Source organism: Salinifilum ghardaiensis, from assembly GCF_054491345.1.
In genome coordinates this window covers 518,548-633,500 of record NZ_CM137101.1, presented here as the reverse complement: position 1 = coordinate 633,500, position 114,953 = coordinate 518,548, and the positions used below count along the sequence as shown (strand labels likewise).

The following is a 114,953-nucleotide window of genomic DNA, read 5'->3' as shown; positions in this document are numbered from 1 at the left end:
GCGTCGTGTAGTAGTGCTGCCCGCTCGGCGAGGCCTTCAGCCGCGCGGTGTGCTCGGCCATCTCGTCTTCCATGCCCTCCCACGCGACGTAGGCGGTGGAGAGCTGGACGGCAGGCACGGCCCAGTGATGCGCCGCCACGCGGCCCGCCAGCCCGCCGATGTCGTAGAGCACCGCGTCCGGTTTGGAGATCCGCCGCAGCATCGGCTCCAGCACGGCCATCGCGTCGTCCAGGAACACCCGCATCGCCGCGCCCGGGTCCTCGGGCCAGTGCTCGTCCGCGTCCGGCATGACCGACTCGTGGGCGATGACCTCGGCGCCGGTCGCGGCCACCAACTCGGCCAGTCGGTGGCCGACGACGTAGCTGACCCGGTGCCCCCGCGAAACCAGCTCGGAGATCACCGCGAGGCCGGGGTAGACGTGGCTGGGCGCGGTGACACCGGCCATCACGAGATGCATAGGATCGTTCCCCACCGACGTTGTGCACTCCCCGACGCGGCAGCACGGCATCGGGGTCGAAACCGACTGCCTGCGACGTGTTCTCGTGATTCCTGCGCGCACCGGCGAGCTGCGAGACCGGTGCGAAGCGGTGCCCCGCGCAGCGCTGCGGGGGCACGACGAGAAAGCCCCGCCGCAGACCGAAATCTGCGGCGGGGCTTCCTGCACGTCCTGCTGTGGAGCTGAGGGGAGTCGAACCCCTGACCTTCTCGATGCGAGCGAGACGCGCTACCTCCTGCGCTACAGCCCCATCCCGCGACCTCGCGGTCACGCACCGCCCAGCCCGGCCGATTGACCCGGCCACCTCACCGGGTGACCCCGCCGAGCGGTATCCACCACCGTAACGAACGCTGGCAGCGGGGTGACAACCCGGGGTCCACCACCGCCGCGCCGGGCTCGTTCCCCCTGCGCAGCAAGGCCCTTCGGGTCTCCGGACCTGCCTCCGGCCGTCCAGCGCGGCCCGGGCGCTCGGCCATCCGCGACCAGAAGCCCGGCCTCCGGCAGCCCGGTCGCCCGGCAGCGCTCCAGCGCTGCCGGGCGACCGGGCGTCGGGCGGACCAACCCGGGCGGACCGGTGTCGAGCGCTACAGCGCGATCACGCCGAGCAGCACCGCCACCAGCAGCATCACGATGCTGAAGGCCCACATCGGCAGGAACGAGTAGCGGATGTGCTTGCCCATGTCGACACCGGCGAGGCCGATGCCCAGCCACAGCGAGGCGTTGAACGGGCTGATGTAGGTGCCGATCACGTTGCCGATGAGCACGGTGTAGACCACGGTGACCGAGCCGATGCCGAGCTGCGTGGACACGTCGTGCACCAGCGGCAGCAGCGCGAAGTAGTGCGCGTCCGTGCTGAGCACGAGCTCGAACGGCATGCCGAGCACGCCGACGATCAGGTGCAGGTAGGGCACGACCGGATCGGGCAGCACGGCGATCATGTCGCTGGCCAGCGAGCGCAGCATGCCCGACTCGGTGAGGATGCCCAGGAAGCACCCGGCCGCCAGGATGATCGCACCGGTGCCGAGCGCACCACCGCCGTGCGCGCGGATCCGCTCCATCTGGTCGGAGACCTTCGGGTAGTTGACCACGAGGGCGGCGCTGAGGCCGAGCATGAACACCAGGCCGGACGGCAGCACGTCGGCGACGAGGACTCCGAGCACCGCCAGCACGAGCAGCCCGTTGAACCAGGGCAGGTAGGGCGGCTGCAGCTTCTCCGGCTCGCCGGACCCCGCGTCGGCACCGCCGGGGCCGAACGCGGAACCCCCGCCGGTGGAACCGCCCGCGGAGCCGGGATCCGCCCCGTCCTCGGCGGGACCGCCCGCACCGCCGCCGGCACCGGCCATGGCGGGCGTCTTCACCGCGGCGCGGCGGGCGATCCTCCGCTGCTCCCGCAAGCCGAGCAGCACGGCCATGCCCGTGAGCAGCACGACGCCGACGACCTGCAGCGGGATCAGCCCGTGCCAGAGCTCGATCGGGTCGTGGCCGGTCGAGGCCGCGGCGCGGCCGACGGGCCCGCCCCAGGGCAGCATGTTGAGGATCGCCATGCTGGTGCTCAGCAGCAGCATCAGCAGGTACGGGCTCATGCCGAGCCGCTTGTACAGCGGGAGGAGCGCGGGGATCGCGATCAGGTACGACGACGCCCCGGAACCGTCCAGGTGGCAGACGACGCCGATGAGCACGGTGACCACGGCGACGCCGACGACGTTGCCCCGGCTCACCCGCACCATCACGTTGATCAGCGGGTTGAACAGGCGGACGTCGTTCATGATGCCGAAGAACAGGATGGCGAACACGAGCATCACGGCGACGCTGAGCACGTCCTCCAGTCCGGTGTTGAAGAACTCACCGATGTCGCTCGGGCTGAATCCGGCGAGGAAGGCGCCGACTGTGGGAATCACGGTCATCCCCACGACCGGGGCTATTCGGCCGAGGATCAGCAGCGTCGCTATCGACGCGATGATCGCGAAGCCGATGATGCTGAGCATGTTCGACTCTCCTGCGCGTGTCGTTCGGGAACTCGCGGATCGACCGCACCGGGAGGCCTGCGTCACCCGGGTGTACGGCGATTTGCGACATCCTGAACCGCACGTGTCCCGGATCACGAGCTTTGTGTGCATTGGACCGGTAATGGTCGTATTGGTCCCGCAGAACCCCTTGCCGCGTACGGTGGTGACCTCATGACGAAGCGCGTTCGCCGCCGCGCACCGCTCCCGCTGACCCGGTACCTGTTCCTCGTGAACGCGGCGCTCCTGGTCGTCACGCTCGTCGCCGCCGGCTCGCTGTGGACGCTCCACGAGTACCGCGACGTGCGCGCCGAGTACACCCGGCGCGCGATGACCCTGGCGCAGTCGGTGGCGGCGCTGCCCCAGGTGCGCGGTTACCTCGCCGATCCGGAGCACCGCGGCGAGATCGCCCCGCTGGCCGCGCGGATCCGCCGCGCCGCCGACGTGCGCTACGTCGTCATCGTCGACTCTGACGGCATCCGGCACTCGCACCCCGACCCGCGCGCCATCGGCGGCCACCCGCACACCGACCCGGCACCGGTGCTGGCCGGCAACACGTGGACGGGCGTGGAGTGGGGCCCGGCCGGGCTCACCCTGCGCGCCCGGGTCCCGGTGCGCGACGAGGCCGAGGAGGTCGTCGGCTACGTCTCCGTCGGCGTGCTGTCCTCGCGGGTGACGCTGGCCGCGCGGAACGCGCTGCCCGTCATCGGCACGACCCTGCTGCTCGCCCTCGCCCTCGGCGCGGGTGGCGCGCTGTGGATCTCCCGCAGGATCCGCGCGAAGACGCACGGCCTGGAACCCGCCGAGATCACCGAGCTGCTGGAGAGCCGCGAAGCCCTGCTCTACGCCATCACCGAGGGCGTGCTCGCCGTCGGCGCGGACGGCACCGTGCTGCTGGCCAACGACTCGGCCCGCGAGGTGCTCGGGCTGCCGCGGGACTGCGTCGGCCGCACCCCGCGCGAGCTGGGACTGGACGAGCAGCTGTGCGACGTGCTGAGCGGTGCCGACACCCGGGAGGACGTGTTCCTCGCCGTCGGCGGGCGGCTGCTCGTGTGCAACCCGAGGCCGGTGCGCATCGGGGAGCAGGGCACGGGACGGCTGGTGACGCTGCGCGACCACACCGAGATCGTGCGGCTCGGCGGTGAGCTGGACGGCGTGCGCACCATGGCCAACGGCCTGCGCGCGCAGACCCACGAGTTCGCCAACCGCATCCACACCGTCACCGGCATGCTCGACCTCGGGGCCGTCGGCGAGGCCCGCGAGTACCTGTCCGAGCTGTCCGCCACGACGACGCGGGCGAGCACGTCCGTGTCCGAGCGCGTCCACGACACCGCGCTGGCGGCGCTCGTGCTGGCGAAGTCGGCGCAGGCCTCCGAGCGGGGCGTGGAGTTCGAGCTCGCCGCGCTCAGCGACGTGCCGCGGGAACTGCCGCCGCAGCTGCGCGACGACGTGCTGCTGATCGTGGGCAACCTGGTGGACAACGCCCTCGAAGCCGTGGGCGGCTCCGGCTGGGTGGAGCTGCTCGTGCGGCTGCACCGGGACGGCGAACCGCTGCTGGAGATCCGCGTCACCGACTCGGGCCCGGGCCCGGCTCCCGCGGTCGCCGAGGAGGTGTTCGCCGCCGGGGTGAGCACCAAGGGGAGCGGCGGCACCGGCCACCGCGGGCTCGGGCTCGCGCTGGTGCGGCAGGCCGCGCAGCGGTGGCACGGGTCGGTGGACGTGGACGCCACCGAGGAGACCGTGTTCAGCGCCTACCTCCCGGTGCGAGAGGATGCGCGCTAGCACGCCGGTAACGTCGCCGGCCGCTGCGCACGTCCGCGCGGTGCCGGTGGCGGCCGCCGTGCCGTCGGAAGCCGCGCCCCTCGGGGGCAGGACCCGTCGGAGGCGGGGACTCCCAGCGGAGGGCCCGCGCGGACGCCGCGCAGGAGGTGGGAGCCGGTGCTGTCGGTGCTCGTCGTCGACGACGACGCGCGCGTGGCGCGCAACCACCGGGATTTCGTCGCCTCGGTGCCGGGGTTCGCGGTGGTCGGCGTCGCCCACAGCGGCGCCGAGGCGCTGCGCGCCGTTGCCGAGCACCAGCCCGACCTCGTCCTGCTCGACCTCTACCTGCCGGACATGTCGGGCATCGACGTGCTGCAGCGGCTGCGGGCGCCGGACGAACCGGGCCCGGGCACGCCCGTGGACGTGCTGGTGATCACCGCGCTGCGCGACATCGACAACGTGCGCGCCGCGCTGCACGGCGGTGCGATGTACTACCTGCTCAAACCCTTCAACCTGGACGCGCTGCGGGAGCAGCTGGACCGCTTCGCAGCGGTGCGCGACAAGCTCACCGGCGTGGAGCAGGCCACCCAGCGGGACGTGGACCGCGTGTTCGGCGTGCGCCGCCCGACCTCGCGGACGAGCCTGCCGAAGGGGCTGACGGCGGAGACGGCGCAGCTCGTGGCGGAGACGCTGCGCGCGGCCGAGTCCGACCTGTCGGCCGTGGAGGTCGCCGAGCGCGCCGGCATCGCGCGGGTGACCGCGCGGCGCTACCTCGAGCACCTGTGCGCCGACGGGCAGGCCGCGCTGCGGATGCGGTACGGGTCGGCGGGGCGGCCCGAGCACCGCTACCGGTGGGTGCGGTGAAACACGAGGAAGTGGCCCCGGAAACGCGGGTGGGTGCGTAGCAGGGCCTCCGGGGAAGCCCCCGCTCCGGGTGCTCGACATCGAGCAGCCGCCGCGACACGGGATCTGGCCCCGTTCGCGATCGCGCATCGCAACATGTAGTGTGCTCGGTGCTGGTGGTTCACGGGGCCGGGAACGGTCCGGTGAGGCGAGAGGGAACCCGGTGGGAATCCGGGACTGCCCCGCAGCGGTGAGCGGGAACGACCGCCGTCACCACCCCCGCGGTGGTGCAGCACTGGACGCACGTCCGGGAAGCGACGGCCAGTAGGGCCGGCCGAGCGCCGGAAGCCCGCGAGTCCGAAGACCTGCCACCGGTGTGCGCGGGAGAACGCGCACGCACGCCGGGCCTCGAGGGCGGGCCCCGGACACGCGGACCACCCCGCCGGGTGGAGAACCCGCCACGCGGAACGCACCGCAGCGGCGCAGCGCGCCGGCGTCCACCACTCCCGCTCGCGAGGTCCCGGATACGGACGGACTCGCGAGAGGAGAGCGTCGTGACCCAAGCGCCCCCTGCAGCACCCGCGCGCACGCCGGAGCTGAGCGTGCGCGAACCCGACGGCCGCCTGCGCCCGCTCGACTGGGACCGCGTGGTGCGCCTCGTGCAGCACGCGACCAGCGGGCTCGCCGACGTGCACGCCGAACCGGTGCTGGCCGAGATCCGCCGCAACCTCTACGACGGCGTGCGCGCCGAGGAGCTCGCGCAGGCGCAGATCATGGCCGCGCGCACCCTCGTCGAGTCCGAACCGAACTACTCGCACGTCTGCGCCCGGCTGCTGCTGCACGCGCTGCGCGGCGAAGCGCTGCAGCACCTCGGCACGACCGCGTCCGAATCGGACACCGGCGAACCGGGAACCGACTGCGCCGAGCACTTCCCCGCCTACGTGCGATTGGGCGTCCACCTCGGACTGCTCGACCCGGAGCTGGAGCGGTTCGACCTGCATCGGCTGGCCGCCGCGCTCGTCGGCGAGCGCGACCTGCAGTTCACCCACCTCGGCCTGCAGACGCTCCACGACCGCTACCTGCTGCACGACGACGGGGTGCGGTTCGAGCTGCCGCAGGCGTTCTTCATGCGCGTGGCCATGGGCCTGGCGCTGCACGAGGACGACCGGGAGCGGCGTGCGATCGAGTTCTACGAGCTGCTGTCGACGTTCACGTTCATGGCCTCGACGCCGACCCTGTTCAACGCGGGAACCCTGCGTCCGCAGCTGTCCTCGTGCTTCCTCACCACTGTGGACGACGACCTCTCGTCGATCTTCCGCTCGTACCGCAGCAACGCGATGCTCGCGAAGTACTCCGGCGGGCTCGGCAACGACTGGACGCCCGTGCGCGGGCTCGGTGCGCGCATCCGCGGCACCAACGGGACCTCGCAGGGCGTCGTGCCGTTCCTGAAGATCGCCAACGACACGACGGTCGCCGTCAACCAGGGCGGCAAGCGCAAGGGCGCGGCGTGCGCCTACCTGGAGACCTGGCACATCGACATCGAGGAATTCCTCGACCTGCGCAAGAACACCGGCGACGACCGGCGCCGCACGCACGACATGAACACGGCGAACTGGATCCCGGACGAGTTCATGCGGCGCGTCGAGGCCGACGCCGAGTGGACGCTGTTCTCGCCCGACGAGGTGCCCGGCCTGCACGACGCCTGCGGCACCGACTTCGCCGAGCGCTACCGGGCCGCCGAAGCGGCCGCCGACCGCGGCGAGATCGCCGTGTTCCGCCGGGTGCGGGCGGTGGAGCTGTGGCGGCGGATGCTCACCGCCCTGTTCGAGACCGGCCACCCGTGGCTGACGTTCAAGGACCCGTGCAACCTGCGCTCGCCGCAGCAGCACGCGGGCGTGGTGCACTCGTCCAACCTGTGCACCGAGATCACGTTGAACACCGGCCCGGACGAGGTGGCCGTGTGCAACCTCGGGTCGGTGAACCTGCGGGCGCACGTCGGCTCCGGCGGCCTCGACCACGCGCGGCTGGAGAGCACGGTCACCACCGCCGTGCGCATGCTGGACAACGTCATCGACCTCAACTTCTACACGCTCGACGAGGCCCGCGACTCCAACTTCCGCCACCGCCCCGTCGGGCTGGGCGTCATGGGGCTGCAGGACGCCCTGTTCGAGCAGGGCGTCCCGTTCGCCTCCGCGGAGGCCGTCGAGTTCGCCGACACGAGCACCGAGGCGGTGAGCTACTACGCGATCGCCGCCTCGGTGCAGCTGGCGGCCGAACGCGGCCGGTACTCCTCCTTCGAGGGGTCGCTGTGGAGCCGCGGCATCCTGCCGGTCGACTCGCTGCGCCTGCTCGAGCAGGCGCGCGACCCCGAGCACGCCGAGCTGGACCACTCCGCGCGCATGGACTGGGACGGGCTGCGCCGGCGGGTGCGGAACACGGGCATGCGCAACTCCAACGTGCTGGCCATCGCCCCGACGGCGACGATCTCGAACATCTGCGGTGTGGGCCAGTCCGTCGAGCCGCTGTTCTCGAACCTGTTCGTCAAGTCCAACATGTCCGGCGACTTCACCGCCATCAACCCGTACCTGGTGCGGGACCTGAAGCGGCGCGGCCTGTGGGACGCGGCGATGGTCGCGGACCTGAAGTACCACGACGGCACCGTCTCGGCCATCGACCGCGTCCCCGCAGACCTCAAGGCGCTGTACGCGAACGCGTTCGAAGTGGACAGCTCCTGGATCGTGGAGGCCGCGGCGCGCCGCCAGAAGTGGCTCGACCAGGCGCAGTCGCTGAACCTCTACATCGCCTCCCCGAGCGGCAAGAAGCTCGACGCGCTGTACCGCGCGGCCTGGCGCAAGGGCCTGAAGACGACCTACTACCTGCGCTCCCGTTCGGCCACCCAGGTGGAGAAGAGCACGCTGCGCGGCACCGACGGCAAGCTCAACGCGGTCCCGGCGACCCCGGCCGCGGAGCGCGGCGCCGAGCCGACCGGCTCCGCCGCGTGCGCCGCCGACGAGCCCGACTGCGAAGCCTGCCAGTAGCTGGACTTCGCCGGGTCGTTTTGCGCACGGGATCCCGCAGCTGAATCCCCTGCACTCCCAGCTGCCCCGACCAGCTGCCCCGACCTCCCGCCCCGGACAGCGGAACAGACGCCTGCCTCGCCGTCCACGCCCCTTGGAGCACTCGAGATGACCACCGCCGCCAACGACACCGATCCCACCGGTCTCGGCGCGATCGACCGGGACGCCGGACGCGTCACCGTCGACGACAAGTCCATGATCAACGCCCGCGCCGACGTGAACCAGCTGCTGCCGCTGAAGTACCACTGGGCCTGGGAGAAGTACCTCGCCGGCTGCCACAACCACTGGATGCCCACCGAGGTCGGCATGCAGGCCGACATCGCGCTGTGGAAGTCCTCCGACGGGCTCACCGAGGACGAACGGCTCATGCTCGTGCGCAACCTCGGGTTCTTCGCCACCGCCGAGTCCCTGGTGGCCAACAACGTCGTCCTGGCCGTGTACCGGCACCTGACCAACCCGGAGTGCCGCCAGTACCTGCTGCGGCAGGCCTTCGAGGAGGCGGTGCACACGCAGACGTTCCAGTACATCTGCGAGAGCCTCGGGCTCGACGAGGGCGAGCTGTTCAACGCCTACCGCGAGGTCCCCTCCATCGCCGACAAGGACGCGTGGGCGCTGCAGTACACGCAGAACCTGGAAGATCCCGGGTTCACCACCGGCACCCCGGAGGCGGACCAGAACTTCCTGCGCGACCTCATCGCCTTCTACGTGATCTTCGAAGGCATGTGGTTCTACACGGGTTTCGCGCAGGTCCTCGCGCTGGGCCGGCGCAACAAGATGGTCGGCATCGCCGAGCAGTACCAGTACATCCTGCGCGACGAGTCGCTGCACATGAACTTCGGCATCGACTGCATCAACCAGATCAAGCTGGAGAACCCGCACCTGTGGACGGCGCAGTTCCAGCGCGAGGTGCGCACCATGCTCGCCGAGGCCTGCGACCTGGAGGTCGCCTACGCGCGGGACACGATGCCGCGCGGGATGCTCGGGCTGACCGCCGAGCTGTGCGAGCAGTACATGCACTTCATCACCGACCGCCGCGCGCAGCAGATCGGCCTGGATCCGCTCTTCGGGGCGCGGGAGAACCCGTTCCCGTGGATGTCGGAGACGATGGACCTGCGCAAGGAGAAGAACTTCTTCGAGACCCGGGTCACCGAGTACCAGAGCGGCGCGGCCCTCGACTGGGACTGACCCCCGATGCGCAGCGGTCACCGGCTCCCACTCCCGTGCAGGGCAACTCGCCCGGTGACCGCTGCCCCCGGCGTGCTCCCGGCTCGTCCCGTCTCCGCCGGGAGCACACCCGGTCCGTCCGGCAGGATCGGCCGTCCCCGCCGGGCGGACCGCGGCCGTCCCGCGGGAAGCGCTGTGGCACCGCTTCCCGCGGGACGAGCCAAAAACTGCACGCGAGGTGAGGTGTTGAGTGGTCACGTCGCGGAACCTCCCGCAGTGGGCCCGGTTGCGATGCGGGCCTTTCGGCTCTGGCGAGCCGAATACCGGTGGAAATCATCCTCGACCTCTGCACGTCCCCGCGGCAGTCACCGCTGCAAGCGAAACAAGCCTTTGCTCAAGCGGGATCGCCGCGCAGCGAGCATCACGGCACGGCGATCCCGGTCGCCGCTGCTACGCCACCGCGTCGCGGGCCGCGCGGGCGGCCTGGTGCATCGACCCGACCAGCAGGTCGCGGTACTCCTCGGCCGTGGCCGCATCGCCCTCGGAGACCGCGTCGTCGATCGCCGGCAGCGGCTGCACCTCGTAGCCGGTGTACGTGCCGGGGGCGTAGACCATGTGCTTGTACCACTCGCGGCCGGGCAGTCCCTTCTCCCGGGTCAGCGCCCGCTCCTGCTGCACCAGGGCTTCGTTGACCCGTTCGGCGTCGGCCGCACCGCCGCGTGCCGCGCCCTCCAGCCGCAGCGTTGCCGCGCGCCACTCGCGCGCCGCCGCGTAGGCCGGTGCCAGGTCCACCACGGGGTCGCCGGACTGCTGCTCGTCCAGCTCCCGCAGGTGGCCGACGACCGCCTCCGCGTAGTCGGAGTAGGCCATCGGCAACACCTCCGCGTCGGCCAACCGCAGCGCGAACGTGCCCGCGTACGCCGCGGACGCCTCGTGGTACCGGTAGCCGGGGTCGAGGAAGTTCCGCATCGCGTGCAGGTCGTCGTAGGCGCTGTGGTACTCGCCGGACGGCGTGGACATGCCCATGTCGGCGGCGGCGATGCCCAGGTGGTCCAGGAACGGCGTGTAGTCGGAACCGCTGCCCAACCGCTCCGGCACCGGCGCGGGCTGGTCGCTGCTGTCCTTCCAGTTCTCGTACAGCGTGCCGTGCTCGGGATCCTTGATGTCCTTGGCGATGTCGGTGAGGACGCCGTCGAGCGCGGGCACGGAACTGGCGGAGAACTCCTTCCCGCCGCCGGCGCCGTCGAGGTTCAGGTAGGCCACCGCGTCGTCCACCAGGTCGGCGCGGTGCTGCTCGGCCCACTCGGTCGCGCCGAGCAACCCGTACTCCTCGCCGTCCCAACCGGCCAGCACGATCGTCCGGTCCGGCTGCCAGCCCTGCTCGCGCAGCTGCGCCAGCGCCCGGGCGGCCTCCATCACCGTGGTCCAGCCGGAGACGTCGTCCTTGGCCCCGTAGGTCCACGAGTCGAAGTGCGCGCCGAGCACGACCTTCTGCTCGGGGTGCTTCGCCCCGGGGATCTCGGTGATCACGTCGCGCACCGGGGTCTGCTCATAGTCGATGTCCAGGTCCACGTTGGCGGTGGTCGGTCCCGGCCCCACGCGGTAGTCCATGTCCAGTCCGCCCTGCCAGTCTTCGGGCGCTCGCGGCCCTTCCAGCGCGGCGAGCAGGTGCTCGGCCTGGCCGTAGGAGATCGGCGTGGTCGGCACGCTGGTCGTGTTCTCCGCCTCGGACGGGTCGAGCCGCGGCACGCCCGGCTTGGACGGAGCGCCCGGGGTGAGCGGGTCACCCGGGTGCTGGAAGATGTACTGCACGCTGCCGCGCTGGATGCCGTCGGCGTTGCGCCAGGGCCCCTCGGGGTAGACCGCGCCCTTGCGGAAGCCGTCGTCGGCGGGGTCGGAGTACAGGATCACGCCCGCGGCGCCTTGCTCCTCGGCCACTTTGGACTTGACGCCGCGGAAGCTCTCGCCGTAGCGGGCGAGCACGATCTTGCCCTCGACGTCGACGCCGAGCCGCTCGAGCTCGGCGTAGTCCTCCGGCAGGCCGTAGTTGACGTAGACGACGTCGGAGGTGACGTCGCCGGCGGGCGAGTACGCGTTGTAGCCGGGGACGACGTCGGCGTAGTTCTCGTGCCACGGGTAGGCGGGCTCGCGGACGTCGAGTTCGCGCCGTTCCGGCGCGGTCATCGTCACCGAGATGTCCTGCGGCGAGGACGCGTGCACGCGGTAGGTCTCCAGCTGCGCGTCCAGGCCCCACCGGCGCAGCTTGTCCACGGAGTACCGCGCGCGGCGCTCGGCTCCCTCCGTGCCGACCAGCCCCGGGTAGCTCGCCATGTCCTCGCTCATGCGCGCGGCGCTGCCCGCATCCACCTCCTGCTGCAGCCGCTCCTCCCACTCCTGCGGGGCCTCGGTCGTGGTGGACGCCGGCGCCGCTGCGCCGAGGACGAGCGCGGTGCTGCACGCGACCGCGCCGAGGACGCGGACGAAGCGGCGGTGTCGTGCGTGCTGGGGCATCCGTCCTCCTGGAACCTGGCATCGAGTCGATCAGCAGGCGAAAAGTACGAAGGGGACGGCGGGCCGCGCAATCGCCACCACCCGTTCGCACGCGAATTTCCCGCGACCGGCGGACCTGCCGGGCGCCGATCCGAGGGGCCGGGCCGGAGCGGCGCAGCAGTCGCCGAACACCGGACCGCCCTGTGAATCGGTGCACACCCCGCGCGGCGCGGCGTGCGGGCGCCCGGCGCCACCACCGGCCGCGGCCAGGAAGATTCGCCGTTCGGAAGATCATCGCCCGCTCGACGCGCCCGGGCGGTCCCTTGCTGCGTACCGGCGACACCGTTATCTTGCAGCAAGGCAAGGCAAACCTAATGCCCGTGCGGTCCTCGTGCCCGCGCGACACCGGCGGGGAACCGCGCGTCGACACGACTCCCGGACCTCCGGGCGAGGACCCGACGGGGCGTCCCCGTGCTCGGCCTGCCAGAACAGCGACGACGGAACAGCCAGCCCACACACAGCGAGAGGTGACCGCGCGTGCGGACCAATGCACGGCTCGGCGGCGGCAGCGACGGCGCCGAGGCGCTCGCTCCGCTGCTGGAGGCCGCGCTCGAAGCCTTCCACAAGGGGACCTCCGACCGCGGTGGACCGCTCCCCGCCGGCGGCGACCCCGCCGTGGCGGAGCGGCTCAGCACCGCCGGACCGTCCCTCCCGGAAACCGGGGTCGGAGCCGAGCAGGCCCTGCACGAGCGGGTGCGGGCGTTCACCGCGAACGCGGCCGAACCGGCCGACCCCCGCTGCGCGGGACACCTGCACGCGCCGCCGCTGGCGGTCGCGCTCGCCGCCGACCTCGTGGCGAGCACCGCGAACTCCTCGCTGGACTCCTGGGACCAGGGGCCCTCCGGCACGGTGGTCGAGCGGGACGTCGTGCGCACCACGGCGGGGCTCGTCGGGTTCGACCCGGACTCCGCGGCCGGCGCGCTCACCTCCGGCGGCACCGAGTCCAACCTCACCGCGCTGCTGCTCGCCCGCGACCGCGCCGCGGCGCACCGCCCGCGCGTGTTCTGCTCCGAGCAGGCCCACTTCTCGATCGCCCGCGCCGCGGGGATCCTCGGCATCGGCGAGGACGCGGTCGTCCCCGTCCCGGTCGACGAGCAGCACCGCATGGCACCGGAGGGGCTGCGCGACGCGCTCGTCCGCGCGCAGGAGGCCGGTGGCACGCCGCTGGCCGTGGTGGCCACGGCCGGCACCACCGACCTCGGCGTGGTCGACCCGATCCCCGAGATCGCCGCACTCGCGGGGGAATTCGGCGCCTGGGTGCACGTCGACGCCGCCTACGGCGGCGGAGCGCTGTTCTCCGAGCGCCTCGCCCCGCTCCTGCGGGGCATCGAGCGGGTGGAATCGGTGGGCCTCGACCTGCACAAGCTCGGCTGGCAACCGGTGGCCACCGGCATGCTGCTCACCCGGCGGGCCGCCCTGTTCGACCCGCTGGACCGGCGGGTGTCCTACCTGAACACCGACGACGACGAGGAGGCCGGTTTCCCCGGGCTCGTGCACCGCTCGCTGCGCACCACCCGCCGGGCCGACGCGTTCAAAGTGGACGTCACCTTCCGGGCGCTGGGCAGGCGCGGCCTCGGTGAGCTGGTGGACCGGTGCCACGACCTCGCCGGCCACGCCGCCGACCGGATCGCCGAGCACCCGCAGCTGCGGCTGCTGCGCCGACCCGAGCTGAGCACCGTCGTGTTCCGCTACGTCCCGGAGCACGGCGAGGCCGACCGCTGCAACGCGCGCCTGCGGCAGCGGCTCCTCGACGAGGGCCGCGCCGTGGTCGGTCGGACCGAACTGGACGGACGGATCCACCTCAAACTGACGTTGCTGAACCCGCACGCCACCGAAGCCGACGTCGACTCGGTGCTCACCGCGGTGGTCGAGGCGGGAGACAAGGAAGCAGTAGCTGTATGACGAGCAGTGTGCATGCGGACGCCCCGGCGATCCGCGCGCAGGACGACGCCGAACGGGTCGCCGGGGACGCGACCACCGAGGGGCTGCTGCGCTGCTGGGTGCGCGAGAACGCGCTGCGGTTGCACGGGGACGCCGCCGCGTTCGACTTCCCCACCAGCGGGGTGCGGGTCACCGCGCCCGTGCTGTACCGCTCGGCGACCGGGCACCACCGGTTCGGCACGCCGCGCCTGCCGTCCGGCGCGGCGGTCAGCGCGGTCACCCTGGCCGCGCTGATCGGCCTCGAGGCCACGGCGGGACGGCAGCACCAGCAGCACGTGACCGACGACCTCGTCGGCCGCGTGGCCGATTCGCAGGCGCGCGTGGCCCAGTACCTGTGGCACCGGGCGCAGCACGAGGACCCGGTGGACGCGCCGCCGTTCCTGGCCGGCGAGCAGGCCCTGGTGCTGGGGCACCCGCTGCACCCCGCACCGAAGAGCCGCCAGGGCATCAGCCCCTCCGAGGGGCGCCGGTTCTCCCCCGAGCTGCGGGGCGGGTTCCCGCTGTTCTGGTTCGCCGCCGACCCGTCGGTGGTCTCCCGCGAGGGCGCTCCGGTCGACGCGCTGGCCGGTTTCGCACCGGAGGTGCCCCCCGGGACCGTGCCCGTGCCCGCGCACCCGTGGCAGGCGCGGGAGGTGCTGGCCAAGCCGGAGATCCGGGACCTGCGCGAGCGGGGGCTGCTCGAACCGCTGGGCGAGCACGGCCCGGAGTGGTACCCGACCGCCTCGGTGCGCACCCTCTACCACCCGGACGCACCGGTGATGCTCAAGTGCTCGCTGAGCATGCCGATCACCAACTCGGTGCGGGAGAACCTGCGCAAGGAGCTCCGCCGCGGGGCCGAGATCGACCGGCTGCTCGGCGGGGGCCTCGCCGAGGAGCTGGCGGCGCAGCACCCCGGCTTCGGCATCGTGCGCGATCCGGCGTGGATCGCGGTGGACGTGCCCGCGGCGGCCGAGAGCGGGCTGGAGACGATCGTGCGGGACAACCCGTTCCGCGGGGGCGAACGCGCCTGCTGCGTGGCCGGTCTGGTGGCCGAACGGCCCGACCGCGGGCCGTCCCGGATCGCCGCCGTGCTCGAGCGGCTCGCCGCCGCGGAGGGCGCCGGCACCGCAGAGATCGCCGAGCGCTGGTGCGCGCACTACTTCGACGCCGTCGTCGCGCCGGTGCTGTGGCTCTACCGCGCGCACGGGCTCGGGCTGGAGGCGCACCAGCAGAACACCCTGGTGGAGCTCGACGAGCAGGGCTGGCCGCGCGGCGGGTGGTACCGGGACAACCAGGGCTACTACATCTCCGAACCGCGCCACGACCTGCACCGGTTCCTGCCGGACATCGGCGACGGCGAGAACCTGTGCCCCGACGAGCTCATCAACGAGCGACTCGGCTACTACATCGGCATCAACAACCTGCTCGGCCTGGTCGGTGCGCTCGGCAACCAGGGCCTGGCCGACGAGCGGCGCCTGCTCGCGGTGCTGCGCGAGCGCCTGCGCGGCTTCGACGACCTGGCGCTGGCGCGCGCGCTGGCCGAGGAGCCGACGCTGCGCTGCAAGGCCAACCTGCTCACCCGCATCGACGGACTGGACGAACTCGTCGGACCGATCGCGAGCCAGTCCGTGTACCGCGACATCCCGAACCCGTTCGTGGAAGCGAGCTCATGAGCCCTGCCTACGACCTGGTCGGCGTCGGCATCGGACCGTTCAACCTGTCCCTCGCCGCTCTGGCCGACTCGCTGCCCGACGTCTCGGTCGCGCTGTTCGACGAGAGCCCGGAGTTCTCCTGGCACCCCGGTCTGCTCATCGAGGGCACGACCCTGCAGGTGCCGTTCCTGGCCGATCTGGTCACGATGGTGGACCCGACGAGCCGGTGGTCCTTCCTGTCCTACCTCAAGGAGCACGACCGGCTGTTCCCGTTCTACTTCGCGGAGAACTTCCACATCCCGCGGCAGGAGTACAGCCACTACTGCCGCTGGGTCGCCGATTCCCTGCCGTCCTGCACGTTCGGCCAGCGCGTCACGGCGGTCGACTGGGACGCCGACAGCGGGCTGTTCACCGTCGAGCGCACCGACCAGCGCACCGCCGAGACGGCGGTGGTCACCGCGCGCAACGTCGTCCTCGGCGTGGGCACGACGCCCTCGGTGCCGGCCGCGTTCACCGGCCTGCTCGGCAAGCAGGTCTTCCACGCGGCGGAGTACCTGGACCGGTACGAGTCGCTGCGCGAGGCCGAGGACATCACCGTGCTCGGCTCGGGCCAGTCCGGTTCCGAGGTGCTGCTGGACCTGCTGCGCGAGCAGCGCAGCACCGGCTGGCGGCTGCGCTGGCTGACCCGCTCGCCCGCGCTGGCGCCGATGGAGTACTCCAAGCTGGGCCTGGAGCACTTCACGCCGGACTACACGCAGTACTTCCGCACGCTGGACCAGTCCACCCGGGACTCCCTGGTCCCGCAGCAGTGGCAGCTGTACAAGGCCAGCAGCGCGGGAACGCTGGCCGAGATCCACGACCTGCTGTACCAGCGCGGCATCGGCGGGCAGGCACCGGACGTCACGATCACGCCGAACATCGCGGTGACCGGCGCGGAGGGCGGCGAGCGCATCTCGCTGCGGTGCCACCACCTCCAGCAGGACCGCACCTTCGACGTCAGCACCGACCGGGTGGTGCTGGCCACGGGGTTCACCGCCGAGCGGCCCGCGTGCCTGGACCCGCTCACCGCGGCGATCAGCTGGGACGAGCGGGGGCGCTACCAGGTCACCGACGACTACCGCGTCGTCACCGACGACGCGGTCTCCGGCGGGCTGTACGTGCAGAACGCCGAGATGCACACGCACGGGGTGGGCGCACCGGACCTGGGCCTCGGGGCGCACCGCGCCGCGACCATCCTCAACTCCGTCGCCGGCAGGCGATTCACCCTTCCCGAACGCACCGCCTACACCACGTTCGGCGTCGAACTCTGAGACTTGCGAGGTAGCACATGACGCTGTCACTTCCCGCCGAGCTGACCGAGGAGAACTGGCGGCGCGCGGGGCGCGCCCTGCTGGCCAAGTCGCTCGGTGAGCTCTCGTACGAGCAGCTGCTGGAACCCGTCCACCTCGACGGGGACCGCTACCGGGTGGACCTGCCGGAGGCGGTGTCCTACGCGTTCACCGCGCGGCGCGGCGCGTTCCAGGACTGGCGGGTGGACCCGGCGACGATCGTGCGCACCGGCCCGGACGGCGAGCACGCGGCCGAGGACCCGCTGCGCTTCTTCCTCGACGCCTACGAGGCGCTGGGCGTCAGCGGCGACACCGCGGGGCACTTCCACCGCGAGCTCACCGCGACGCTCGTCGCGGACGCGCGCCTGCTGGACTCCGGCCTGTCCGCCGCGGAGCTCGCCGGGCTGGACTACGTGAGCCTCGAGGGCCACCAGACCGGGCACCCGTGGCTCATCCCGAACAAGGGCCGGGTCGGTTTCTCCGACTCGGACGCCGAGCACTACGGGCCGGAGGCGCGCCGCACGCACCAGCTCCCCTGGATGGCGGTGCACCGCTCGCTGGCCGACTACCGCGCGGTGGCCGGGCTCGACCAGGACGTGCTGCTGAAGACCGAGCTGGACGCCGCGGACGAGCAGCGGTTCACCGCGGTGCTCGGCGAGCGGGGCCTGGACGCGGCGGAGTACGTGTTCATGCCGGTGCACCCGTGGCAGTGGGACCACGTGGTCATCCCCGACTTCGCCGCGGAGATCGCGCAGCGCCTCATCGTGCCGCTGGGCACCGGCCCGGACCGGTACGTGGCGCAGCAGTCGATCCGCACGTTCGCCAACATCGACAACGAGCAGCGGCACTTCGTCAAACTGCCGCTGTCCATCCTGAACACCCTGGTGTGGCGGGGGTTGCCGACCGAGCGCACCGTCGCGGCCCCGGCGGTGACCTCCTGGATCCACGACCTCGCCTCCTCGGACGAGTACCTGCGGGACACCGGTGCCGTGCTGCTCGGCGAGGTGGCCTCGGTGACGGTGCGGCACCGCGGTCTGGAGCAGATCGCGAACGTGCCGTACCAGTACAAGGAACTGCTCGGGGCGATCTGGCGGGAACCGCTGGCCGGCAAGCTCGACAGCGGGGAGAAGGCGCGGACGCTGGCCTCGCTGCTGCACGTGGACCCGCAGGGCACCGCGTTCGTCAGCGAACTGGTGCGGCGATCCGGCCTGGACGCGCAGGAGTGGCTGCGGCGCCTGTTCCACGCGCTGATGCCGCCGCTGCTGCACTTCCTCTACCGCTACGGCGTGGTGTTCTCGCCGCACGGGGAGAACACCATCTTCGTCTGCGACGAGAACGACGTGCCCACCCGCCTGGCGGTGAAGGACTTCGTCGACGACGTCAACATCAGCGAAACGCCGCTGCCGGAGCTCTCCGAGCTGCCGGAGGACGTGGACGGCGCGCTGCTGCGGGAACCGCCGGAGATGCTGCGGCAGTTCATCCAGAGCGGCCTGTTCGTCGGCCACTTCCGCTACCTCGCGCCGCTGGTGGAGGAGCACCTGGGCGTCGCCGAGAGCACGTTCTGGTCGCTGCTGCGCGAGGAGGTCCTCGCCTACCAGCGCAACTTCCCGGAACTGTCCGAGCGCTTCGCGACGTTCAACCTGTTCACCCCGCGCATCGACCGGTTGTGCCTGAACCGCAACCGGCTGCTGCTCGACGCCTACCGGGACCGCCCGGAGCGCCCGCACGCGGCCGTGCACGGCACGGTGCCGAACCCGCTGGCCGGCGAGGTGAGCTGACCGCCGCGGGGCCGGCGCCCTGCCGGGCACCGGCCCCGCGGCCGGGATGTGGTCTTCAGCGGTCGGGTGCTGACCGGCAGTAGCTTCCGGGGCCGTGCCGGGCGGGCGATCCCCGCTCGGCGCGGCCCGGTCGTCGTGCGCGGTGGGCGTTTTCGGCGGCGGTGGCCGCTCGATGTCGAGCGCCCGGCGGCGAGGGGCGCGAGAGGTGCCGCGGCCGGCGTGCGTGCGCAGCACGGACGAACGCCGCCGCAGGATCCGGAAACGCGCGACGGGCGGGCCCTCGAAGCGGGCCCGCCCGTCGCGCGGCGGAGTTCAGCCGAGCACGTCGGTGACGGCGTCGCGGACGACGCCCAGGCCCTGCTCGAGCTCCTCCTCGGTGACGGTCAGCGGGGGCATCACCTTGACCACCTCGTCCTCCGGGCCGGAGGTCTCCACGAGCAGCTTGCGGTCGAAGGCAGCACGCGCGACCTTCGCAGCGGACGCGGGGTCCTCGAAGCTCAGCCCCCGCGCCAGCCCGCGGCCCTTGGCGGTGCTGCCGGGGTGCTCGGCGGCGATCTTCTCCAGCACCGCGCCGACGCGCTCGCCGTGCCGCTCGGTGCTGCGGCGCAGCTCGTCGTCGTTCCAGTAGTGCCGCAGCGCGGCGGATCCGGTGACGAACGCGGGGTTGTTGCCGCGGAACGTCCCGTTGTGCTCACCCGGTTTCCACACGTCCAGCTCCGGCTTGAACAGGGTGAGCGCCAGCGGCATCCCGTAGCCGCCGATCGACTTGGACAGGCAGACGACGTCCGGTTCGATGCCGGCCTCTTCGAAGCTGAAGAACGGGCCCGTGCGGCCGCAGCCCATCTGCACGTCGTCGACGATCAGCAGGATCCCGTGCTCGCGGCAGATCCCCTGCAGGTGGCGCAGCCACTCGCCGCGCGCGTCGTTGATCCCGCCCTCGCCCTGCAGGGTTTCCACGATCACGGCGGCCGGTGCGTCGAGGCCGCTGCCGGAGTCCTGCAGCATCCGCTCGAAGTGCCGGAAGTCCGGCTCCTCGCCGGCGTGGTCGTCGTAGGGGATCGGCGTGGCGTGCGCCAGCGGAACTCCGGCCCCGCGGCGCTTCCCGGCGCTGCCGGTCACGGCCAGCGCGCCCAGCGTCATGCCGTGGAACGCGTTGGTGAACCCGACGACCTGGTGGCGCCCGGTGACCTTGCGGGCGAGCTTCAGCGCGGCCTCGACCGCGTTGGTCCCGGTCGGACCGGGGAACTGCACCTTGTACGACAGGCCGCGCGGCTGCAGGACGATGTTCTGCAGGTCGTGCAGGAACTCGCGCTTGGCCGCGGTGGCCTGGTCCATGCCGTGCGTCACCCGGTCGTCGTCCAGGTAGTCGATGAGCGCGCGCTTGAGCACCGGGTTGTTGTGGCCGTAGTTGAGCGCCCCCGCGCCGGCGAAGAAGTCCAGGTAGGCTTCCCCGCGCTCGTCGAAGAGCCAACTCCCCCTGGCCCGGTCGAAGACGGTCGGCCAGTTCCTGCTGTAACTGCGCACTTCGGATTCCAGGGTGGCGAAGATGTCGTTCACGGTCCTCCATCCCACTCGGCGCACCGAGCTTCGGGTCGAAAGCGAACCGCCGTTGCGGCGGGCGTGGTGTACGGAATGCACGGAAAACACGCGGGACTGCCACGCGTTGCGCCGAGACGCGAGCGGCGTCGCGACGGCGGTCGCACTTCGCGGAGACGCGGTGGATCGCTCCATCGCCAGTTCGGGATACCTGCAACATAGCAGGGCAGCGCACGGATGTCAGCCGAGGACCGGGGTATTCAACCCCACACAGCACAGCGTGGTGGGGCGATGGCGCAACAGGAGCGCGGGCGGGCGCGGACGCCCGCCCGCGCCCGCGGGATCACTCCACCACGAGCACGAGTTTGCCCGTGGTGCGGCCGGTTTCACCGCGCTCGTGCGCGGCGGCCGCCTCACCGAGCGGGAACGTCTCCGCGATGCTCGGACGCATCCGCTGCGCGGCGAGGAGTTCGGCCACCGCGCTCATCCCCGCGTGGTCGGCCTCGACCAGCAGGACCTTCGCGCGCACGCCCCGTTCGGCGGCTTCGCTGCGCAGCGCCGCGCCGTCCACCGGCAGGATCGACACGAGCATCCCGCCCCGCCGCAGCGTCCGCAGGGAACGGGTGCGGTAGTCGCGGCTGCCGATCGTGTCCAGCACGACGTCGACACCGCTGAGGACCTCGGCGAAGTCCTGCTCGCGGTAGTCGACGAGCTCGTCGGCGCCGAGCTCGCGCAGCACGTCGTGCTTGGCGGCGCTGGCCGTCCCGATCACGTGCGCCCCGCGCGCTTTGGCGATCTGCACGGCGAGGTGGCCCACACCGCCCGCCGCCGCGTGCACGAGCACCCGCTGGCCCGGCTGCACCTCGGCGGTGTCGACGAGCGCCTGCCACGCCGTCAGCGCGGCCAGCGGCACCGCGCCCGCCGCGACGTGGTCGACATTGGACGGTTTGCGGGCGAAGGAGCGGGCGGGCGCGGTGACGTACTCGGCGTGCGAGCCGACCCCGTGCGGGTACGGCAGCATCCCGAGCACCTCGTCGCCCGGTTCGAACAGGGTGACGCCGAGGCCGACCTCCTCGACGACGCCGGAGACGTCCCAGCCGAGGACGAACGGCGGCTCGCCGAGGAACAGGCCGCTGGACCGGTGCTTCCAGTCCGTCGGGTTGACGCCCGCGGCGCGCACCCGGACGAGCACCTCGCTCGGCCCCGGTTCGGGCCGGGGGAGTTCGACCTCCTGCAGCACCTCCGGTCCGCCGAGGACTTCCTGCCTGATCGCGCGCATGCTCGTGGTTGTGCTCATGCACCCAGCCTGCCGCACCGCGGGGGCCGGCGAAAACGCGAGCCCCGCCGCACCAGGAGGTGCGGAGCAGGTGTTCGCGCACCGCGGAGACGTTGCCGCGCTCCGGCGCGCCGGTGCGCTGCGCGAGGAAACCGGTGTTGATGGGCTGTGCCACGCCCCACAAGCGCGCGGCGGCGGTGAACGAGCCGGCGCGGTGCACGGCGAGGAACGTCCGCAGCAGACCGAGGTCAACGGGGCCCCGGACAGGTCGCCCCGGAGGCGTCAGCTCGTCTATCGGCCGTGGTGGTGCCGTTGGCGTTCGAACGGCGGTGTGCCTACCGTCGACGGCGGCAGCGCCGGCGGAGCGACCGCCGGCCCGATGCTCGCGCCTCCCGCGGGGAGGCCGTTCGCGGAAAGTGGGTGGACGATGGCAAAGATCCTGTTCGTCATGACCGGCGCCGACCACTGGACGTTGGCCGACGGGACGCAGCACCCGACCGGTTTCTGGGCCGAGGAGTTCACCGCTCCGCACGAGCGGTTCACCTCGGCCGGGCACGAGATCACCGTGGCCACGCCCGGCGGGGTGCGGCCGGTCGTGGACCAGTCCAGCCTGTCGCCGGAGGTCAACGGCGGCCGCGAAGGCGCCCAGCACGTCGCCGCCGTGCTCGACTCGGCGGTGGAGCTGCGCAACCCGATCGATCTCGCGACCGCCGACGTGGACGACTACGCGGCCGTGTTCTACCCGGGCGGGCACGGGCCGATGGAGGACCTCGCGGTCAACCGCGACTCGGCCGCGCTGCTCACGTCCACCTTGGAGTCCGGCAAACCGCTCGCCGTGGTCTGCCACGCCCCGGCCGCGCTGCTGGCCACCGAGGACGGCGGCACGTCGCCGTTCGCCGGCTACCGCGTCACCGGCTTCACCAACGCCGAGGAGTCGCAGGCCGGCCTCGCCGACAAGGCCCGGTGGCTGCTGCAGGACCGGCTGGTCGAGCTGGGCGTGCAGTTCTCCGAGGCCGAGCCGTGGACGCCGAACGTGGTCGTGGACCGCAACCTCCGCACGGGGCAGAACCCGGCGTCGTCCGGCCCGCTGGCCGACGAGGTGCTCAAGGCGCTCGGCTGAGCGCCGGGCCTGCGCGGAGCCCGGCCGGGCCGCACACCCGCTCGGGCCTCACCCCTGCACGGGGGCGCGCGGTGGGAGGACTCGCGCGCTCTCCGTGCCCAGGCCCGTCGGTCCACCGGTCCAGGGCACCGCCGTCCCGGCGCCGCGCGGTCGCCGCAGCTCCTCCTCGCGGTAGCGGGCGCACTGCCGGTGCCACTCGAGGATCCCGGCCATCCAGTCCCAGTGCCCAGCGACGTAGCGCTCGACGCCCGTCCGCGCGGTGTCGTCGAGCCCGCGCTCGTCGCACAGCGCCGGCAGGTCGTGGGCGAGGATGTGCTCGAACTGCCGCAGCCGCGAGGTGAGCAGGTCGACGACGACGTCGCGGGCCGTCCCCCGGTCGGTCCCGAGGAAGTTCTCCACCACGAGCACGAGGTTGTGCACCTCGCCCTCGAACTCGACCTCCTTCTGGTAGGAGAACAGGTCGTTGACGAGGCAGGCGTAGTCCTGCACCGCCGTGTCCATCTCGTGGAACACGCGCGTGCGGAAGACCTCCGGCGGGACCGCCTGCTCCTGCGCCAGCCGGGCGAGGCTCATCGTCATGTCCGAGCCGAAGGTGCGCCGCCGCATCTCGATGTAGTCGACGGGATCGGGGATGCGGTTGTGCAGCTGGTTCTCCAGCTCCCACAGCCAGCTGGTGGTCATCGCCTCCACCGCCTGCCGCAGGCGTTGCCGACCGGATCGCTCCATCGGTGCCGCGGAGCGCCGCCACAGGTCGGCGAGCCCGCGTTCCAGCGGGTGCACCGGCTCCGGGGTCCCGCCCACGTCCAGCGGCATGAAGGCCGGCAGCCGGTCGGTGAGGTGCTTGGCCGCGGCCAGGTTGCGCGTCGCCCCGAACGCCACCGGGTAGTAGTCGTCGCCGAACGTCCCCCACGTCAGCCAGTCCGAGGACAGGAACAGCTGCTCGGCGTCCGCGTCGGCGTGGATCATCGACGCGCAGTGCGGCAGGTCGATCGCGCGCAGCCGCTCCTCGTCCCAGACCCCGCCGCGGTCCGCCCCGGGCAGTGATTCGAAGAAGCCCATGTCGCGGGCCCATTCGACCTCGCGTTCGCGCGCCGGCTCCAGGTGCGGGCTCACCCGGAAGCGGTGCGGCATGGGGATCTCGGGCAGTTCCAGCGGCCCGGCGGGGGTGAACGGCACGTGGGAACGCTGCCGGATCCTGCCGCGCACGCCCGGTTCCAGCGAGGCGAACGGCAACCGGCTGGCCTCGGTGCCGAAACCGGTCGGTGCCAGGTTCGGGGTCCGGGACCGGGTGTTGCCGTTCATGTAGCGGCTCGACGTCGCGTGCCACTCGTGCCCGCCGGCCTGCCAGTCCTGCAGGCCCTTGACGTAGTTGCCCACGCGCAAGTGCACCTCGGGCGGGGCGCCGTGCTCGGTGAGCAGCGCGGGAACTTCGCCCAGCGCGGTGTCCTCGAACTGCTGCAGCCGCGAGGTGAGCAGGTCGTTCACCCGCTCGGCGGCTTCCTGCGCAGAGCAGTCGAAGAACCGTTCGAACACGAGCACCGCGTTGGAGTTCTCCCCCTCCTCGCGGACTTCGCGCTGGTAGGAGAACAGGTCGTTGCGCAGGTGCACGGCGTCGGCGAACGTGTCCGAGAGCACCTTCACCGGGCGCGTGCCCACCAGGTCCTCCGGGATCTCGGCGCGCGCGGCGCACTCGACGAGGTTCGCCGACCACGGCGCGCCGCCGACCTTCCGCCGCATCTGGACGAACTCGACGGGGTTGGCGATCCGCCCGCGGTCGATGTTGTCGAGCTCCCACAGCGATTCGACCATGAGCTCGTGCGTGCTGGTGCGGAACCGCCGCTGCCACTGCTGCGACATCATCGGCGCGGTGCGCTGCCACAGGTCGTCCAGCCCGGCCTCGGCCGGGTTCTCCGGTTCGGGCCGCTGCTCCTCGCCGACGGGCATGAACAGGTCGAGGCGGTCCAAGTAGGACTTCGCGCCGGCGCGGTCGCGCGTGTGCTTGAAACGCTCGAGGAAGTCGTCGTCGAAGAAGAACACCCACACGTACCAGTCGGTGATCAGGTCGAGCATCGGCCCGTCGCAGTCCGGGTGGGTGTAGGCGCACATCAGCGCGTAGTCCATCTCGGACAGCGCGGCCTCGTCCCACACCCGGCCACCGCCGGGTTTCTCCGCGTCCAGCATGCCCGTCCGCCGGGCCCAGTCGGTGCTGTGCCGCCGGGCGCGCTCGCAGTGCGGATTGATCCGCGCGGGGTGCGGCAAGTAGAAGTCGGGCAGCTCGAAAGCGTCCATGGCGCCTCATCTCTGCAACCGAGGTCCGAAGTGCGGTCGGGAGATGACTCTGGCAACCGCGCGCACCACGCCGATACGCCTGACGGAGCGGTGTTCGTTCCCTCATCGGGTGATCAACCGCTGGGACGACCAGGTGACGCGAGGTTGAGCGGCCGGGCTCAGGGCTTGCGCGCCACCGCGCCGTACATCGCCACGTCCTCGTCGGCGACCTCCCCGGCCGCGCCCGGTTCGGGGCGCCAGTGGTGCACCTGCACCAGGCCGGGCTCGACGAGTTCGAGCCCGTCGAAGAACGCTCCCGCCTCCTCGGCCGTGCGCAGCCGCATCGGCATGTCCCGGGCGGCGTACTCGCGGGCGACGCGGCCCACCTCCTCCGGCGCGAAGTCGGCGGTGCCGATCGACGTGGCCAGGTAGCTGCCCGGCGGCAGCGGGTCGAGCAGCCGCCGCACGATGCCGACGGCGTCGTCGGCGTCCAGCAGGAAGTGCACGATCGCGATGACGCACAGCGCCACGGGCTCGCCCAGGTCCAGCGTGCCGCGCAGCTGCGGGGAGGTGAGCACGGCGTCCGGATCGCGCATGTCGGCTTCCACGTACGCGGTCGCGCCCTGCGGGGTGCTGGCCATCAGCGCGCGCGAGTGCGCGAGCACGATCGGGTCGTTGTCCACGTAGACCACGCGGGCGTCCGGGCGGGCCCGCTGGGCCACCTCGTGCAGGTTCGGGCTCGTCGGGATGCCCGTGCCGATGTCGACGAACTGCCGCACCCCGCACTCCCCGGCCAGGTACCGCGCGGCGCGGTGCATGAACTCCCGGTTGGCGCGCATGTGCACGGCCAGGGCGGGCCACTCCCGCAGCATGGCCTCCGCGGCGTCCCTGTCCGCGGCGTAGTTGTCCTTCCCGCCGAGCACGGCGTCGTAGATCCGCGCCGAGTGCGCCACGTCCGCGCGCAGGTCCATCGACCGCGGCCGCTCCGCCCCGTCCATCACGCTCCCCGGTGTTGCCGCACCACGTCCGCATCCATGATCAACACTCGACCGGGTGTGACACAACCGGGTGGACGATTCCGGCCCGGTCCGCCCCGGGAGCCTGGCCGGCCCCGCCGGACCCACGGCCGCACGAGCACCTCCAGCGCCTCGCGGTCGACCACCGCCCCGCCCCCCTCGGGAACGCCGTCCCGTCCGGCGGTGCGGCCGAACCCGCGTCCGGACCGGATCCCGCCCTCGAGCGCGTCGGACAGCAGCTCCTCGACGCGGGCGCGGGCCGGCACCGCGCCCGGGGCGGCGCCACCTCACGCACCGCCTGCACCTGCGGTAGGAACGGGGCATGCCGAAGGATGCCGCGCGGACGGCGCGGGGGCCGATGGCGGTCGTCGCGATCGACCAGGCCGACCCGCGCCCGCTGCACCGCGACGAACTCGCGCACCGGATGCTGCCGACCGGGCTGCGGCTGCTCGTGCGGCTCGTGCGCCCGCGGCCGCTGCGGCGGTTGATGACCGCCGGGGTCGAACGCGGCATGCCGGGCGGTTGGGCGAGCTTCCTGTGCCGCAAGCGCTACGTCACCGACGCGCTGCTGCGCGCCGCGGACGAGGGGGTCGACGCGTTGGTCCTGCTGGGAGGCGGGTTCGACACGCTCGCCTACCGCCTGCCGCTGCTGGCGGGCACGCCGGTGTTCGAGGTGGACCTGCCGGAGAACATCGCCGCCAAGCGGCGGCGGCTGCTGCGGATCTTCGGTGCGGTGCCCGGCAACGTGCACCTCGTGCCGATCGACTTCGCCACCCAGCACCTGGACGAGGTGCTGGCCGCCTCGCACTTCCGCAGCGGCGGGCGGACGTTCTTCGTCGCCGAGGCGGTGACCCAGTACCTCACCGAGGACGCCGTGCGCAGCACGTTCGAGTTCCTGGAGCACGCGGGTCCCGGCAGCCGGCTGGTGTTCACCCACGTGCTCCGCGACTTCCTCGACGGCACCGCGCTGCACGGCGCGCACGCGCTGCACCGGGACGTGGTCGTCAAGCGCCGGCTGTGGCACTTCGGCCTGGCCCCCGAGCAGGTCGCGGGTTTCCTCGCCGAGTACGGCTGGCGCGAGGTGGAGCAGGCCGGCCCGCGCGAGTTCACCGAGCGCTACCTCCGCCCGTCCGGCCGCGAGATGCCCGTCTCGGAGATCGAGCGCTGCGTCCTCGCCGAGAAGGTGTGAGGCTGCCCACCGGGTGGGGTGGCCGCGCTCGACGCGACCGCACCGCGCGGGCTCACCCCCGGGCCGAGGGGAACTGCGGGGCGCGCTTCTCCCGCAGCGCGGCGACGCCTTCGGTCACGTCCGGCCCCATGAACCCGAGCATCTCGTACGCGGCGGACTGGTCGAAGATCGGTCCGGCGGTCTTGAGCCAGTTGTTCAGCGCGCGCTTGGTCCAGCGCACGGCGGGCTGCGAACCGGTGGCCAGCGTGTCGGCCGTGCTCAGGGCGCGCTCGAGCACGTGCTCGGCGGGCGGTGCAGCGCTCACCAGGCCGATGCGTTCGGCTTCCGCGCCGCTGAGCATCTCACCGGTGAGCAGGTAGTAGCGCGCCTTGGCCATGCCGGCCAGCAGCGGCCAGATGATGGCCGCGTGGTCGCCCGCGGCCACGCCGAGCTGCACGTGGCCGTCGCCGAGCTTGGCCTCCTCGGCGCAGATCGAGATGTCCGCGAGCAGCGCGACGACCAGCCCGGCGCCGACGGCCACCCCGTTGATGGCCGAGACGACCGGCTTCTCGCAGTTGACGATGTTGTAGACGAGGTCGCTCATCTCGGACAGCATGTGCGAGACCCGCTCGTGGTCCCCGGCCATGCGCTCGACCATGTCCAGGTCGCCGCCCGCGGAGAACGCCTTGCCCGCGCCGGTGATCACGGCGACCCGCGTGCCGGGGTCGGCGGAGACGTCGCGCCACACGCGCGCCAGTTCCGAGTGCATCACCTCGTCGGCCGCGTTGTACTTCTCCGGCCGGTTGATCGTGATCACCAGCACGCCGTGCTCGCGCCGTTCGAAGGTCAGCTGCTCGTAGTCGGCGTAGTCCATCGCGTCGGTCCTCCTCAGGCGGTTTCGAACATTCCCCGCGCGTACTCGGTGCCGGCCCGTGCGCGCCGCACCGCTGGGTCGCCAGGTGCAGGTGCGCGAACTCGGGGCCGTTGTGCAGCTGGTGCAGGACGACATCGCCCGGCCGCACGCCGGCGCGGACCAGTCCCGCGACCAGGCCGTCGACGCGTGCGCCCAGTTCAGCGTAGGTCCGGGACGCTGCTCACGTGGGGATGTCAGAGAGCAGGTCGCGGACCTTGGCTGCCATGGGGTGCTGCTCGCCGAACTCCCGGTGCACGTCTTGCTGGAGAGCTTCGAACGTTGCGCGCGCCTCCGCGTGCCGACCTGTGCCGAGCTGCCAAACCCCGATCTGTCGGCGCAGCTCCATCGTGCGCGGATCCCGACGGCCGTACGCCTGGAGTTCGTCGGCAACCAGCTGCTGCGCGCGCTCCAGAGCTGCGGACGTGACGCCCATCGCCGCCTGGCACTGGACGTACTGGGCTCGACAGCGGAACACCAGCTCAGCGGTGGGGCCATCCCGCTCGGCCAGGTCCGCGGCGAGTTCCTCGTAGACCGGCGTGGCCGCGCGGTAGTCCCCACCTTCGAAGAGGACGTTGGCATATTCCACCCGCGCGCTGATCACGTCGGGGTCGAACGCGCTGAAGACGTCTCGGGAGCGTTGCACCACGTCCCACAGCGCGACGGCAGCCTCCTGGTACCGAGCTTGGTCAGCCAGCTCGGCGGCGATCGCCCGGACGTCGTCGATGCGTGTGCGTGTCAGCGGACTGGCTTCGCTCTCCCCCTCGCGGAGATCGCGCGCAGGAACAGCTGGCCCCTTCCCTTCGGCCCCGCCCGCGCGGGTCGGCTCGCTGACGGGATGCTCCCGCACGGAAGCGCCCGCCCGATCTGCTGCGGACACCGCTTCCGGAGCCGCGCTCTCAGCGGCCGGGTGCGGAGCACTCGGAACAGCATCCGGCCTCGAGCGTTCTGGTCCGCCAGAAGCGCCCACGCCGGTGAAGGCCCTGCTGAGCACCTCGGCGTACATCCGCTGCGGGCTCTGCCTCGACGGTTCGTCCACCACCTCGGGCAGCGCACCGAGACCGGCGACGTGGGGAAGCAAGCGGTGATACGTCTCAGTTGCGGATGCGGGACGCTCCTCGGGCTTCTTCCGCAACAGCTCGCCGAGCAACTCCGCTACCTCGGCCGGAACCTCAGGACGCAGATTGCGCACCGGCTCGGGTGTGCTGTCCACGTGCTGCTGCATCACGGCGAAGGCGGTGTTGCCGGTGAACACCTGCGTGCCGGTGAGCATCTCGTGGAGCGTGCACCCCAGCGCGTACAGATCGGTCTGGGGGCTGCCCATGGCCGCGAGGACCTGTTCGGGGGCCATGTAGATGGGGGTCCCGATGTGCTGCCCGGTCCGCGTGATCTGACTGCCCTCGGTCATGCTCAACGCGACGGCCAGACCGAAGTCCAGCACTTTCACGGTGCCGTCGGCTTCCAGCATGAGGTTGGCCGGTTTGAGATCGCGGTGCACGAGCGAGGCGGAGTGCGCTGCGGCCAGCACGGAGCACACCTGCGCCGCGATCGCGCAGGACCAGCCGATCGGCAGGCGATCACGACGGGCGAGCACGTTCCGCAGGCTGACCCCGTGAACGCGTTGCATCACGAGGTACGGCCGCCCGTCCTCGGTCCCGACGTCGAAGATCGCGGGAACCCCGGGATGCTGCAGTCGCGCGGTGATGCGCGACTCCCGGACGAATCGCTTGACCAGCTCGTCCGCAGGAACGCCGTCCTGGAAGCGCACGAACTTGACGGCGACCTCGCGGTCGAGCTTCGCGTCGCGGCCGACCCACACCTCCCCCATCGCGCCCTGCGCGTCGGTCAGAGGCCGCAAGTCGTACCTGTCGTTGATCACTTTGCGCTGCGCCACCGGGGCTCCACACTCACGTCCGCTTCCTGCCAGATCTACCACGATCGGTTCCCCGGAAAATCAACCTCATCACGGATGATCGGGATGATCGCGCACGAGGATCAACAACGATCGCCACTCCTCGTAGTCGGCAGTGACCACCCAGTGCTCCCGCCCACCCGAGGTCGTTAGTCTTGTTCAAGTGACAGGCAAGGACAATAAACCGGACATTCCAGTCGGATCGCAGATCGTGGTGCGCGACGAGGAATGGCTGGTCCGCGCGACGCGCTCACTGGGGAACGGCGATCAGCGGCTCGAGGTCACGGGCACTTCGGAGCTCGTCCGGGACCAGGACGCGGTGTTCTTCACGCACTTGGACCAGGTCCAGGTACTGGACCCGAACGAGACGAGGCTGGTCGGCGACACGAGCTCGCAGTTCCGCAACTCCCGCCTGTGGTTGGAGTCGCTGCTGCGGCAGAGCGTCACGCCGGTCACGGACACGACGATCGTTTCCGGCCACCACGGTTTGGCCAACGAGATGCAGTACCAGCTGCGTCCTGCCCACCAGACGTTGTCGAACCTGCGTCCGCGCATCCTCATCGGCGACGCCGTCGGTCTCGGCAAAACCCTGGAGATCGGCATCACGCTCACCGAGCTGATCCAGCGCGGCCGCGGGGAGCGGATACTCGTGGTCACGCCGCGGGCGGTGCTGGAGCAGTTCCAGCGGGAGATGTGGACGCGCTACGCGATCCCGCTCGTGCGCCTCGATTCGGAGGGCATCCAGAAGGTGCGGCGCACGTTGCCGGCCTCGCGGAACCCGTTCAGCTACTACCGCCGCGCGATCGTCTCGATCGACACGCTGAAGAACCCCGCCCGCTACCGCCACCACCTGGCCGGACAGCACTGGGACGCGGTGGTGATCGACGAGTGCCACAACCTGATCAACCGCGGCACCCAGAACAACCAGCTGGCCCGACTGCTGGCGCAGCAGAGCGACGCGTTGATCCTGGCCAGTGCCACGCCGCACAACGGGGAGCCCGAGTCCTTCGCCGAGTTGATCAACCTGCTGGACCCCACGGCGATCGCCGACCCCAAGGACTACCGGGCCGCAGATATCGAGCACCTCTACGTGCGCCGGCACCGCAACTCCTCGGACGTGGCGCACGCGGTCGAGGCCAACTGGAAACCGCGGGAAGAACCACGGGTCGTCGCGGTGACGCCGACCGCCGAAGAACAGGCGGTCCTCGACGAGCTGCGCGACGTCTGGCTGCGTCCGACCTCCGGCCGTGCGCCTGCCACCGGCCGGGGCAGCACGCTGTTCCCGTGGACGCTGTTCAAAGCTTTCCTCTCCTCTCCCGTGGCGCTGCACTCCAGCATCGAGCGGCGGTTGAGCGCGCTGAGCGGTCGCGCGGAGGGCCAGGAGGAGGTCACCGCCCTGCAACGGCTCGACGCGCTGAACGAGGCCGCGCAGAAACGCGGCCCGGCGAAGCTCGACGCGCTGGTCGAGCACCTCACCGAGATCGGCATCGCGCGGGGGTCGGGCACACGAGTGGTCGTCTTCTCGGAGCGCATCGACACCCTCCGGTGGCTGCGTGCCGAACTGGTCGAGCGGTTGGACCTGCCGCAGGAGGCGGTGGACCTGCTGCACGCGCAGCTGTCGGACGCCGAGGTGCAACGCGTCCAGGAAAGCTTCGAACTGGCCTCGAGCCCGATCCGGGTGCTGCTGGCCAGCGACATGGCCTCCGAGGGCATCAACCTGCACAAGCAGTGCCACCAGCTGGTGCACTACGACCTGCCGTGGAGCTTCATCCGCATCCAGCAGCGCAACGGCCGCATCGACCGCTACATGCAGCAGTTCTCCCCGCAGATCACGGCGCTGGCCCTGACCGCTGAGGACTCGGAGACCGACAGCGATCTGCGGGTGGTCACGAAGCTGCTGGCCAAGGAGCACGCCGCGAACCAGGCCCTGGGCGATGCCGGTGCCCTCCTCAATCTGCGGGACGAGCAGATCGAGGAGGACGCGGTGATGAAGTACCTGCAGGAGGGCAAGGACCTGGGCACCACGGTTCCGGAACCGGAGCCGGAGCAGCTGCACCCGTTCGCCCACCTGTTCGCGAGCGGTGGCGAGCACCGGGACGACCCGGCAGTGCCGACCTCGGAGCGGCGCACCCTCTTCACCGATGCGGACGACTTCCTCACCGCAGCGTTGAACATGATCGCGGCCGAGGACGAGCAGGGCCAGCAACGCTCCGACATGCGCACGCGCGCGCTGGACGTGGAGCGCAACGAGGAGACCGACCGGCTCTCGTTCAACACGCCGCAGGACCTGGCCGAGCGGATGCGCGACCTGCCGGAGGACTACTTGCGCGCCCGGGAGGTGACCGAGCGCATCCGCGTTTCCGGGCAGAAGCACTTCGCCGAGCAGCGGCTGCAGAAGGCGCGTGCCGACGGGGTCACGCTGTGGCCGGACGTCAGCTACCTCGCCCCGGTGCATCCCGTGCTGCAGTGGGCGACCAGCCGCGCGTTGGCGCGCTTCGGACGCGACCAAGCACCGGTCATGGCGGCGAAGGTCGACGTACCGGTGTTCCTCACCCAGGCCAGTTGGGCCAACGAGCTGGGCCAGCCGGTGGTCACGCACTGGGGCGCGATCACCGGACTGCCGGAGCAACCGGTCGTCGGCGACCTCGCCGAGGTGGTGCAGCGAGCCGGCCTGCAGGCGGGGGCGGAGAACCCGGGCGGTGTCGAGCACTGGGTGGAGAAGCTCCAACCCCTGGTGCCGCAGGCGGTGGCCGCGGCGAAAGCGGATCTCCGCGAGCGCCGCGACGAGCTGGAGGACGGTCTGACCGCGCGGCTGCAGGAGCACCGCGACCGGGTGGACGCTTGGAAGCAGCAGGCCCTGTTCGTCGCCGACCGCGCTGCTGATGCGAACAAGCGCAAGGCGACCGTGCATTCCACCACGGAGGAGACGGAGCGGCTCATCGATGCGCTCGCGGCCTCCGGAGAACCGTTCGTGCGGGTCGTGGGGCTGATCGTGCCCGCTGGCCGCACCGCGTAGGCAGAAGGACAACACGATGTACGACTCGATCCGCAACGTCGGCGATTTCCTGTCCCCGCACTGGTTCTCCGAAGCCTTCCCGGGCAAGCTCAAGGAGCTGTCGAAGCGGTGGCGCACGGATGCCGAGCAGGGCAAGTCCACACCGCTGCGCGGCCTGTCGCAGAACACCGGCCGATTCCTCACCGCGAAGGCGAACTTGCCGAAGCCGGGTGACGACGGCTTCGACGAGGCGGTCGCGGGATTGCACGCGGTGCTGCTGGAAGCTCTGGGTTTCCGCGCGGAACCGCAGGAACTGGCCACGGAGCAGTCGGAGACGCCGGTGGTGGTGCCGTTGCTGGCGCGCGGCCAGAGCCCGGACGGCGAGGCGCTGCACGTGCTGCAGGCCGCGCCGGTCGACGACGTCGACGACCTGTTCAGCGCCGACGAGGGGCGGCTGCTCGAACCGCTGCAGGTGCAGAGCGGGCCGGAGAAGGTCGAGGAGGTCCCCTCGGTCGCCAAGGCGGTGCAGCAACTGTTCCTCACCGCGCACGCACCGCGGTTCGTGCTCGTGCTCGCGGGGGGTTGGGCGCTGCTCTCGGACGTGGAGCGCTGGGCCGAAGGGCGCTACCTCGCGTTCGACGTGGATACCGCGCTGTCCCGCAAGGACGACCGGGCCACCGGTGAGCTGGCCTGGCTCGCCGGGCTGCTTTCGGCGGACGTGCTGCTGCCCTCCGAGGACGGCACGAGCCGGTTGGCGGAGTTCACCGAGGATTCGGTCAAGCACGCGGTCGGCGTGAGCGAGGACCTGCGCGAGGGGCTGCGCATCTCGGTCGAGCTCATCGCCAACGAGGTGATCCGCAAGCGCCGGGAGAACGGGGAGGCGGTCGAGGGCGATCCGGACCTGCCGCGCGAGTTGACGACGCAGTCGCTGCGCTTCCTGTACCGGATCCTGTTCCTGCTCTACGCCGAGGCCCGCCCCGAGCTGGGGATCCTGCCGGTGGGAGCCCCGGAGTACGACGCGGGCTACGGCCTGGACCGCCTGCGGGAGCTCATCCAGCGGCCGCTGGTCGGCCGCTCGCGCGACGGCCACCACCTGCACGACTCGCTGCGCCTGCTGTTCTCGCTCGTCAACCGGCCCCAGGAAGATCAGGCCGGCGACCAGGACGAGGGTTTGTCCTTCGAACCGCTGCGGGCGGACCTGTTCGACCGCGACTACGCCCACCACATCGACAAGGTCGACCTGAGCAACACGGTACTGCAGCAGGTGCTGGCGTTGCTGCTGCTGTCCAAGCCCTCGAAGAGCGGTGGTCAGCGCGGGTACGTCTCGTACGCGCAGCTGGGCATCAACCAGCTCGGCGCGGTCTACGAGGGGCTGATGGCCTACAGCGGTTTCATCGCCGAGCGCGAGCTGGTGGAGCTGGCCAAGAACGGGGACCCGAGCAAGGGGACCTGGCTGGTTAAGCGGGAGAAGCTCGGCGAGTACTCGGAGGAGCACGTGGTGAAGCGGGAGGACCCGCTCACCGGGGAGAAGAGCTTCGTCATCCACCCGCGGGGGACGTTCGTCTACCGGCTGTCCGGTCGAGATCGGCAGCGCAGCGCCTCGTACTACACCCCCGAGGTGCTCACCCGGTGCGTGGTGCGGCACTCGCTGGCCGAGTTGCTCTCCGAGGACACCCCGGCGCAGGACCTGCTGGAGTACCGGGTGTGCGAGCCGGCGATGGGCAGCGGTGCGTTCCTCAACGAGGCGCTCAACCAGCTGGCGGCCGAATACCTGCGGCGTCGGCAAGTCGAGCTGAACCAGCAGATCGATCCGGAGGAGTACCGCGGCGAGCTGCAGAAGGTGAAGGCCTACCTGGCGCTGCACCGCTGCTACGGCGTGGACCTCAACGACACGGCCCGGGAGCTGGCCGAAGTCTCGCTGTGGCTGAACGTCATGCACCCGGGGCTGCAGGCCCCGTGGTTCGGCCTGCACCTCAAGCGCGGCAACTCGCTGATCGGTGCGCGGCGGGCGACCTACGACATGGTGGCGTTGGGGCGAGCGAAGAAGAGCTGGCTGCGCACGCCACCAACGGACCGGCCGTTGAGCGGGGGCGACGTCCCGAACGGGGAGATCCACCACTTCCTGCTGCCCGCAGCCGGGTGGGGTTCGATCAAGGACGTCAAGCAGGCCAAGGAGCTCGCCCCGGAGCAGGTGCAGCGGATCAAGGACTGGGCCAAGGACGTCACCCGCAAACCGGGGCAGAAGCAACTCGAGCGGCTGCGGAGTTTGGCGCGGCGCGTGGAGCGGCTGTGGCACCTGACGCTGCGGCGGTTGGAGATCAGCGAGCGCGAAGTCTCCCGAAACATCGACGTGTGGGGCGCGGAGCTCCCGCCGGTGCACGGCGCCGTCGAACGCGAGGAGATCGAGCAGAAGATCACCGACCCGGAGGAGCTGTACCAGCGGCTGCGGCTGGTGATGGACGCGTGGTGCGCGCTGTTCTTCTGGCCGGTGACGACGGAAGTGGAACCGCCGGACCTGGACGAGTGGATCGCCACGCTGGAGGGATTGCTCGGCGTGTGGGGTGATCCCAAGCAGAGCAAAGCCAAGTCGCGGGGCGGGGGCGCCGACCCGAACCAGCTCGACTTCGCCGCGGACGTGGAGGACCTGCGCGAGCTCGCCGCGGTGGACGAGCTGGAGAAGGACTTCTACCGCATGCGCCCCGTGACCGAGCTGCTGTTGGAACACCCGTGGCTCGGCGTGGTCCGCGAGATCGCGCAGCGGGAGGGCTTCTTCCACTGGGAGCTCGATTTCGCGCAGGTCTTTCACCGCGGTGGGTTCGACGTGCAGCTCGGGAACCCGCCGTGGGTGCGTCCCACGTGGAACGACGACGAGATCCTGGCCGAGTTCGAACCGTCCTTCGTGCTGGAGGACAAGATCCCGCAGTCGACGTTTCAGCAGCGACGTGCGGACGTGCTGTCCTCCGCAACGGCGCAGCTGCAGTACCTGGGCGACCTGTGCTCGTGGGCGGGTCTCAACGAGCATCTCGGCTCCGCGGTGGACCATCCGGTGCTGAGCGGTGTGCAGACGAACCTGTACACGAGCTTCATGGAACGCAGCTGGAGGTCCATGGCCGACTCCGGTGTCGTCGGACTGCTCCACCCGGAGAGCCACTTCACCGACCCAAAGGCAGGAAAGCTCCGCGAGGCAACCTACTACCGGCTCCGTCGGCACTGGCAGTTCATCAACGAAGCACAACTCTTCGAAGATGTCGGACACCCTGTTACTTACGGCGTGCACATTTACGGAGTATCCACGACGATCCACTTCCTCCAAATGGGACATCTCCTCGTTCCGGACACCTTGGAAGGTTCTCTAAACCACGACGGATTCGGCGAGGTTCCGGGAATCCAATACCCAGCAGGCGGCTGGGATATCCGTCCACACCGTTCGCGCCTCGTGAACGTTTCCGAGCAGACACTTGCTGATTGGGCCGCCCTGTTTGACCAACCGGATACACCGGCCGCACAGGCACGCTTGCTACGGCCCGTGACGCACGATCATCTCGATGCACTTTCCGCCCTTGCTGCCCAGAGTGAGCGGATGCACGACATCGCCTATTCCTGGTCCTCCGGCTGGCACGAGAAAAGCGCCAAGGACGACGGCTTCATCGAATGGCGCACGGAATACCCGCCCAGCTGGAGTGAGGTCATCCTGCAGGGGCCACACTTCTCGATAGCTACACCCTTTGGCAAGGAACCGAATGAGAACTGCAGAAGCAAAGGCGATTACTCGGATTGGGACATCGAAAAGCTGCCGGAACGAGTGATCCCGCGGACCAACTACCAGCGCGCCACCGATCGCGAGACCTACGATGCCGGGCTCGACCACTGGGGTGGACGACCGCACACCGACTACTATCGAGTCGCGTGGCGCCGGATGACCCAGCCCGGATTGGAACGTTCGCTCACAGGTACACTACTACCACCGGGCCCAGCACATGTCCACACAGTGCACAGTCTTGCCGCAACCACCCAGCGGCAGACCGCGCTGATCAACGTGCTCTGCTCGTCCCTGCCGCTCGACTACCTTGTCAAGGTCAGCGGTAAGTCCGACATCTCCGATGAGCTCATCAACCGCTTCCCCGCCCCGCTGAAGCACCCGGCGGTCCCGTGGTTGCTGCTGCGCACGCTGCGGCTGAACTGCCTCACGCGGGAGTACGCACCGCTGTGGGAGGAGCTCTATGAATCCGGTTTCGCCACCGACTCCTGGACGCCGGCATTCGACGACTGGCCGGAGCTCGGCGTGACGCAGCGCGAGTGGTCCTGGGAAACGCCACTGCGCTCGGAGTTCGAGCGACGCGCTGCGTTGGTGGAGATCGACGCGCTCGTCGCGCTCATGCTCGGGCTCACCGTGGACCAGCTCTGCCTGATGTATCGCGGGCAGTTCGCGGTGCTGCGCAAGTACGAGCACAACATGTACTTCGACAACCTCGGCCGCACGATCGCCAAGGAGCACCACGCCCACGGGGTCAAGCAGCGCAAGGACGACTTCAAGCTGCTGCAGGCCTACCTCGCCGGCGAGGACTGCGGTGACCTGCTGGAGCGCTACGAGCTCCCCGTCGACGAGGAGCGCCCGGCGATCCGCGCCGACCGCGAGGCCGAGATGCGCGCCGCCCACGAGGAGTTCCAACGACGTCTGGAGCAGCTGTGAACTCGCGCACAGGGCGGCGATATGGCTGATCTACCCGGAACCCATCGGAGATGATCATGGACGTGGCCTCCGCACCGGCCGCGTGAGGAAGGAGCCCCGATGTATCCGTCACTGCTGGCGGAGCAGACGAAACACGCCGTCCTCGAGTACCTCTCCACAACCTTCGCCCTCGCCGAGGACGACGTCCGAGCAGCGCTCGAATCCTTCCTCGGCAACGCGAACACCGGCATCTTCCGCGGCCCGTACCTGCGGGTGCGCACGCCGTTCCACACCGCTCCGCGCGACTGGAAGTCACCGCTGGACTGGCAGCCGAGCTGGTTCCACCCGCACCGGCACCAGGCCCAGGCCTTCGAACGTCTCTCCACGCGGGACAGCCCGGCCGAGCCGACGCTGATCACCACCGGCACGGGCTCCGGCAAGACCGAGTCGTTCCTCCACCCCGTGCTCGACCACGCCGCCCGGGCCCGCGCCCGCGGCGAGACCGGGATCAAGGCGGTCATCCTCTACCCGATGAACGCGCTGGTCACCGACCAGGCCCGGCGCCTCGCCGAGCTGCTGCACGACGAACCCGGTCTGTCCGCGGTCACCGCCGGCATGTACATCGGCGGGGAGGGCAAGCACACCGAACCCACGCGGGAGCACCTCGTCGACCACCGTCCGACGATGCGCGAGAACCCGCCGGACATCCTGCTGACCAACTACAAGATGCTGGACCTGCTGCTGCTGCGCTCCGAGGACGCGCCGCTGTGGGCCGAGTCCACCAGCAGCCTGCGCTACCTCGTCCTCGACGAGTTCCACACCTACGACGGGGCGCAGGGCACGGACGTGGCGATGCTGCTGCGCCGCCTCGGCGCCACCCTCAAAGTCGCCGAGCCGGGCCGCCCGCTGGGACGCATCACCCCGGTGGCCACCTCGGCGACGCTCGGTGGTTCCACTCGGTCGACGGAACTGCGGGACTTCGCCCGGACCGTGTTCGGCACCGAGTTCCCCCCGGAATCAGTGATCACCGAGCAGCGGTTGGACGCCGCCGACGTCGTCGGCGACATCGACTTCTCCATGCCGATCCCCGACGTCGACACGATCACGCGGTTGCCCGCGCCACACGCGGACGATCCGCACTCCTGGCAGGCCCTCGCCCACGAGTGCCTCGGCAGCGCGATCCCCGACCAGAAATCCCTGGGACGTCAGCTCAAGCGCAGCTTCCTCACCCGGGCCGTCATCCAGGCGCTGAGCTCGGGGCCGGTCACCGCGCACGAAGCGGTCGACGCGGTGACCAACTCCGGCGTCCTGCAGTGGGGCGTGGCCAAGCAGAACGACCCCGAACAGGTCGAACGAGCGCTGATGTCCTTCCTCGCCTTGCTGTCCGCGAGCGAGGACCCCGAACAGCGAGGCAGACGCCCCCTGGTCAACCTCGAAGTGCAGCTGTGGGTCCGCGAACTCACCCGCATGCTGCGCGCGTTCGACGAGACGCCCGAGTTCGCCTGGTGGCACGACGGCGCCGTGGAAGCCGAGAAGCGCTACCTGCCGGCCGTCTACTGCCGCGTGTGCGGGCGCTCCGGGTGGCAGACCCTGGCCACCGAACTCGGCGACGACCTCGAGGGTTCTGCGGAGGACATCTGGAAGGCCGGACTCAGCAAGCCCCAGTCGGTGCGCACCCTGCTGCCGGTGCGCGGTGAGGAGAGCCGCGACTTCAACATCGCCTACGTCGACCGGCAGACGCTGGCGTTCTGCCGCGAGGTCGACGGCGGGGTGCCGGTGCTCATCACGCCGAACTCCGACGCTGCCGAGGCGCAGCGCTGCCCGTCCTGCGCATCGGACGAGAGCATCGTGTTCCTCGGCTCCTCGGTGGCCACGCTCGTCAGCGTGGCGCTCACCCAGGTCTTCGGTTCGAACCTCATCGAGGAGGACGGCAAGAAGACCCTGGTGTTCACCGACGCGGTGCAGGACGCGGCGCACCGCGCGGCGTTCATCGAAGGTCGCGCCTTCCAGTTCAACCTGCGCTCGGCCGTGCTCCGCGCCGTCGGTGCGCAATCGCGCAGCCTCGAGGAGGTCACCCGCCGCCTCGCCGCCAGCGACACCGCCGAGCTCTACGCGCTCGCCCCGTCGGACTTCGTCCGCCGCCTCGGCCTCACCGGCGAGTGGCTGAAGCGCGACCGGGGTGGCCGCCGGCGGTCCCTGCTCGGCACCCGCCTGACCTTCCAGGCCCAGCTCGAGGTGGGGTTGCGGTCGCGGCTGGGGCGCACGTTGGAACTCACCGGAGCGCTCGGCGTCGACTACGACCTCGACCTCGACCACCACGCGGCTCTGGCTCGCGACACGCACGAGCACCTGCCGGAACGCGGCATGTCCCTGCCGGATCAGTCCGCGTACCGCACGTGGTTGCTCGGGCTGCTCGACCGGCTGCGCGGCCGCGGCGGCATACTCCACCCGTGGCTGGACCCCTACATCACCCGCGACGGGAAGCGCTGGCCCATCTGGGGCGAGAGTCCCGCCGGGATGCAGAAGTTCCCCTACGGCCGGCCCGCGCCGATCTTCTTCACGACATCGACGAAGCCCCCGTTCGACAGCCTCCGCCCCCGCGGTGATTCCTGGCTGACCAACTGGACCAGCCGGTGCCTCGGCGTGTCGCTGCAGGAGGCGAAGGCCTTGCTCGAGCAGGTGGTACGCCAGCTGTCCGGGGGAGAGCGGCCACCGCTGGTGCGCCGCACGTCCGAGTCGGACGCCGTCGTGTACGGGCTCGATCCGGAACGGATCGCGCTGACACCGCTCGGGGATGACGACCTCGAGGCTGCCCAGCTGCGCTGCCCGCAGTGCCAGCACATCCAGCCGACCACTCCGGCGGCCCACCACCTGTGGCACGGGGCGGTGTGTCCGCGGATGGGCTGCAGCGGCCACCTCGAGGCGGCCCGGGTGCGCCGGGACAACTTCTACCGCGAGCTCTACCGTTCCGGGCTGCTGCGCAACCTCGTCACGCACGAGCACACGTCGCTGCTCGAGGACGGCGTGCGCCAACGGGTCGAACGCGACTTCGCCTCCGGTGATTCGCCGGTCGACCCGAACGTACTGACGTGCACGCCCACGCTGGAACTGGGCATCGACATCGGCAACCTGTCCACCGTCGGCTTGGCCTCGCTGCCGCGCAGCCCCGCGAACTACCTGCAGCGGGCCGGTCGCGCCGGCCGCTCCACCGGCAACGCCCTCATCCTCGCCACGGTGCCCAGCAATCCGCGCGACCTGTACTACCTGTCCGAACCCAAGAACCTCATCGACGGCGAGATCACACCGCCTTCGGCGTACCTCTCCGCAACGGAACTGCTGCACCGGCAGTACCTGGCGTTCTGCCTGGACCGCGTGGCCTCCGGCGAACTGCGGATGAGCCGCGAACGGCCGCGCGTGCTCGGCCCGCTCTTCGCGGACGGGCTCGCGCAGGACACCTGGCTGCGGCAGTTCGTCGACGTGGTGACCGAACGGGCCGCGGAGCTGTCCGCCGGCTTCCTCGAGCTGTACGGGGAAGAAGTGGACGAGGCGGCGCGGCAGAGCGTCCGGGAGTTCGCCGCCGAGGGCCTGCGCCGCGCGGTCGCGCGGGCCCGCGAGGAGTGGTCCGCACGCCGGGCGGAACTGCAGCGGCGCATCGGCGAGCTCACCGAAGCGATCAACGAGCTCGACCAGCAGGGCCACCTGCAGGACTCGCAGCAGGAGGACCGCCGCCGCTGGTCCGGGGAGGCGAAGGCGCTCAGCGCCATGCTCGACCAGGACTGGAGCCGCGACACGCTGCTCGGGCTGGGCGAGCTGTCGTTGCTGCCCAGCTACAACCTGCGCGACGACAACACCGAACTGGACGTGTCGTTGTGGTGGACCACCGACGACGAGAACGGCAAACTGCAGGCCAGCAAGGACACCTATCCGCGGGGCAGCAAGAACGCGCTGACCGAGTTCGCTCCCGGCAACGTCTTCTACGCCCAGGGGTACCGGGTGGAGATCGACGCGGTCGAGATCGGACCGGTGGGGCAACCGCACTGGAAGCGCACCCGGCTGTGCCCCGAGTGCGGATGGGGCGCGGAGCAGGTCGAACCGGCACCGGAGTCGTGCCCCCGCTGCCACACCACAGCGGTCGCCGACACGGGTGCGGTGCACAAGGTGCTCGAACTGCGCCGCGTGTCCGCGGTGCACCGGCGCGACGAAGCGATCATCGAAGACGACACCGAAGATCGCACCAGCAGGCAGTACGACACGATCGCCTGCGTCGACGTCGACCCGAAGCACATCCCGGACGCTTGGCGGCACGAGCACCGCGCGTTCGGTGCCGAGTACGCCCGGCAAGCCACGATCCGCACGCTCAACGTGGGGCGCTCCGACCGCCCGGGTGCAGAACTCGCGATCGCCGGCGAGCGCGGGCAGGCACCGCGTTTTCCCGCCTGCGCGCACTGCGGCGTGGTGCGTCAGACCAGCGAGGAGAACGTGCGCCACCGCGGCTGGTGCACCACGCGGCGCGGCGCGAAACCGCAGTGGGAAGAGCTGCTGCTGTCGCACGAGATCACCACGCAGGCGGTCCGGTTGCTGCTGCCGGTCTCCACGTTCCACGTGACTGCCCGCCTCGTCTCGTTCAAGACAGCGCTGCTTCTGGGACTGCGGCGCGACTTCGGCGGCGATCCGCAACACCTCGACGTCGTCACCGCGCGCATGCCCGATGAGCACGGACGCATCCGTCGGTTCCTCGTCCTGCACGACACGGTTCCCGGCGGCACCGGATATCTCGACAGGTTCGGCGATCCCGAACGCATGCGCGCGATCCTGCAGCAGGCGCACGACGCCCTCGTCACGTGCCCGTGTCGCGCGGAAGGGCGGTCGGCGTGCCACCGATGCCTGCTCGGCGTGGCCGAACGCCCCGAGGTGCCGCACGCGTTCCGGCGAACGGCGCTGGACATGCTCGACGAGCTGCTCGCGGACTGGCAGACCCATCCCGTCGACACCGTCACCGACATCGACATCTCCTCGGTGCAGCTCTCCGAACTCGAACTCCGCTTCCGCGAGCAGCTCAAGCGGGCCGTGGACAACGGGGTCGAGTCGTGCACCGGAACGTTCGGCAACCGGGGCGAAGAGCTCGACCTCCGGCTGCGCGGAACCGACGGCACGCCGCGGCGGTGGACCGCGCGGCCGCTGGTGCAGATCTCCGCGGGCCAGGTCACCACCGAACCGGATTTCCTGCTCACCCGGCAGGACGCACAAGAAGCGCAAGTCGCCGTCTACCTCGATGGGAAGGCGTTCCACGCCTCGGCCAAAGCTCCGCGCACGGCCGACGACGCGCGCAAGCGCGCCGCGCTCCGCGAGGACGGCATGCGCGTGTGGTCCCTGACCTGGGAAGACGTCGAAGACTTCGCGCGCGTGCAGGACGGTTACAAGAGCGGACTGCCCGCGCTGGTGGACACGCGCCTGGCGAGCGAAGCGCGGAAGGGGATCCGGGACGACCGCGGGGAGAGCCTCTGGAGCAACCCGATGCAGGCCCTGCTCACATACCTGCGCGATCCGGAAGCGCGGTGCTGGGGTGACACCGCGGCGCACACCTGCATCGGCCTGACGCGCTTCTCCCTCCAGCGCGCAGGGCCGGTGATGACGACACCGGACGAGCTCGCCTCCGCGCTGAATACCTGGGCGACCGGTGGCACCCCGGCGAACCACGCGAAGGGCTCCATCGCGCTGGCCCCCTGCACGGGGAGCTCCGGGCTTCCGCTCGCCGTGGTGACCAACATGCAGGACAACGGCACCGACAGCCTCGGTGCGCTGACGGTGCTCGACGACCGGCCCAGCGCGGTGGGCGGTGCCACGCACGACCAGCAGTGGCGCGACTGGCTCCGGTGGAGCAACCTGCTGCAGTTCCTGCCGCGACCCGTCTTCGGCCACACAATGCCGCTGCGCATGGCTGAATGTTGGACCCGGGAGTCCTTGGATCACTTCCGCGGGCGCGTCCTGCCGCTGGCCCTGCCGAGCGCACCAGAACCTCCGGCCGCGGTGGACATCCAGTACCCCGGTTGGAACGTGGTCCTCAAGTACACCGACGAAAACCTGGCCGGAGTGGGCAGGCGCCTGGCGGAGCTGAACGTTCCGGATCCGGAGGCCGGCGGCGAGGTAGGGGACTCCGCTGACTGGCAGGTCGAGTACTGCTGGCCTTCACAGCACGTCGCCGTGGTGGTCGACGCCGACGAGAGCCGCGACCGGTGGCTCGACGAGAACGGGTGGCACCGGTTCGTCTACACCGGGCAGGAAGACGAGGAACAGCTGGTGCAGCAGATCGCTAAGACGTTTGGGGTGCAGAGCGCATGAGCACGCATGTGGTGATGGACGAGCGGTTCAGGAGTTCGTACTCCGCCTTGGAAGGGTCGACCAAGAACCGCGTGCTGGACTTCCTCATGAAGCTCCAGGAGCGCCCCGGCATGCCCGGGCTCGACCTCAAAACCCCGGAAGGAGTCTCCGACAAACGCATCAAAACGGCCCGGGTCACTGACTTCTGGCGTGCCGTGGTCATCGAACTGCCGGAGTCCAGCGGGTACGTCCTGATCGCGGTCAAACCGCACGACGACGCCTACACCTACGCACAGCGCCTGCGATTCGGCGTGAACGAGGTCACCGGTGCTCTCGAAGCGGTCGATGAGGCCTCTCTCGGGCGGGCGGTCGAACAGGCGGAGACCGCCTCGAGCAGCAAGAGCCCCACGCCCGTGCTGAAGAAGACGCGCGCTCGGGACCTGCGGAGGTTCGGCATCGACGAGGACATCGCGGAGCGCCTCGTCGCGATCACCGACGAATCCCAGCTCCTCAACGTGGCGGAAAACCTGCCTACTGTGCAGGGCAGTGCCGTGCTGGACCTGCTCGCCGGACGGACTCCGGACGAGGTGTGGTCGGACCTCATCGCCACCGAAGAGGAGAACATCGACACGTCCGACGTCGTGCAGGCGCTCCAGCGGCCATCCTCGCGGTTGAGCTTCACCGGCGGCCGCGACGTCGAGGAACTGCGCACCATCCTCGAGGACGACTTCAAGGCGTGGCGCGTGTGGTTGCACCCGCTGCAGCGCAAACTCGCCTACCACGACGGTTGGCGCGGACCACTGCGCATCACCGGTGGAGCTGGCACCGGCAAAACCGTCACGGCGATCCACCGCGCGCGCCACCTGGCCACTCGACTCGAGACCACCGGCAGCGAAGCGAAGGTCCTGTTCACCACGTTCACCAAGAACCTCGCGCAGAACATCGAGTCACAGCTCAGGGAGCTGGCCGGCGCGGAGATCTTCAACCGGGTCGAAGTGCGCAACATCGATGCTCTCGCAACGAGGATTCTCAGCATCGAGGGCGGCACCAACGGTCGTCCTGACCTTCGCGGCGACAGCGACCGCATGATCGCCGAAGCCTGGGAGAACGCGCGGATGCACGCCGAGGGGCAGTGGGATGCCGGTTTCCTCCAGGCCGAATGGAACCAGGTCGTGCTGGCGCAAGGGGTGGAGGAACGTGCCGAGTACCTGCGAGCCTCCCGAAGCGGCCGCGGGACGCGCATATCGCGGCCGCAACGTGCCGACCTGTGGGGAGTTTTCGAGCGGTTCACCCAACTGCTCAACGCCCAGGGGATCATGACGTTCACTCAGGCCGCCTCGCGAGCTGCGCGTGTCGCGCAGCAGTTGAATCCGCACGAACAACCGGTCGAAGACAGCGGCGCCCGACGGGCCATGCTCCCGCTGTACAGGCACGCGATCATCGACGAGTCGCAAGACTTGCATCCCGCGCACTGGCGGCTGCTGAAGGCGCTCATCCCTGACGACACGGACAACATGTTCATCGTGGGGGATGCCCATCAGCGCATCTACGGCAAGCCGCTGGTATTGAGCCGCTACGGCATCGAAACCCGCGGGCGTTCCCGCAGGCTCACGGTGAACTACAGGACATCGCGTCAGATTCTGGACTGGTCGATCCGCGTTGCGTACGGGCAGAACGCTGACGACCTCGAAGGGGATGTCGAAACGCTCGCCGGCGCTCGCTCGGAATTCGACGGCCCCCTGCCCGAGACCGCGAAGCACAGCACCACGGCCAAGGAACGCAGCGGCCTCGTCGAGAAGCTCGGGTTCTGGGCGAGTGAAGGGATTCCCTGGGGGGAGATGGCGGTGGTGACTCGCTACCAGCAGAGCGCGGGCGAGCTCGCAGAGCACCTCAACTCGGCCGGAGTCCCCGCGGCGCAGGTCAAGGCGAACGACAACGAGAACACCCTCGGTGAACACGTGCGCGTCATGACCATGCACCGCGCCAAGGGGCTCGAGTACCGGGCCATCGCGCTCTGCGGCGCTGGTGCGAAGGAGCTTCCACCGGCCTCGATCCGACGTCTGGAAGGCGACGAAGGAGAAGCTGCGTGGGCGCGCGAACGGAGCTTGTTGTACGTCGCGGGATCGCGTGCCCGGGAGTACTTGTACATCTCGTGGGTTGGCGAGCCGTCGGAACTGTTGAACACGGGACACCAGCAGACGGGATGAACGCCGTTCGTCGAGGTGAGGCTCGCGGGCCCGGGCGCTCGGGGACACGCCCGGGTCCGCGAGGGCTGGCGCCGGTGCTCACCACGCGCGCTCGGGGCACTCGCGCGTGGTGGTCGGGGCGTCGGCGCCTGGGCTCGGCTCTGCGGGGCTCCGCCGCGTGGGTTCGCGAACGGGGTTTCCGGACCGGGGTTCGGCTCCGCCGGCCCGGCGCCGGAGGTCCCGGTGTGCCGGAAGTCTCGGTGCTCGACCCCGTCACAGGGCGGCGAGCGCGGTGAGGAGTCGCCGCAGCGTCGTCGCGTCGCGGCGCCAGCCGGAGCCACCGAGCGGCTGCGGCATCTCGGGACGGCTCCGCGACCGCTGCCGCGGCGTCTCCGGGGCCAGGTGCGACGTCGACGGCTGCGGCACGGGCAGCGTGCCCGACCAGCTCATCCGCCGCGGGCGCACGCGCCCGGTGGGGAGCAGTTCCGCGGCGCTCATCGCTGGACCTCGCGGTTGTGCTTCCAGGTCATTCGACGACCTCCCCCTCGATCACGGATTCCACCGCGTTCTCCTGCCGCAGTTCGCGCGCGAGGATCTCCAGCGCCTCGGCCATCGCGCGCCGCTGATGCGCGTCCACGCGACCGATCGGCACGTTCTCCGTGGCGTGGTGCAACATCAGCGAGGCTTTCCGCATCTGGCACGCGAGGTGGTGATCGGCGGCGCTCATCCGGATCGCCTCGCCTTCGGCGTTCCGGCCATGTCGTGCGCTGCCGCGTTGCACTCCGCGCAGGTCGGCCAGAGCCACGCGACATCGCTGTGGTCGGCGGTGACGGCCGCGCCGCACAACGCCGTCACATCGGTCCCGCTTTGCGGCCGGTGGCTGGTCGTCGCGTGGCGCGCTCCCCCGCCGGGGCACCACGAGAACGGGTGCGGTCGGTAGGTCATGCCTCGCCCCTCAGTAGATCGCTCGTTGCTTGGTGACGTGGTGACAGAATTTGTCACCAACGGAACCGGCTGATCAACACCCTGAACGGGCGACAAGCTGCCCCGTTTGCGTGCCCTATGCTTTGGTGCATGGCTGTCACCAACAGCAACGGCACCCCGAAATCTCGGGCTCTCGGATCACGCTTGCGCGGGGCACGGAAGGCAGCCGAGTTGACCGTGCGGGAGTTGGCAGCGCAGCTCGGCATATCCCACAGCGCGATCAGCCGATGGGAAAGCGGCAGCCGCTACCCTGCCCCGGAAGACGTGGCCTCCATCCTCACCGCCCTCGGAATATCAGGACAGGAGCGAGCAGCACTCCTGGACATGGCCCGCGGCACCGACGCTCCGCACTGGCTTTCGGTGCAGTCCGGTGACCGCGAGCGGCAAATGGCCGCTCTCCTGGAATTCGAACGCTCAGCCACGGACATCACCGATGTGGCGCCACTGCTCATCCCCGGGCTGCTGCAAACGTCCGACTACGCACGAGCGATCATGGTCGCCGGCAATGTTCCCCAACACGAGATCGAAACCCGGGTTGTGGTGCGCATCGGCCGACGTGAGGTACTCACTCGCCGCCATCCGTCCACCCTGCTCGCCCTCATCGGAGAAGCTGCACTCCGCCAGGAGATCGGCGGGCGCACCGTCGTCATCGAGCAGCTAAAACACCTGCTCGACTACGCCGCGCTGCCCAACGTGACAGTGCGGGTCATACCTGCAAGCGCTGGATGGACGCCCGCCCTCGAAGGGCCGTTCATGCTGATCAACTCCGAAGACGCTCCTCCGATCGTCCACCTGGAGAATCGGCGGGCCGCACTGTTCTTCCACGAACCTGACGACGTCAGTGCGTACCAGGACGCAGTGGAAAGGGTTAAGAAATCGGCGATGAGCCCGACCGAGTCCGAGAAGCTCATCTCCGGTGTCATCAAGGAAATGGAGGCGGCACGATGAACTTACAGCACGTACCACACGGGTGGCGCAAGTCAACCCGCAGCAGCACGCAGACGAACTGCGTCGAGGTCGGCCGGATCGCTGACGGTGCGGCGGTGCGCGATACCAAGGACCGCGACCTCGGGTACTTCACCACCACCCGCCAGCAGTGGAACGCCTTCCTGCACGCGGTGAAGACCGGCAAGTTCAGCAGCTGAACGCCGCCGCTCCACCAGCGCCCTCGACGCGGAACCGACGCGTCGAGGGCGCTTTTCGCTCGGATGGACCACGCGCCGCAGTGCGGAACTTCGTAACCTCGTCGAAAAAGCCCGCATTCCTTGAGCGCGCAAGAAACTGGTGATCGGGCAAGAAGCTGGCGGCCGGGAGCGCCGAACAGCTAGAGAGGACGTCCAGCCGTGACGCGAACAACACCGACGAACTGGCGCAAGTCCAGCCGGAGCGTCAACACGAGCACGTGCGTCGAGGTCGGCCGGATCGACGACGGCGCGGCCGTGCGCGACACCAAGGACCGCGACCTCGGGTACTTCACCACCACCCGCCAGCAGTGGAACGCCTTCCTGCACGCCGTGAAGACCGACCGGTTCACCGGCTGAACCGCCGAAAACGACAGCACCCCGCGAGCTGCCCAACCGTGCTCACCGAACCTTCGGGCTGGTGTCCGTGTGGACGATGCCCATACCGCTCACCCCTGCTGACCAGCGTGTTCGCCGAATCAGACCGCGTCGGTCAGCAACGCTGCCACGAGCAGGACGAAGGCCCCCAGATTGAGTGCGCCCAGCAGGTGCAGCCGCGAGCGGGGAATCCGGTGTTGCCCGCGCACGGCTGCCGCTGCGCCCACTGCTGCGAGCAGCTGCAACAGCGCTGCCACCACCACGAGGACGCTCATCAGCAGATGCACCGGCTCACGAGCGCGGAAACCGCACCAGCACCGGACAGTGCCACCGACAGCTGCCCCGCGGGGACGACCGCGCCCTCCGCGGCCTGCCGGAAGGCCGAGGAGGACTGCTCCTCAACCGGTCCTCGCCGAACGGTCCGCATGGACCCTCCTCCCGTGATCGCGCCTCGTCGCCGACCGTATCGACGAGGCGCGCGCCCGTGGGCGATTCGGGAGGAGCGGAGCACGATCCCCATCGACCTCGGAAGCACCGGCGAGCTCGGCGTCCGCGCCTGGTGCCGCTGGTGACTCGTCGGCCGAACGATCCCGGCTCCCGGTTCACCAGGTCACGGGCAGCGCCGCCAGGCCTCCGGTGACCTTGTCGCGGTTGACCGGCAGCTCCTCGTCGGGGACGGCCAGCTGCAGGGTGGGGAACCGCTGGAACAGCCGGCCGAACACCTCCTGCAGCTCGATCCTGGCGAGGCTGGCGCCGATGCAGAAGTGCGCGCCGTGCCCGAAGGCCATGTGCGGGTTGGGGGACCGGGTGATGTCGAAGGTGTCGGGGTCCTCGAAGACGTCGGCGTCCCGGTTGGCGGCCCCGTTGGCCAGCAGCACGGCCTCGCCGGCCCGGATGGTGATGTCGCCGACGGTGATGTCGTGCGCGGCCCAGCGGGCGACGCCTCCGGTCTTGCCGGGGGTCACGGTCATGCGCAGGACCTCTTCGACGGTGCCCTTCAGCAGTTCCGGGTCGGCGAGCAGTTTGGCGCGCTGCTCGGGGTTGCGGATCAGCAGCAGGGTGCCGAGGTCGATGCGGGTCATGGTGGTCTCGTGCCCGGCGAACAGCAGGCCGGTGGCCAGCCGGGCGACCTCCTCGACCGGCAGGGCGGCGCCCTCGTCGGCGTGCACCAGGTCGGAGATGACGTCCTCGTCCGGCTGCTGGCGCTTGGCCTCCATCAGCTCGGCGGTGTAGGCCTCGAACTCCGCGCGGGCGGCCGCGGAGGCCGCGGCGTCGGTCAGGTCGGCCATCCCCTCCGACCAGGTGCGCAGCCGGTCGTGGTCGGAGAACGGCGCGCCGAGCAGCTCGCAGATCACCATGACCGGCAGCGGCGCGGACAGCACCGCGTGCAGGTCGACCGGCGGGGTCCGCATGTCGTCGAGCACGGCCTCGATCCGCTCGCCGATCCGCGCCCGCAGCTTCTCCATCCGCTTCGCGGAGAACGCCGGCGTCAGCAGCCTGCGCATCCGGCGGTGCTCCTCCTGCTGGGTGTCGAAGCCGCCCTTCGGGCCGCCCTGCAGGGACGAAGGCGAGGTGGTGGGCGCGTTGTCCGGGTCCGGGTGCGACCGGCCGAGCGCCTGCTCGCCGTACAGCTCGCGCAGCGGCTCGTAGCCGCTGACCAACCAGGCGGGGTCGCCGGTGAGGGTGCGCACCCGCGCGACCGGTGCCTCGCGCTGCAGCTCGTGGAACCGCTCGGGCACCTCCAGCACGTCGTCGTCCCGGTGGAACGGCAGCTGATCCATGGCGCGTCCTCCTGAACTGAGGAGTTTATACTTGAGAGTATAGAGTTTCGCGCGGATCGACAAGTACGGTGGCTCCACATGGGTGAGAGCGGGAAGTCCCGGCAGCTGCTGCGCAAGGAGCAGCGGCGTGCGCAGCTGATCCGCACCGCGGCGAGCGCGTTCGTCCGCGGCGGGTTCACCGCGACCAGCCTGGAGGACGTCGCCGCCGAGGCCGGGGTCACCAAGGTGGTCATCTACCACCACTTCGACTCCAAGCGGGACCTCTACCTCGCGGTGCTGCGCGACGCCAGGAACCGGCTGCAGACCGCCGTCGGCGACCCGGACGACCCGGCGGTGGACACCCTCCACCAGTACGCGCTGGCCGCCAGGGACAACCCGGACGGGTTCCGGCTGCTCTACCGGCACGCCCGCCGCGAGCCCGAGTTCACCGACTACGCCGAGGACCTCGGCTTCGACGGCACCGAGCGGACCGAAGAGCGGCTGCACGCGCACTTCCCCGACCCGGAGCACCGCGCCTGGGTGGCCGCGCTGCTGCCCGCGGTCGTGGTGGACACCGCGCTGACCTGGTTGGACGCCGGCCAGCCGGTGCCGCCGGAGCAGCTGGCCGGGACCATGCGCGCGCTGGTGGACTCGCTGCTGGCCGGCCCGCCCGAGGGGTGACGCGGCATTGCGGGCGGCGCCGGCGCGCCGTCAGCGGCGTGCGGTTCGAGCTGGTCCGGCCCGGTCGGTGCTCGCGCGCACCGCCCGCGGAACTGCCGCACCGGCGAACGAGCCCGGCAGATCCGGGCTGCTTCGCGCGTACCGCCGTTCCCGGGATACGTTCACCCGATGACGAACGCTGCGACACCGCTCTCCCGGATGCCACTGCGGGTGCGCTACCACGAATGCGACCCGCAGGGCGTCGTTTTCAACGCGCACTACCTCGCGTACGCGGACATGGCCAGCTTCGAGTGCGTGAAGGAGCTGTTCGGCTCGCACGCCGAGCTGCTCGCGCGGGGCGTCGACCTGGTGGTGGCCGAGTCCAACGTCCGGTACCTGGCGCCGTGCCACTTCGACGAGGAACTCGTCGTGGCGGTCCGCGCCGAACGCGTCGGCACGACGTCGCTGGTGCTGCGCTTCGAGGTGCACCGCGGTGACGACCTGGTGGCCGAGGTCACCAACCGCTACGTCTGGATCGGCACCGGCACCACCACCCCGACGGCGCCCCCGGACACCGTCCGCGACGCCTTCCTCCCCGCTTCCTCCCGCGACGGCGGGTGAAGCCCGCGGGCCGGCGAACTGCGGCAGCGGCGGCTCACACCAGCGGTTTTCCCCTGCGCATCCGCCACCGCAGGTCGGCGAGGAAGGCGTTGAGCGGGAACCGGCGCACCAGCGCGGGCAGGCGCAGCGCCACGGCACCGACGCCGCGCGTGAGGCGGTCGAAGCGGCGCTGGTCCCGCTCGCCCCAGCGCAGCCCCATCTGCTCGCGGAAGGTCGGCGGCAGGAAGCCGGTGGTGACGAAGCGGTTGAACCGCGCGAACGGGATCCGCAGCACCGCGGGCAGGAACTCCAGGTCGGCGACGGCCAGCAGCATGTCGCGCACCGGCGGATCGATGGAGACCTTCTCCAAGCTCTGCTGCCAGTACTGCTCGAACTCCTCCCGGCTGCTCGGCCACATCTGCCGCGGCACCTGCAGCGTCGTGCCGAGCGGTGCGGAGGCGGCGTAGATGGCTTCCCGCTCGACCGCGGCGAGCGGCGCACCGGCCAGGGCCTCGTAGGAGTCCTCGAAGCCCTTGTACAGGCACGCGGCCACCCACAGCTGCAGCTCGGGGTCGAAGGCGTTGTACTCCACCGGGCTGGACTCGCCCGAGCGGACGTGGGCGTGCTGCTGGTCGACCGCCCGGCGGTAGGCCTCCCTCTCCCGGTCACTGCCCATGGTGGACACGGCGAGGTAGGTGAACGTGGTGCGGGCGCGCTTCCACGGGCGGTGGAACAGGTTTCCGCTGTCCACCGTGCTCTCCAGGACGCCGTGGCCGACGCCGGGGCGCCCGAGCTGCATGATGACGTTCGCCGCTCCGGCCATGAGGCCGGCACCGGTGACGAGATCCTCGAACCGGCCCGCCTGCCGTCTCGTCGACGCACCCATGGCACCCCTCCGCGCGAAAACCCCGCGCACAGACGCTAGCAGGCGGCCGCGGCGCGGGCGGGCATCGAGCGCGGGCGGGCGGGCGAGCCCGTCAGATGTTCCGGCGCAGCCGCGCGGACGAGCCCGAACGGGAGCGGCGCGGTTCCGCTCGTGGTGCTCCGCCCTGCCCGCGACGCCCTACCGGACCAAGGGCGGGCCCGCGGGTCAGCCCTGCGCCGGCTCCCGGTCGCGGCGCTGGAGCTCGCGCACGCCGTCGGCGAGCGTGCGGTCGCCGAGCGCGGCGAGCACGGCCCGCTCGGCCTCCGCGGTCAGCTCGGCGAAGTAGGCCTGCACGTTCGCGGCGACGTGGCACTCGCGCTCGTTGCCGGAGCGGCAGTGCCACAGCGGCTTGTCGCCCATCGAGCAGCGGTAGATCTCGGCGAGGGTGATCTCCCCGGCGGGCCGCGCCAGCCGGGCCCCGCCCGCGCGCCCCTTCGCGCAGACGACGAGTCCGGCCTGCCCGAGCGGGAGGATCAGCTTGCGCACGAGGCTCGGGTTGGTGCCCAACCTCTCGGCGAGCTGGGCGGAGCTCAGGGTCGGGGAGCCCTCCTCCTCCGCGACCGCGAGGATCAGCATCGCCATCAGGGCGCTGGAGAAGCGGATGTCCAGCACGCCGGCAACACCTCCCTCCGTCGGCCGCGCCCGGCAGCACTGCCCGGGCCCAGGTTAGCAACGGGCGCGGTGACGCCCTCCGGGCAAGTGGCCGCGCGGATCGCCGGTCGCGCTCGGGCGCACCCGCTCGCCAGGCGAGCGGCGCAGCAGCTTCCCGCCCCGCTCGGTCCTCCCGCTGCGCCGGCCGATCCACCGGCACCCTAAAGTGTATCTTTGTTACGAACATTTTTCCGCGTGCACCAGGAGGACGCCCGCATGTCCGCTCGCGCCGCGCAGGCACTCTCCCGCCCCTTCTCCCTCGGGTCGATGGAGCTGCCGAACCGGCTGGTCATGGCCCCGATGACCCGCGACCAGTCCCCCGGCGGCGTTCCCGACGAGAACGTCGCCGCCTACTACGCCCGGCGCGCCGCCGCCGGCACCGGCCTGATCATCACCGAGGGCACCTACGTCGACGACCCCTCCGCCGGGGACCGGGCGGGCGTGCCGCGCTTCCACGGCGAGGAGCCGCTGGCCGGCTGGGGCGACGTGGTCTCCGCCGTGCACGCGCGGGGCGGGAAGATCATGCCGCAGATCTGGCACGTCGGCATCCAGCGCCGGGCCGGCGAGCCGCCGTTCCCCGAGGCGCCCCCGGTCGGCCCCTCCGGCATCGCGCTGGACGGCACCCCGCGGGCCGGGCAGGACCTCGCGCTGGCCGACGTCGAACGCATCATCGGCGCCTTCGCCGAGGCCGCGCAGCAGGCCGAGCGCACCGGTTTCGACGGCGTCGAGCTGCACGGGGCGCACGGCTACCTGATCGACCAGTTCCTGTGGGAGCGCACCAACCGGCGCACCGACGCCTACGGCGGCTCCTCCGTCGAGCGCACCAAGTTCGCCGCGGACATCGTCGCGGCCGTGCGCGAGCGGGTCTCGCGCGACTTCCCCGTGGTGCTGCGCTTCTCGCAGTGGAAGGCCGACAACTACGGCGCCAAGCTCGCCGAGACCCCGGAGGAGCTGCAGGCGGTGCTCGCCCCGCTGAGCGAGGCCGGGGTGGACGCCTTCCACGCCTCCGGGCGCCGCTACTGGGAACCCGAGTTCCCCGACACCGGTGCGGACCTGAACATCGGCGGCTGGACCCGCAAGCTCACCGGCAAACCGGTCATCACCGTCGGCTCGGTCGGGTTGGACGCGGTGTTCGACCCGGCCAGCCTCGCCAGCGGTGCGGGCACCGACGTGGCCAGCGTCGAAGGCCTGGCCGAGCGGCTGGAGCGCGAGGAGTTCGACCTCGTCGCCGTCGGCCGCGCGCTGCTGGCCGACCCCGAGTGGAGCCGCAAGGTCCTCGATGGCCGCGAGGGCGAACTCGTCCCGTTCACCCGCGAGGCGCTGACCACGCTGCGCTGAGCCGTCCGGGCCGAGCCGCAGCGCCCAACGACTCGAAGCGGCAGGTGCTCGGAACCCCGCCCGGGATCAGCGGGTCGGGGTTCCGCCCTCAGCGTCATCCCGTCAGCGCAGGATTACGTCGTCGTGCCCACCCGGAGCTCAGTCGAGGTCCCATTCCCCGGTGAGCACGCCGAGCAGCTCCTGCTGCCGCTGCTGAAGAAGATCAGGAGTCCAATCGCTGCTGCTGACCACCTGGGAGGTCAGCGCGAACAGCGTGACACCTCCCCTCGTCGTGAAGTACCGCGCCTTCTTCTTCTCGAACTCGTAGTTCTGCGCCTGCGAGTTCTTGTAGCGGTTGAGCAGGACGAGGTTGGCGATGCGGTGCGTCCACAGCTCCCGCTGATCGTCGGTGAAGGCGGCGCACCACGCACTGCCCTCCTCCGGGTTCTGCGGCAGGACGTGCTCCACGGTGATGACCTTGCCGTCGTAGGTGACACCCGCGTCCGGTCCCGCCAACATCTCGTCCAGCCGCAGGAGCACGTACTTGCGCACCTTCTTGCTCAGGTACAGATCGCCGTCGAGGTGCGCGACGGTAGCGTGCTTCTCGTTGGGTTTGAGCTCGAGCGACTCGGCTGCGAGTCCGTGCCCGGCGTCGAGCTCGCGCAACAAGGCTGCGTACCGGTCCACCCGCGGCGAGGTGTACACCCGGCGGATGAACATGCTCGTTGCCAACCGCTCCAACTTCATCAAGAAGGTGTTCAGCCACTCAGGCTCCGAGTCGTGCCAGCGCAACGCCCACAGGGCCGGTGGAACCCAGTCGTTGTTGTCCAACTGCGCGAGTCGCTTGAACCACGCGTTGACCTTCTCCGCCCCGCCCGAGGCGGAGTACGACCTGTCGCGGATGCGCTCGTACGCGGCCGCGTACGGCAGGAGGACGTCGTCGACGAATTCCTCGGCACGTCCCGGCAGGTACCAGCTCAGCACGTGCTCGGGGAACTCCTTGAGCAGAACGCGTTTCGCGCGCTCCTTGGCGAAGAGCATCCTGAGGTGCAGGAACAACCCGGCGAACTCGTCCCGCCCCAGCGACTGCTCCGCGTCCTCCCACTTCACCGCGTACTCCTCGGAGACGCTTTCCGGCAGGGCGCCGATGACGTTGGACTTGAAGATGTCCGCCGGGGAGAGGTCGAGCCCGCGGTCGTTCATGACGCTGAAGATGCGGTGCGCGCTCTCCACGTCCGAGGTCTGCACGACCACGAGGTAGGTGTTGTCGGCCACGAGGGCGCCGAGGCGCTGCCGATCGGCGTCCGACCACCTCAACAGCTTGTCGCGGAACGCCTCGAGATTCGACTGGATGGCGCGCTGCGACTCCGTCTCCAGCGTTTCCGTGCGCAAAGCGAGCAGTTCCGCGCTTCCACCCGGTTCCTGCACGTACTTCCGGAAGAAGTCGGCGTCGCGGGGCCGCAGCTCCAACCGCGGCTTGGATTCGAGCCCCCGCAACGGATTTCCGGGTTCGCGCAACATCTCGTCCAACGTGGCGGCGACCTTCTCATCCTCAGCGAGATCGCGGAGGACGGCCAGCAGAATCGTGAGGGTGGTGAGGCGCTGCTGGCCGTCGATCACGTCCGCCTTCGACGTCTCCGGTGGTTTCACCAGGACGACGGAGCCCAGGAAGTACTGCTCTTCCTGGTCCCGCCCCAAGCTTTCCTCCAGGTCGTCGAACAGCTGCTCCGCCTGCTCCACTTCCCACGCGTAGGGCCGCTGGTAGTCGGGGATGCTGAAGTCGTAGTCGCTGGAAAAGATCTTGTGGAGCGGGACTTCGTTCGCTTCCAACTGCTTCACGTGGGTCAACCCCTGCGGAACCGTGCTCGATCAGTGCGTCGGGCTCGATCCTAACCGCTGTTGATCATGCATTCCCGCAGGTGCGCGCACCGTCGCGGGTGGCCGCAGCGGGTTCGGGGACGCGGCCGTCGACGACCTCGACGAGGGCGTCCGTGCCGGCGAGGTGGGTCCTGTCGTGCGTGACCAGAACCGTGGCCGCGGCCGTCTGGTGCGTCAGGCCGACCAGCAGCTCGATGATGGCCGCACCGCGCTCGTGGTCGAGCGCGCTGGTGGGTTCGTCGACCAGCAGCACGGCGGGGTCGTTGACCAGGGCGCGGGCGATGTTGACGCGCTGGCGCTGCCCGCCGGAGAGCTGGTGCGGGCGCCGGTGCGCATGCTCGGCCAGCCCCACCGCGTCGAGCAGCTCGAGGCAGCGCCGCCGCGCGGTGCGCGGGTGGCGGCCGGCCAGGTGCGCCATGACCTGGAGCTGCTCGAGGGCGGTCAGCGAGTCCAGCAGGTTGGGCTGCTGGAACACCACGCCGATCCGCGCGCGGCGCAGGCTCGCCCGCTCGGCCATGCCCAACCCGCTCGCGGTGGTGCCGTCGATGACCACGTCCCCGGAGTCCGGGGTGATCAGGGTGGCGGCCACGGCCAGCAGGCTCGACTTGCCGGATCCGGACGGGCCGAGCACACCGGTGATGCTGCCGGCGGGGACGTCGAGGTCGACCTGGTCGAGGGCGGTGACCCGGCCGTCACCGTCGGGGTAGGTCAGGGTGATGTCGGACAGCTGCAGACTCATCGTTGCGATCTCCTTGCGACGCGGAGCGGATCTCGGCGGAACGCGCTCAGCGGGAGGCGCCGAGCGCGGCGAGCGGGTCGACGGCGGTGATGCGGCGGACGGACAGCGCCGCGCCGACGAGGCCGAGGACGACCATCACCGCCGCGGGGACGAGCAGGGTGCTCGCGTCGAGCACGAACGGCACGGTGCCGGCGGCCAGCGCGCCGATCCCGGCGGCGAGCGCGGTGCCCGCGGCGGTACCGCCCACGAGCAGCACCAGCGCTTGCCCCAGCGCGTCCCGGAGGAGGTAACCGGTCCTCGCCCCGAGGGCCTTGAGCACGGCGATGTCGCGGCTGCGCTGGATCGTCCAGACCGTGAAGAACGCACCCACCACCAGGGCGGCGATGGCGAACAGGAACCCGCGCATCATCTGCAGGGAGGCGTTCTCCGAGCTGTAGGAGCTGATCGCCGACAGGGACTCCGACCGCGACATCGTCCGGGTGCCCAGCTGCTCGTCCACCTCGCCCAGCGGCACGTCACCGCTGGTGCTCAGCGCGACCACGGTGGCGTGCTCGCCGCTCCGCCCGGGGGACATGTCCTGCCAGTCGGCGAGGCTGGTCCAGATCACCGGCGTGTGGCTGTAGGAGGCGTCCCCGGAGACGGCGGCCACCCGCAGCTCCCGCCCGTTGAGCGTGACCGCCTCCCCCCGGTGCGCGTCCAACTCCTCGGCCGCGCCGGTGGACAGCACGGCCGCTCCCGGCGCGATCCGCTCGGCCCGCGGCGCCAGCGAGGCCCCCGGGGCGGTGCCGAACACCGAGGCCGAGGCGGTGCGCTGGCCGACCGTGGCCTTGCCCCGGCTGATGCCCAGCGGATCGGCGTTCTCCACGCCGGGCGTCCCCGCCCACTGCTGCCACACCGGCTCCTCGACGCTCGATTCGGTGAACGACGGCGTCTGCCCGGATGCGGGCTCGGCGAAGGCGAGGTGATCGGCCGGCAGGCCGGTGATGGCCGACGTGCTGTCGCGGCCCAGGCCGGCGGTCAGCCCCGAGAGCAATCCGACCAGCAGCGTCATCAGCACCACGACGGTGCCCATGAGCGCGAATCGCCCCTTGGCGAAACGCAGGTCCCTCCATGCCACGAACACGGTTCTCCTCCAGCTTCCACGCGGTGGCGTTGCGACGACCAGCCTCACAGCGCGGAGGGGCTGCGCCATCGCACCCGGGATGTGTTCGCGCACGTCACGAGGTGGTCGCGGAACTCAACCTTTCGATCGATGCGAGCGGCTGCGCCAGCGGTACGGTGGTGGGGTTGTGCACCCGGAAAGGTTGACGCGGCCGCTGCGGGTGGTGCGCGCGTGCCTGCACCTGCTCATGGCCGCCCTGCTCGTGCTCGTCGCGCTGCGCGGCGCGCTCACCGACGCGGACCACGCCTGGGCCACCAGCTCCGCGGCGGTCGGCATGGGCGCCGTCTACGCGGCCGGGCCGGCGCTGCCGCGCATCGGCCGATCGCACCGGGCCGCCGCGGCGTGGCTGGCCGTGCTGGGCGCGGCGTGGATCGCGCTGCTGGTGCTGTCGCAGGACGGCGTGTGGATCGCGTTCCCCCTGTTCTTCCTGCAGCTGCACCTGCTGCCGCTGCGGGCCGGGGTGGGCGCCGTCGCCGCGACCACCCTCGCGGCGATCGCCGGATTCGCCTGGCACACCGGCGGGTTCACTCCCGCGGCGGCGATCGGCCCGGTCATCGGCGCCGCCGTGGCGGTGGTCACCGTGCTGGCCTACCAGGCGCTGCACGCCGAGAGCGAGCACCGGCGGCGGTTGCTCGACGAGCTGGACACCGCCCGCAGCGATCTCGCGGAGGCCGAACGCACCGCGGGCGTCCTCGCCGAGCGGGAACGGCTCGCCCGCGAGATCCACGACACCCTCGCCCAGGGGCTGTCCAGCATCCAGCTGCTGCTGCGCGCCGCCGAACGCGCCCTGCCCACCGACGCCGGCACCGCCACCGGGCACGTCCAGCAGGCCCGGCAGACCGCGCAGGACAACCTCGCCGAAGCCCGGCGCTTCGTCCGCGACCTGTCCCCGCCGGACCTCGACGAGGGCTCGCTGCCGGCGGCGCTGCGCCGCCTGTGCAGCACGACCGGCGAGCGGGCCGGCTTGGCCGTGCACTTCCACCTCAGCGGCGCTCCCGCCGAGGTGGCGCGCCCCGTGGAAGTGGCACTGCTGCGGATCGCGCAGTCCGCCCTGGCCAACACCGCCGCGCACGCGCAGGCCACCCGCGCCGAAGTGACGCTGTCCTACATGGACGACGGCGTCACCCTCGACGTCCTCGACGACGGGACCGGTTTCACCCCAGGACCCGCCGGTGCGGACACCGAGGAGTCCGGGTTCGGCCTCGCGGCCATGCGGGCGCGCGCCGCCTCGCTGGGCGGGACGCTCGCGGTCGAATCCGAACCGGGCCGCGGAACCGTCCTCGCCGCGAGCTTCCCCCTGCAGCAGAGCACCGCGGAGTCGCCGTGAACACCTCGATCCGCCTGCTGATCGCCGACGACCACCCCGTCGTCCGGGCCGGGCTGCGCGCCGTGCTGGAAGCCGAGTCCGATTTCCTCGTCGCCGCCGAGGCGGACACCGCCGAACGCGCCGCGGAACTCGCCGGCCGGGGGATCGTCGACGTCGTGCTCATGGACCTGCAGTTCGGCACCGGCATGCACGGGGCCGACGCCACCGCGGCCATCGTCGCCCTGGCCGAAGCTCCCCGCGTGCTCGTGCTCACCACCTACGACACCGACGCGGACGTCCTCGCCGCGATCGAGGCCGGCGCCACCGGCTACCTCCTCAAGGACGCCCCGCCCGAGGAGCTCGCCGCGGCCGTCCGCGCCGCGGCGTCGGGCCGCTCGGCGCTGGCGCCCACCGTCGCCGACCGCCTCGTGCACCGCATGCGCCAGCCGGACACCTCGCTGTCCCGCCGCGAGCTCGACGTGCTCCAGCTCCTCGCGGAAGGCCTGTCCAACGCCGAGATCAGCAGTCGCCTCTACCTCAGCCAGGCGACGGTGAAGACCCACCTCGTCCACATCTACGGCAAGCTCGGCGTGGAGTCCCGCACCGCCGCGCTCGCCACCGCGCGGGCGCGCGGCCTCATCCGCGACTGAGGCGCGTTCCAGGGGATCAGCGGTGTGCTGATCCCGGTGACCAGCCCCTCCGCGGCCGGTGGCAGCGCCGTCCCGCCGCCGCCCCTCCCCCGTGTCACAGACCGCTCGGCCGTCTCGTCCCCGGAGTGAGCCCATCGCGGAACTCGGAGGGCGGGCAGATCCGGGCAGGAGCTCGTCGTGGACAGCGCACCGCACCCGCGGTCGTGGTGCGCCCGGCCGCGCTCGGCGCCGACGGCCCGGCCGAGGGCTCTTCGCCAGCACGAGCCGACCGCGCCCCGGAACTCCGCGAGGCACCACCTGCCAGCTGACCCGCGCAACCACCGGAGCTCCTCGTGTTCACCGCCTACGTCGCCGTCACCGTCCTGGCCATCGCCGCCAACACCTTCTCCGGCATCGCCTCCATGACTCGCAGCGAGCCGGTCATGCAACGCCTCGTCCCCGCGATGGACAAGGCCGGCGTCCCGGAATCGTGGCTGGTCTTCCCGATCGGAACCCTCAAGACCGCCGGCGGGGTGGGGCTGCTGCTGGGCCTGCTCGGCGTGCCGCTCATCGGCGCGGCGGCCGCGATCGGCCTCGTCCTGTTCTTCGTCTGCGCGACCTACACGCACGTGCGGGTGAGCGACTACTCCTCGTCCTTCTTCCTCGCTGCCGGCTTCTTCCTCCCGCTGGCCGCAGCCGCGCTGGCGTTGGACCTGCTCTCGCCCTGAGCCGGAGGGGAAGTCGATCCGGTGCGAGCTCACCAACGGTGGTGACGCGCTCGGCGTCACCGCCACGGTCACCTCGGTCGACGGCAGCGACGTCGAGTTCGACATCCAGGTCGACGAGGCCTGACGACGCCGCTCTTCCGGGAGATCGGCTACTCTGGCGCGCGGCGGCGAAAGCGGCGAACCGCGGTTTCCGTTGCCGCGCAACGAGATGACGAGAGGCCAGACCGCCGACTGGCCGATCCCGCTGATCGACCAGCGGAAGCCTGCGGCGTTCCGCGATCGGCGCAGCTGCCAACACTCCTCGTGCTCGGACACGCATCCTCGCGCGCAACGTACGGCTCGAACGGATGCGGCCGACGGAGGAAACACCCCGCAGCTATCACGTTCCGAGTTTCGCCGAAGCAGCGGTACGACCGCACCTTCCGCGAGCGGAAACATCCGGTGAGGCCACCGTCGAACCTCGCGGGGAGAGGAATTGGCACAGCGGCGCAAGCACCCGAAGAACTGCGCGAAAGCCATCGGGGAAACGTGCCAGTGCGGCCACTGCGCGGGCGCGAAGCACGGCTGGGTGGAAGCCTTCGAACTGGCCAACGGCGAAAGACCCGAAGACCTGCACGAGCTCGAGCGGGATGTGGAGCTGCGCTGGAGCCAGGAGTGCGCCAAGCAGGACGCCAAGCAAGCTCCGCAGAAGCGCAAGCACCCGAAGCCCACTCTCGATCACCAGAGGGCGGCCGTTGATTCAGCTCGCGTCGGCCTGATCAAGCGATTCCTCGAGCGGAGGAGGCGGAGAGCGCGCCCGCGCACCTCCGAAACACGTCTGCAGGAGGGGCCCCAGTACGCCGAAGCACGAGCACCCCGCGATCCTGAGGAATCCCGTGAACCAGACTCGCGCCCCCCGGCGGAAGCGGCGAACCGCTCCACCGAACTCCGCGAAGGGCCCGAGTCCGACCCCGCGAGCACCGACCGCGCACTCGCCACCGCCACCTCGGACCTCCAGCAGGCCGAGGCGGTGGGTCACATGCTCGGGCAGGTTCTCGACGAGGTCGAAAGGACCGCCGGACCGCTGCGCCCCGAGACGCGCAGAGCCATGGCGGAGCACTTCTGGTGCGAGCTGCTCGTCCAGCTGGTGCTCGTGATCGAGGAGTCGAACCACCTGCTCAACGCGGTGCCCCGCACGGTGACGGCGAAAATCACCGAGTCGTACCACGTGCGCATGCTCTCCGTGATCGACAAGAGGGTCATCACCGCCTGCGTGCGACAAGTCTGGAAGCGGCTGACCGACGCGCTCGGGCTGACCGTGATCACCGATGCCAAGCCGCTGCTGCCGGCTTTGCGCGTGCTGGCGCTTCTGACGTGCAAGTCACCGCCCCGGCACCCGGAAGTGGTCCGGCGCTGCGCGGACCCGCTCAGAACCCTCCTGCTCCACGAGACGAAGGAGCGGCTCAAGCGCGCCTTCGGCGAGGAGGTCCCGCACATCAGCTCCGAGCTCAGCGGGGACGGCCCACCCGCTCAGCCGGAGTGACGACTCGCGGGGCGTTGCTGCGCGCACGCAGCCTCCTCCGCAGCGGAGGGCCGGACCTCCGCATCCCGCTCCCCGGACAGTTCTCCGGGTTCGTCCGAAACAGCAGAAGAGCCACCCGCTCGGCGGGTGGCTCTTCGGGGTGGAGCTGAGGGGAGTCGAACCCCTGACCTTCTCGATGCGAGCGAGACGCGCTACCTCCTGCGCTACAGCCCCATTCCGGTTGTGCACTGACAAGCTTAACAAGGGCGCCCGGCGCGCTCGGAGCACCCCCTCCTGTGAGGTCGACTACTCCCCCGCGGCGCGCCGGTACGGCGGCTCCCAGGTGCGTTCGTCCAGCTCGTCGAACAGCGGGTCCTCGTCGTCGAGCTCCACCGGCTCCGCGTGCGACAGGTTCGCCACGGTGCCGGTCCGGCCCCCCGAGCGCCGCTGCTCCGGGACGTCCTCCTCGCTCCAGTCCTCGTCGTAGTCGCCGTACTCCTCGTGCTCGGCCTCGTCCTCGCCGGGCTGCCGGCCACCGCTCATCCGCGCCAGGCGGCGGTTGCGCACGTCCTCCTCGATGCGCACCTGCCGGCGCAGGTAGGTCAGGTAGCCGATGACCGACAGGTCCACCAGGCCGTGCACCCACCACAGCGGCGTCCAGGCGAAGCCGGCGAGCAGGGCGGTGACCAGCGCCGCTGCCAGCAGGACCAGCACCATCCGCTGTCGCCGCGCGTACTTGGCCCGCGCGGCGAGCGCGGCCGCCTCCGGGTCGAAGCCGCCGCGACCCGGCCGGTAGCGCCGCCCGGCGCGCGCGTCCTCGCTGTGCACGCGCCGCGTCTCCGCTTCGTCGTCGTGGTCCCGGTCGGGGTCGCGGTCCCGATCAAACTCGACGACCTCGTCGTCGTGCTCGACGCGCTCGTCGGCGAGCTCGTCGCTGTCGCTGCCCGGCATCCCGTCGGCCTCCTCCACGTAGTCGGGTGGCGCTTGCGCGGTGGCCCCTCCTCGCGTCGTGGACGCGGGCCGCGCACCGCTCCCGCGGCGTACCACGCGTGCTGCCAGCGCGCTGTCGGTGGTTTTGGACACTTCCTGTCGACGGCGAGCGAACATCGGCACCAGCACGACCAACCACGCCACCGCCAGTGCGGCGAAGATCAACGAACTGAGCACGCCTCGCCACCTCCCCCTGGTCGCCGGCCGCACATGCCTCCACTCGTCACACTAGCCACATCCGCCACTCCTGTGTGCGAGCCACGCCGATTCGATGCGCTCGGTGGAACACGGCAACCGGCCCTGCGCTGAACGTAGTCCACCGCGGACGCTCCGCTGCGCGCGCGGACCCGCGTGTCGCACGCGTCCTCCCCGCCGGGGAAACCGCCGGGGAGACCGATCGCGGCGGGGTCGCGGCGGAGGTGGCCACCCGATGTCGGGGATCCCGCAGCGAGGTACCGCCGGAGGTCCCCCCACCCGACCCGCGACGCCAGCCCGTCCGCGGACTCCCTAGCCCGGGCGGTGCGCCCACCCCGCGGCCAGCAGCGCGGCGACCGCGCCCGCCCCGGTCTCCTCCGCGGTCAGCGCGTACACGAAGTGGTCCCGCCACTGGCCCGCCACGTCGAGGTAGCGCTCGAACAGCCCCTCGCGGCGGAACCCGATCTTCTCCAGCACCCGGATGCTCGCCCCGTTCTCCGGGCGCACGGTGGCCTCCAGGCGGTGCAGCCCCACCGGCCCGAAGCAGTGGTCCACGGCCATGCCGAGCGCGCAGGTCGCGATGCCGCCCCCGGCGAGCCGCTCGGTGACCCAGTAGCCGATCCAGGCGGAGCGCAGTGCACCGCGGATGATGTTGCCCACGGTCAGCTGCCCGGCGAACTCCCCGTCGACGGCGATGACGAGCGGCAGCCCCTCGCCGCGCCGCGCGGTGCCGCGCAGCACGGCCCACTGCCCCGGCCAGGCCAGCGCTGCGTGCCGCTCCTGCCAGTTGCCGACGGAGGTCGGTTCCCAGCGCTGCAGGTAGGTCCGGTCGCGCACCCGCGCGCGGCTCCAGGCCCGCGCGTCGCGCAGCTGCGGCGGGCGCAGCCGCACCACGCCGCCGGGCGTGCCCAGCGGGCCGAGCCGGGCGGGCCATCCGGGGTGCCGACCCGGGAAGGGCTCGGGCGTGGCGGGGGGACGCATCGGCTCCTCACGAGCGGACGGACAGGAACCGGACGTCGACCTGCTCGCCCGCGTCGATCTCCGTCACGTCGGGGTCGATGACGATCATGCAGTTCGCCTCGGCCAGCGTGGCCAGCAGGTGCACCCCGGAGGTGCCGACCGGCTGCACGTGGTGGCTGCCGTTGTGCGGATCGCGCAGCAGCTGCCCGCGGACGTAGCCCCGCCGCCCCGCGGGCGAGCTCAGCGGTGACAGCAGCGTGGCCGCGACGGTGCGCCGGTGCGGGTTCGCCTTGCCGAGCGCGGAGCGGATCATCGGCCGCACCATCACCTCGAACACGGCCAGCGCGCTGACCGGGTTGGACGGCAGCACGAACGTCGGCACCCGGTCCGGCCCGAGGCGGCCGAAGCCCTGCACCGAGCCGGGCTGCATCGCCACGCGCGCCAGGTCCAGCTCCCCCAGGTCGGACAGCGCGGTGCGCACCTTCTCGTCGCCCGCGCCGCCCCCTCCGGCGATGACCACGACCTCGGACAGCAGCAGCCGCCCCTCGACCACCTCGCGCAGCCGTCGGGGGTCCCCGCCGAGCGCGCCGACGCGGGTGACGTCGGCGCCGGCGTCGCGGGCCGCGGCCGCCAGCGCGTAGGAGTTGACGTCGTAGACCTGGCCCTGCCCGGGGGTGCGGTCGACGTCGACGAGCTCCTCGCCGAGCGAGATGACCGACACGCGCGGTCGGGGGTGGACGAGCACCTTCTCCCGCCCCACGGCCGCGAGCAGCCCGACCTGGGCGGGACCGATCGGCGCGCCGCGGTGCACCGCGACGTCCCCCGGCTGCACGTCCTCACCCGTCCGGCGGACGTACGCGCGGGACGGGACCGGGTGCAGCACCCCGATCTTGTCCGCGTGCTGCTCGACCTGCTCCAGGGGGACGACCGCGTCGGCCAGGGTCGGCAGCGGAGCTCCGGTCGCCACGGCGGCCGCCTGCCCCGGCTGCAGCCGGTGCGGGTGGGTCGAGCCGGCGGCGATCTCGCCGACGACCGGCAGCACCGGTGGCTCCTCCGCCGCCGCGCGCACGTCGACGCTGCGCAGCGCGTAGCCGTCGACGGCGGCCTGGTCGAAACCGGGCAGCGCGTGCTCGGCGACCACCTCCTCCGCGCACAGCATGCCCTGCGCTTCGCATATCCCGACCCGCACCGGGGCGGGCCGCACGGCCGCAGTGAGTACACGTGCGAGCTGCTCGTCCACTGACCTCATGGGTGTCGACCTCCCGCGTGCCCGGGGTCCGCCGGTACCGCGTGCTTCACCGGGCCAACCGGCGCACCAGCCATTCCCGCAGATCCGCGCCGTACTCCGGATCGTCCAACGCGAAGTCCACCGCGGCCTTGAGGAAACCGCCGGGATTTCCCACGTCGTGTCGCTCACCTCGGTGGACGACGACGTGCACCGGATGCCCCTCTGAGATCAACAACGCTACGGCATCGGTCAGCTGCAGCTCGCCACCGGCACCCGGTTCGATCCGCCGCAGCGCGTCGAAGACCGCCCGGTCCAGCAGGTAGCGGCCCGCGGCGGCGAGCGTGGAGGGCGCGCGCTCCGGGTCGGGCTTCTCCACCATGGCCCGCACCCGCTTCACGTCCTCGGCATCGGTGTCCTCGGCGTCGAACACGCCGTAGGAGGAGACCTGCTGGCGCGGGACCTCGAACGCGCACAGCACGCTGCCGCCGTGGCGCGCGCGGACCTCGGCCATCCGGTCGAGCACCCCGTGCGGGCGGACGAGGTCGTCGGGCAGCAGCACGGCCACCGCGTCGTCCTCGCCGCCGAGGTTGGCCTCGGCGCAGGCCACGGCGTGCCCGAGGCCGAGCGCTTCCTCCTGCACGGCGGCCTCGGCGGTGATGAGCTCGGAGGCGTGCCGGACCCTCTCGGCCAGCTTGTCCTTGCCGCGCTCGCGCAGCGTGCCCTCCAGCTCGGGCTGCGGCTGGAAGTACTCGACGACGGCGCGCTTCTCCGGGGCCGTCACGACCACCAGACGCCGCACTCCCGCGTCGGCGGCCTCGTTCGCGACGAGCTCGATGCCGGGCGTGTCCACGACCGGCAGCAGTTCCTTGGGCACGGACTTCGTGGCTGGGAGGAACCGCGTGCCCAGGCCTGCCGCGGGAACGATTGCGGTTCGAATCGGTGCGGGCATGCTCATATCACCGCAGCCTATCGGCCACCCCTACAGTGGGGCTGTGAGCGCACCGGGAAAATCCGCAACGCCCAAGTCCGCATGGCGGGACCACCTGCTGCAGCGGCGCGGCGAACTCGACACGTCCACCCGATCGGCCGAGGCCGCGGCGTTGACGGGGCACGTGGGGGAGTGGCTGGCTGAGAAGTCGGTCACCACGGTCGCCGCGTACGTCCCCGTCGGCGACGAGCCCGGTTCGACCGAGCTGCTGGAGTCCCTGCTCCGGGAGGGGCACCGCGTGCTCGTGCCGATCGTGGTGCGGGGGCGTCCGCTGGACTGGGCCGAGTACACCGGTCCGGACAGCCTGCGGCCCGCCACCTACGGGCTGCTCGAACCCGCCGGTGAGCGCCTCGGGGCCGAGGCGCTCGGGCAGGCCGGCGCGCTGATCGTCCCGGCGCTGGCCGTGGACCACCGCGGGACGCGGCTGGGCCGCGGGGCCGGGTTCTACGACCGTTCGCTGCCGCTGGCCGCTCCGGGGGCCGAGCTGGTCGCGGTGGTGCGGGACGAGGAGTTCGTGCCGGAGCTGCCGGGCGAGGAGCACGACGTGCGGATGCACGGGGTGCTCACGCCGCGGCGCGGCGTGGTGCGGTTGCCGCTGGGGCGGCGCGAGCCCGCCGACACCGCTGCCGGTGTGTGACGTAGATGCGATTGCACCGCGGAGGAGGGTGACGCATTATCGTGTTGGCACTCCCACGCGGAGAGTGCCAATACGGATGTCGGAGGTAACGCCGTGCCCACCTACCAGTACGCGTGCACCCAGTGCGATCACCACTTCGAGCGGGTGCAGTCGTTCAGCGAGGACTCCCTCACCGAGTGCCCGGAGTGCACCGGCCGCCTGCGCAAGCTGTTCAACTCCGTGGGCGTGGTGTTCAAGGGCAGCGGCTTCTACCGCACCGACAACCGCTCCAACGGCAACAACGGGTCCACCTCGAGCAGCGGCGACTCGGGCTCGTCCGGCTCCTCCGAGTCCGGCTCCGCGGGCTCCGGTTCGGACTCCGGCGGGTCGAGCGGCTCGAACGGGTCGAGCGGTTCGAACTCCTCCTCGAAGGCGGCCGCGTCCTCGTCCTCCTCGGCGTCCTCCCCGTCCTGACACCGGTCCCGGTGCCGCCTGCTCCTCGACGCTGACGCCTTCCCGGCCCCTGGAGAACCAGCGGCTCGGCCGGCGCAGCGGCTCGGGGGAACCTCCGGCAGGTCGCTCTGCGCGCGGCGAGGAAGCGGCTTCGCCGCTTGCCTGACGGACCGCTGCGACCTCCCCGATCGTGTGGTCAGTCTCCCCCTGCGAGGTGTCCCTGCGGAGGGGCACCGCTCCCGCTGGTCGTCCACAGGGGGCCGAGTTGTCCACAAGTGGCGGTGCAGAAGCTGACACGGCTGCCCGCACCCCCGTAGCTTCGGACGCGTCCGACGGCGGAAGGGGGAACGGATGTCCGAGGCGCACGGGACGGCCGAAGCACCGCACGCGCGGCTGGTGGGCAAGCTCCGCACCGCGCGGCTGGTGCTCACCGGGCCACGCCTGCACACCGCGCGGCGCATCGCGGCGGTGCTGCTGCTGTGCTGCTCGGGCGTGCTCGCCTTCGTCCCGAGCGCGCAACCGGACGGGCGCGCGCACGTGCTCGCGGCCGCGCGCGACCTCCCACCGGGAGAGCCGCTGACGCGCACCGATCTCACCCGCCGAGCCGTGCCCGGCGGAGCCCTCCCGCACGGCGCGTTCACCCGGCCCGAGCAGGTGCTGGGCCGCACCCCGGCCACACCGGTGCGGGCCGGTGAGGCGATCACCGACGTGCGCCTGCTCGGACCCGCGGCCACGCGCGCGAGCACCGGCGATCCGGACAGCGCCGCGGTCCCGATCAGGCTCGCCGACCCGGCGGTGGCGACGTTCCTCGACCCCGGACACCGGGTCGACCTCGTCAGCGCCGCGCACGCCGCGGAACCGGCGGTGCTCGCGGAGAACGCCCCGGTGCTGGCCGTCCGCGCGCCGGACCCCCGCGACTCGGCCGAGCGGATGGTGCTGGTCGGGCTGCCACGGGGGTCGGCAGCGGCCGTCGCCGCGGCCTCGGCCCGGGAATCGGTCACCGTGGCGCTGCGCTGAGCGAGTCCGCGGGCTGGCCATCGGGGCGGCACCGGACGACCACCCGGAAACTCCACACCGGACGGAAATGTCCGTTGCGGACACCGGTGCGTTCCCGCACCGCGCCGGGACCGCCCGCTCAGCGCGGGTCGTGGTGCGGCGGGCGGTTCTGCCGGTACCAGTCGTCGCCGGCGGCGGTGCTGCCGCGGTCGTCCGCGACGTCCTCGGGCAGGACGCTGCCGAAGATCCGGTCGAGCTGCCGGCGCCGCCGCGAGCGCTCCACCGCGCGTCGCCGGGGAGCCTCCGCACCTCCGGCGGCGGAGTCCCCACCGGCGGGAGCACCGGCACCGCCGTGCGCAGCGCTCCCGCCGCCGGAGGGGGTGTTCGGGCGTTGGTTCGCCATGCTCCCCATTCTGCCCCCGTTCTGCTGGAGCCCGGCGGCGCACCGGGCGGTGCCGCACCGCGGCGAGCGGTGATTTCCCGGTTCGCGCCGGTGATGACATCATCGGTGACACGACGAACACGTGCGGACACCGGGGGTGCGCATCCACTCGGCACCGCTGGAGCACCGCATCGACCGAAACAGCGGGAGGAAGCAGATGGGCTTTCTGGACAAGGCCAAGCACCTCGCCCAGCAGGCGCGCGGCAAGGCCGGGGAAGCGGCCGACAAGGCCGGGCCGAGCGCCAACAGGGGCATCGACAGCGCCAAGGAGCAGCTGAACAAGGCCACCGGCGGCAAGTACCAGGACAAGATCGACAAGGCGAGCGGTCAAGTGCAGGGCTTCATCAACCGCCACCAGTCGGAGGGCTCGCAGGAGGGGCAGTCCGGCACGGGCGAGTCCGGAACCGGGCAGTCCAGCACCGGGCAGTCCGGCACCGGCGAGTCCGGAACCGGGCAATCCGGCACGAACCGGGCCGACAGCGGTCAGGACGCCACCGACCGCGACCGCGGCTCCGAGGGCGACTCCGGCCGCACCGAACCGCCGAAGTCGCAGTGACGCAGGCGACCGCCCGCGCCGCGAACGGCGCGGGCGGCACCGCTCCAGCACGACAGCGGGCCCGCGAACGACGGCGCGGGACGCCCCGGAGGACGTCCCGCGCCGCGCTGGTCGATGCGGCCGTGCGCCGCCGCGCTCGCCCGACTACACGCCGGAGAGGTTCTCGATCACGTGCGTGACCAGCGGTCGGAGCGTGGCCATGCCGTCGCGGACGGCTTCGCGGGAGCCGGCCAGGTTCACCACGAGCGTGCTGCCCGACACCCCGGCCAGGCCGCGGGAGATCCCCGCGTCGACCGCGCCCGCCGCCAGGCCGGAACCGCGCAGCGCCTCGGCGATGCCCGGGACCGGCCGGTCCAGCACCCCCGAGGTGGCGTCCGGGGTGACGTCCCGCGGTGAGACCCCCGTGCCGCCGACGGTGATGACCACGTCGACACCGCCGATCACCGCGGTGTTCAACGCGTTCCTGATCTCCACGGTCTCTCCCGCCACGGCCACGGTGCCGTCGACGATGAACCCGTTCTCCTCGAGGAGTTCGGTGACCAAGGGGCCGATGTTGTCGTCCTGCTCCGCGTGGGCGACTCGATCGTCGACGACCACGACGAGGGCCCGCCCCAACCGCTGCGCGCTGCGTTCCATGCTCGTCACAGTAGTGGCGGTGGAGGCGCCGGTCAGGTCCCAGTCGGTGACATCGGCGACAGACCGCGGTCCGTCCTGCTGCGTTCGCTGCGTCATGCCTGCGTTCTCCCTGTTCCGCGCGTCGCACGGGTCGCGCCTCACTGGGAACCGCCCAGTGTGACCTCGACCGTGCGCGTGTCCCCGCCGCCCCGGGACAGGGTGAGCTTCACCGTGTCGCCGGGGTTGTGCGAGCGCACCGCGGCGATCAACGTGTCCGGGTCCTCGATGGTCCGGTTGCCCAGCTTGGTGATGACCTCGCCGCGCTTCACCCCGGCCTTGCTGGCGGGGGCGCCGTCGTGCACCTCGACGATCTGGGCCCCGCCGCCGCGCGCCGGGGTGATGGTCACGCCGAGGTTCGCGTGCGTGACGGAGCCGTCCTGCATCAGCTGCTGGGCGATCTGCTTCGCCTGGTCGATCGGGATCGCGAAGCCCAGGCCGACCGAACCGGCCTGCTGCTGGGTCATGCCGCTGCCGGGGCTGTAGATCGCGGAGTTGATGCCCACCACGCGGCCGTCCTTGTCCACCAGCGGTCCGCCCGAGTTCCCGGGGTTGATGGCCGCGTCCGTCTGGATCGCGTTCATCACGCTCGCCTGGCTGCCGCTCTCCCCGCCGGCGCGCACCGGCCGGTTCTTCGCGCTGACGATGCCGCTGGTGACCGTGCCGGACAGCCCGAACGGCGAGCCGATCGCCACCACCTGCGACCCCACCTTCAGGTCGTCGCTGCGGCCCAGCTCGGCCGGGGTCAGCCCGGTGATGTCGGCCTTGACCACGGCGAGGTCCGACTTCGGGTCGGTGCCGACGACCTTCACCGGGGCCGAGCGCTGGTCGTGGAACTGGGCGGTGACCCGCGCGCCCGCCTCGGCGCCCTCGACGACGTGGTTGTTCGTGAGGATGTAGCCGTCCTCGCTGAGCACGATGCCGGACCCCTCGCCGGACCCGCGCATCGAGCTCGTCTGCAGCTGCACCACGCTCGGCAGCACCTTCTGCGCCACCGCCTGCACGGAGCCGGCGGGGGCGTCGCTGGCGCTGCGCGCCGGGCGCGGCGCGTTCAGCGAGCTCGTGCCGGTGGAGGCGCTGTCGGAGCCCAGCCGGTAGCCGACGTATCCGCCGGCCCCGCCGCTGACGAGCACGGCGACCAGGGCCAGGACCCCGACCACGGTGAACAGGCCGGCGCGTCCGGACTTCCTGCGCCCGCCCGGCTGCTGCGAGGTGCCGACCGGCGGCATCGGCGCGTAGCCGGGCTGCTGCCAGCCCTCCGCTCCCGGGTAGGCCTGCGGCTGGGTCGCGTCGTACGGCCCGGGCTGCTGCCCCGGGTACTGCTGCTGCCCCGCGTACTGCTGCCCCGGGTACTGCTGCTGCCCCGCGTACTGCTGCTGAACCGGGTGCGGGTAGCCGCCCTGGTAGGTGCTGCCCTGCGGAGCACCGCCCTGGTACCCGCTGTCCTGCGGGGCGCCCTGGTAAGCGCCGGGGTGGCCGGTTCCCTGGGGACCGCCCTGCTGGTCACCGGGGTGCGCTCCGGACCACCCGGGTCCGTGCGGCGCCGTCCCGGCCTCGGGCTGGCCGCTCCCCGACACCTCCCCCGCCTCGGAGGCGGAGGAAGAGCTCTCGGACTGCCAGGGCCCGCCCTGACCCTCGATCGGTTGATCTTCGCGGCGAGATTCGTCCGGGCTGTGGTCGGTCATGTCTCCACTCTGCGATACGCGCCTGAGAACCGCCTGAGCTGGCTCTGTGGACCGGGTTACGACCTCGCGGCGACGACGGGGAGCAGCCGGGAGGCCGGGGCGGCCGGGGAACCGGGGTCCCCGCGACCCGCTGCGCCAGCAGAACCGAGGACTCCCCCGCCGGTCAACGCAGGCGCTCCGCGATGCGTTCCGGGGTGACGTCGTTGATCCACACGGCCATGCCCGACTCCGACCCGGCCAGGTACTTGAGCTTGTCCGCCGAGCGGCGCACGGAGAACAGCTCGAGCCGCAGCCACGCCAGGTCCCTGCCGGTGTTCGCGGGCGCCTGGTGCCATCCTGCCACGTACGGCAGCGGGCGGTCGTGGAGCGCGTCGAGCCGGCCGAGCACGTCGAGGTGGAGCGCGGCGAAGTCGTCGCGCTCGGCCGCGGTGAGCGCGGGCAGGTCCGGCACGCGGCGGTGCGGCACCACGTGCACCTCGACCGGCCAGCGCGCCGCGGCGGGCACGAACGCCGTCCAGTGCTCCGAGCTGGTGATCACGCGACGCCCGCTCTCCCGCTCGGCGGCGAGCACGTCGCCCTGCACGTGGCGCCCGTGCCGTTCGTAGTACTCCCGCGCGGTGGCCAGGTGCCGCTGCGTGCGGGGCGTGACGAACGGGTAGCCGTAGATCTGCCCGTGCGGGTGGTGCAGGGTCACGCCGATCTCCTCGCCGCGGTTCTCGAAGCAGAACACCTCCTCCACGCCCGGGCTGGCGCCGAGCGCCGCGGTGCGGTCGGCCCAGGCGTCGACGACGAGCCGCGCGTGCTGCTGGCTCAACCGGGCGAACGCGGATCCGTGGTCGGAGGTGAAGCACACGACCTCGCAGCGACCGCGCGCCGGTGCGCTCGGCACCGCGGGCTGGCCGTCGACCGTCGCGGGCACGTCCTCGCTGACGGCGCGGGAGAACGAGGGGAACTGGTTCTCGAACACCGCGACGTCGTAGTCGCCCTCCGGGACCTCGGTGGGCTTGCCGGGCGCGCTCGGGCACAGCGGGCAGGCGTCGGCCGGCGGCTTGTAGGTGCGGGACTGGCGGTGGGCCGCGATCGCCACCCACTCCCCGCTCAGCGGGTCCTGCCGCACCTCGCCCGCCGGGGCTTGGGCGGGCAGGTCGCGGGAGTCGGCGGCGAGGCGCTCCGGGGCCTCGTCGTGGTCGAAGTAGATGATCTCCCGACCGTCGGCCAGCTGTCGTGCCGTGCGCTTCACTCGTCCTCCGTTCCCCGTGCGGCGTCCTCGCCGGGGCCGGCGGAACCCGCCTCCCCGGTGCCTGCGGCCGCTCCCTCGGCGAGCTGCACGTCCGGGATCTCCTCGCGCAGCGCGGCCACCGCCTCCTCGTCCAGACCGGTGTCGCTGACGAGCAGGTCCACCTCCGCGAGCTCCACGATCGTGGAGAAACCGACGGTCGACCACTTGGAGCTGTCGGCGAGCACCGCCAGCCGCGCGGCCGCCCGCGCGAAGACCCGGTTGGTCTCGGCCTCGGCGAGGTTGGGGGTGGTGAACCCCGCGGAGGCGGCCATGCCGTGCACCCCGAGGAACACCAGGTCCAGGTGCACCGAGCGCAGCGTTCCGGTGGCGACCGGGCCGACGAGCGCGTCGGAGGGGGTGCGCTCCCCGCCGGTGAGCACGACGCTCTGGTCCGAGCGGCCGAGGCGCCACAGGGTTTCGGCCACGCGCACCGAGTTGGTCACCACGGTCAGCTCGGCGATGTCGGCCAGGTGGCGCGCCAGCGTCCACGTGGTGGTGCCCGCGGTGACCCCGATGGCGCTGCCGGGTTCGACCTGCTGCGCGGCCAGCCGCGCGATCACCTCCTTCTCCCCGGGCTGCCGGACGGACTTGGCCTCGAACCCGGGTTCGTCGGTGCTGTTGCCCGTTCCGGCGGTGGCGCCGCCGTAGACCTTCTCGACGAACCCGCGCCGCGCCAGCGCGTCCAGGTCGCGGCGGACGGTCATGTCGGACACGCCGAAGCGGCGCACGAGTTCGCTGACGCGGACCGCACCGCTGTGCCGGACCTCCTCGAGGATCGCGTCCTGCCGCTGCCGCGCGAGCACACCCACCCCCCCGGATCTCCTCCGCGGAACTCAATCCAACAGAACCGAACACTACCCTGCCGCTGCACACCCGCACCACCCGGGGATACCCGCAGGCGCACGGACACCTACGACGTGCGATGTTGTTCGTTACTGTTGGCTCTCCGGAGGGCTGCCGGGCAGGGACACGTGCAGCAGCGCACCGCCGTCCGGCGCGTCCCCGGCCCAGACGTGCCCGCCGTGCCGCTCGGCGACCTGCTTCACGATCGACAGCCCCAGCCCCGAACCGGGCAGCGGGCGCGACTCCGAGGACCGGTAGAACCGCTCGAAGATGTGCGGCCGGTCGGCCGGCGCGATGCCCGACCCGCTGTCGGCCACCTCCAGCGCAGCGAACCCGGTGTCCGCCTCGGCGCGCAGGTCCACGCGCACCTGCCCCTCCTCGGGGCTCCACTTCGCCGCGTTGTCCAGCAGGTTGAGCACGGCGCGCTCCAGGGCCGTGGCATCGCCGAGCAGCAGCCACGGGCGGGTGCTCACCTCGAAGCGCACCCGCGGCGCGCGCCGCTGGGCCCGCGCCAGGGCGCGCTCGACGACCTCGCTGAGCTCCACCGGCTCGTGCACCGCCTGCGGCGCGTCCTCGCGGGCCAGCTCCACCAGATCGCCGACGAGCGCGGACAGTTCGGACAGCTGGGCCCGCACGTCGGCGAACATCTCCTCGCGGTCCTCCTCGGACAGCTGCGGCGCACCGGGCTGCGACTCGGCCATGAGCAGTTCGAGGTTCGTGCGCAGCGAGGTCAGCGGGGTGCGCAGTTCGTGCCCGGCGTCGGCGACCAGGCGGCGCTGCTGCTCCTGCGACTCGGCCAGCGCCCCGAGCATGCCGTTGAAGCTCGTGGTCAGCCGCGCGAGCTCGTCGTCGCCGCTGACGGGGATCGGCTGCAGGTCACCGGTGGCGGCGACGCGCTCGGTCGCGGCGGTGAGCCGCTGGACGGGGCGCAGCCCGGCGCGGGCGACGGTCGTCCCGGCCGCGGCGGCCAGCAGGATGCCCGCCCCGCCCATGACGACGAGCACCACGGACAGCTGCGCCAGGGTCTGCTGCGTCGGCCGCAGCGAGGTCGACAGCACCAGCGCCGATCCGTCCCCCGCGGGCACGGCCACGACGCGGTGGTTCGTCGCCTGGTCGGTGCGCAGCGACCGCCGGACCTGGCCGTGCGCCACGGCCAGCTCGTCGCCGCTCGTCGGCGGGCGCTTGCCCGCGGAGACCTCGCCGCCGTCGGCGAAGAGCACGCTCATCCGCATGTTCGTCGCCGACAGGAACGCGGCCGGCATGCGCTGCAGGTCGGGCGTTTGCACCAGCGGGCCTTCGGCGGCCTGCACCGCGCGCTCGGTCAGCGAGTTGTCCAGCTGCTGGTACAGGCTGTCGCGCACGGTGACGAACGCGGCCACGGACACCAGCGCCACGGCACCGGCCACGCAGATCGCCGCCAGCCAGGTGACCCGGTTGCGCAGCGACACCCGCTGGAAGTGCGCCCGCGGGCGGGGGATGCGGTCCGTGCCGGTGAGGTCGGGGGGAGGGGGAGCGGGCCCGGTCACGGCGGCGTCTCGCGCAGCACGTAGCCGACCCCGCGCACCGTGTGGATCAGGCGGGGTTCCCCTTCCGCCTCGGTCTTGCGCCGCAGGTAGCCGATGTAGACCTCGAGCGCGTTGCCGGAGGTCGGGAAGTCGTAGCCCCAGACGTCCTCCAGCAGCCGGCTGCGGGTCAGCACCTGCTTCGGATGCCCCATGAGCAGCTCCAGCAGGGCGAACTCCGTGCGCGTCAGGCTGATCGGCCGCTCGCCCCGCCGCACCTCGCGGGTGCCCGGGTCGAGCTCGAGGTCGGCGAACCGCAGCGCCGCGGGCGGCGCGTCCTGCGGGTGCTCGGGCGGGGTGGCGCGGCGCAGCAGCGCCCGCAGCCGCGCCATCAGCTCCTCCAGGGCGAACGGCTTCGGCAGGTAGTCGTCCGCACCCGCGTCGAGCCCGGCGACCCGGTCGGAGACCGCCTCGCGTGCCGTGAGCACGAGGATCGGCATGTCGTCACCGGTGCTGCGCAGGCGCCGCGCCACTTCGAGCCCGTCCACGCGGGGCATCATGACGTCCAGGACCATGGCGTCCGGCCGCTCCTGCGCCAACTGGTCCAGCGCCTGCTGGCCGTCCGCGGCCAGTTCCACCTGGTAGCCGTTGAACCGCAACGACCGGCGCAGCGATTCGCGCACGGCACGATCGTCGTCGACGACGAGGATGCGCATGCCCACCAGTGTTGCGCCTCGCCCTGAGAACCACCTGAGAAGGGTCCGCGCGCGTGTCGGGTGGTGCGCTGTCTCACTCCCGCCGTTCAGCCCTCGCCGTCGGACTCGGCCGCCTCGGCGGCCCGGATCGCCGGATCCTCACCGCAGGGGTCGGCGTGCCACGTGCCGAACGGGTCGGAGTAGGCGGCCCAGCCCTCGCGCCCGGCGGCGAGCTCGGCGTCGGTGAGCAGGGCCCGGTGCAGCGCCCGGTCGACGTCCTCCGGGTCGGTGTCGTGGGTGATCACCACGAGCTCCTGCACCCGGTCGCCGTAGCGCTCGTCCCAGCTCAGCGAGGCCTTGAGATAGCGCTCGGAGTCGAGCTCGGCGCGCTGCCCGGCGTCGAGCGCGGCCACCCACGGCCCGGCGTGCGCGACGCCGAGGCTGCCGCCCGCGGATTCGATCCACAGCGCGTCGTCGGGCTGGGTGGCCAGCCACACGCGTCCGCGTGCGCGCACGACGCCCTCGAGCAGCGCGTCGACCGCCGCGTGCAGCCGTTCCGGGTGGAACGGCCTGCGCTGCTCGAACAGCAGCAGCGAGACCCCGGCGTCCGGTTCGAACGGCGGTTGGCCGCGCAGCAGCGGTCCGAACGCCCCGTCGACCTCCCCGCGGCGCGCCGCGGCGGGCAGCCGTCCGAGCAGCTCGGGCACGTCGAGCCGTTCGAGGACGCCCCAGGTCGCGCTCGGCGCGACCCGCCGCAGCACCGCTTCGGTGCGGGCCTGCTGCCAGGGTTCGACCGCTCGGCCCGCCAGCACGAGCGCGTCGGCGAACTCGGCCTGCCCGACGGCGAGCTGGGCGACGGTGCGTTCGTCCTCGGCCGCGGCGCCGAGGCCGCGCTCGGCGAGCTCCTCGGTGCCGGTGGCGTCGTCGAGCCAGCTCGGCAGGTCGACGACGCACAGCACGGCGCCGATGGCGATGTCGTGCTCCAGGCCGCGCCCGTCGAGCTCGACGCGGGTCAGCGCCCAGCACAGCGCCTCCGGGTCGAGCGCCGGGTCGAGCCGGAGCACGATGCTGGTCACGTCCGGCTCGTCGGCGAGCCGGCGCAGCAGCGGCAGCAGGTCCTCGCGCAGCGTGCAGGAGACGCACCCGTGCACGAGTTCGAGCGCGGTCGTCTCGCCGAGGTCGCCGCGGCGCACGGTGCGCCGCACCAGGCCGTCGGAGAGCGCGCCGAGGTCGTGGTGCACGAGCACGGCGCCGGTGTCGGCGCGCACCGCCTCGGCGGTCGACGCGACCTGCTCGGGATGCATCCCCGCGACCACGAGCAGCGGCGTGCGCTGGTCCTCGGACGGTCCCATCCCCACCCCAATCGGTAATGGTTTTCATCTGCTGGTGGACACGCTACCCTGATCCCGAGCATAGATGAAAATGGATGTCATTATCGAGAGGTAGGTCATGTCGAAGCGGTGCCAAGTGACCGGGCGCGTGCCCGGCTACGGCAACCACGTCTCGCACTCCCACCGCCGCACGCGCCGGCGCTGGGAACCCAACCTGCAGCGGCGGCACTACTGGCTGCCGTCCGAAAGCCGCTGGATCCGCCTGCGCGTGTCCACCAAAGGCGTGAAGACGATCGACAGGCACGGCATCGAGGCGATCGTCGCCCGGATGCGGAAGCGGGGGGAGCGCGTCTGATGGCCGCCACCGAACAGCGACCGATCGTGAAACTGCGCTCCAGCGCCGGAACCGGCTTCACCTACGTCACCCGGAAGAACCGCCGCAGGACACCGGACCGGCTGCGGCTGCGCAAGTACGACCCCGTCGTCCGCAGGCACGTCGAGTTCCGCGAGGAACGCTGAAGGAGCACCGTGGCCAAGAAGTCGAAGATCGCCCGCGACCAGCAGCGGCGCGAGGTCGTCGCCCGCTACGCGCAGCGCCGCGCCGAGCTGAAGCGCATCATCTCGGCGCCGGACACCACGCCGGAGCAGCAGGAGCGGGCCCAGCGCGAACTGCAGCGCCAACCCCGCGACGCCAGCCCCACCCGGGTGCGCAACCGCGACGCGGTCGACGGCCGCCCCCGCGGCCACTTCCGCAAGTTCGGCCTGTCCCGCATCCGCCTGCGCGAAAAGGCCCACGCGGGCGAACTGCCCGGCGTCACGAAAGCGAGCTGGTAACGATGGCCCCTCCGCAACGCCGCCCGCGGCGCAAACCGAACCTGCTCGCGCGGGAAGGCGTCACCCGCGTGGACTGGAAGGACACCGCGCTGCTGCGGAAGTTCCTCTCCGACCGCGGCAAGATCCGCTCGCGGCGGGTGACCGGGCTGACCGCCCAGCAGCAGCGCGAAGTCGCCCGGGCCATCAAGAACGCGCGGGAGATGGCGCTGCTGCCCTACCCCAGCCCGAAACCCCGCTGAGCAGGACGGGAGCGCGACCCCGCCCGCGGCTCCACCGCGGGCACGTGCCGCCCCGGGGAGCAACTCCGGCAGCTCCCCGGCGGGGAACGCCGGCGGTGCGGTGACCGCGTCCGAGCGGACCCGGAACGCAGGTCCCGGCCGCGCGGCGGCCCCTCGCGGTGCCCGGTCGGGCAGGGCACGTCCCGACCGGGCACCGCACCCCGCCAGCGGCGGGCGCCGCCACCGGCGGCAGGTGGCGGGCATCACCAGGACGCCCCGGGTCGGAGACATCGCGCGACGGGGCAGGATGGTCGGCGATGACCGCACGAGAAGAACCGCCGCGGCTGGACGACACCGGACCGGGCACCGACCTGTACGACGTGATCAACCGGCGCCGGGACGTGCGCGCCGAGTTCACCGGCGAACCCCTCGACCCGGACGTGCTGCACCGGGTGCTCACCGCCGCGCACAGCGCGCCGAGCGTCGGCCTCTCGCAGCCCTGGGACTTCGTCCTCGTGCAGGACGAGACCACGAAGCGCTCCTTCCGCGAGCACGTGCTCGCCGAGCGCGACGTCTTCGCCGCCGAGCTCGAGGGGGAACGCGCGGAGACCTTCTCCAAGATCAAGGTCGAGGGGATCCTCGAATCGACGCTGAGCGTGGTCGTGACCTACGACCCGGGGCGCGGCGCCCCCGCCGTCCTCGGCCGGCACGCCATCGCCGACGCCGGGCTGTACTCGGTGTGCCTGGCGATCCAGAACCTGTGGCTGGCCGCCACCGCCGAGGACCTCGGCGTCGGCTGGGTGAGCTTCTACCGCGAGGAGTTCCTGCGGGGGCTGCTGGACATCCCCGCGACGGTGCGCCCCGTCGCCTGGTTGTGCCTCGGTCCGGTGCACCGGATGGCCGAGGCCCCCGACCTGGAGCGGCACGGCTGGCGCAGCCGCACCCCGCTCGAAGAGCGCGTGCACTACGAGTCGTACGGGCGCGGGAGCGAGCGGTAGGCCCATCGCGTCCGAAGAGGATGGATCCGTCCCCTTCGGACGCGGGGCTCCGTCGGGCAAGCGGCGCAGCCGCTTCCGCCCCACGCGCGCAGACCGACCCGACGGGGGTTCTCCGGCGTCGCCTCGCGAGGACAGTCCGACGGTGCTGCTCCCGTCCGCTGTCCGGGCGGGAGGTCGGGGAAGCTGGGAGCCGGAGGTTCCCCACCCGACCTCCGACGCCAGCCGATCCGCGGACCCGTCAGCTCCGCAGAACTGCCGTGTAGACGGTGTTGCTGGCCTCGCCCCCGGTGTAGGGGTTGCGGAACGCGACGACGTGGGCCTGCGCGGTGGCGAACACCTCCGCGAGCGCTGCCGTGACCTCCTGCTGCGGCGGATCGTCCGACCACAGCGCGAAAACCCCGCCCGGGTGGAGGTGGCCGGCGAGCCGGCGCAGACCCGCGGCCTCGTAGAGCCAGGCGTGGCTCGAATCCAGCACGTGCGCCGGCGAGTGGTCGATGTCCAGGAGCACGGCGTGGAAACGCCGCCCCGGTGCCTCGGCGTCGAACCCGGAGCTCCCACCGGCCATCGCGAAGAAGTCCCCGTGCACCAGGCGGGTCCGCGGATCGGAGGTCAGCTCCTCGCCCAGCGGCAGCAGGCCGCGCCGGTGCCACTCGATGACCTCCCCGAGGGACTCCACCACGTGCAGCGAACGCACCCGCGGATCCGCCAGGGCGGTCCTGGCGGTGTAGCCGAGCCCGAGCCCTCCGACGACGACGTCGAGCTCGGCGGCGGAAGAGGCGGCCAGGCCGAGCCGCGCGAGTTCGACCTCCGCCGTGGTGAACGCGCTGGACATGAGGAACTCGTCGTCCAGTTTGATCTCGTGCACGTCCCTGTCGAGGGAGCGGTCCCAGCGGCGGCGCAGGCTGATCAGGCCGATCGGCGTCCCGCGCCAGTCGAGTTCTTCGAAACGGGCGCTCACTGGCGGCATCCTCCCTGCGGACGGGAACAACGGCGGGCGGGGGCGGCATCGGGCGGTTCGCACCGCGGTCGAGGTCGAGGTCGCTCGACGGCGCCGAGGGCGCGCCGCGGGTCCATTTCGGACCGCGGGAGCAGCGGCGGCCCGCCGCCGAGGCGCACCCCGCGGCGAGGAACCGCTCCAGCTCGTCCGGAGCGCGGAACTCCCCTCCCCGGCGGCCGCGCCGATCTGCCCGGCGCGCCGACGACCGGGGACGCCGCGCGTTCATCCGAGCCTACAGCCGCGGGAGGAGGGCGCTCGACCCCGGTGTCGGACCTGCCGGCCCCGCGGACGTCCGGCCGCGGGGCCGCGTCACCGCGCCGGGGCTGCTCCCCCGCCGGCGTCCAGGGCGGTCAGCTCGTCCGGGTTGACCACCAGCCCGACCCGCTGCACGACCCCGTCGGCGACGTCGACGGTGATCGCCGCGTCGACCGCGCCGTCGGATCGCACCCGGCTGCCCGTTGAGCTCCACGAGTCGGAACTCCCGCCGGTGGAACCGGTTCGCGTGGATCCCGGCGAGGAAGCGGGCGACCTCGTCGGCCCCGCGGACGGGGTTGCGCGCCGACTTCGCCCTGCCACCGCCGAGCGCGACCTCCGGGGCGAGCTCCGCCAGCAACGCGGTGAGATCGCCGCCGCGGCAGGCGTCCAGGAAGCGCTCCGCCACCCGGCGCCGGGTCTCCCGGTCGGCGTCGAACCGCGGGCGGCGCGCCCGCACGTGCTCGCGCGCCCGGTGGGCGAGCTGCCGCACGCCCGCCGTCGAGCGCCCGAGGGTGGCCGCGATCTCCTCGCGGGGAAAGCCGAAGACCTCCCGCAGCACGAACACCGCGCGTTCGGCCGGTGCCAGCGCCTCCAGCACCACCAGGACGGCCGCCGAAGCGGACTCGGAGCGCAGCGCGGGCTCGGCCGCGTCCTCCCCGGCCTGCGCGGTGATCACGGGTTCCGGCAGCCACTGCCCCACGTACGACTCGCGCCTGGCCCGCAGCGCCCGCAACCGGTCCAGCGCCAGGCGCGTCGCGGTGCGCACCAGGTAGGCCCCCGGGGTGGTGACCTCCGAACGGTCGCGGCAGGACCAGCGCAGCCAGGTCTCCTGCACGACGTCCTCGGCGTCGGCCACGCTGCCCAGCATCCGGTACGCCGCGGCGAAGCACTGCTCCCGGTGGTCCTCGAACTGCGCCGCGCTCCCGGTACCCGAGTCGGCCGTGCTCCTGCTGCGCCCCCCGAACGGCCGCGCGGCGGCGACGACCAGTGGAACCGCCGGTGCTCGTCCGACCGGACTGATCAACCTACCCGGCGGATGCCGGACCGCGGGGACGATTTCGAGGAGGTGATCGACGGATCGCCGGGCTGAGCAAGGCGCGTCGAGCGGTCCTCGCATCGGCGTGACCGGTTCCGCCCCGCGGGGGCGGAGCCGTGCCGTCGCGACGAGGCTCGTCCCGCGGGGTTCGCAGGGCGCTGCGGCCGAGCTGCGCGCAGCGATCACCGCGGCACTCCTGCGGAAACCGCCCCTGGGGCCGTTCGCCCCTTCCCGCTGAGGCGGGACCGTTGCCCGGTAGGACGCGTTCCAGCCGGCGATGGCCCCGTCCTGCCTGGCACGCACCGAACGCCCGCCCCGCTGCATCCCGTTCTCGCAGACATCCGGGTCCTATTCCTCTGTCCGACTACCGGGGTGCGGCCGACCGTGAAGTGCACGGGCGTTCCGGGAGGTGGTACTGATGCGGACGATCACGATCGAGAAGCTGCGGGAACGCGTCCACGGAAGAGTGATCAGCCGGCAGGACGAGGACTTCGACCGGGCCCGCCTCGTCCACAACGGCATGGTCGACCGCCGGCCGCACGTGATCGCGCAGTGCGCCAACGCCGGAGACGTCATGGCCGCCGTCGATTACGCGCGCGAGGAGGGGGTCGACCTCGCCGTACGGGGCGGAGGGCACAGCGTTCCCGGATTCGGGACCTGTGACGACGGCATCGTCGTCGACCTGACGCCGATGCGCGGCGTGCGAGTCTCCCCGGCGAACCGCACCGCACGGGCCGAGGGCGGCGCGACCTGGGGCGACTTCGACGCAGCAACGCACGCGTTCGGCCTGGCCACCACCGGGGGCATCGTCTCCACCACCGGCATCGGTGGGCTCACCCTCGGCGGCGGCATCGGTTACCTGGCCCGCGGCCAGGGCCTGTCCTGCGACAACCTGGTCTCCGCCGATGTCGTCACCGCGGACGGCGAGCTGGTCGTGGCCGACGAGCGGCAGCACGCAGACCTGTTCTGGGCGCTGCGAGGTGGTGGCGGCAACTTCGGAGTGGTGACCTCGTTCGAGTACCGGCTCAGCCCGGTGGGCGACATCTACGGCGGTCCGATCTTCTTCGACATCGACCAGGCGTCGAACGTGCTGCGGTCCTTCCGCGAGTTCATCGCCGATGCCCCGGAGCAGCTCGGCGCGTTCCCCGCGTTCCAGATCGCACCACCGCTGCCCTTCATACCGGAGGAGCGGCACGGCGACACGCTGATGGCCGTCGTGGTGTGCTGGTCAGGACCGGTGGAAGAAGGCCCGAGCGCCGTGCGGCCATTGCACGACATCGCCCCGGTCGTAGCCGAACACGTCGGCCCGATGCCGTATCCGATGCTCAACAGCGCGTTCGACGCGCTCGTCCCACCGGGGCTCCAGCACTACTGGAAGGCCAACTTCGTCGACGAACTGACCGACGCGGTGATCGCCGCCCACGTCCAGTACGGGCCGAAGGTGCCCGCCGTGAACTCAACGGTGCACATCTACCCGATCGACGGGGCATGCCACCGGGTCGCAGCGGATGCCACCGCCTTCGCGTACCGGGGCGCGAACTTCGCGACCGTGATCGCGGGAATGTGGCCCGACCCCGCGGACAACGAGGCCAACATCGACTGGGTCCGGAACTACTACGCCGCGACCGCGGCGCACTCCGAGGAAGGCGGATACGTCAACTTCATGGCCGGTGACGACCAGGACCGGATCCGGGCGAACTACAAGGGCAACTACGACGGACTGGTCGGGGTGAAGCGGAAGTACGATCCGCACAACCTCTTCCACCTGAACCAGAACATCCGCCCGTGAGGTCGCTGTTCAACACGAGCGGTTCGCCGACCCGGAACTGTCGGCGGTCTCCGGCAGGATGTGCGGCATGTACGAGACCGAAGCCGAGCTCGACGAGCTCCAGCAGCTGCTCGACGCCTCACTGGCCCGCTCGACCGACCACCTGCGCTCCATCGTCACTGGTGGGAGCACCTTCACGGCGCGGCAGCTCGTGGCGGTCGCCACGGGCATGTGCACCCTCGCGCTCTCCACGGTGACCGCCCGGGGCGAGCCGCGGATCAGCGGCGTCGACGGCCACTTCCTGCACGGCAGGTGGATCTTCGGCACCGCGAGGTCGGCCGCGAAGGCCGCGCACCTCCGCGCGCGCCCCGCGGCGAGCGTCGCGCACATGCGCGGTGAGCAGCTCGGGGTGTTCGCCCACGGCGCGGCCGAGACCCTCAACCCGGACGAGGGGCCGGAGGACCCGCAGTGGCCCGCGGTGCTGGAGCACCTCACCGGGCACTACGGGGACTCGCCGCTGAACTGGGGCGACGTCGTCTACTACCGGCTCGAACCGCACTGGATGGTCACCTACGGCGACCCCGAGGCGCCGCGCGGCGGTGCTGGGGGCGGGTAGGGACCGGGGTCAGTCGAACTCCGCGGGCAGCGTCCGGTCCCGCCAGTGGCGGTGCATCAGGTGCAGCTGCGTTTCGAGGACCCGCGAGTGCGACAGCGGCGGGAGCGCGTCGAGGGGGAACCAGTCCGCGGACGAGGTTTCGACCGAGTCGAGCGCGAACCGCTCCCGCTGTCGGCACAGGAAGAAGAACTTGTGCACGTGGAAGGCGAAATGCGGCCGGTGCCCCTGCTTTTCGCGGTCCAGCACGGCTACCAGCTTGTCCACGTCGACGGTGATGCCGGCTTCTTCCCGCACCTCCTTCGCGACCGCCTCGGAGGGGGATTCCAGCACGTCGCACCAGCCGCCGGGCAGGGTCCAGCGGCCGTCGGAGCGCTCCTGCACGAGCAACACCTCGCCGTCACCGCCGAAGAGACCGCCCCGCACATCGATTTTCGGAGTCGCGTAGCCGGAGTCGAGCGCGACGATCCGGTGCACCTGCTCGGCTCCGCCGTCGCTGACGAGCTCCATGAGCTCTTCGGCGGAACGCCGCACCTGCTCGTACCGGTCCCGGTCGTAAGGGTCCCGCGCGTAGGTGAGCCCGTTCTGGGCGGTGGCGAGCAGGGCGAGGGCTTGCCGGCGGATCAGCTCGGCCTCGTCGCCGGAGGAGTCCGCTTCGCTGGAGGTCATGGCCGCAGTCTCCGGGATCGATACCAGTTGCGCAGGACCGATCCCACGCCATCGCGCCGACCGGTGGCAATGGACCGGGAACGGGAACACTCCGGCCTGGTGGGATGGCTGGCACGTCCACGCCGCAGCTGCCCGGACCAGCGAGCCCGGGCCTTCCCGGCCAGGGCGGCGAGGTTCCCGTCTTCATCCTCGGCTCGTCCGCGTTCGGCGCGGCGCTCGCCGCACGCACCCGGGCCGACGAGCTCGCCATCATGACCGAGACCTGGGGCCTGGAGGACCGCATCCGCAGCTGCGACGTGCTCGCCGAGGCCTGGCGCGGCTGAGCGGTGCGCAGCGCGCCGCTGCACGCCCCGCGCCAACGCGGCACCAGGTGCGCTGGCGAGGCGAGCGCGCCTGGCCGAGGCCAACGCCTTCCCGCGGCACATCGGCAGCCCCTCGCCTCCGCCGCCCCGTGCGGCAGGCGGGGTGCGTGTTGACACTCGTCGCGGGAAGTCCGACCTGATGCGATGACGTCTCCCGAGGAGCAGCTGTGCGAGAGAACCTGGCAGCGGTTGACCGCCTCGCCGCAGGTGAGCACCACCTCGCCGTGGTCGCGACGACACGAGCGGACGGCACCGTGCAGTCCTCCGTGGTCAACGCCGGCGTGATCCCCCATCCGATCTCCGGGGAACGTGTGGTCGCCTTCGTCACCTACGGGGCGGCGAAGAAAGCCCACCTCCGCGCGCGCCCGGCCACCACGCTGACCTTCCGCGCGGGGTGGGCGTGGATCGCAGTGGAGGGAACGGCCGAGCTGATGGGACCGGACGACCCGGAACTCGATCCCGAGCGCCTGCGCGTGCTGCTCCGCGAGATCTACCGCGCGGCCGGTGGTGAGCACGACGACTGGGCCGAATTCGACCGCACCATGCAGCAAGAGCGCCGAACCGCGGTGCTGGTCACCCCCGAACGGATCTACAGCAACTGACCGCCTCCGAACCGGAGCAGGAAGCCTTCAACCACCAGCCGTGGCGCGAAGGACCGGCCCCCGACGAGCACTACCTGCTCGACATCGACCAAGGGCCAGCCCTCAGCGAGGATCTCGCCGTGCTCAGAAGAACCGCTGGATCAGCGCGAGCACTTCGTCGCGGTCGGTGGCCTCCTCCTTGGCGCGGAAGAACTCGTCCAGGTGGCCGGGTGTGACGACGAAGAGGATCGTCGACGGCCCGTCGAGGGAGCGGAAGGTGTGCGGCAGCCCGCGCGGCAGGAAGAAGGTGCTGCCCGTTCCGCCGGTGAAGGTGTCCTCCCCGCAGTCGACCTGCATCGTCCCGTCGAGGACGACGATGGTCTCGTCCTCGTGCCGGTGCTCGTGCAGGGTGGCCCCTGCCCGTCGACGACGGTGCGGTAGATCGCCAGGCCGCCCCCGGTGGAGGCGTTGGAGGCCTTCACCTCCCCGTCGCGTCCGGGCACGCCCTCGTCCGGCCCGAGAACGTAGCCGCGGGTCGGCGTCGGCGCGGCCTCGGCGGTGGCGCGGCTGACCTCACGCGGCGGGAGGAACGACATCACCGCGAGCATACCTCGCAGCCGTCATACCGGATGCGGATCCGCACGTGACACGGCCCCGATCAGCCGCACCACGGTGAACGCCGTCGGCGCCGCAGCGAACAACGCGGCGAGTCCGGCCGCTGCCACAGCAACGTGCACGACTTCACTGCTCGCCACTCCGGCCGTGGCGAGCAAGCCAGCACGGGGACCGCCCCGGCTGCCACACGCCAACACGAACAGCATGTCCGGCGCCGGGGGTGATCACGGCGATGGAGGTCGTCACGACGAAAGCCACGAGCAGCTGCTGATCGATCGATATGACCAGCATCGTTGCATGCGACCCAACGACCAGTACTGCGCCGACGAGCGCAACCCCGCTCCATGCATCGACTCGGTAGATCGCGCGATCCCCCCAAGATCCGCGCACGCTGGTACATGCCCGCAGGTCGCGTTCGAGGCGCATGCGCATGGTCGCGCGCATCGGCAGGGCCGCTTCGATCGGCGAGACCCCGTGCACGCGGCGGGTTTCCGCGCTGGTTCGCAGCTGCCGCCGGCCGGTTGGGCGCCGAGGACGATGGAGAACTCCTGGCGGACCTCGCCGTCGTCGCAGGAGATCGCCGACTACCTCGGCCACGAGCGCGTGAGCGCGACCAGGACGTGTACATGAACCGCAAGACCGCGGGCAGCTCGGCCGCCGAAGCGCTGGCCTCACTGGAGACCGGCACGTGAGCGAAAGGTGGCAATAAGGTGGTAACCGATCTTGACCCGGCTCGGTTACCACCGCCGTACCCTGCGATGAAGCGCCCCCGGCAGGATTCGAACCTGCGACACCCACTTTAGGAGAGTGGTGCTCTATCCCCTGAGCTACGGAGGCCCGCCCACCGGTCTCCGGTGGGCCGGTTACAGGGTACCTGGTGGGGAGATCGCCACCGCGATCCGGCCGGTGGCCTTCCACGGCTCACCGGAGCCGCCCCACCGGAGCAGCTCACCGGGAGCCCCCACGGAGCAGGCCCACCGCAGCCGGCCCACCGGGAGCATCCCACCGAACAGGCTCACCGCAGCGCCCCAGGAGCGACCAACCGATCGCGCCGCCGGGGTTTACAGGCGGAACCATTTCCTCCATTCTCCACCACGCGCATCCCGGTGATGACCGCGGCGACCCCCGAGTCGCCGCCCCTCGAGCCCCGGCTCGCTGATCACGCACCGCGACGCCCCGACCCGCGTGCGTTCGTTGTTCCGGTCTTCCTCGCACCACGGCCCGAACGCAGTTCGCGATTCACCCGTGGTTCACGCGCAATGTTTCCCATGCGGGGCGCCCCTCGAACGGGGGACAAAGCAGCGCTGGACGCCCCGCACCGACACCACGGGCCTGCAAACGCCCTGGTCTGGAGAAACGAGATCGAATGACCTCGCAGAACAACGCAACGACAGTGCGCCCGGCGGGAGACGGGAACACGACGCCGAAGACCATGGTGGTCGCCGCCCTGGTCGCGGTGCTGTTCTTCTTCGGGCTGATGATCTTCGAACGCATCCCGGAGATCCCGGTCGACATCGACTTCAAGCCGTTCTTCATCCCGTTCCTCTTCCTGGCCCTGCTGCCGCGCGGACTGCCCACGTTCGCCATCCCGATCGGCGCGGCCGTCGGCGAAGCCATCGGCGACATCCTCGAGGGCTACGAGGTGGACGACCCGTTCGGCTTCGCCGGCTACTTCGTCGGCTTCGCCGTGGCCGGCTACCTGATGAGCGGCAAGCAGCTGAACTGGCTGCGCATCAGCACCGCCTGCCTCGTGGGTTCGCTGGTGCAGGCAGTGATCGAGGGCTCGGCCTTCCTGGTCTTCGGCGAGGAGGGCGTCGGTGTGACCGTCTACAGCGCCCTGGGCAACACCGTCACGCACGGCATCGTCCTCGGCGCGCTGGTCACGGTCCCGCTCGCCTACGCGCTGCACGGGCGCATCGAGCGGCTCCTCGGGTTCACGCCCTCGCGGAAGTGACCGCTCGCCGAGCGCACGAGCACCCGCCTTCCGAGCTCCGCGGGCCGAGCGGTGACCGCCCGGCCCGCGGAGCGTTCCAGCTGAGCAGAGGAGACCGATTGATCCGCACCCGCAGCCTCGACCTCACCTACCCGGACCAGGAGCGGGCCGCTTTCCACGGCGTCGACCTCGAGCTGCGCCCCGGCACCGTCCTCGGGGTCGTCGGACCGATGGGCGCCGGGAAGACGTCGCTGTGCACGACGCTGGCCGGGCTGGCGCCCCGCAGCACCGGCGGCGCGTCCGCGGGCTCCCTGGACGTGGCCGGCCTCGACCCGCGGGAGTCCCCGATCACCGAGGTCGCGCAGCGGGTGAGCCTCGTGTTCGAGGACTACGCCTCCCAGCTCACCCAGATCACCGTGCTCGCCGAGGTGATGGCTCCGCTGATCAACCACGGCACCCCGGTGGAGCAGGCCCGGCAGCGCGCCCGCCAGCTGCTCGACGAGCTCGGGCTCGGGGCCGTCGACGCCGAGCACAAGCGCACCTGGGAGCTCTCCGGCGGGCAGCAGCAGCGCGTGGCGATCGCCGCGGCGCTGGCCAGCGAACCGCAGGTGCTCGTGCTCGACAACGTCACCGGCCTGCTCGACCCCTCCGGCAAGGAGGAGATCCGCCGGCTCGCCCTCGAGCTCTCCGGGACGATGACGCTGGTCGTCGTCGAGGACGACGTGGACCTGCTGGTCGGGATGGCCGACGAGCTGCTGGTCCTGCGCGACGGCGCCGTGCGGGCGCAGGGTGCCGCCGCCGACCTGCTCCGCGACGCGGACCTGCTCACCGGCGCCCAGGTGGAACCGCCCACCGTCGTCCGGATCGCCCGCGCCGCCGGGCTTTCCGGAGCCGTGCTCACACCGGAGGAGCTGGCCACCGCGGGCCGCGCGCTCGACGACGAGCCGGTGGCCGGGGGAGGAGCGGCTCCGGACGACCGCTCCCCGCTCGCCGGTGTCCCCGCACCCCAGGAAGCGCCGGCCGCCGCGGTCGGCACCGCCGCCCCGGAGGGTCCTTCCACGACCGCCTCCGAGCGGGCCGTCGAGGTGCGCGGTGCCGAGTACCGCTACCGCGACGGCACGGCCGCGGTGCGGGACGTTTCCCTGCACGTCGCACCCGGCCAGGTGCACGCCGTCGTCGGCGGCAACGGCGCCGGCAAGTCCACCCTCATGCGGATGCTGTGCGGGCTGCTCCGCCCGAGCTCCGGCGACGTGCTCGTCGGCGGCCGCAACACCCGGGAGCACGACGCCGCCGAGCTGGCGAGCACGGTCGGCACGGTGCTGCAGAACCCCGACGAGCAGATCACCGAGCGCACGGTGCGCGGGGAGATCTCCCACGCGCTGCGCCGGCGCAGCGTGCGCCGGCGCGGCTGGTTCCGCCGCGAAGTCGTGCTCGGCGAGGAGCAGATCGCCGAGTCGGTCCAGCGGGCGCGGGAACTGGCCGGCGTGCCCGAGGAGCTGCTGGAGTCCGATCCGACCCAGCTCTCCCGCGGGCTCCGCAAGCTCGTCGCGATCGCCGGGGCGCTCGCCCTCGACCCCGCGGTGCTCGTGCTCGACGAGCCGCGGGTATCGCTGGACGCGCCCGCCCGGGCGACGCTGCGCCACCTGCTGCACCGGCTCCGCGACCGCGGCACGGCCGTCGTGGTGGTCGAGCACGACCTCGACCTCGTCGCCGAGACCGCGGACACGGTCACGCTGCTCGAGCAGGGCCGCTCGGTCGCCGACGGCACCGTCCGCGAGGTGTTCGGCGCCGGCGGCGCCGAGGTGCTGACCCGCACGTCCCTGCTGCCCCCGCGAGCGGCCCGGGTCGCCTCCCACCTGGGTGTCGAGGCCTACTCGGTGGCCGAGCTCGCCGCCCGGCTCTCCCCGATCCCCCAGGAAGTCTGAGCATGCGCGTCCCCCTGCTGCACACCGACAAGGACACCGTCCTGCACCGCCGCGATCCGCGCATCAAGCTGGTGCTGTTCGCGCTGGTGATCGCCTTCCTCTACACCGCTCCCAGCTGGCCCTGGATGCTCGGCGCCACCGTCGTCGGGCTCGCGCTGAGCATCACCGCGCGCGTTCCCCCGGTCGCGCTGCTGGTCCTGTGGCTGCTGCAGCTGCCCAACTTCATCGGGCTGGTGGTCGTCCCGCTGTGGCGCGACCTCTCCGCGGGGGAGTTCGCGCCGTTCGACGGCGACATGGACTTCGGCCTGCGGCTCGGTTTCGCGTGGTCGGCAGCGCTGTTCCTGAGCCTGGCGCTGCTGTCGACGATGTCGCCGGACAAGCTCACCGACGGCATGCGGGGGCTGCGGATCCCCGAGCCGCTGTGCTTCCTCGTCGGTTACGCGTTCCTGCTCATGTACGCGAGCCTGGCCGACATCTTCCGCACCGTCGACGCGATGAAGATCAAGGGCATCGAGCTGAGCGTCCGCCGCCCGCTGCGCAGCTTCGGCAACGCGGGCAAGCTGTTCGTCCCGGCGATCATCATCATGGCGCGGCGCGCCAGCACGATGATGTCCACGCTGCAGCTGCGCGGTTTCTCCTTCTCGCAGCGGCGCCCCGCGACGACGCTCGGGGCCGTCGGAGCCGCCGACGTGGCGCTGCTCGGGGCGGGGCTGGCGCTGTTCGCCACCGTCGCCGCGGTCCGGTTCACCCCGCTGCTCGGCGCCTGATCCGGGGTCGGCGGGAACCCGCGGGCAGACGCGGGCGGGCCGCTGCGCAGGTCGGGGGTCTGCGCAGCGGCCCGTTCCTCGGTGCCGCCCGGCCGCCGCGTGGTGGAGCTCGGTCGCGGCGGCACCGCTCCCGCGGTGGCCCTCACCCGCACCCGTTCAGCAGGCGGGGGCCACGGTGGGGTTCTGCGGGGCGGTGGCCTCCGGGGCCTCACCGGCTTCCGAGCTGTCGATCGTCTCCTGGGCGATCGAGCGGACCCGGTCGAAGTCCGGGTTGCTCGGTTCGATCAGCGGCGGCACGAACTGGGTGCTGCCGGCCGGTTCGATCTTCTCCGCCAGCTCGGCCAGGTCCCGGAGCATGTCCGCGGGGATGTCGGTGCGGAGGTTGTCCTTCGCCGCCGCGGCCATCTTGTGGTAGTGGTTCAGCACCGTCATCGGGTCGGCCTGGTCGGCGAGCGTGGAGATCATGCACCGCTGCCGCTCCATCCGGTCGTAGTCGCTGGAAGCGGTGCGCGAGCGCGCGTACCAGAGCGCCTGCGCGCCGTCGAGGTGCTGCTGCCCGGGGCTGAAGTACTCCCCGGTATCGCCCATCGGCATGCGCTGCCGGATGTTGACGTCGACGCCGCCGAGCGCGTCCACGAGGCTGCGGAAGCCCTGCAGGTCGACCTTCGCGTAGTGGTGCACGGGCATTCCGAGGGTTTCGGAGATGGTGCCCTTGAGCAGCTCCGCACCCGGGTTCTCGGCGCCGGGCGCGAGTTCCGGGTGGAACTCCGCGCCTTCGCGGTAGACGGCGTTGAGCAGCCCCGGGTAGCCCTCGGGGTAGCGCTGCCGGGCCGGGCCTTCCGGCATGGGCGCGTTCTGCAGGTTGCGCGGCAGGCTCAGCAGCACGGTCCGGCCGGTTTCCTGGTCCACGCTGGCCAGGACCATCGTGTCCACCCGCGTGCCCGCGCGCCCCTCGCCCGCGTCGCTGCCGAGCAGCAGCACGTTGAGCCGGTCGGCTCCGGGCAGCGGTGTCGCCGGTTCCTCGGGACCCGCCGCGGCCGCGGCGGAGGACTGCCCACCGGGGCCGCCCGCGAACACGGTGGTGACCAGGTCGTACTGGGAGTAGGCGTAGTGCGCCACGAGCGTCGGGGGCAGCGCCACGGCGGCGCACAGGCCGAGCACGGCGACCCGGGCGGTGCGGGCCCGCTGCGGGGGCAGGGACCGCGGCCGCACCGCGTTGTACGAGGTGAGCACGAGGGCGACCCACACGGGGATGGCCACGAGTGCTGCCGCGGCGATGAGCAGCAGCACCCCGGGACGCACCGCCGCGTCCAGCACGTGCTCGCGGCCCAGGTTGACCGCGGCGAAAGCCACGGCGCACCAGGCCAGCAGACCGAAGGAGGCCAGAAGCGCCGCTGTGCGCCGATAGCCGGCGTGCCAGTGGGCAACGCCCGGGGTGAGCACCGACAGCAGGGTCAGCCACAGCGCGCGCCGTCGTGATGTGTCCGCAGTGGACCGTCGGGGAGGTTCGGGGGAACGCTCAGCAGGAGCGGGGTTGGTCGTGCCTTGCGCCATGCGAACGAGACTGATCCTCGTCATCACTGCGCGCATTTCCAGACCGGGCTTGATCACTCGATCTGACTATCTGTATTTTTCTTGATCACTTTTCTTGATCAACAGTACGGATCGGCCCAGGGACCCAGCCGCGCACTTTCACCCTTCTGATTTACTGCATCCCGCTGGCTCGATCCCGGTTCGCCGCCTATCGTTCGCCGCGCCCCCTCGGACGCGACGCGCACTCCCGGGAAAGCTGCCCGGGGACGCCAGCCCGGCCGACCGCGCGCGAGCGCCCGCGAATCACGTGAATCAAACTCGAATTCCTCGCGCGGGCGCCGCCGCGATCCGACCGGAAAACCGGGAAAATCCGTTGCGAGCGCAAGAAATGCGCCGAATTCCGCGAAAAATCACGCGCCGCGCCGGGTGTCGCGTGGCGAACGCTCCGCACTCGTCGTATCGTCACCGACGTCCCTGCTGAACGATTCGAGGAGTCGCAGTGGAATTATTATTACGGTGACCACGCGCGGTAACCCGCAGCAGCCGAAGTGGAGGACGGCCACCGCGCCGACCTCCACTTCGGACTTTCGCGCGCCCGTCGGCTTTCGCGCGACCGCGCGGAAGCGGAGCGAAAACTCCTCGGTGCCAGGAACTTCGGCCCCCGCTGCGGGCCCCTTCGACGCCCCCTCCCCCGCAGCGGTCACCGGCCCCGAACCGCCGCACCGGGCAGTTCGGGAAGGGCGCTACCAGCGCTCACGATCCGCCGCGACGGCGCTGGACCCACGTCACCGTGCCGCTGATGACCAGCATCGCGGCACCGCCGCCCGCCGCGACCGCCGCCACCGAAATCCGCTCCGCGGCGACGTCCTGCTCGCCCCGGTCCTCGTCCCGGCGCTCCTGCTCCGGTTCCGCGGCGGCGGGGACCGCGGCGGAGACCGCCGGCGTGGCACCGCCCACAGCGGAAACACCCGCCCGCTCCGCGGAGTGCGCGGACACGGCGGAGTGCGCGGACACGTCCGCACCGGAGGCGGTCGCACCGGCCGGGAGGAGCGCCAGCACCGCACCGGTGGCACCCGCAGCGATCCGGTGCGACGAGCTCCGGGTCCGGTGCTCCTGCCGGGCAGTCGAATTCACCGTCATCCTCCCCGCGTCCGGTGGGGGACCTCGCTGCTCCGGGACCGTACTGAGAGCACCGCGCCACCGCCGCGCCGACTCACGAGCGCGGGCGACGAAAGCGGAAGTGAACCACCCGAGTCAGCGACCCGCCGGCGGTGTGCGCGTCAGCGCTGGACGCGCACCGCGGACCGCCGAGACATCGAGCCGCACTGCGCACGTGCGACTGCATTGACACCGTGTCTAATATGACGTGACTCGTGTCCCGCGGGAGTGCGAAGGGCGGCGGCGATGACGACACGCGGTGTAACCGCGAGCAACACGGCGAACGCGACCAGCGCAGTCACCGCGAGCGAGACGGTCACCACGAGCGACGGTGTGCGCCTGCAGGTGTACGAGCGCGGCGACCCCGCGCACCCGGTGGTGCTCGCCGTGCACGGGTACCCGGACGACCACGCCGTCTGGGACGGGGTGCTCGACGTGCTGGCCGACTCCCACCGCGTCGTGAGCTACGACGTGCGCGGAGCCGGCAACTCCGACCCCGCGGGCGCGCGGGACGGCTACGCGCTCGACCGGCTCGAGCGGGACGTGGCGGCCGTGGCCGACGCGGTCAGTCCCCACCGCCCCGTCCACCTGCTGGGGCACGACTGGGGATCCATCCAGGCGTGGCGCGCCGTGACCGGCCGTCGGATGCGCGGGCGCATCGCCTCGTTCACCTCGGTCTCCGGGCCGTGCCTGGACCACGCGGCGCACTGGTTCCGCGCCCGGCTCCGCCGTCCCGCGCCGCGGCACCTCCGCGAACTCGCGCGGCAACTGCTCCGCTCGACCTACCTCGGCTTCTTCCAGCTGCCGCTCCTGCCGGAACTGGCCTGGCGCACGCGCGTGCTGCCGCGGGTGATCCGCCTGCTCGAACCCGCGCCCGGCGAGCAGGAGGGAACCACCGGCGGTTCCGGGATGCGACCGCGAACCCGCGACGGGGTGCGCGGGCTCGAGCTGTACCGGGCGAACGTGCGGCGGCGGCTGACCGGGCCGCAGGACCGGCCCACCGACGTCCCGACGCAGGTGATCGCCCCGACGGGCGACCCGTTCGTCACGGTCGCCCTGCAGACCGACATCGCGCGCTGGGCACCGCGCGCGTGGGTGCGGCACGTGCCGGGAGGGCACTGGCTGCCCCGCACCCGGCCGGCGCTGGTGGCCAGCTGCGCCCGGCAGCTCATCGAGCGCGTCGAAACGGGTGCCCGCGGCGCGTGGACGCCGCTCGGTGGAACCGTCCGCTCCCGGTGCGAGGTGCGGTGACGTGCGGGAGGAAACGATGGCGACGCGGCTGCTGACCTGGCCGAGCGTGCTGTGCTGGGTCACGGTCATGCTGGAGGGCTACGACCTGGTCGTGCTCGGGGCGATCATCCCCGTGCTGCTCGACAGCGGGTACCTGGGTTTCACACCGGCCTCGGCCACGGCGGTGGCCACGCTGTCGCTGGTGGGCGTGGCCATCGGCGCGGCGAGCGTCGGTCCGCTGGCCGATCGGTTCGGCCGCAGGCCCGTGCTCATGGGTTCGGTCGTGCTGTTCTCCGTGCTGACCCTGGTGCTGCCGCTGGCGCCGAGCGTGGCGGTGTTCGCCGCGCTGCGCCTGCTCGCCGGCATCGGGCTGGGCGCGTGCATGCCGGCGGCGCTGACGATCATGTCCGAGTACTTGCCGGCGGCGCAGCGGGCGCGGGCCAACACGATCACGATGACCGGGTACCACGCGGGCGCGGTGCTCACATCGCTGCTGGCGCTGCTCGCGGGCGAGCACTGGTCGGTGCTGTTCTACGCGCTCGGCCTCGCCGGCCTGGGCGTGGTGGTGCTCATGTGGTTCCTCCTGCCCGAGTCGGAGGTGTTCACCGCCGTGCACGCGGACAGCGCGCGCGTCGGCTTCCGCGATCTGCTGAACCCCCGCCTGCTGCGCGCGGGCATCGGCGTGTGGGTCGGGTCGTTCATGGGTCTGCTGCTGGTGTACGGGCTGAACACGTGGCTGCCGGAGCTGATGCGCACCGCCGGCTACAACGTGTCGACGTCGGTGGGGCAGCTGCTGGTGCTCAACGTCGGTGCCGTGGTCGGGCTCGTGTTCGCGGGCTTCGTGGCCGACCGGCGCGGCATCAAGCCGACGATCCTGGTGTGGTTCGCGATCAGCGCCGTGCTGCTGGCCCTGCTGAGCATCCGGATGGAGAGCGCGGTGCTGCTGCACGTCGCGGTCTTCGTGACCGGGGTGTTCGTGTTCTCCGCGCAGGTGCTCATCTTCGCCTACGTCGCCCAGTTCTACCCCGACCGCCTGCGCGGCACGGCGCTGGGCTTCACCTCGGGCATCGGGCGGTTCGGTGCGATCACGGGGCCGTTCGTGACGGGGGCGCTGGTCACCGCGGGGATCGCCTACCCGTACGGGTTCTACTTCTTCGCCGCGATCGCGGTGTGCGGCGTGCTGGCGGTGTCGTTCGTGCCGCTGCGGTCCGAGGAGTCCGCGGTCACCGGCTGACCGCTCCGCCGGGGTCGGCGGGTGGTGCGCCGTCCGCTCCGGCGCCCTCCTCGGTGCGGCGTTGCAGCTGCGCGGTCAGCGCGGCCGTGGCGCTCGGGTCCTCGATGGCGCTGAGCAGTTGCGCGAGGCCGTCGCCGACCGCGTGCCGCGTGTCCGGGTCGAGGTGCTCGACCAGGTGCCGCTCCGCCTCGAGGTTGCGGGACATGACGCGGTCGATGAGCTCGCGTCCGTGCTCGGTCAGCGCGATCTGCGCGCTGCGGCGGTCGCGCGCGTCCACCATGCGCTCGAGCAGGCCGCGTTCGACGAGCTGCTGCAGCCGCTTCGTGGTCGCGGCGGCCGAGGACGTGGTCTGCTTCGTCAGCTCCCCGGGAGTGATCGGCCGCGGGCTTCGGCGCAGTGCGCTGAGCAGGTCGAACTCAGCGCGGTTGAGCCCGTCGCCGGAGATGGCGGCGTCGAGCTGGTTGCGCAGGACCGTCGCCGCCCGCAGGATCCGCCCGACGAGGTCGATGCTCGTGGTGTCGAGATCGGGCCGCACCTGGGCCCACTGGGCGCGCACCACGTCGACGAAGTCGCGTCGCTGGTCCACCCGGCCTCCTAACGATGCAGGAACCGCCGGGCGGGCCCGGCGGGGATCCCCGCTCCTCGCGGGCGAGGAGAAGTCGACCGCTCAGTGTGGCACAGCACGCGCTCCCGCCCGCCGCGCAGGAGCGTGCCGTGCGCTGCGACGAGATACCGACCACACCATTTTGAACATAAGTGTTTTACTAGTGAAATATATGTAGCCTGGTGCTCGTGCCCCGAACAGTGCTGCTCCGCGACGTCCGGCAGACCTTCCGGCTCGCTCCGGCCGAGGCGACGACCTGGCCCGCCGTCCGCGCGGGACTGGCGGTCCTGCTGCCGCTGCTGGTCCTGCTCGCCACCGACCGCCTCGACCTCATGGCCGGTTCGCTGTTCGGCAGCTTCGTCACCCTCCACGGCCGCGACGAGCCGTACCCGCGGCGGGCGCGCACGCTCGCCTGCGTCGGGCTGGGCCTCGTCGCCTCCGTCGCCATCGGCGGCCTCGTCTCCGCCGCGATCGCCGACCCGGTCTGGCGCGAAGCCGTCTCGGCCGTCGCGCTGGCAGCCGTCGCCGCCGCGGCCACCGCGGCGAGCAACGCCGTGCGCCTGGGCCCGCCCGGCGGGCTCATCTTCTCGTTCGCCGTGGGGGCCTGCGCCCACCTGCCGCTGAACTGGCCCGCGTTCGGACAGCTCGTCGCCGTGTCGCTGGGCAGCGCGGTCCTCGGCTGGTCGCTCTGCCTCAGCGGAGCGCTCGTCGACCCCTTCGCCCCGCTCCGCCGCGCCGTCGGCCGAACCGCCCGGCAGGTCGCCGCCCACGTCGACAACGGCGGCGAGCGCGGTTGGCAGAGCGCGGCGGTCGCCGTCCGGGACGCCTGGCACGCGCTCTCGGACAGCACGCGGGCGCAGCGCAGCCACCCGACCTGCGCGCGGCTGACCCGCGCCGTCGCGGCCTGCGAAGCCGCGCTCACCGTGCCCGCCCCGAACCCGGAGGTGGCGCAGCGGCTGCGCAAGCTGGGGCGTTCGCCGGGCCGCCGCGGCGACACCGGCCCCGTCGGCGCCGGGATCGTCGGCACCTCCGGGACCGGCGACACCGCTGCCGTCGACGCTGCCGGGACCCGCGCCTCCGCGGCGCGCCTCCCGCGCCGGCGCGTGCTGCGCGGTGCCGCGGCCGCCGTGCGCGGGGGACGCCACCACGAGTGGGGCTGGGTGCTCGCCTCGGGCGCCCGCGTCGGCGTCGCCTCGCTCCTCGCCGCCGGGCTGGCCAACCTCCTCGGCACCGGGCACGCCTACTGGGCCGCCGTCTCCGCCGTCGCCGTGCTGCAGGTGACCTCGGCCGCGCGCTCGCTGCCGCGGCTGCTGCAGCGCAGCACGGGCACGGTGCTCGGCGTGCTCATCGGCGCCTGCGTGCTGCACCTCGACCCCGACGCCTGGGTCGGCGTGGTGCTCGTGGCCGCGTTCCAGTGGGCCGCCGAGATGGTCGTCCTCCGCAACTACTGGATGGGGGTGCTGTTCGCGACCCCGGTGGCGTTGCTGGCCGGCACGCTGCCCCTGCCGCAGGCGGCGGACGGCGTGGCGGCGAGCCGCCTGCTGGCCACGGTGCTCGGCGCGCTGGTGGCGATCGTCGTCGCCCGCGCGCTGCCGAACCGCACCGCGGCGGCCGTCCGCTTCGAGCGCGCCCTGCACCGGCTGCGGCGGCCGCTCGAAGACCCCGCGCCCGACCTCGGCCGGATCACCGTCGCGCTCGCGGAGCTGCGCGACGCGCACGAGGCGCTCACGGGCGAGAGCGCGCGCACCGGCGAGCACGAGGAGCTGCTGTCCAGCGCGCTCCGGCAGGCCTCCCGGCGCCTCGACCCGGGCCTTGCCGAACGGCACCTCCCGCAGCCGCCGCGGTCCGGGGGCACCGCCGAAGCGGGCAACCGGCGGGTGCGCCCCGCGTGATCCCGATCATGCGGGGCGCGGACGACGGGCGGGATCCCGCCCGGGCGGACCTACGGTGGAGCGGCCGGGAGGGACCTCCGCCCGCCACAGACGTTCCCGTTCCGAGGAAGCCATGCACATTGCCGTGACCTCCGTGCCCGCCGCCGGGCACGTGAACCCCACGCTGCCGGTGGTCCGCGAGTTGACCCGCCGCGGGCACACCGTGACCTACGCGACGCACGAGCACCACCGCTCCGAGGTCGAAGCCGCCGGTGCCGAGCTGCTGAGCCTGCCCGGGCAGATGCCGCGCCCGAACCCGGAGGATCCGGACGCGGCCGCGCAGCAGCTCGGCGAGACCCTGCGCGCCGACTTCGCCGTCCTGCGCGAGGCCTTCACCCGCGACCCCCCGCAGGCGATCTGCTACGACATGATGACCGCGGCCGGCTGGATGGCCAGCGCGGCGCTCGGCATCCCCGGGGTGTCCCTCGTGCCCACGCACGCGAGCAACGAGCACTTCTCCCTGCACCGGGACGTGCTGCAGGCGGCGACGACGACGGCGATGCCGCCGGGGCACCTCGAGATGTTCGACCGGGTGAAGCAGGTGCTCGCCGAGATCGGCGCGGAGACCGGTGTGGACACCTCGGGCATCTTCGAGGGCGAGCCGTCACCGCTGAACATCGTGTTCCTCCCGCGCGAGTTCCAGTACTCCGGCGAGACCTTCGACGAGCGGTTCCGCTTCGTCGGCCCGTCGGTGGACCTGCGCACCGGCGAGGACTGGAGCCCGGCGCGCCCTGGCGGACCGGTGCTGTTCATCTCGCTGGGCACGGCGTTCAACGACCGCCCGGAGTTCTTCCGCGCGTGCCTGGAGGCGTTCGGCGGCAGCGGCTGGCAGGTCGCGCTGGCCCTGGGCGAACGCGTGGACCCGTCCGACCTCGGCGACGTCCCGGACAACATCGAGCTGCGCACGTACTTCCCGCAGCCCGCGGTGCTGCGGCACGCCGACGTGTTCCTCTCGCACGCGGGGATGAACTCCACGATGGAGGCGATCCACTTCGGCGTTCCCCTCGTGGCCGCGCCGCAGATGCCCGAGCAGGAGGCGAACGCGCGGCAGGTCGACGCGCTCGGGCTGGGGCGCCACCTCGCGGAGTTCACCGCCGAGAGCCTGCGCCGGTCCGTCGAGGAGGTGCACGCCGACACCGCTGTGCGGGCGAACATCGCGCGCATGGGCGAACTCCTGCGCGGGTGCGGCGGTGCGGTCGAGGCCGCCGATGCGCTGGAGGGCCATCTGGCCGCCGTGCGCGGCGCGGCCTGAACCCCGCCCCTGGCGGCACCGCGGGCAGGTGGCGCGACGCGAACGGGCGTAAGAGAGTCCGCGGATTGGCTGTTGAGGGCGGGTGGATGGGGGTAGCTGGGAGGAACCTCCGGCGGCACCTCGCTCCGGGATCCCCGACATCGGGTAGCCACCTACACAACGTCGGGGCTGTCCTCGCGAGGCGGCGCCGGAGAACCCGCGGCGGGGCGCTCTGCGTACGTGGCGATGAAGCGGCTGCGCCGCTTGCCTGACGGGCCGGTGCGGTCGAGCACATGGCCACCAATCCGCGCGCCCCCTAAGGGCGAGAACGGGCGGCGCGGCGGGGCAGGTGGAGCGGCCGCGCCGATCCGTCCGCTGTGGACCAGAACTACTTCGCTTCCTCGTGCGCTGGAACTCCAGGACCGCGCAGTGCATCCACAGTGGGCTGACCGCTCGACCGCCCCGCTGAACGCCCGCTCGGACGCTCGGCGAGGTCCGCACCCCGCCGTCCCGGCCGCAGCCGCCGAGGGTTTCACCGCCGGGCCCGCGCGAGCCCGGTCCGCCGGATCCCGGCGCCCTCGGAGCCGTCCTCCCTTCTCCGTCCGCGCGCCGCGGGTCGTCCCCACGCGGCCGACGTCCGGGCCCGGCCGCTCCCCGACGCCGCTTCCCGGCCCGTCCGGTGCGGGCGCGGCGCACCGCGTTGCTAGAGTTCGACGAAATGTCCGAATCTTCGGCCGCGTGTTGAGGAGGGCGGATGCGTCCGATCGTCGCTGCAGCGGGCGGGCTCGTGCTCGGCTACCTCGCGGGGCTGGCCGCCCGGCGGAACCCGCGCACGACGTCCGCCTCCGGCCCGGTGTGCGGCTGCGGGCACTCCCTGGCCCTGCACGACCTCGACCGCGGCCTGTGCCACGGGAGCCACGACCGCGGACGGGTCGACGTGCCGTGCCCGTGCCACCGCTACCTCGGCCCGAAGCCGTGGGAGGAGTTCTACGAGCCGCGCAGCACCGCCCGGTCCGCATGACGGGAACACCCGCGCACCCCTGGCCGACCACTGCGCTCCCCGGGCGGGGGCCGCGCGGCCGACCCCGCCGGGCTCCGATGACGCCCGCGCACCTCGCTGCGCGCGCAGCGTGAAGGGCGGATGATCCACGTCATAAGGCACTCGGCCCACCCCGGAGCGGTATGTACCGTAGCGCGAGGTGTGCCGGGAAGACTGGTCGGCGAGGACAGGACCCGAGCTCCCGGAGGCACCGAATGAGCGGAACCGGCACCGAGCAGAACAGCACGCCCGGCGGCGGCACGTCACTCACCAGCGTGCTCCGCTCGGAACCCGTCGGCGGTGCGTTGCTGCTGCTGGCCGCCGTCGTCGCGATGGTCTGGGTCAACACGCCGTGGGGGGAGACCTACGAGGCCGTCAAGTCCTTCGTGCCGCTCCCGCAGGCCGAGGTCATCGGCCTGGACCTGGACATCGCGCACTGGACGGCCGACGGCCTGCTGGCGATCTTCTTCTTCGTCGTGGGGCTCGAGCTCAAACGCGAGTTCGTCTCCGGCGAGCTGCGCAACCCGCGGCGGGCCGCGCTGCCGATCGTCGCAGCCGTGTTCGGCATGGTCGTCCCCGCGCTGATCTACTTCACCATCACCGCCACCGGTGACCCCGCGGCCACGCGCGGCTGGGCGATCCCCACCGCCACCGACATCGCGTTCGCGGTGGGCGTGCTGGCCATCGTCGGCTCGCACCTGCCGGGCGCGCTGCGCACGTTCCTGCTAACCCTGGCGGTGGTGGACGACCTGCTGGCGATCACGGTCATCGCGCTGTTCTACACCGAGGACTTCAGCCCGCTGCTGCTGCTCGCCTCGCTGGCGCCGATCGCCCTGTTCTGCCTGCTGGTGCAGCTGCGCAAGACCTGGTGGTGGGCGCTGATCCCGCTGGCCCTCATCGCCTGGGTGCTCATGCACGAGTCCGGGGTGCACGCGACCATCGCCGGCGTGCTGCTCGGGTTCACCGTGCCCGCGCTGACCCGCGGCGACGAGGAGCACGACCTGGCCGAACGCTTCGAACACACCTGGCGGCCGATCTCCTCGGGCATCGCGGTGCCGCTGTTCGCCCTGTTCGCGGCCGGCGTGTCGCTGGCGGGCGGCGGCCTGAGCGCGGCCCTGTCCGAGCCGGTCGGCATCGGCATCGCCACCGGTCTGGTCCTCGGCAAGGTCATCGGCATCGCGGGCTCGAGCTTCGTGCTGCACACGTTCACCAACGCCAAGCTCGACCCGAACCTGTCGTGGCCGGACGTGTTCGGCGTGTCCCTGCTCGCCGGCATCGGCTTCACCGTCTCGCTGCTCATCGGCGAGCTCGCCTTCAGCGCCGGTGACCCGCGCGGCGACTACGTGACGATCTCCGTGCTCGTCGCCTCGGTCACCGCCGCGGTGCTCGCCTCGATCGTGCTGACCATCCGCAGCCGCATGCACAAGAAGGCCAAGCAGACCGCCTGAACCGCGCGGTCGCCGAGCCGACCGCTCCCCGCCCCGCCGGGGCCTTCCCGGCGGGGCCCCACCCGCCCGCCGCCGAGCCCGGGCGCACCCGCAGGTGCCACCTCCAGTCCCACGGCCACCGGAGCCCGCTCGCGGCAGGCCGCACGGCGCAGCCGCAGCGCACCGCGATGCGGAGGTGTGTCGATCGCACCGACCCGGGTACTCGCGGCGTGGCGGGAAGGGAGGACCACATGGCTCAACTCACGACGGAACCGGTGACCGTCAATCTCCACACCACGACCCTGGACGGCGATCTCGCCGTCCCGTCGACCGCTCGCTCGGTCGTGCTCTTCGCCCACGGTTCGGGCAGTTCCCGCCGCAGCCCGCGCAACCGGGCCGTGGCCGAGCACCTCCAGCACTCCGGATTCGGCACCATGCTGCTCGACCTGCTCGACGCGGAGGAGGCCCGCGAAGACCAACGAACCCAGCAACTGCGCTTCGACACCGAGCTGCTCGCCGACCGCCTCGTCCAGGCGATCGACGTGATGCGCGACTGGAGCTCCACCGCGGGCATGCCGGTGGGGCTGTTCGGCGCGAGCACCGGCGCCGCGGCCGCGCTCAAAGCCGCCGCCCTCCGACCCGACCGGGTCAAGGCGGTCGTCTCCCGCGGCGGGCGCCCCGACCTGGCCGGTGAGGCCATCCAGGACGTTCACTCCCCCTGCCTGCTCGTCGTCGGCAGCCTCGACAGGGAGGTGCTCAACCTCAACCGGCAGGCCGCCGAGTGGCTGCGCTCCCGCCGCCTCACCGACGTGCAGCTGAGCGTCGTCCCCGGCGCCGGACACCTGTTCGAGGAGGAGGGCGCGCTGGAGCAGGTGGGCGAGCTCGCCTCCGGGTGGTTCCGCGACCACCTGGGCGCGGGCGCACCCAACCCCGCGGGGACGTCCGGCGGGCACTTCAAACCGCCGGCACCGCGCCGCCGGCCACCGGTGTGACCGGCGTTCTCGTGCGCGCGGGGAACCCGGCAGCCGCTGCGGACGTGCCGCGGCGGCTGCGCGCGGACGCGGTTTCCCGCGCGCACGAGGAGGCGGTCACTGCATCTTCGCGGTCCACTTGCGCATGGCGTGCTGCACGAGCGTGATCAGCGACTGCTTCGTCGATTCCCGGTCGCGCGCGTCGCACGGGCCGATCGGCACGTCCGGGCCGATGGCCATCGCCTCGCGGACCTGCTCGATGGAGTGCAGCAGCTGACCGTCGAAGCAGTTCACCCCGACCAGGTAGGGCAGCCCGCGGTCCTCGAAGAAGTCCACCGCCGAGAAGGAGTCGGCCAGCCGGCGCGTGTCGACCAGCACCACGGCGCCGATCGCACCGCGGACGAGGTCGTCCCACATGAACCAGAACCGCTGCTGGCCGGGCGTGCCGAACAGGTACAGGATGAGGTCGCGGTCCAGCGAGATCCGACCGAAGTCCATCGCCACCGTGGTCGTGCCCTTCAGCGGCGTGGCCGCCAAGTCGTCGACGCCCTGGCTGGCTTCGGTCATGACCGCTTCGGTCGTCAGCGGGACGATCTCGGAGACGGATCCGACGAACGTCGTCTTGCCCACGCCGAAGCCACCGGCGACGACGATCTTCGCGGACGTGGTGGCACCCTGGCTCGCCTGCTGCGGGGCAACATTGGCTGCCTGGGGCGTTTTAGAGCCGACGGAGTCCACTCAAAACCCTTTCCATCAACATCATGTGTGGTGCACTGCCGCTGTCGCTCACCGTGTGGTGCACCGTGACCAACCCCAGTTCGGCCATGTCGGCCAGGAGCACGCGCGCCACCCCGATCGGAACGGACAGCAGCGCTCCGACTTCGGCCACCGAACGGGGATGCCGGCACAGCTCCGCGATCGACTGGTGCTCGACGCGCACCTCGGTCGAAGGCCGGTAGGCGTCGCTCGTGGACACCAGGGTTTCCAGCTCCAGCTGCACGTTCGTCCTCGTGCGGCCACCGGTCCAGGTGTAGGAGCGCACGCTGGAGGCCGCCGGTGCCTCCTCCTCCGACGGTTCCTGCTCCTCCTGCTGCACACCCCCCGGGCTCTGCTGCTCCACCTCGTCGGTCGAGTCCCGCCGGCGCCGCCGCCCCCGGCGCTGGTTGTCGAGAGTCATGCTGTCCATGACGCGGGCGAAGCCGTCGTCGGAGTCGGACCGATCCGAGTCGTCGGCGCTGTTGCCTCTGCGCATTCGGAACCTCACACCAGTTGGCCGGAGAATCTGTTCGCGGAGTTCTGCAGGTGCGACCGGATTTCCGGAGTGAGCAACTGCCCGACCCGTTCGACGAGCATGGTCATCTCGTAGGCCACCAGGCCCATGTCGCAGTTGGGCGAGGCCAGCACCGTCAGGCACGAGCCGTCGCTGATGCCCATCTGCAGCAACGTCCCCTGGTCCATCTCGACGACCGTCTGCACGACCTGGCCGGCTTCGAAGCACTTGGCCGAGCCCTGCGTCAGGCTCAACAACCCCGAAGCGACAGCGGCGAGCTGGTCGGCGCGATCGCGCGGCAGGGTCGCCGAGGACGTCAGCAACAACCCGTCCGCCGACACGACGATCGCGTGCGCCACGCCGGCCACGCGCTCGGTGAAATCGGTGATCAGCCAGCCGAACCTGCGCGAAATCGTCTCCTGGGCCGTCATGAAACCCTCCTGTCGTTGCTGCCGGTACCGCCCGATTCAGCTCTCGCCGCCTGCCCGGTGCCGGCCGCTGCGCACCCCGCTCTGGAAGCTCGACAGCCGGCTTCGGAGCTGTTCCGCGTCGCGCTGCTGCGGCGCGGACTCCTGCTCATCGGACGCCTGCTGCTGGTTGCCGTCCTGCGCGCTGCCGGGGACGAGGTGCGCCTTGGGCGTCCGCCGCGGCAATCCAGCCTGGGTGTACGACGAGGGCTCCGGGTTAACGGCCGCCTCCGCGGCACGTTGCGCCTCGTCCAGCGAGGACAGGCCCCATTCGGCATCGTTCGCCGCCGCGTCCGCGGCGTCGTCCGCCGTCCCGGCGCGACCGGAGCTGGCGGGCTGCCCGCCGTTGCCGTTGTCCCGTCCGGTCCGCGCGCGCCCGAACTTGACGCCGTTGTGCAGGTCGGCGATCTGCCGGCTCACCTCACCGGCACTGCGCGCGGCCTCGTCGCCGGGCGCGTCGTCCGGAGCTGCGGGCCAGTCGCTCTCGTCGGGCCAGGCGAACTCCTCACCCGCGGGTTCCTGCTCCGCCTGCTCCCGCCGGTTCTGGAAGTACGGGTTCTCGCTCGCCGGTTGGAACCATTCGGTCGATACCTCAGGAATTGCTCCGCCCTCCCCCTGTGCGGCCGCGTTCCGCGAACGGGCCGACCGAGGCGTGCGCTGCGGCAACTCCGGCCCGTCCGACCAGGTGCTCGTCGCAGCCGAGCCTACCGCGCCCGCGTTCTGGGAGGGGTCCAGCGGCGCATCGAACAGCCGGCCCGTCGTCTCCTCGGGCGTCTGCTCCGCACTCTCGAACGAGGTGTCCGTTGTGGACGATTCGGGGGGCTGCCCCGCCGTCCCGGACTCCGGCGGTCCCGTCGGCCCCGCCGGCGTGCGCTGCGGCAGCTGCGGGGGTGCGGCCGGAGCGTCACCGGCCTGCCCCGGCCCCACGGGCGGCAGCCCGGGGCTCTGCTCCGCCGGCGCCTCGGGGGGCGGGGGGAACGCGCTGCCGTTGTTCGGACCGCCCGCCGGTGTTTCCGCGGAGGGTCCCGCGTCCAGCGGCGTGCCGGGCAGTCCCGAGCTCGACAGGGTCGGCGTGTGCCCGTTGCGCTGCCCCGGGGGCGTGGCCGGGGCGGGCGGTGTCCAGGCGCTCGCGGAATCACCGGTGACCACGTTCTCGGCCGGCACGGTGACCATCGCGCGCAGGCCCTCCACCCCGTCGCCGCCGTGCAGCTGCACGGTGATGCCGTGCCGCGCGGCGAGCCGGCCCGCGACGAACAGCCCCATGCGCCGGGAGCTGGCCAGATCGCCCTCGTCGACCTGCGCGAGGCGCTCGTTCGCCCGGGCGATCTCCTCGTCGCTCATCCCGACGCCCGCGTCGAGGACGTCGACGACGACCGCGCCCTCCCCGGTCTGGTAGCCGGCGACGCTGACCGTCGTGTCCGGGGCGGAGAAGCCGGTCGCGTTGTCCAGCAGCTCGGCGAACAGCCGCACCAGGTCACTGGCGACGTGGCCGCGCAGTTCCACCGACGGCGCCGGCTGCAGCACCACGCGCGGGTACTGCTCGATCTCCGAGGTGGCCGCCCGCAGGACCTGCGTGATGTCGGTGGGCTGGGTGAACCGGCGCACCAGGTCGCTGCCGGACAGCACCATGAGGTTCTCGTTGTTCCGGCGCATCCGGGTCGCCAGGTGGTCCAGCTGGAACAGGCGGGCCAGCTGGTCCGGGTCCTCCTCGTCCTGCTCGAGCTCCTCGAACAGGCGCAGCTGCCGCTCCAGCAGCGACTGGCTCCGGCGGGAGACGCTGACGAACGCCTCGTTGAACCCGCGCCGCAGCGTGGCCTGCTCGATGGCCAGGCGCAGCGCCTGCTGGTTCACCTCGTCGAAGGCGCGCGCGACCTGGCCGACCTCGTCGGAGGTGCTCACCGGCAGCGGTTCGAGCTGGACGGCCCTGCGGTCGCCCTCGCGGATGCTGCGCACCGCGTCCGGCAGCTCCTCCTCCGCGGCGTCGAGCGCGCCGCGGCGGAGCCGGCGCAGCGACCGCAGCAGCTGGCGCGTGATCACGGTGATCAGCCAGGAGGCCGCGATCAGCGCGGTCAGCAGCCCCACGGAGATCCAGCCGGCGCGGTCGCTGGCCTGGTCCTGCAGCTGCTCCGCGGTGGAGCGGACGCTACCGGCCAGTTCGTTGTGGCCGTCGGCGATGAGCCGGATCGAGTCGTCGGAGCGCTGGTTCCACTGCCCGGTGTCGACCGAGTAGGAACCGGTGTACTCGTCGTCGACGCTCTCGGCGACGATCATCATCAGCATCTGGTTGCGCTGGCTGATCTCCGGCGCGTTCACCGTGGTCTGCAACCGGTTCTGCCAGTGCGGGGCGACGGTGGCGCCGGCTTCCTCGATCTTGTTGAGCAGGCGGGCGCGCGAGCCCTGCAGCTCCTGCAGCGCGCGCTGGCTGAGCTGGCCCTCGCCGAGCCCGGTCAGCGCCCACACCTGCTGCAGCCGGACCTCCTCCATCATGACCAGCAGGTCCTGCAGCGCGGAGGCGTGGCTGGACAGGCGCTCGTCGGCGACGGTGCTGGCCAGGGCCCGGTCCATGGACAGCACCGAGGTGACGACCGCGCTGTAGCCGTCGATGGCCTGGTCGGGGCTGATCGCCCCGCTGCGCACCCGTTCGCGCAACCCCTGCAGCTGCCCGAGCGCCTTGTCCATGTCGGAGTAGCGGGCGGAGACGATGGCGCCGAACTCGCCGGGCGAGTCGAAGAACGCGCGCAGCCGGCCGAGAGCCTCGTCCGCGGCGCGGGCGTCGGCGCGGACCTGCTGCTGCCCCGCATCACCGGTGAGGTGCTGCACGGTGCTCGTGCGCTCGTCCTGCAACCGGTTGAGCAGCGGTTCGACCCGGTCCTGCGCGTCGAGGACGCGTTCGACGCGCGCGTACTCGTCGGCGCTCTCGACCTGGCTCCGGATCTGGTTGACGCCGAGGGCGACGGCGAAGATCACGGGAATGAGCATGACCGCGCCGAGCTTCGCGGCGAGCGGCCAGTCCTGCCACCGGAGCAGTCTTTGGCGTCGCGTCTCGCTGTCGGTGTTCACCGCACTCCTCCCGCGGGGACGGGTGCCGACGCACGCGCGGTCGCTCGGGGACGTCCGCAGCAGGTCGGGGCTGCTGCGGCGCATAACGTGGGTGAACGGCGCATGCGTGCGATCCCGCAATCGTCGTCTCGGGGTGTCGGTCTGCCTGGGTCGGCCGGCCGGGGGCTTCCCGACCGCTCCGGCCGCACCGCGTCCTCTTCGGACTCGGGGCGTTGCGTTGGAAAACCGCCTGCGTGTACCGGGTGTTCGGTTGTGGGGCTCACCGCGGCGAACCGGCCGGCCACGGGGCGCGCCCGCCACGGGTTGATCAGCGTACGCCATCGCGGTCCGGCGGGACGTGCAGGCGTCGGTGCCCGCTCGCCCGCGGCGTTCCCGCAGCGCGTGCGTCGACCTCTCGTGCTTCGCGCGCTCCCGCCCCCTCCGCGCACCGGGCTCGCCCGCTCAGCGGAAGGTTCTCGCCCCCTGGCGCGAGGGCCGGGCGGAAGCACTATAACCGCCGCCGCTCGCATTGTGAGGGGGTGATTTCCCCTTTCCACACGGCACAGCGAAACGCATCACGCTACGTATTCGCACCCCGCCCCGGCGCACGGGAATTATTCACCTGATCGTTGATCAGACAACACTGCGCGACCAGCGCATTCGGCGCGCGAGCGCCCGGCCGCGCCGCGAATGTCCGCTCCACCCGGGCTGACCTGGTGATACCGCTGAGTAACCAAGATCGACCCGTAGCGCGATCGTAACCCGCGCGGGGTTGCGCGGGCGAATCCGAATCGATCTACACATCGAGCCCCCCACCCCTGCCGCCGCGCTCCGCGCGCCGCGTAGGCTCCGCTGATGCCGCCCAAGCGCACGTCGACGAGGAAGGACCATGAGCAACGCGACGGAGTCCGCGCTGCGGGCCCGCTCTCGGACCGCCACCCCCGGCACGACCTTCGGCGGAATCGACAAGAGCGCGGTTCGCCCCAGCCGTGAGAAACCCGATTCCCAGACCATCCAAGCCAGCCCGGAATTCCAGGAGCTGCGCCGCCGCTTGAATTGGTTCGTGTTTCCGATGACCGCGTTTTTCCTCGTCTGGTACATCGGTTTCGTCGTCCTCGCGGCCTACTTCCACGACTTCATGGCGCAGCCCGTTCTCGGCGAGGTCAACGTGGGCCTGCTGCTCGGGCTGGCCCAGTTCGCGACCACCGTGGGCATCACCATGCTGTACGCGCGGTTCGCCCGGAAGCGGATCGACCCCCGGGTGGACGAACTCCGACGCGAAACCAGGGGTGAGTGACCGCGATGAACCACGTGTCAGCCGCGGGCAGCGGCATCCCCACGGACCACGGCTTCATCAACATCGGCATCTTCGCCGTGTTCGTCGCGATCACGCTGTTCATCGTCTACCGGGTCAGCAGCACCCGCACCTCCAGCGAGTACTTCGCCGCAGGGGGGTCGTTCACCGGTGCGCAGAACGGGATCGCGCTGTCCGGCGACTTCCTCTCGGCCGCCTCGTTCCTCGGCATCGCCGGCGCCATCGCGGTGCACGGCTACGACGGGTTCCTGTACTCCATCGGGTTCCTCGTCGCCTGGCTGATGAACCTGCTGCTCGTCGCCGAGAGGCTGCGCAACACGGGCCGATTCACGATGGGCGATGTGCTCAGCTACCGGATGCGGCAGCGCCCCGTCCGCGCGGCGGCCTCGATCTCGACGATCACGATCACCTGCGTCTACATGGTCGCGCAGATGGCCGGCGCCGGCGGTCTCGTCGCGCTGCTGCTGGACGTGCACAGCAGCGGCGGGCAGGCCCTCGTCATCGCCGTCGTCGGCGTGGTCATGCTGCTGTACGTGCTCATCGGCGGCATGAAGGGCACCACCTGGGTGCAGATCATCAAGGCCGTCCTGCTGCTGCTCGCCGTCGCGGTGATCACCGTGTTCCTGCTCGGCAAGTTCGGCTACAACATCAACGACCTGATGACGCAGGCCGCGGCCAACAACCCGAACGGCCGCGAGATATTCGCCCCGGGCGTGCAGTACGGCGAGAGCGCGCTGACGAAGCTGGACTTCGTCTCGCTGGCGCTGGCACTGGTGCTCGGCGTCGCCGGCCTGCCGCACGTGCTCATGCGCTTCTACACGGTGCCGGACGCCCGCGAGGCGCGCCGCTCGGTCATCTGGGCCACGTGGTCCATGTCCGGCTTCTACGTGTGCACGTTGATCATCGGGTTCGGCGCCGCCGCCCTGGTCGGCACCGAGACGATCCTGGCCGCGCCGAGCGGTGAGAACGCGGCCGCACCGCTGCTGGCCTACCAGATCGGCGGCACCGTCCTGCTCGGCATCGTCTCGGCCGTCGCCTTCGCGACGATCCTGGCGGTCGTCGCCGGTCTGACGCTGACCGCCTCGGCCTCGTTCGCGCACGACTTCTACGCCAACGTGCTGCGCGAGGAGGAGGACGAGACGCAGGACACGGTGCGGATCGCGCGCATCGCCGCGCTCGTCATCGGCGGCGTGTCGATCCTCGGCGGGATCCTCTTCCGCGAGCAGAACGTCGCGTTCCTGGTGAGCCTGGCCTTCGCCTTCGCGGCCTCGGCGAACCTGTCCACGCTGCTGTACACGCTGTTCTGGCCGCGGTTCAACACCGCGGGCACGCTGTGGGGCATGTACGGCGGGCTGGGCTCGTGCCTGCTGCTCGTGCTGTTCTCCCCGGTCGTGTCCGGCGCACCGGACGCGATCCTGCCGAACATCGACTTCGCCCTGTTCCCGCTGAAGAACCCGGGCCTCGTGTCGATCCCGGTGTCGTTCCTCTGCGGCGCCGTCGGCACGTTCTTCGGTGGCTCGGGCAGCGCCCGGCGCCAGGCGCGCATGGAGGTCCGGTCGCTCACCGGCATCCGGTGAGCGCGCCGCTGCCGCTCCTCGGCTCCCCGTCCGGCATCGGGCGGGGAGCCGAGGAGCGGCCTCAGCGCACGAGGTTCGCCAGGGCCCGGCCCGCCTCGCGCCCGGAGAACAGGCACCCGCCGAGGAAGGTGCCCTCCAGGGCGCGGTAGCCGTGCATGCCGCCGCCGCCGAACCCGGCGGCCTCACCGGCCGCGTAGAGGCCGGGAACCGGTGTGCCCTCGGCGGTGAGCGCGCGTCCGGTCAGGTCGGTGGTGATGCCGCCGAGGGTCTTGCGGGTGAGGACCGACAGGCGCACGGCGATGAGCGGCCCGGCCGCCGGGTCGAGGAGGCGGTGCGGTTCGGCCACGCGCACGAGCCGGTCGACGCGGTACTGCCGCGCGTGCCGGATGGCCTCGACCTGGTGGTCCTTGCCGAGGCCGGTGCCGATCTGCCGGTCCCGCGCGGTGACTTCGCCCTCGACGGTGCGCGGGTCGATCAGCTCCGCACCGGTGAGCTCGTTCATCCCCTGCACGAGCGAGCGCAGGTCGCGGCGCGCGACGAAATCCGCGCCGCGGCGCGCGAACTCGGCCACGGGCCCGGGGGTCGAACCACCGCCGCGGCGCAGCAGGCCGGCGATGCTGCGCCCCGTGAGGTCGGGGTTCTGCTCCGAGCCGGACAGCGCGAACTCGCGGCCGATGATCCGCCGGTTGAGCACGAACCAGGTGTGCTCGTACCCGGTCCGGCCGATGTGCTGCAGGGTCGCCCGGGTGTCGAACCCCGGCAGGTTCGGCGAGGGCAGCCGGTGGCCGCGCGCGTCGAGCCACAGCGGGGACGGGCCGGGCAGGATGCGGATGCCGTGCTCGGACCAGACCGGGCTGTGGTTGCGGACGCCCTCGGTGTAGTGCCACATCCGGTCCTGGTTGATCAGCTGCGCACCGGCGCGCTCGACGACGGGCAGCATGCTGCCGTCGGTGGAGTCGGGCACTCCGGAGAGCATCCGGGACGGCGGGGCGCCGAGGTCGGCGGGCCAGTTGCGCCGCACGAGCTCGTGGTTGGCGCCGATGCCGCCGGAGGTGACCAGCACCGCCTGGGCGCGCAGCTCGAACGCGTCGACGGCGGTGCGGGAGCTGGGTTCGCCGCGGGCGGCCGAGCTGGGTTCGAGCACGTCGCCGCGCGCACCGGCGACGGCGCCCTGCTCGGTGAGCAGCTCCTGCACGCGGTGCCGGAACAGCAGCCGCAGCCGGCCCCGCTCCTCCGCCTGCCGCACGCGGCGCAGGAACGGCTCCAGCACCCCCGGACCGGTGCCCCAGGTGATGTGGAAGCGCGGCACGGAGTTGCCGTGGCCCGAGGCCAGGCCCCCGCCGCGCTCGGCCCACTGCACCAGCGGGAACCAGCGGATGCCGAGCGAGCGCAGCCAGGAGCGCTTCTCCTCCGCGGCGAAGTCGACGTAGGCGTGGGCCCACTTGCGCGGCCAGTGGTCCTCCTCCCGGTCGAACCCGGCCGTTCCGAGCCAGTCGGACAGCGCGAGGGCGCGCGAGTCGCGCACGCCGAGGCGCCGCTGCTCGGGCGAGTCGACGAGGAACAGGCCGCCGAACGACCAGTGGGCCTGCCCGCCGAGCGAGGCCTCGGGTTCCTGGTCGACGACGGTCACGTGCCGGCCCGCGTCGACGAGTTCCGCGGCGGCGACGAGGCCGGCGAGCCCGGCTCCCACCACGAGGACGTCCGTGTCGGGTCGCATCCACTGCTCCTTCGCGTCGCGGGCGGGGCGCGGGGCCGCCCCCGGGCCGGTCTCCCTCGGCGCAGGTCTCCCTCAGCGCAGGTCTGCACCCGGTCGGGTCTCCCCGAGCCGGGGCCTGTATATCGCATTCGGAGGTGCGCGGACAGGGTTCGACGGAAGCCGCCCGGTGTGTCGGGGGCCGGGACGGCCCCGGAGTGCTGCGGGACGGCCGGAGTGCTGCGGGGCGGTCGCTGCTGGGCGGCCGCAGTGCTGCGGGACGGCCGCTGCTGGGCGCTCGGTGCTGGACGGTCGCTGCTGGACAGCCGCTGCAGCGGCGGGGAGGAACAGATCCACACGGTCGTGGTGTATCTGGGCGAAGTGCTGGAAATCCTGCTTCTCGTCCGGATTCTTGGGTGCGTCAGCGGTTTCCACCGAGATCCGAGGAGTTGAGGAGAATGCCCATGCTCGCCACGCCGCACCGCACCGCGCGCCCGTCCGCGCCGACCAGGGTGCTGTTCGCCGCGAGCCTGGCGGTGCTGTTCCTGCTGCCGATGTCGGCGAGCACGGACCGCACCGCCGCGGCCGAGCCCGCTGCCGCACCGGGCGCCGCGACGACCCCGGCAACCGCGGGCAGCGCTGCGGCGGAGTGTCCTACCGGGACGTTCTGCACGTGGACGGAGGGCGCGTTCAGCGGCGGAGCCCAGCACGTGGACCTGGACGAGCACCCGTTGGAGGAGTGCATCACGCTGCCGGAGACGGCGCGGTCGTTCGCCAACAGCACCGACCGGCCGGTCACCGTGTACGCCGACGAGCACTGCGGCAGCGAGCTCAACTTCTCGACGTTCCCGCAGGGCGCCCAGGTTCCGGAGGCGGAGTACCCCGCGCGGGCGATCCAGGTGTGGCGGTACTGATCGTCAGGGGGTGCGCCGCGGCGCCCCGTGCAGCTCCCGCATCCCGTCCAGCAGCCGGCGTGCGGCTTCCTCCCAGGTGAACCGGGCGGCCTGCGCGCGCCCGCCGGCGCGCAGGGCCGAGCGCAGGGGTTCTTCGGCGGCGGCGCGCACCGCCCGGGCGAAGTCGGCCGGATCCGCGGGGTCGAAGAACACCGCGTTCCCGCCGGTGACTTCGCCGAAGATCGCGAGATCACTGCACACCACGGGGATTCCCAGTTGCATGGCCTCGATGAGCGGCAGCCCGAAGCCCTCGTCCTTCGAGGCGGTGACCAGTGCTGCGGCGCGCAGCAGCAGGCGGCGGTAATCGGCGTCGCCGATGCCGCCCCGGAAGACGACGTCCGCGCCGGGCGGGAGGACCCGCCGCAGCTGCGCCTCCCGCCGCGGCGGGAGGCGACCGAGGAGGTGCAGCCGGTGCCCGGGCAGGTGCGCCATGCCGGCGAGGAGCGTCTCCACGTTCTTGTACGGCATGAACGAGCCCATGTACACGAGCTCGCGCGGGGCGGCAGTCCGGTCGTGCGGGGCGGCAGCGCCGGTCCCGGCGCTGCCTGCGCCGTCCTCGCCCCGCTCCGTTCCGTCCTCTGCGGACTCAACGGGTTCCGCGGGTTCGTCGTCCTCGCCGGACTCCGCGCAGCCTGCGGACTCGCCGCCCTCCGCGGACTCGCCGCCCTCGGGAGCCGCGGGGGAATCCCCGCCCGCTTCCGCGGCCAGCTCGGAACTGGGTGCGTTGTGGACGACGCGCACGGGGCGCCGCGTCAGGCGGTGCTGCTCGATCAGCCGCCGCGTCGTGTCGCTGACGGTGACCACCATGTCGGCGCGGTCGAGCAGCACGCGCTGCGGCCAGTAGGCGAGGTGGAACAGCCGCCACACCGCGCGCACGGGCAGCGGGAGGAAGCTGGGAGGGCTCGGATGCCGGTAGTAGATGAGGTCGTGCAGG

Annotated in this window: 97 protein-coding genes, 3 tRNA genes, 1 pseudogene and 1 riboswitch (2 of these 102 only partly in view); of the genes and pseudogenes, 50 read left to right on the top strand and 51 right to left on the bottom strand. The window is 71.8% G+C overall.

The features are described from left to right. The 3 genes from ACVGV0_RS02825 to ACVGV0_RS02815 all read right to left on the bottom strand — a co-directional run. Nucleotides 1–445, bottom strand: the 5' end (the start) of a protein-coding gene (locus ACVGV0_RS02825; RefSeq protein ID WP_459158289.1) for a macrolide family glycosyltransferase. Its footprint begins 686 nt before the window's first position; only the first 445 of its 1,131 coding nucleotides appear in the window; its start codon is at nt 443–445; its stop codon lies off the left edge, out of view. Between the two features lie 228 nt (nt 446–673). Next, a tRNA-Ala gene (locus ACVGV0_RS02820) sits at nt 674–746 on the bottom strand. A gap of 334 nt (nt 747–1,080) precedes the next feature. Beyond that, nucleotides 1,081–2,481, bottom strand: a complete 1,401-nt coding sequence (locus ACVGV0_RS02815) for a CitMHS family transporter (RefSeq protein ID WP_459158288.1) — start codon at nt 2,479–2,481, stop codon at nt 1,081–1,083. Between the two features lie 192 nt (nt 2,482–2,673). Here ACVGV0_RS02815 and ACVGV0_RS02810 point away from each other — a divergent pair, with 192 nt between their 5' ends. The 4 genes from ACVGV0_RS02810 (at nt 2,674) to ACVGV0_RS02795 (ending at nt 9,365) form a co-directional block, all read left to right on the top strand. Further along, complete coding sequence (locus ACVGV0_RS02810; protein WP_459158287.1) at nt 2,674–4,281, top strand: ATP-binding protein; 1,608 nt, start codon at nt 2,674–2,676, stop codon at nt 4,279–4,281. A 156-nt stretch (nt 4,282–4,437) separates the two neighbouring features. After that, on the top strand, nt 4,438–5,124 hold the full coding sequence (locus ACVGV0_RS02805) for a response regulator (protein WP_459158286.1): 687 nt from the start codon (nt 4,438–4,440) through the stop codon (nt 5,122–5,124). A 136-nt stretch (nt 5,125–5,260) separates the two neighbouring features. Continuing rightward, a riboswitch (cobalamin riboswitch) is annotated at nt 5,261–5,490 on the top strand. 137 nt (nt 5,491–5,627) lie between these two features. Beyond that, on the top strand, nt 5,628–8,141 hold the full coding sequence (locus tag ACVGV0_RS02800) for a ribonucleoside-diphosphate reductase subunit alpha (protein WP_459159901.1): 2,514 nt from the start codon (nt 5,628–5,630) through the stop codon (nt 8,139–8,141). Between the two features lie 147 nt (nt 8,142–8,288). Continuing rightward, a complete protein-coding gene (locus ACVGV0_RS02795; protein WP_459158285.1) occupies nt 8,289–9,365 on the top strand; it encodes a ribonucleotide-diphosphate reductase subunit beta in 1,077 nt (358 codons plus the stop codon). A gap of 429 nt (nt 9,366–9,794) precedes the next feature. On the opposite strand, the gene ACVGV0_RS02790 is transcribed toward ACVGV0_RS02795, so the two are convergent. Continuing rightward, complete coding sequence (locus tag ACVGV0_RS02790; RefSeq protein ID WP_459158284.1) at nt 9,795–11,855, bottom strand: M28 family peptidase; 2,061 nt, start codon at nt 11,853–11,855, stop codon at nt 9,795–9,797. Between the two features lie 516 nt (nt 11,856–12,371). Here ACVGV0_RS02790 and ACVGV0_RS02785 point away from each other — a divergent pair. The 4 genes from ACVGV0_RS02785 to ACVGV0_RS02770 are packed head-to-tail and all read left to right on the top strand — an operon-like array spanning nt 12,372 to nt 18,572. Next, nucleotides 12,372–13,796, top strand: coding sequence for a pyridoxal phosphate-dependent decarboxylase family protein (locus tag ACVGV0_RS02785; protein WP_459158283.1), 1,425 nt, complete (start codon nt 12,372–12,374; stop codon nt 13,794–13,796). Further along, complete coding sequence (locus ACVGV0_RS02780; RefSeq protein ID WP_459158282.1) at nt 13,793–15,487, top strand: IucA/IucC family protein; 1,695 nt, start codon at nt 13,793–13,795, stop codon at nt 15,485–15,487. Before ACVGV0_RS02785 ends, ACVGV0_RS02780 begins: the two co-directional genes overlap by 4 nt. Further along, a complete protein-coding gene (locus ACVGV0_RS02775; protein WP_459158281.1) occupies nt 15,484–16,776 on the top strand; it encodes a lysine N(6)-hydroxylase/L-ornithine N(5)-oxygenase family protein in 1,293 nt (430 codons plus the stop codon). Before ACVGV0_RS02780 ends, ACVGV0_RS02775 begins: the two co-directional genes overlap by 4 nt. Before the next feature lie 17 nt (nt 16,777–16,793). Beyond that, nucleotides 16,794–18,572, top strand: a complete 1,779-nt coding sequence (locus tag ACVGV0_RS02770) for an IucA/IucC family protein (RefSeq protein WP_459158280.1) — start codon at nt 16,794–16,796, stop codon at nt 18,570–18,572. A 312-nt stretch (nt 18,573–18,884) separates the two neighbouring features. Here ACVGV0_RS02770 and ectB read toward each other — a convergent pair whose 3' ends face one another. Together ectB and ACVGV0_RS02760 are read right to left on the bottom strand one after the other, a co-directional pair. Continuing rightward, nucleotides 18,885–20,129 (bottom strand): diaminobutyrate--2-oxoglutarate transaminase, encoded by a 1,245-nt coding sequence (gene ectB, locus ACVGV0_RS02765; protein ID WP_459158279.1) that lies wholly within the window; start codon nt 20,127–20,129, stop codon nt 18,885–18,887. Nucleotides 20,130–20,451: 322 nt separating this feature from the next. Further along, complete coding sequence (locus ACVGV0_RS02760; RefSeq protein WP_459159900.1) at nt 20,452–21,387, bottom strand: NADP-dependent oxidoreductase; 936 nt, start codon at nt 21,385–21,387, stop codon at nt 20,452–20,454. Between the two features lie 424 nt (nt 21,388–21,811). On the opposite strand from ACVGV0_RS02760, the gene ACVGV0_RS02755 reads away from it, so the two are divergent. Beyond that, complete coding sequence (locus ACVGV0_RS02755; protein WP_459158278.1) at nt 21,812–22,504, top strand: type 1 glutamine amidotransferase domain-containing protein; 693 nt, start codon at nt 21,812–21,814, stop codon at nt 22,502–22,504. Nucleotides 22,505–22,552: 48 nt separating this feature from the next. Here ACVGV0_RS02755 and ACVGV0_RS02750 read toward each other — a convergent pair whose 3' ends face one another. Next, the gene (locus ACVGV0_RS02750) at nt 22,553–24,793 is read right to left on the bottom strand and encodes a terpene synthase family protein (protein WP_459158277.1); all 2,241 of its coding nucleotides are present in this window, start codon (nt 24,791–24,793) and stop codon (nt 22,553–22,555) included. 158 nt (nt 24,794–24,951) lie between these two features. Then, on the bottom strand, nt 24,952–25,770 hold the full coding sequence (locus ACVGV0_RS02745; protein ID WP_459158276.1) for an SAM-dependent methyltransferase: 819 nt from the start codon (nt 25,768–25,770) through the stop codon (nt 24,952–24,954). Nucleotides 25,771–26,110: 340 nt separating this feature from the next. On the opposite strand from ACVGV0_RS02745, the gene ACVGV0_RS02740 reads away from it, so the two are divergent. Further along, on the top strand, nt 26,111–26,977 hold the full coding sequence (locus ACVGV0_RS02740; RefSeq protein ID WP_459158275.1) for an SAM-dependent methyltransferase: 867 nt from the start codon (nt 26,111–26,113) through the stop codon (nt 26,975–26,977). 52 nt (nt 26,978–27,029) lie between these two features. On the opposite strand, the gene ACVGV0_RS02735 is transcribed toward ACVGV0_RS02740, so the two are convergent. From ACVGV0_RS02735 to ACVGV0_RS02725, 3 genes and pseudogenes are all read right to left on the bottom strand, one after another. Continuing rightward, nucleotides 27,030–27,830, bottom strand: coding sequence for an enoyl-CoA hydratase/isomerase family protein (locus tag ACVGV0_RS02735; protein WP_459158274.1), 801 nt, complete (start codon nt 27,828–27,830; stop codon nt 27,030–27,032). A 73-nt stretch (nt 27,831–27,903) separates the two neighbouring features. After that, a pseudogene (locus ACVGV0_RS02730) lies at nt 27,904–28,029 on the bottom strand (hypothetical protein); the annotation flags it as partial. Between the two features lie 21 nt (nt 28,030–28,050). Beyond that, a complete protein-coding gene (locus tag ACVGV0_RS02725; RefSeq protein WP_459158273.1) occupies nt 28,051–29,760 on the bottom strand; it encodes a serine/threonine-protein kinase in 1,710 nt (569 codons plus the stop codon). 181 nt (nt 29,761–29,941) lie between these two features. On the opposite strand from ACVGV0_RS02725, the gene ACVGV0_RS02720 reads away from it, so the two are divergent. The 4 genes from ACVGV0_RS02720 to ACVGV0_RS02705 all read left to right on the top strand — a co-directional run bounded on the left by ACVGV0_RS02720 (nt 29,942) and on the right by ACVGV0_RS02705 (nt 45,967). Continuing rightward, nucleotides 29,942–32,794 carry a DEAD/DEAH box helicase gene (locus tag ACVGV0_RS02720; RefSeq protein ID WP_459158272.1) on the top strand — a complete coding sequence of 951 codons (2,853 nt, stop codon included), beginning with the start codon at nt 29,942–29,944 and terminating at the stop codon, nt 32,792–32,794. A gap of 16 nt (nt 32,795–32,810) precedes the next feature. Then, entirely contained in the window at nt 32,811–37,463 is a 4,653-nt protein-coding gene (locus ACVGV0_RS02715) for an Eco57I restriction-modification methylase domain-containing protein (protein ID WP_459158271.1), read from the top strand. 99 nt (nt 37,464–37,562) lie between these two features. Next, on the top strand, nt 37,563–43,781 hold the full coding sequence (locus tag ACVGV0_RS02710) for a DEAD/DEAH box helicase (RefSeq protein ID WP_459158270.1): 6,219 nt from the start codon (nt 37,563–37,565) through the stop codon (nt 43,779–43,781). Beyond that, on the top strand, nt 43,778–45,967 hold the full coding sequence (locus ACVGV0_RS02705) for a UvrD-helicase domain-containing protein (protein ID WP_459158269.1): 2,190 nt from the start codon (nt 43,778–43,780) through the stop codon (nt 45,965–45,967). The genes ACVGV0_RS02710 and ACVGV0_RS02705 overlap by 4 nt, the downstream gene beginning before the upstream one ends. Nucleotides 45,968–46,219: 252 nt before the next feature. On the opposite strand, the gene ACVGV0_RS02700 is transcribed toward ACVGV0_RS02705, so the two are convergent. The 3 genes from ACVGV0_RS02700 to ACVGV0_RS02690 are packed head-to-tail and all read right to left on the bottom strand — an operon-like array spanning nt 46,220 to nt 46,891. After that, nucleotides 46,220–46,444: a hypothetical protein gene (locus tag ACVGV0_RS02700; protein WP_459158268.1), complete on the bottom strand. Its 225-nt coding sequence runs from the start codon at nt 46,442–46,444 to the stop codon at nt 46,220–46,222. 28 nt (nt 46,445–46,472) lie between these two features. Then, nucleotides 46,473–46,673, bottom strand: a complete 201-nt coding sequence (locus tag ACVGV0_RS02695; RefSeq protein WP_459158267.1) for a hypothetical protein — start codon at nt 46,671–46,673, stop codon at nt 46,473–46,475. Further along, nucleotides 46,670–46,891: a zinc finger protein gene (locus ACVGV0_RS02690; protein ID WP_459158266.1), complete on the bottom strand. Its 222-nt coding sequence runs from the start codon at nt 46,889–46,891 to the stop codon at nt 46,670–46,672. The genes ACVGV0_RS02695 and ACVGV0_RS02690 overlap by 4 nt, the downstream gene beginning before the upstream one ends. A 129-nt stretch (nt 46,892–47,020) precedes the next feature. Between ACVGV0_RS02690 and ACVGV0_RS02685 the strand changes: the two genes are divergently transcribed. The 3 genes from ACVGV0_RS02685 (at nt 47,021) to ACVGV0_RS02675 (ending at nt 48,471) form a co-directional block, all read left to right on the top strand. Next, nucleotides 47,021–47,878 carry a helix-turn-helix domain-containing protein gene (locus ACVGV0_RS02685; protein ID WP_459158265.1) on the top strand — a complete coding sequence of 286 codons (858 nt, stop codon included), beginning with the start codon at nt 47,021–47,023 and terminating at the stop codon, nt 47,876–47,878. After that, nucleotides 47,875–48,075 (top strand): DUF397 domain-containing protein, encoded by a 201-nt coding sequence (locus ACVGV0_RS02680; protein ID WP_459158264.1) that lies wholly within the window; start codon nt 47,875–47,877, stop codon nt 48,073–48,075. Before ACVGV0_RS02685 ends, ACVGV0_RS02680 begins: the two co-directional genes overlap by 4 nt. A 198-nt stretch (nt 48,076–48,273) precedes the next feature. After that, nucleotides 48,274–48,471 carry a DUF397 domain-containing protein gene (locus ACVGV0_RS02675; RefSeq protein WP_459158263.1) on the top strand — a complete coding sequence of 66 codons (198 nt, stop codon included), beginning with the start codon at nt 48,274–48,276 and terminating at the stop codon, nt 48,469–48,471. 119 nt (nt 48,472–48,590) lie between these two features. On the opposite strand, the gene ACVGV0_RS02670 is transcribed toward ACVGV0_RS02675, so the two are convergent. From ACVGV0_RS02670 to ACVGV0_RS02660, 3 genes are all read right to left on the bottom strand, one after another. Next, a complete protein-coding gene (locus tag ACVGV0_RS02670) occupies nt 48,591–48,776 on the bottom strand; it encodes a hypothetical protein (RefSeq protein WP_459158262.1) in 186 nt (61 codons plus the stop codon). Beyond that, complete coding sequence (locus tag ACVGV0_RS02665) at nt 48,764–48,916, bottom strand: hypothetical protein (protein ID WP_459158261.1); 153 nt, start codon at nt 48,914–48,916, stop codon at nt 48,764–48,766. The genes ACVGV0_RS02670 and ACVGV0_RS02665 overlap by 13 nt, the downstream gene beginning before the upstream one ends. 175 nt (nt 48,917–49,091) lie before the next feature. Next, complete coding sequence (locus ACVGV0_RS02660) at nt 49,092–50,270, bottom strand: cytochrome P450 (protein WP_459158260.1); 1,179 nt, start codon at nt 50,268–50,270, stop codon at nt 49,092–49,094. Nucleotides 50,271–50,348: 78 nt separating this feature from the next. Between ACVGV0_RS02660 and ACVGV0_RS02655 the strand changes: the two genes are divergently transcribed. Continuing rightward, nucleotides 50,349–50,930 carry a TetR/AcrR family transcriptional regulator gene (locus ACVGV0_RS02655; RefSeq protein WP_459158259.1) on the top strand — a complete coding sequence of 194 codons (582 nt, stop codon included), beginning with the start codon at nt 50,349–50,351 and terminating at the stop codon, nt 50,928–50,930. A 168-nt stretch (nt 50,931–51,098) separates the two neighbouring features. Next, nucleotides 51,099–51,530 carry an acyl-CoA thioesterase gene (locus ACVGV0_RS02650; RefSeq protein WP_459158258.1) on the top strand — a complete coding sequence of 144 codons (432 nt, stop codon included), beginning with the start codon at nt 51,099–51,101 and terminating at the stop codon, nt 51,528–51,530. A gap of 34 nt (nt 51,531–51,564) precedes the next feature. On the opposite strand, the gene ACVGV0_RS02645 is transcribed toward ACVGV0_RS02650, so the two are convergent. Both ACVGV0_RS02645 and ACVGV0_RS02640 read right to left on the bottom strand, forming a co-directional pair. After that, entirely contained in the window at nt 51,565–52,395 is an 831-nt protein-coding gene (locus tag ACVGV0_RS02645) for an oxygenase MpaB family protein (protein WP_459158257.1), read from the bottom strand. Nucleotides 52,396–52,599: 204 nt separating this feature from the next. Beyond that, nucleotides 52,600–53,046 carry an RrF2 family transcriptional regulator gene (locus ACVGV0_RS02640; protein WP_459158256.1) on the bottom strand — a complete coding sequence of 149 codons (447 nt, stop codon included), beginning with the start codon at nt 53,044–53,046 and terminating at the stop codon, nt 52,600–52,602. A gap of 255 nt (nt 53,047–53,301) precedes the next feature. Here ACVGV0_RS02640 and ACVGV0_RS02635 point away from each other — a divergent pair, with 255 nt between their 5' ends. Then, a complete protein-coding gene (locus tag ACVGV0_RS02635; protein WP_459158255.1) occupies nt 53,302–54,423 on the top strand; it encodes an NADH:flavin oxidoreductase in 1,122 nt (373 codons plus the stop codon). A 138-nt stretch (nt 54,424–54,561) separates the two neighbouring features. Here ACVGV0_RS02635 and ACVGV0_RS02630 read toward each other — a convergent pair whose 3' ends face one another. The 3 genes from ACVGV0_RS02630 to ACVGV0_RS02620 all read right to left on the bottom strand — a co-directional run bounded on the left by ACVGV0_RS02630 (nt 54,562) and on the right by ACVGV0_RS02620 (nt 58,142). After that, complete coding sequence (locus tag ACVGV0_RS02630) at nt 54,562–56,241, bottom strand: DUF262 domain-containing protein (RefSeq protein WP_459158254.1); 1,680 nt, start codon at nt 56,239–56,241, stop codon at nt 54,562–54,564. Between the two features lie 64 nt (nt 56,242–56,305). After that, nucleotides 56,306–57,019 (bottom strand): ABC transporter ATP-binding protein, encoded by a 714-nt coding sequence (locus ACVGV0_RS02625; RefSeq protein ID WP_459158253.1) that lies wholly within the window; start codon nt 57,017–57,019, stop codon nt 56,306–56,308. Nucleotides 57,020–57,065: 46 nt separating this feature from the next. Then, nucleotides 57,066–58,142 (bottom strand): ABC transporter permease, encoded by a 1,077-nt coding sequence (locus ACVGV0_RS02620; RefSeq protein ID WP_459158252.1) that lies wholly within the window; start codon nt 58,140–58,142, stop codon nt 57,066–57,068. Between the two features lie 166 nt (nt 58,143–58,308). Here ACVGV0_RS02620 and ACVGV0_RS02615 point away from each other — a divergent pair, with 166 nt between their 5' ends. From ACVGV0_RS02615 to ACVGV0_RS02600, 4 genes are all read left to right on the top strand, one after another. Beyond that, nucleotides 58,309–59,508 (top strand): sensor histidine kinase, encoded by a 1,200-nt coding sequence (locus ACVGV0_RS02615; RefSeq protein ID WP_459158251.1) that lies wholly within the window; start codon nt 58,309–58,311, stop codon nt 59,506–59,508. Then, nucleotides 59,505–60,137, top strand: coding sequence for a response regulator (locus ACVGV0_RS02610; protein WP_459158250.1), 633 nt, complete (start codon nt 59,505–59,507; stop codon nt 60,135–60,137). Before ACVGV0_RS02615 ends, ACVGV0_RS02610 begins: the two co-directional genes overlap by 4 nt. Before the next feature lie 332 nt (nt 60,138–60,469). Then, nucleotides 60,470–60,844 (top strand): DoxX family protein, encoded by a 375-nt coding sequence (locus ACVGV0_RS02605; RefSeq protein WP_459158249.1) that lies wholly within the window; start codon nt 60,470–60,472, stop codon nt 60,842–60,844. A gap of 475 nt (nt 60,845–61,319) precedes the next feature. Then, nucleotides 61,320–62,366 carry a hypothetical protein gene (locus ACVGV0_RS02600; protein WP_459158248.1) on the top strand — a complete coding sequence of 349 codons (1,047 nt, stop codon included), beginning with the start codon at nt 61,320–61,322 and terminating at the stop codon, nt 62,364–62,366. A 140-nt stretch (nt 62,367–62,506) separates the two neighbouring features. On the opposite strand, the gene ACVGV0_RS02595 is transcribed toward ACVGV0_RS02600, so the two are convergent. From ACVGV0_RS02595 to ACVGV0_RS02575, 5 genes are all read right to left on the bottom strand, one after another. After that, nucleotides 62,507–62,579: transfer RNA gene (locus ACVGV0_RS02595), tRNA-Ala, on the bottom strand. Nucleotides 62,580–62,651: 72 nt separating this feature from the next. Next, complete coding sequence (gene sepX / locus ACVGV0_RS02590; RefSeq protein ID WP_459158247.1) at nt 62,652–63,512, bottom strand: divisome protein SepX/GlpR; 861 nt, start codon at nt 63,510–63,512, stop codon at nt 62,652–62,654. A 330-nt stretch (nt 63,513–63,842) separates the two neighbouring features. Then, nucleotides 63,843–64,511 (bottom strand): GNAT family N-acetyltransferase, encoded by a 669-nt coding sequence (locus ACVGV0_RS02585; RefSeq protein WP_459158246.1) that lies wholly within the window; start codon nt 64,509–64,511, stop codon nt 63,843–63,845. A 7-nt stretch (nt 64,512–64,518) separates the two neighbouring features. Further along, a complete protein-coding gene (gene glp, locus ACVGV0_RS02580) occupies nt 64,519–65,739 on the bottom strand; it encodes a molybdotransferase-like divisome protein Glp (protein WP_459158245.1) in 1,221 nt (406 codons plus the stop codon). 46 nt (nt 65,740–65,785) lie between these two features. Then, the gene (locus tag ACVGV0_RS02575; protein ID WP_459158244.1) at nt 65,786–66,673 is read right to left on the bottom strand and encodes a UTP--glucose-1-phosphate uridylyltransferase; all 888 of its coding nucleotides are present in this window, start codon (nt 66,671–66,673) and stop codon (nt 65,786–65,788) included. 37 nt (nt 66,674–66,710) lie between these two features. Between ACVGV0_RS02575 and ACVGV0_RS02570 the strand changes: the two genes are divergently transcribed. From ACVGV0_RS02570 to ACVGV0_RS02560, 3 genes are all read left to right on the top strand, one after another. After that, on the top strand, nt 66,711–67,343 hold the full coding sequence (locus tag ACVGV0_RS02570) for a 5-formyltetrahydrofolate cyclo-ligase (RefSeq protein ID WP_459158243.1): 633 nt from the start codon (nt 66,711–66,713) through the stop codon (nt 67,341–67,343). Nucleotides 67,344–67,436: 93 nt separating this feature from the next. Next, the gene (locus ACVGV0_RS02565; RefSeq protein ID WP_459158242.1) at nt 67,437–67,796 is read left to right on the top strand and encodes an FmdB family zinc ribbon protein; all 360 of its coding nucleotides are present in this window, start codon (nt 67,437–67,439) and stop codon (nt 67,794–67,796) included. Nucleotides 67,797–68,126: 330 nt separating this feature from the next. Then, nucleotides 68,127–68,792 carry an SAF domain-containing protein gene (locus ACVGV0_RS02560; RefSeq protein ID WP_459158241.1) on the top strand — a complete coding sequence of 222 codons (666 nt, stop codon included), beginning with the start codon at nt 68,127–68,129 and terminating at the stop codon, nt 68,790–68,792. 118 nt (nt 68,793–68,910) lie between these two features. On the opposite strand, the gene ACVGV0_RS02555 is transcribed toward ACVGV0_RS02560, so the two are convergent. Further along, nucleotides 68,911–69,174 carry a hypothetical protein gene (locus ACVGV0_RS02555; protein WP_459158240.1) on the bottom strand — a complete coding sequence of 88 codons (264 nt, stop codon included), beginning with the start codon at nt 69,172–69,174 and terminating at the stop codon, nt 68,911–68,913. 196 nt (nt 69,175–69,370) lie between these two features. On the opposite strand from ACVGV0_RS02555, the gene ACVGV0_RS02550 reads away from it, so the two are divergent. Next, the gene (locus ACVGV0_RS02550) at nt 69,371–69,769 is read left to right on the top strand and encodes an antitoxin (protein WP_459158239.1); all 399 of its coding nucleotides are present in this window, start codon (nt 69,371–69,373) and stop codon (nt 69,767–69,769) included. Nucleotides 69,770–69,913: 144 nt separating this feature from the next. Here the strand turns inward: ACVGV0_RS02550 and ACVGV0_RS02545 are convergent, their stop codons facing one another. From ACVGV0_RS02545 to mrf, 7 genes are all read right to left on the bottom strand, one after another. Next, nucleotides 69,914–70,405, bottom strand: a complete 492-nt coding sequence (locus ACVGV0_RS02545; protein ID WP_459159899.1) for a MogA/MoaB family molybdenum cofactor biosynthesis protein — start codon at nt 70,403–70,405, stop codon at nt 69,914–69,916. A 137-nt stretch (nt 70,406–70,542) separates the two neighbouring features. After that, nucleotides 70,543–72,126, bottom strand: a complete 1,584-nt coding sequence (locus tag ACVGV0_RS02540; protein ID WP_459158238.1) for a trypsin-like peptidase domain-containing protein — start codon at nt 72,124–72,126, stop codon at nt 70,543–70,545. A gap of 163 nt (nt 72,127–72,289) precedes the next feature. Beyond that, nucleotides 72,290–73,366 carry a galactose-1-phosphate uridylyltransferase gene (gene galT, locus ACVGV0_RS02535; protein WP_459158237.1) on the bottom strand — a complete coding sequence of 359 codons (1,077 nt, stop codon included), beginning with the start codon at nt 73,364–73,366 and terminating at the stop codon, nt 72,290–72,292. Beyond that, the gene (locus ACVGV0_RS02530; RefSeq protein WP_459159898.1) at nt 73,363–74,208 is read right to left on the bottom strand and encodes a DeoR/GlpR family DNA-binding transcription regulator; all 846 of its coding nucleotides are present in this window, start codon (nt 74,206–74,208) and stop codon (nt 73,363–73,365) included. Before ACVGV0_RS02530 ends, galT begins: the two co-directional genes overlap by 4 nt. Before the next feature lie 129 nt (nt 74,209–74,337). Next, complete coding sequence (locus ACVGV0_RS02525; protein ID WP_459158236.1) at nt 74,338–75,774, bottom strand: HAMP domain-containing sensor histidine kinase; 1,437 nt, start codon at nt 75,772–75,774, stop codon at nt 74,338–74,340. Further along, entirely contained in the window at nt 75,771–76,466 is a 696-nt protein-coding gene (locus ACVGV0_RS02520; protein WP_459158235.1) for a response regulator transcription factor, read from the bottom strand. Before ACVGV0_RS02520 ends, ACVGV0_RS02525 begins: the two co-directional genes overlap by 4 nt. A gap of 86 nt (nt 76,467–76,552) precedes the next feature. Beyond that, complete coding sequence (gene mrf / locus ACVGV0_RS02515; protein WP_459158234.1) at nt 76,553–77,797, bottom strand: ribosome hibernation factor-recruiting GTPase MRF; 1,245 nt, start codon at nt 77,795–77,797, stop codon at nt 76,553–76,555. A gap of 97 nt (nt 77,798–77,894) precedes the next feature. Between mrf and rpmB the strand changes: the two genes are divergently transcribed. The 5 genes from rpmB to bluB all read left to right on the top strand — a co-directional run bounded on the left by rpmB (nt 77,895) and on the right by bluB (nt 79,826). Then, entirely contained in the window at nt 77,895–78,131 is a 237-nt protein-coding gene (rpmB, locus tag ACVGV0_RS02510; RefSeq protein ID WP_459158233.1) for a 50S ribosomal protein L28, read from the top strand. Further along, nucleotides 78,131–78,295, top strand: a complete 165-nt coding sequence (gene rpmG / locus ACVGV0_RS02505; protein ID WP_459158232.1) for a 50S ribosomal protein L33 — start codon at nt 78,131–78,133, stop codon at nt 78,293–78,295. The genes rpmB and rpmG overlap by 1 nt, the downstream gene beginning before the upstream one ends. A gap of 9 nt (nt 78,296–78,304) precedes the next feature. After that, on the top strand, nt 78,305–78,610 hold the full coding sequence (rpsN, locus tag ACVGV0_RS02500) for a 30S ribosomal protein S14 (RefSeq protein WP_459158231.1): 306 nt from the start codon (nt 78,305–78,307) through the stop codon (nt 78,608–78,610). Nucleotides 78,611–78,612: 2 nt separating this feature from the next. Continuing rightward, nucleotides 78,613–78,849, top strand: coding sequence for a 30S ribosomal protein S18 (gene rpsR, locus ACVGV0_RS02495; RefSeq protein ID WP_459158230.1), 237 nt, complete (start codon nt 78,613–78,615; stop codon nt 78,847–78,849). A gap of 296 nt (nt 78,850–79,145) precedes the next feature. Beyond that, the gene (gene bluB, locus ACVGV0_RS02490; protein WP_459158229.1) at nt 79,146–79,826 is read left to right on the top strand and encodes a 5,6-dimethylbenzimidazole synthase; all 681 of its coding nucleotides are present in this window, start codon (nt 79,146–79,148) and stop codon (nt 79,824–79,826) included. 238 nt (nt 79,827–80,064) lie between these two features. Here the strand turns inward: bluB and ACVGV0_RS02485 are convergent, their stop codons facing one another. Beyond that, the gene (locus ACVGV0_RS02485) at nt 80,065–80,784 is read right to left on the bottom strand and encodes a polyamine aminopropyltransferase (RefSeq protein WP_459158228.1); all 720 of its coding nucleotides are present in this window, start codon (nt 80,782–80,784) and stop codon (nt 80,065–80,067) included. Nucleotides 80,785–81,055: 271 nt separating this feature from the next. After that, nucleotides 81,056–82,102, bottom strand: a complete 1,047-nt coding sequence (gene sigJ / locus ACVGV0_RS02480; protein ID WP_459158227.1) for an RNA polymerase sigma factor SigJ — start codon at nt 82,100–82,102, stop codon at nt 81,056–81,058. A 430-nt stretch (nt 82,103–82,532) separates the two neighbouring features. On the opposite strand from sigJ, the gene ACVGV0_RS02475 reads away from it, so the two are divergent. Together ACVGV0_RS02475 and ACVGV0_RS02470 are read left to right on the top strand one after the other, a co-directional pair. Continuing rightward, nucleotides 82,533–83,903 (top strand): FAD-binding oxidoreductase, encoded by a 1,371-nt coding sequence (locus ACVGV0_RS02475; protein WP_459158226.1) that lies wholly within the window; start codon nt 82,533–82,535, stop codon nt 83,901–83,903. 67 nt (nt 83,904–83,970) lie between these two features. Continuing rightward, on the top strand, nt 83,971–84,498 hold the full coding sequence (locus ACVGV0_RS02470) for a pyridoxamine 5'-phosphate oxidase family protein (protein ID WP_459158225.1): 528 nt from the start codon (nt 83,971–83,973) through the stop codon (nt 84,496–84,498). Between the two features lie 9 nt (nt 84,499–84,507). On the opposite strand, the gene ACVGV0_RS02465 is transcribed toward ACVGV0_RS02470, so the two are convergent. Then, nucleotides 84,508–85,164 (bottom strand): NUDIX hydrolase, encoded by a 657-nt coding sequence (locus ACVGV0_RS02465; RefSeq protein ID WP_459158224.1) that lies wholly within the window; start codon nt 85,162–85,164, stop codon nt 84,508–84,510. 104 nt (nt 85,165–85,268) lie between these two features. On the opposite strand from ACVGV0_RS02465, the gene ACVGV0_RS02460 reads away from it, so the two are divergent. Together ACVGV0_RS02460 and ACVGV0_RS02455 are read left to right on the top strand one after the other, a co-directional pair. Continuing rightward, a complete protein-coding gene (locus ACVGV0_RS02460; RefSeq protein WP_459158223.1) occupies nt 85,269–85,487 on the top strand; it encodes a hypothetical protein in 219 nt (72 codons plus the stop codon). A 206-nt stretch (nt 85,488–85,693) separates the two neighbouring features. Then, nucleotides 85,694–86,128, top strand: coding sequence for a TIGR03618 family F420-dependent PPOX class oxidoreductase (locus ACVGV0_RS02455; protein WP_459158222.1), 435 nt, complete (start codon nt 85,694–85,696; stop codon nt 86,126–86,128). A gap of 123 nt (nt 86,129–86,251) precedes the next feature. On the opposite strand, the gene ACVGV0_RS02450 is transcribed toward ACVGV0_RS02455, so the two are convergent. From ACVGV0_RS02450 to ACVGV0_RS02435, 4 genes are all read right to left on the bottom strand, one after another. After that, complete coding sequence (locus ACVGV0_RS02450; protein WP_459159897.1) at nt 86,252–86,515, bottom strand: cupin domain-containing protein; 264 nt, start codon at nt 86,513–86,515, stop codon at nt 86,252–86,254. Between the two features lie 212 nt (nt 86,516–86,727). After that, nucleotides 86,728–86,928, bottom strand: coding sequence for a LysE family transporter (locus ACVGV0_RS02445; RefSeq protein WP_459158221.1), 201 nt, complete (start codon nt 86,926–86,928; stop codon nt 86,728–86,730). Further along, nucleotides 86,849–87,202 (bottom strand): hypothetical protein, encoded by a 354-nt coding sequence (locus ACVGV0_RS02440; protein ID WP_459160126.1) that lies wholly within the window; start codon nt 87,200–87,202, stop codon nt 86,849–86,851. Before ACVGV0_RS02440 ends, ACVGV0_RS02445 begins: the two co-directional genes overlap by 80 nt. A gap of 284 nt (nt 87,203–87,486) precedes the next feature. Then, nucleotides 87,487–87,559, bottom strand: a tRNA-Arg gene (locus ACVGV0_RS02435). Nucleotides 87,560–88,088: 529 nt separating this feature from the next. Here ACVGV0_RS02435 and ACVGV0_RS02430 point away from each other — a divergent pair. From ACVGV0_RS02430 to ACVGV0_RS02420, 3 genes are all read left to right on the top strand, one after another. Beyond that, entirely contained in the window at nt 88,089–88,676 is a 588-nt protein-coding gene (locus ACVGV0_RS02430; protein WP_459158220.1) for a hypothetical protein, read from the top strand. Nucleotides 88,677–88,774: 98 nt separating this feature from the next. Further along, the gene (locus tag ACVGV0_RS02425; protein WP_459158219.1) at nt 88,775–90,580 is read left to right on the top strand and encodes an ABC transporter ATP-binding protein; all 1,806 of its coding nucleotides are present in this window, start codon (nt 88,775–88,777) and stop codon (nt 90,578–90,580) included. Nucleotides 90,581–90,582: 2 nt separating this feature from the next. Further along, complete coding sequence (locus ACVGV0_RS02420) at nt 90,583–91,347, top strand: energy-coupling factor transporter transmembrane component T family protein (protein WP_459158218.1); 765 nt, start codon at nt 90,583–90,585, stop codon at nt 91,345–91,347. 156 nt (nt 91,348–91,503) lie between these two features. Here ACVGV0_RS02420 and ACVGV0_RS02415 read toward each other — a convergent pair whose 3' ends face one another. After that, complete coding sequence (locus ACVGV0_RS02415) at nt 91,504–92,901, bottom strand: LCP family protein (protein WP_459158217.1); 1,398 nt, start codon at nt 92,899–92,901, stop codon at nt 91,504–91,506. 732 nt (nt 92,902–93,633) lie between these two features. Further along, complete coding sequence (locus ACVGV0_RS02410) at nt 93,634–94,014, bottom strand: hypothetical protein (RefSeq protein ID WP_459158216.1); 381 nt, start codon at nt 94,012–94,014, stop codon at nt 93,634–93,636. 270 nt (nt 94,015–94,284) lie between these two features. Here ACVGV0_RS02410 and ACVGV0_RS02405 point away from each other — a divergent pair, with 270 nt between their 5' ends. Both ACVGV0_RS02405 and ACVGV0_RS02400 read left to right on the top strand, forming a co-directional pair. Then, nucleotides 94,285–95,289, top strand: coding sequence for an alpha/beta fold hydrolase (locus ACVGV0_RS02405; RefSeq protein ID WP_459158215.1), 1,005 nt, complete (start codon nt 94,285–94,287; stop codon nt 95,287–95,289). Nucleotide 95,290: 1 nt separating this feature from the next. After that, nucleotides 95,291–96,502 (top strand): MFS transporter, encoded by a 1,212-nt coding sequence (locus ACVGV0_RS02400; RefSeq protein ID WP_459158214.1) that lies wholly within the window; start codon nt 95,291–95,293, stop codon nt 96,500–96,502. On the opposite strand, the gene ACVGV0_RS02395 is transcribed toward ACVGV0_RS02400, so the two are convergent. Beyond that, entirely contained in the window at nt 96,492–97,088 is a 597-nt protein-coding gene (locus ACVGV0_RS02395) for a MarR family winged helix-turn-helix transcriptional regulator (RefSeq protein ID WP_459158213.1), read from the bottom strand. The genes ACVGV0_RS02400 and ACVGV0_RS02395 overlap by 11 nt on opposite strands. Nucleotides 97,089–97,294: 206 nt before the next feature. Here ACVGV0_RS02395 and ACVGV0_RS02390 point away from each other — a divergent pair, with 206 nt between their 5' ends. The 5 genes from ACVGV0_RS02390 (at nt 97,295) to ACVGV0_RS02370 (ending at nt 103,726) form a co-directional block, all read left to right on the top strand. Next, nucleotides 97,295–98,998, top strand: a complete 1,704-nt coding sequence (locus ACVGV0_RS02390) for an FUSC family protein (protein ID WP_459158212.1) — start codon at nt 97,295–97,297, stop codon at nt 98,996–98,998. 112 nt (nt 98,999–99,110) lie between these two features. Further along, nucleotides 99,111–100,289: a macrolide family glycosyltransferase gene (locus ACVGV0_RS02385; RefSeq protein WP_459158211.1), complete on the top strand. Its 1,179-nt coding sequence runs from the start codon at nt 99,111–99,113 to the stop codon at nt 100,287–100,289. Between the two features lie 733 nt (nt 100,290–101,022). Continuing rightward, nucleotides 101,023–101,289 (top strand): hypothetical protein, encoded by a 267-nt coding sequence (locus tag ACVGV0_RS02380; protein WP_459158210.1) that lies wholly within the window; start codon nt 101,023–101,025, stop codon nt 101,287–101,289. Nucleotides 101,290–101,522: 233 nt separating this feature from the next. Next, nucleotides 101,523–102,755, top strand: coding sequence for a Na+/H+ antiporter NhaA (gene nhaA, locus ACVGV0_RS02375; protein ID WP_459158209.1), 1,233 nt, complete (start codon nt 101,523–101,525; stop codon nt 102,753–102,755). A 230-nt stretch (nt 102,756–102,985) separates the two neighbouring features. After that, a complete protein-coding gene (locus tag ACVGV0_RS02370; protein ID WP_459158208.1) occupies nt 102,986–103,726 on the top strand; it encodes a dienelactone hydrolase family protein in 741 nt (246 codons plus the stop codon). Between the two features lie 96 nt (nt 103,727–103,822). On the opposite strand, the gene ACVGV0_RS02365 is transcribed toward ACVGV0_RS02370, so the two are convergent. From ACVGV0_RS02365 to ACVGV0_RS02350, 4 genes are read right to left on the bottom strand one after another with little or no spacing between them, the layout of a single operon-like run. Next, entirely contained in the window at nt 103,823–104,443 is a 621-nt protein-coding gene (locus tag ACVGV0_RS02365) for a GTP-binding protein (protein WP_459158207.1), read from the bottom strand. Further along, on the bottom strand, nt 104,424–104,957 hold the full coding sequence (locus ACVGV0_RS02360; protein WP_459158206.1) for a DUF742 domain-containing protein: 534 nt from the start codon (nt 104,955–104,957) through the stop codon (nt 104,424–104,426). The genes ACVGV0_RS02365 and ACVGV0_RS02360 overlap by 20 nt, the downstream gene beginning before the upstream one ends. A gap of 8 nt (nt 104,958–104,965) precedes the next feature. Beyond that, on the bottom strand, nt 104,966–105,406 hold the full coding sequence (locus ACVGV0_RS02355) for a roadblock/LC7 domain-containing protein (protein ID WP_459158205.1): 441 nt from the start codon (nt 105,404–105,406) through the stop codon (nt 104,966–104,968). Nucleotides 105,407–105,442: 36 nt separating this feature from the next. After that, nucleotides 105,443–108,502 carry a nitrate- and nitrite sensing domain-containing protein gene (locus tag ACVGV0_RS02350; RefSeq protein WP_459158204.1) on the bottom strand — a complete coding sequence of 1,020 codons (3,060 nt, stop codon included), beginning with the start codon at nt 108,500–108,502 and terminating at the stop codon, nt 105,443–105,445. Nucleotides 108,503–109,370: 868 nt separating this feature from the next. On the opposite strand from ACVGV0_RS02350, the gene ACVGV0_RS02345 reads away from it, so the two are divergent. Both ACVGV0_RS02345 and ACVGV0_RS02340 read left to right on the top strand, forming a co-directional pair. Next, nucleotides 109,371–109,778 (top strand): DUF485 domain-containing protein, encoded by a 408-nt coding sequence (locus ACVGV0_RS02345; protein ID WP_459158203.1) that lies wholly within the window; start codon nt 109,371–109,373, stop codon nt 109,776–109,778. Between the two features lie 5 nt (nt 109,779–109,783). Continuing rightward, on the top strand, nt 109,784–111,373 hold the full coding sequence (locus ACVGV0_RS02340; protein ID WP_459158202.1) for a solute symporter family protein: 1,590 nt from the start codon (nt 109,784–109,786) through the stop codon (nt 111,371–111,373). A gap of 61 nt (nt 111,374–111,434) precedes the next feature. Here the strand turns inward: ACVGV0_RS02340 and ACVGV0_RS02335 are convergent, their stop codons facing one another. Then, entirely contained in the window at nt 111,435–113,090 is a 1,656-nt protein-coding gene (locus ACVGV0_RS02335) for an FAD-binding dehydrogenase (RefSeq protein ID WP_459158201.1), read from the bottom strand. A 440-nt stretch (nt 113,091–113,530) separates the two neighbouring features. Between ACVGV0_RS02335 and ACVGV0_RS02330 the strand changes: the two genes are divergently transcribed. Then, nucleotides 113,531–113,980, top strand: coding sequence for a peptidase inhibitor family I36 protein (locus ACVGV0_RS02330; RefSeq protein WP_459158200.1), 450 nt, complete (start codon nt 113,531–113,533; stop codon nt 113,978–113,980). A gap of 3 nt (nt 113,981–113,983) precedes the next feature. Here the strand turns inward: ACVGV0_RS02330 and ACVGV0_RS02325 are convergent, their stop codons facing one another. Next, on the bottom strand, nt 113,984–114,953 hold the 3' portion of the coding sequence (locus tag ACVGV0_RS02325) for a glycosyltransferase family 4 protein (RefSeq protein ID WP_459158199.1). Its footprint extends 305 nt past the window's final position; 970 of the gene's 1,275 nt are visible here — the last part of the coding sequence; its start codon lies off the right edge, out of view — the gene reads right to left on this strand; its stop codon occupies nt 113,984–113,986.

Coding starts and splice junctions, on each gene's coding strand:
- ACVGV0_RS02815 (WP_459158288.1), bottom strand. CDS start 2,481: ATGCTCAGCATCATCGGCTTCGCGATCATCGCGTCGATAGCGACGCTG.
- ACVGV0_RS02810 (WP_459158287.1), top strand. CDS start 2,674: ATGACGAAGCGCGTTCGCCGCCGCGCACCGCTCCCGCTGACCCGGTAC.
- ACVGV0_RS02795 (WP_459158285.1), top strand. CDS start 8,289: ATGACCACCGCCGCCAACGACACCGATCCCACCGGTCTCGGCGCGATC.
- ACVGV0_RS02790 (WP_459158284.1), bottom strand. CDS start 11,855: ATGCCCCAGCACGCACGACACCGCCGCTTCGTCCGCGTCCTCGGCGCG.
- ACVGV0_RS02780 (WP_459158282.1), top strand. CDS start 13,793: ATGACGAGCAGTGTGCATGCGGACGCCCCGGCGATCCGCGCGCAGGAC.
- ACVGV0_RS02775 (WP_459158281.1), top strand. CDS start 15,484: ATGAGCCCTGCCTACGACCTGGTCGGCGTCGGCATCGGACCGTTCAAC.
- ACVGV0_RS02770 (WP_459158280.1), top strand. CDS start 16,794: ATGACGCTGTCACTTCCCGCCGAGCTGACCGAGGAGAACTGGCGGCGC.
- ACVGV0_RS02760 (WP_459159900.1), bottom strand. CDS start 21,387: ATGCGCGCGATCAGGCAGGAAGTCCTCGGCGGACCGGAGGTGCTGCAG.
- ACVGV0_RS02755 (WP_459158278.1), top strand. CDS start 21,812: ATGGCAAAGATCCTGTTCGTCATGACCGGCGCCGACCACTGGACGTTG.
- ACVGV0_RS02750 (WP_459158277.1), bottom strand. CDS start 24,793: ATGGACGCTTTCGAGCTGCCCGACTTCTACTTGCCGCACCCCGCGCGG.
- ACVGV0_RS02745 (WP_459158276.1), bottom strand. CDS start 25,770: ATGGACGGGGCGGAGCGGCCGCGGTCGATGGACCTGCGCGCGGACGTG.
- ACVGV0_RS02740 (WP_459158275.1), top strand. CDS start 26,111: ATGCCGAAGGATGCCGCGCGGACGGCGCGGGGGCCGATGGCGGTCGTC.
- ACVGV0_RS02735 (WP_459158274.1), bottom strand. CDS start 27,830: ATGGACTACGCCGACTACGAGCAGCTGACCTTCGAACGGCGCGAGCAC.
- ACVGV0_RS02715 (WP_459158271.1), top strand. CDS start 32,811: ATGTACGACTCGATCCGCAACGTCGGCGATTTCCTGTCCCCGCACTGG.
- ACVGV0_RS02710 (WP_459158270.1), top strand. CDS start 37,563: ATGTATCCGTCACTGCTGGCGGAGCAGACGAAACACGCCGTCCTCGAG.
- ACVGV0_RS02705 (WP_459158269.1), top strand. CDS start 43,778: ATGAGCACGCATGTGGTGATGGACGAGCGGTTCAGGAGTTCGTACTCC.
- ACVGV0_RS02700 (WP_459158268.1), bottom strand. CDS start 46,444: ATGAGCGCCGCGGAACTGCTCCCCACCGGGCGCGTGCGCCCGCGGCGG.
- ACVGV0_RS02695 (WP_459158267.1), bottom strand. CDS start 46,673: ATGAGCGCCGCCGATCACCACCTCGCGTGCCAGATGCGGAAAGCCTCG.
- ACVGV0_RS02690 (WP_459158266.1), bottom strand. CDS start 46,891: ATGACCTACCGACCGCACCCGTTCTCGTGGTGCCCCGGCGGGGGAGCG.
- ACVGV0_RS02685 (WP_459158265.1), top strand. CDS start 47,021: ATGGCTGTCACCAACAGCAACGGCACCCCGAAATCTCGGGCTCTCGGA.
- ACVGV0_RS02680 (WP_459158264.1), top strand. CDS start 47,875: ATGAACTTACAGCACGTACCACACGGGTGGCGCAAGTCAACCCGCAGC.
- ACVGV0_RS02665 (WP_459158261.1), bottom strand. CDS start 48,916: ATGCGGACCGTTCGGCGAGGACCGGTTGAGGAGCAGTCCTCCTCGGCC.
- ACVGV0_RS02660 (WP_459158260.1), bottom strand. CDS start 50,270: ATGGATCAGCTGCCGTTCCACCGGGACGACGACGTGCTGGAGGTGCCC.
- ACVGV0_RS02655 (WP_459158259.1), top strand. CDS start 50,349: ATGGGTGAGAGCGGGAAGTCCCGGCAGCTGCTGCGCAAGGAGCAGCGG.
- ACVGV0_RS02650 (WP_459158258.1), top strand. CDS start 51,099: ATGACGAACGCTGCGACACCGCTCTCCCGGATGCCACTGCGGGTGCGC.
- ACVGV0_RS02645 (WP_459158257.1), bottom strand. CDS start 52,395: ATGGGTGCGTCGACGAGACGGCAGGCGGGCCGGTTCGAGGATCTCGTC.
- ACVGV0_RS02635 (WP_459158255.1), top strand. CDS start 53,302: ATGTCCGCTCGCGCCGCGCAGGCACTCTCCCGCCCCTTCTCCCTCGGG.
- ACVGV0_RS02625 (WP_459158253.1), bottom strand. CDS start 57,019: ATGAGTCTGCAGCTGTCCGACATCACCCTGACCTACCCCGACGGTGAC.
- ACVGV0_RS02585 (WP_459158246.1), bottom strand. CDS start 64,511: ATGCGTCCCCCCGCCACGCCCGAGCCCTTCCCGGGTCGGCACCCCGGA.
- glp (WP_459158245.1), bottom strand. CDS start 65,739: ATGAGGTCAGTGGACGAGCAGCTCGCACGTGTACTCACTGCGGCCGTG.
- ACVGV0_RS02575 (WP_459158244.1), bottom strand. CDS start 66,673: ATGAGCATGCCCGCACCGATTCGAACCGCAATCGTTCCCGCGGCAGGC.
- ACVGV0_RS02560 (WP_459158241.1), top strand. CDS start 68,127: ATGTCCGAGGCGCACGGGACGGCCGAAGCACCGCACGCGCGGCTGGTG.
- ACVGV0_RS02555 (WP_459158240.1), bottom strand. CDS start 69,174: ATGGCGAACCAACGCCCGAACACCCCCTCCGGCGGCGGGAGCGCTGCG.
- ACVGV0_RS02550 (WP_459158239.1), top strand. CDS start 69,371: ATGGGCTTTCTGGACAAGGCCAAGCACCTCGCCCAGCAGGCGCGCGGC.
- ACVGV0_RS02545 (WP_459159899.1), bottom strand. CDS start 70,405: ATGGAACGCAGCGCGCAGCGGTTGGGGCGGGCCCTCGTCGTGGTCGTC.
- ACVGV0_RS02540 (WP_459158238.1), bottom strand. CDS start 72,126: ATGACCGACCACAGCCCGGACGAATCTCGCCGCGAAGATCAACCGATC.
- ACVGV0_RS02520 (WP_459158235.1), bottom strand. CDS start 76,466: ATGCGCATCCTCGTCGTCGACGACGATCGTGCCGTGCGCGAATCGCTG.
- mrf (WP_459158234.1), bottom strand. CDS start 77,797: ATGGGACCGTCCGAGGACCAGCGCACGCCGCTGCTCGTGGTCGCGGGG.
- rpmB (WP_459158233.1), top strand. CDS start 77,895: ATGTCGAAGCGGTGCCAAGTGACCGGGCGCGTGCCCGGCTACGGCAAC.
- rpmG (WP_459158232.1), top strand. CDS start 78,131: ATGGCCGCCACCGAACAGCGACCGATCGTGAAACTGCGCTCCAGCGCC.
- rpsR (WP_459158230.1), top strand. CDS start 78,613: ATGGCCCCTCCGCAACGCCGCCCGCGGCGCAAACCGAACCTGCTCGCG.
- bluB (WP_459158229.1), top strand. CDS start 79,146: ATGACCGCACGAGAAGAACCGCCGCGGCTGGACGACACCGGACCGGGC.
- ACVGV0_RS02475 (WP_459158226.1), top strand. CDS start 82,533: ATGCGGACGATCACGATCGAGAAGCTGCGGGAACGCGTCCACGGAAGA.
- ACVGV0_RS02470 (WP_459158225.1), top strand. CDS start 83,971: ATGTACGAGACCGAAGCCGAGCTCGACGAGCTCCAGCAGCTGCTCGAC.
- ACVGV0_RS02465 (WP_459158224.1), bottom strand. CDS start 85,164: ATGACCTCCAGCGAAGCGGACTCCTCCGGCGACGAGGCCGAGCTGATC.
- ACVGV0_RS02460 (WP_459158223.1), top strand. CDS start 85,269: ATGGCTGGCACGTCCACGCCGCAGCTGCCCGGACCAGCGAGCCCGGGC.
- ACVGV0_RS02445 (WP_459158221.1), bottom strand. CDS start 86,928: ATGCTGTTCGTGTTGGCGTGTGGCAGCCGGGGCGGTCCCCGTGCTGGC.
- ACVGV0_RS02430 (WP_459158220.1), top strand. CDS start 88,089: ATGACCTCGCAGAACAACGCAACGACAGTGCGCCCGGCGGGAGACGGG.
- ACVGV0_RS02420 (WP_459158218.1), top strand. CDS start 90,583: ATGCGCGTCCCCCTGCTGCACACCGACAAGGACACCGTCCTGCACCGC.
- ACVGV0_RS02415 (WP_459158217.1), bottom strand. CDS start 92,901: ATGGCGCAAGGCACGACCAACCCCGCTCCTGCTGAGCGTTCCCCCGAA.
- ACVGV0_RS02405 (WP_459158215.1), top strand. CDS start 94,285: ATGACGACACGCGGTGTAACCGCGAGCAACACGGCGAACGCGACCAGC.
- ACVGV0_RS02385 (WP_459158211.1), top strand. CDS start 99,111: ATGCACATTGCCGTGACCTCCGTGCCCGCCGCCGGGCACGTGAACCCC.
- ACVGV0_RS02380 (WP_459158210.1), top strand. CDS start 101,023: ATGCGTCCGATCGTCGCTGCAGCGGGCGGGCTCGTGCTCGGCTACCTC.
- nhaA (WP_459158209.1), top strand. CDS start 101,523: ATGAGCGGAACCGGCACCGAGCAGAACAGCACGCCCGGCGGCGGCACG.
- ACVGV0_RS02370 (WP_459158208.1), top strand. CDS start 102,986: ATGGCTCAACTCACGACGGAACCGGTGACCGTCAATCTCCACACCACG.
- ACVGV0_RS02360 (WP_459158206.1), bottom strand. CDS start 104,957: ATGCGCAGAGGCAACAGCGCCGACGACTCGGATCGGTCCGACTCCGAC.
- ACVGV0_RS02355 (WP_459158205.1), bottom strand. CDS start 105,406: ATGACGGCCCAGGAGACGATTTCGCGCAGGTTCGGCTGGCTGATCACC.
- ACVGV0_RS02345 (WP_459158203.1), top strand. CDS start 109,371: ATGAGCAACGCGACGGAGTCCGCGCTGCGGGCCCGCTCTCGGACCGCC.
- ACVGV0_RS02340 (WP_459158202.1), top strand. CDS start 109,784: ATGAACCACGTGTCAGCCGCGGGCAGCGGCATCCCCACGGACCACGGC.
- ACVGV0_RS02335 (WP_459158201.1), bottom strand. CDS start 113,090: ATGCGACCCGACACGGACGTCCTCGTGGTGGGAGCCGGGCTCGCCGGC.
- ACVGV0_RS02330 (WP_459158200.1), top strand. CDS start 113,531: ATGCTCGCCACGCCGCACCGCACCGCGCGCCCGTCCGCGCCGACCAGG.